General features: G+C 39.2%; 80 protein-coding genes, 2 rRNA genes and 1 riboswitch (2 of these 83 cut by a window edge). Of the genes, 56 read left to right on the top strand and 26 right to left on the bottom strand.

What is annotated here, in order from left to right:
* Together MHH44_RS19215 and rrf are read left to right on the top strand one after the other, a co-directional pair.
* Positions 1 to 2,710: ribosomal RNA gene (locus tag MHH44_RS19215) — 23S ribosomal RNA — on the top strand; it begins 219 nt to the left of the window's first position.
* 86 nt (positions 2,711 to 2,796) lie between these two features.
* A 5S ribosomal RNA gene (gene rrf / locus MHH44_RS19210) occupies positions 2,797 to 2,912 on the top strand.
* Between the two features lie 94 nt (positions 2,913 to 3,006).
* On the opposite strand, the gene MHH44_RS19205 is transcribed toward rrf, so the two are convergent.
* Positions 3,007 to 3,477, bottom strand: a complete 471-nt coding sequence (locus tag MHH44_RS19205) for a GNAT family N-acetyltransferase (RefSeq protein WP_340799371.1) — start codon at positions 3,475 to 3,477, stop codon at positions 3,007 to 3,009.
* Between the two features lie 199 nt (positions 3,478 to 3,676).
* Here MHH44_RS19205 and MHH44_RS19200 point away from each other — a divergent pair, with 199 nt between their 5' ends.
* The 16 genes from MHH44_RS19200 (at position 3,677) to purD (ending at position 20,768) form a co-directional block, all read left to right on the top strand.
* A complete protein-coding gene (locus MHH44_RS19200) occupies positions 3,677 to 4,375 on the top strand; it encodes a response regulator transcription factor (protein WP_340799370.1) in 699 nt (232 codons plus the stop codon).
* Positions 4,372 to 5,820, top strand: coding sequence for a HAMP domain-containing sensor histidine kinase (locus MHH44_RS19195; protein ID WP_340799369.1), 1,449 nt, complete (start codon positions 4,372 to 4,374; stop codon positions 5,818 to 5,820). Before MHH44_RS19200 ends, MHH44_RS19195 begins: the two co-directional genes overlap by 4 nt.
* A 1-nt stretch (position 5,821) precedes the next feature.
* On the top strand, positions 5,822 to 6,859 hold the full coding sequence (locus MHH44_RS19190) for a LolA family protein (protein WP_340799368.1): 1,038 nt from the start codon (positions 5,822 to 5,824) through the stop codon (positions 6,857 to 6,859).
* 152 nt (positions 6,860 to 7,011) lie between these two features.
* The gene (locus MHH44_RS19185; RefSeq protein WP_008408744.1) at positions 7,012 to 7,200 is read left to right on the top strand and encodes an NETI motif-containing protein; all 189 of its coding nucleotides are present in this window, start codon (positions 7,012 to 7,014) and stop codon (positions 7,198 to 7,200) included.
* 98 nt (positions 7,201 to 7,298) lie between these two features.
* A riboswitch (purine riboswitch) is annotated at positions 7,299 to 7,398 on the top strand.
* Between the two features lie 169 nt (positions 7,399 to 7,567).
* Positions 7,568 to 8,056: a 5-(carboxyamino)imidazole ribonucleotide mutase gene (gene purE / locus MHH44_RS19180; RefSeq protein ID WP_014822577.1), complete on the top strand. Its 489-nt coding sequence runs from the start codon at positions 7,568 to 7,570 to the stop codon at positions 8,054 to 8,056.
* A complete protein-coding gene (gene purK / locus MHH44_RS19175) occupies positions 8,053 to 9,177 on the top strand; it encodes a 5-(carboxyamino)imidazole ribonucleotide synthase (protein WP_340799367.1) in 1,125 nt (374 codons plus the stop codon). The genes purE and purK overlap by 4 nt, the downstream gene beginning before the upstream one ends.
* A 13-nt stretch (positions 9,178 to 9,190) precedes the next feature.
* The gene (purB, locus tag MHH44_RS19170; RefSeq protein WP_008408740.1) at positions 9,191 to 10,492 is read left to right on the top strand and encodes an adenylosuccinate lyase; all 1,302 of its coding nucleotides are present in this window, start codon (positions 9,191 to 9,193) and stop codon (positions 10,490 to 10,492) included.
* A 28-nt stretch (positions 10,493 to 10,520) separates the two neighbouring features.
* Positions 10,521 to 11,231, top strand: a complete 711-nt coding sequence (purC, locus tag MHH44_RS19165; RefSeq protein WP_340799366.1) for a phosphoribosylaminoimidazolesuccinocarboxamide synthase — start codon at positions 10,521 to 10,523, stop codon at positions 11,229 to 11,231.
* A gap of 3 nt (positions 11,232 to 11,234) precedes the next feature.
* Positions 11,235 to 11,480 carry a phosphoribosylformylglycinamidine synthase subunit PurS gene (purS, locus tag MHH44_RS19160; RefSeq protein ID WP_008408738.1) on the top strand — a complete coding sequence of 82 codons (246 nt, stop codon included), beginning with the start codon at positions 11,235 to 11,237 and terminating at the stop codon, positions 11,478 to 11,480.
* Positions 11,481 to 11,484: 4 nt separating this feature from the next.
* Complete coding sequence (gene purQ, locus MHH44_RS19155; RefSeq protein WP_008408737.1) at positions 11,485 to 12,168, top strand: phosphoribosylformylglycinamidine synthase subunit PurQ; 684 nt, start codon at positions 11,485 to 11,487, stop codon at positions 12,166 to 12,168.
* A complete protein-coding gene (gene purL / locus MHH44_RS19150) occupies positions 12,155 to 14,386 on the top strand; it encodes a phosphoribosylformylglycinamidine synthase subunit PurL (protein WP_340799365.1) in 2,232 nt (743 codons plus the stop codon). The genes purQ and purL overlap by 14 nt, the downstream gene beginning before the upstream one ends.
* The gene (purF, locus tag MHH44_RS19145; RefSeq protein WP_008408735.1) at positions 14,362 to 15,780 is read left to right on the top strand and encodes an amidophosphoribosyltransferase; all 1,419 of its coding nucleotides are present in this window, start codon (positions 14,362 to 14,364) and stop codon (positions 15,778 to 15,780) included. Before purL ends, purF begins: the two co-directional genes overlap by 25 nt.
* Before the next feature lie 24 nt (positions 15,781 to 15,804).
* Positions 15,805 to 16,860, top strand: coding sequence for a phosphoribosylformylglycinamidine cyclo-ligase (gene purM, locus MHH44_RS19140; protein ID WP_340799364.1), 1,056 nt, complete (start codon positions 15,805 to 15,807; stop codon positions 16,858 to 16,860).
* Complete coding sequence (purN, locus tag MHH44_RS19135; protein ID WP_340735796.1) at positions 16,860 to 17,432, top strand: phosphoribosylglycinamide formyltransferase; 573 nt, start codon at positions 16,860 to 16,862, stop codon at positions 17,430 to 17,432. Before purM ends, purN begins: the two co-directional genes overlap by 1 nt.
* A gap of 63 nt (positions 17,433 to 17,495) precedes the next feature.
* Positions 17,496 to 19,031: a bifunctional phosphoribosylaminoimidazolecarboxamide formyltransferase/IMP cyclohydrolase gene (purH, locus tag MHH44_RS19130; RefSeq protein ID WP_340799363.1), complete on the top strand. Its 1,536-nt coding sequence runs from the start codon at positions 17,496 to 17,498 to the stop codon at positions 19,029 to 19,031.
* A 486-nt stretch (positions 19,032 to 19,517) separates the two neighbouring features.
* Positions 19,518 to 20,768, top strand: a complete 1,251-nt coding sequence (gene purD / locus MHH44_RS19125; RefSeq protein WP_340799362.1) for a phosphoribosylamine--glycine ligase — start codon at positions 19,518 to 19,520, stop codon at positions 20,766 to 20,768.
* Between the two features lie 53 nt (positions 20,769 to 20,821).
* Here the strand turns inward: purD and MHH44_RS19120 are convergent, their stop codons facing one another.
* The 3 genes from MHH44_RS19120 to MHH44_RS19110 form a co-directional block, all read right to left on the bottom strand.
* The gene (locus MHH44_RS19120) at positions 20,822 to 21,598 is read right to left on the bottom strand and encodes a multidrug ABC transporter ATPase (protein WP_014822586.1); all 777 of its coding nucleotides are present in this window, start codon (positions 21,596 to 21,598) and stop codon (positions 20,822 to 20,824) included.
* 14 nt (positions 21,599 to 21,612) lie between these two features.
* Positions 21,613 to 21,855 carry a hypothetical protein gene (locus tag MHH44_RS19115; protein WP_340799361.1) on the bottom strand — a complete coding sequence of 81 codons (243 nt, stop codon included), beginning with the start codon at positions 21,853 to 21,855 and terminating at the stop codon, positions 21,613 to 21,615.
* Positions 21,856 to 22,370: 515 nt separating this feature from the next.
* The gene (locus MHH44_RS19110) at positions 22,371 to 22,601 is read right to left on the bottom strand and encodes a YgaP-like transmembrane domain (protein ID WP_014822588.1); all 231 of its coding nucleotides are present in this window, start codon (positions 22,599 to 22,601) and stop codon (positions 22,371 to 22,373) included.
* Positions 22,602 to 22,912: 311 nt separating this feature from the next.
* Between MHH44_RS19110 and MHH44_RS19105 the strand changes: the two genes are divergently transcribed.
* The 12 genes from MHH44_RS19105 (at position 22,913) to MHH44_RS19050 (ending at position 38,131) form a co-directional block, all read left to right on the top strand.
* Entirely contained in the window at positions 22,913 to 24,646 is a 1,734-nt protein-coding gene (locus MHH44_RS19105) for an adenine deaminase C-terminal domain-containing protein (protein WP_340799360.1), read from the top strand.
* A 27-nt stretch (positions 24,647 to 24,673) separates the two neighbouring features.
* A complete protein-coding gene (locus MHH44_RS19100) occupies positions 24,674 to 25,732 on the top strand; it encodes a DUF3048 domain-containing protein (protein ID WP_014822590.1) in 1,059 nt (352 codons plus the stop codon).
* A gap of 18 nt (positions 25,733 to 25,750) precedes the next feature.
* A complete protein-coding gene (locus tag MHH44_RS19095; protein WP_008408714.1) occupies positions 25,751 to 26,065 on the top strand; it encodes a YerC/YecD family TrpR-related protein in 315 nt (104 codons plus the stop codon).
* A 174-nt stretch (positions 26,066 to 26,239) separates the two neighbouring features.
* Positions 26,240 to 26,929 carry a heptaprenylglyceryl phosphate synthase gene (locus MHH44_RS19090; RefSeq protein WP_340799359.1) on the top strand — a complete coding sequence of 230 codons (690 nt, stop codon included), beginning with the start codon at positions 26,240 to 26,242 and terminating at the stop codon, positions 26,927 to 26,929.
* A gap of 35 nt (positions 26,930 to 26,964) precedes the next feature.
* Positions 26,965 to 29,223, top strand: coding sequence for a DNA helicase PcrA (pcrA, locus tag MHH44_RS19085; protein WP_008408710.1), 2,259 nt, complete (start codon positions 26,965 to 26,967; stop codon positions 29,221 to 29,223).
* A 12-nt stretch (positions 29,224 to 29,235) separates the two neighbouring features.
* The gene (gene ligA / locus MHH44_RS19080; protein ID WP_008408709.1) at positions 29,236 to 31,233 is read left to right on the top strand and encodes an NAD-dependent DNA ligase LigA; all 1,998 of its coding nucleotides are present in this window, start codon (positions 29,236 to 29,238) and stop codon (positions 31,231 to 31,233) included.
* An 18-nt stretch (positions 31,234 to 31,251) separates the two neighbouring features.
* Positions 31,252 to 32,427, top strand: coding sequence for a CamS family sex pheromone protein (locus tag MHH44_RS19075; RefSeq protein ID WP_008408707.1), 1,176 nt, complete (start codon positions 31,252 to 31,254; stop codon positions 32,425 to 32,427).
* A gap of 293 nt (positions 32,428 to 32,720) precedes the next feature.
* Positions 32,721 to 33,011, top strand: a complete 291-nt coding sequence (gene gatC, locus MHH44_RS19070) for an Asp-tRNA(Asn)/Glu-tRNA(Gln) amidotransferase subunit GatC (protein WP_008408705.1) — start codon at positions 32,721 to 32,723, stop codon at positions 33,009 to 33,011.
* 17 nt (positions 33,012 to 33,028) lie between these two features.
* On the top strand, positions 33,029 to 34,492 hold the full coding sequence (gene gatA, locus MHH44_RS19065; protein ID WP_340799358.1) for an Asp-tRNA(Asn)/Glu-tRNA(Gln) amidotransferase subunit GatA: 1,464 nt from the start codon (positions 33,029 to 33,031) through the stop codon (positions 34,490 to 34,492).
* A gap of 1 nt (position 34,493) precedes the next feature.
* Entirely contained in the window at positions 34,494 to 35,939 is a 1,446-nt protein-coding gene (gene gatB, locus MHH44_RS19060; protein ID WP_008409014.1) for an Asp-tRNA(Asn)/Glu-tRNA(Gln) amidotransferase subunit GatB, read from the top strand.
* Between the two features lie 138 nt (positions 35,940 to 36,077).
* Positions 36,078 to 37,262 (top strand): N-acetylglucosamine-6-phosphate deacetylase, encoded by a 1,185-nt coding sequence (gene nagA / locus MHH44_RS19055; RefSeq protein ID WP_340799357.1) that lies wholly within the window; start codon positions 36,078 to 36,080, stop codon positions 37,260 to 37,262.
* Positions 37,259 to 38,131, top strand: a complete 873-nt coding sequence (locus MHH44_RS19050; RefSeq protein WP_340799356.1) for a GNAT family N-acetyltransferase — start codon at positions 37,259 to 37,261, stop codon at positions 38,129 to 38,131. The genes nagA and MHH44_RS19050 overlap by 4 nt, the downstream gene beginning before the upstream one ends.
* Positions 38,132 to 38,175: 44 nt before the next feature.
* On the opposite strand, the gene MHH44_RS19045 is transcribed toward MHH44_RS19050, so the two are convergent.
* Positions 38,176 to 39,069 carry an alpha/beta hydrolase gene (locus tag MHH44_RS19045; RefSeq protein ID WP_340799355.1) on the bottom strand — a complete coding sequence of 298 codons (894 nt, stop codon included), beginning with the start codon at positions 39,067 to 39,069 and terminating at the stop codon, positions 38,176 to 38,178.
* Entirely contained in the window at positions 39,066 to 39,686 is a 621-nt protein-coding gene (locus MHH44_RS19040; protein WP_008409010.1) for a YesL family protein, read from the bottom strand. Before MHH44_RS19040 ends, MHH44_RS19045 begins: the two co-directional genes overlap by 4 nt.
* Positions 39,687 to 39,853: 167 nt before the next feature.
* On the opposite strand from MHH44_RS19040, the gene MHH44_RS19035 reads away from it, so the two are divergent.
* From MHH44_RS19035 to MHH44_RS19020, 4 genes are all read left to right on the top strand, one after another.
* Positions 39,854 to 41,161 (top strand): sugar ABC transporter substrate-binding protein, encoded by a 1,308-nt coding sequence (locus MHH44_RS19035; RefSeq protein ID WP_008409008.1) that lies wholly within the window; start codon positions 39,854 to 39,856, stop codon positions 41,159 to 41,161.
* A gap of 69 nt (positions 41,162 to 41,230) precedes the next feature.
* Positions 41,231 to 42,148: a carbohydrate ABC transporter permease gene (locus tag MHH44_RS19030; protein WP_340799354.1), complete on the top strand. Its 918-nt coding sequence runs from the start codon at positions 41,231 to 41,233 to the stop codon at positions 42,146 to 42,148.
* 24 nt (positions 42,149 to 42,172) lie between these two features.
* On the top strand, positions 42,173 to 42,976 hold the full coding sequence (locus tag MHH44_RS19025) for a carbohydrate ABC transporter permease (protein WP_014822600.1): 804 nt from the start codon (positions 42,173 to 42,175) through the stop codon (positions 42,974 to 42,976).
* Positions 42,977 to 42,985: 9 nt separating this feature from the next.
* Positions 42,986 to 43,825 carry a Gfo/Idh/MocA family protein gene (locus tag MHH44_RS19020; RefSeq protein WP_340799353.1) on the top strand — a complete coding sequence of 280 codons (840 nt, stop codon included), beginning with the start codon at positions 42,986 to 42,988 and terminating at the stop codon, positions 43,823 to 43,825.
* On the opposite strand, the gene MHH44_RS19015 is transcribed toward MHH44_RS19020, so the two are convergent.
* On the bottom strand, positions 43,819 to 45,111 hold the full coding sequence (locus tag MHH44_RS19015; RefSeq protein ID WP_340799352.1) for a transcriptional regulator: 1,293 nt from the start codon (positions 45,109 to 45,111) through the stop codon (positions 43,819 to 43,821). The genes MHH44_RS19020 and MHH44_RS19015 overlap by 7 nt on opposite strands.
* An 84-nt stretch (positions 45,112 to 45,195) precedes the next feature.
* On the opposite strand from MHH44_RS19015, the gene MHH44_RS19010 reads away from it, so the two are divergent.
* The 10 genes from MHH44_RS19010 (at position 45,196) to MHH44_RS18965 (ending at position 55,915) form a co-directional block, all read left to right on the top strand.
* Complete coding sequence (locus MHH44_RS19010; RefSeq protein WP_340799351.1) at positions 45,196 to 46,212, top strand: NAD-dependent epimerase/dehydratase family protein; 1,017 nt, start codon at positions 45,196 to 45,198, stop codon at positions 46,210 to 46,212.
* Positions 46,213 to 47,292 (top strand): dihydrodipicolinate synthase family protein, encoded by a 1,080-nt coding sequence (locus tag MHH44_RS19005; protein WP_340799350.1) that lies wholly within the window; start codon positions 46,213 to 46,215, stop codon positions 47,290 to 47,292.
* The gene (locus MHH44_RS19000; RefSeq protein ID WP_340799349.1) at positions 47,261 to 48,274 is read left to right on the top strand and encodes a zinc-dependent alcohol dehydrogenase; all 1,014 of its coding nucleotides are present in this window, start codon (positions 47,261 to 47,263) and stop codon (positions 48,272 to 48,274) included. Before MHH44_RS19005 ends, MHH44_RS19000 begins: the two co-directional genes overlap by 32 nt.
* Position 48,275: 1 nt before the next feature.
* Positions 48,276 to 49,328, top strand: a complete 1,053-nt coding sequence (locus tag MHH44_RS18995; RefSeq protein ID WP_008405497.1) for a Gfo/Idh/MocA family protein — start codon at positions 48,276 to 48,278, stop codon at positions 49,326 to 49,328.
* A gap of 10 nt (positions 49,329 to 49,338) precedes the next feature.
* A complete protein-coding gene (locus tag MHH44_RS18990; protein WP_008405498.1) occupies positions 49,339 to 49,968 on the top strand; it encodes a hypothetical protein in 630 nt (209 codons plus the stop codon).
* A complete protein-coding gene (locus MHH44_RS18985) occupies positions 49,965 to 50,939 on the top strand; it encodes a Gfo/Idh/MocA family protein (RefSeq protein WP_340799348.1) in 975 nt (324 codons plus the stop codon). Before MHH44_RS18990 ends, MHH44_RS18985 begins: the two co-directional genes overlap by 4 nt.
* Positions 50,940 to 51,015: 76 nt before the next feature.
* Positions 51,016 to 52,539, top strand: a complete 1,524-nt coding sequence (locus tag MHH44_RS18980) for a hypothetical protein (RefSeq protein ID WP_340799347.1) — start codon at positions 51,016 to 51,018, stop codon at positions 52,537 to 52,539.
* Positions 52,540 to 54,114 carry an FAD-dependent oxidoreductase gene (locus MHH44_RS18975; RefSeq protein WP_340799346.1) on the top strand — a complete coding sequence of 525 codons (1,575 nt, stop codon included), beginning with the start codon at positions 52,540 to 52,542 and terminating at the stop codon, positions 54,112 to 54,114.
* Between the two features lies 1 nt (position 54,115).
* Positions 54,116 to 55,054 carry a GNAT family N-acetyltransferase gene (locus tag MHH44_RS18970; RefSeq protein ID WP_340799345.1) on the top strand — a complete coding sequence of 313 codons (939 nt, stop codon included), beginning with the start codon at positions 54,116 to 54,118 and terminating at the stop codon, positions 55,052 to 55,054.
* Positions 55,055 to 55,915, top strand: a complete 861-nt coding sequence (locus tag MHH44_RS18965; protein WP_340799344.1) for an ROK family protein — start codon at positions 55,055 to 55,057, stop codon at positions 55,913 to 55,915.
* Positions 55,916 to 55,971: 56 nt separating this feature from the next.
* On the opposite strand, the gene MHH44_RS18960 is transcribed toward MHH44_RS18965, so the two are convergent.
* From MHH44_RS18960 to MHH44_RS18940, 5 genes are all read right to left on the bottom strand, one after another.
* Positions 55,972 to 57,054, bottom strand: coding sequence for an ABC transporter ATP-binding protein (locus MHH44_RS18960; protein WP_340799343.1), 1,083 nt, complete (start codon positions 57,052 to 57,054; stop codon positions 55,972 to 55,974).
* A 71-nt stretch (positions 57,055 to 57,125) separates the two neighbouring features.
* Positions 57,126 to 57,980 (bottom strand): helix-turn-helix domain-containing protein, encoded by an 855-nt coding sequence (locus MHH44_RS18955; protein WP_340799342.1) that lies wholly within the window; start codon positions 57,978 to 57,980, stop codon positions 57,126 to 57,128.
* Between the two features lie 81 nt (positions 57,981 to 58,061).
* On the bottom strand, positions 58,062 to 59,549 hold the full coding sequence (putP, locus tag MHH44_RS18950) for a sodium/proline symporter PutP (RefSeq protein WP_340799341.1): 1,488 nt from the start codon (positions 59,547 to 59,549) through the stop codon (positions 58,062 to 58,064).
* Positions 59,550 to 59,639: 90 nt separating this feature from the next.
* Positions 59,640 to 60,614, bottom strand: a complete 975-nt coding sequence (locus MHH44_RS18945; RefSeq protein WP_340799340.1) for a proline dehydrogenase family protein — start codon at positions 60,612 to 60,614, stop codon at positions 59,640 to 59,642.
* Positions 60,615 to 60,915: 301 nt separating this feature from the next.
* Complete coding sequence (locus MHH44_RS18940; RefSeq protein WP_008405508.1) at positions 60,916 to 62,211, bottom strand: sigma-54-dependent Fis family transcriptional regulator; 1,296 nt, start codon at positions 62,209 to 62,211, stop codon at positions 60,916 to 60,918.
* Between the two features lie 168 nt (positions 62,212 to 62,379).
* Here MHH44_RS18940 and pruA point away from each other — a divergent pair, with 168 nt between their 5' ends.
* On the top strand, positions 62,380 to 63,924 hold the full coding sequence (pruA, locus tag MHH44_RS18935) for an L-glutamate gamma-semialdehyde dehydrogenase (RefSeq protein WP_008405509.1): 1,545 nt from the start codon (positions 62,380 to 62,382) through the stop codon (positions 63,922 to 63,924).
* 88 nt (positions 63,925 to 64,012) lie between these two features.
* Here the strand turns inward: pruA and MHH44_RS18930 are convergent, their stop codons facing one another.
* The 5 genes from MHH44_RS18930 to MHH44_RS18910 form a co-directional block, all read right to left on the bottom strand.
* Positions 64,013 to 64,921 carry an ABC transporter ATP-binding protein gene (locus MHH44_RS18930; protein ID WP_008405511.1) on the bottom strand — a complete coding sequence of 303 codons (909 nt, stop codon included), beginning with the start codon at positions 64,919 to 64,921 and terminating at the stop codon, positions 64,013 to 64,015.
* A 2-nt stretch (positions 64,922 to 64,923) separates the two neighbouring features.
* Entirely contained in the window at positions 64,924 to 65,970 is a 1,047-nt protein-coding gene (locus tag MHH44_RS18925; protein WP_008405512.1) for an ABC transporter ATP-binding protein, read from the bottom strand.
* A gap of 14 nt (positions 65,971 to 65,984) precedes the next feature.
* Positions 65,985 to 66,917, bottom strand: coding sequence for an ABC transporter permease (locus MHH44_RS18920; protein ID WP_340799339.1), 933 nt, complete (start codon positions 66,915 to 66,917; stop codon positions 65,985 to 65,987).
* Complete coding sequence (locus MHH44_RS18915) at positions 66,917 to 67,846, bottom strand: ABC transporter permease (protein ID WP_008405519.1); 930 nt, start codon at positions 67,844 to 67,846, stop codon at positions 66,917 to 66,919. Before MHH44_RS18915 ends, MHH44_RS18920 begins: the two co-directional genes overlap by 1 nt.
* Positions 67,847 to 67,992: 146 nt before the next feature.
* A complete protein-coding gene (locus MHH44_RS18910) occupies positions 67,993 to 69,609 on the bottom strand; it encodes a peptide ABC transporter substrate-binding protein (RefSeq protein WP_008405521.1) in 1,617 nt (538 codons plus the stop codon).
* A gap of 354 nt (positions 69,610 to 69,963) precedes the next feature.
* Between MHH44_RS18910 and MHH44_RS18905 the strand changes: the two genes are divergently transcribed.
* Positions 69,964 to 70,521 carry a thioredoxin family protein gene (locus MHH44_RS18905; RefSeq protein WP_340799338.1) on the top strand — a complete coding sequence of 186 codons (558 nt, stop codon included), beginning with the start codon at positions 69,964 to 69,966 and terminating at the stop codon, positions 70,519 to 70,521.
* A 175-nt stretch (positions 70,522 to 70,696) separates the two neighbouring features.
* Positions 70,697 to 71,623 (top strand): diacylglycerol kinase, encoded by a 927-nt coding sequence (locus MHH44_RS18900; RefSeq protein WP_340799337.1) that lies wholly within the window; start codon positions 70,697 to 70,699, stop codon positions 71,621 to 71,623.
* Between the two features lie 407 nt (positions 71,624 to 72,030).
* Here the strand turns inward: MHH44_RS18900 and MHH44_RS18895 are convergent, their stop codons facing one another.
* Positions 72,031 to 73,716, bottom strand: a complete 1,686-nt coding sequence (locus MHH44_RS18895; protein ID WP_340799336.1) for a methyl-accepting chemotaxis protein — start codon at positions 73,714 to 73,716, stop codon at positions 72,031 to 72,033.
* A 187-nt stretch (positions 73,717 to 73,903) separates the two neighbouring features.
* Between MHH44_RS18895 and rlmD the strand changes: the two genes are divergently transcribed.
* Positions 73,904 to 75,268, top strand: a complete 1,365-nt coding sequence (gene rlmD / locus MHH44_RS18890; RefSeq protein WP_340799335.1) for a 23S rRNA (uracil(1939)-C(5))-methyltransferase RlmD — start codon at positions 73,904 to 73,906, stop codon at positions 75,266 to 75,268.
* Positions 75,269 to 75,364: 96 nt separating this feature from the next.
* Here the strand turns inward: rlmD and MHH44_RS18885 are convergent, their stop codons facing one another.
* Positions 75,365 to 76,051 (bottom strand): type 1 glutamine amidotransferase domain-containing protein, encoded by a 687-nt coding sequence (locus MHH44_RS18885; RefSeq protein WP_065217627.1) that lies wholly within the window; start codon positions 76,049 to 76,051, stop codon positions 75,365 to 75,367.
* 74 nt (positions 76,052 to 76,125) lie between these two features.
* On the opposite strand from MHH44_RS18885, the gene MHH44_RS18880 reads away from it, so the two are divergent.
* Together MHH44_RS18880 and MHH44_RS18875 are read left to right on the top strand one after the other, a co-directional pair.
* Positions 76,126 to 76,485: a MerR family transcriptional regulator gene (locus MHH44_RS18880; RefSeq protein WP_340799334.1), complete on the top strand. Its 360-nt coding sequence runs from the start codon at positions 76,126 to 76,128 to the stop codon at positions 76,483 to 76,485.
* A gap of 348 nt (positions 76,486 to 76,833) precedes the next feature.
* Positions 76,834 to 79,092 carry a S9 family peptidase gene (locus tag MHH44_RS18875; RefSeq protein ID WP_340799333.1) on the top strand — a complete coding sequence of 753 codons (2,259 nt, stop codon included), beginning with the start codon at positions 76,834 to 76,836 and terminating at the stop codon, positions 79,090 to 79,092.
* 135 nt (positions 79,093 to 79,227) lie between these two features.
* Here the strand turns inward: MHH44_RS18875 and MHH44_RS18870 are convergent, their stop codons facing one another.
* The 3 genes from MHH44_RS18870 to MHH44_RS18860 form a co-directional block, all read right to left on the bottom strand.
* Positions 79,228 to 79,944, bottom strand: coding sequence for a ferredoxin--NADP reductase (locus MHH44_RS18870; protein ID WP_340799332.1), 717 nt, complete (start codon positions 79,942 to 79,944; stop codon positions 79,228 to 79,230).
* 198 nt (positions 79,945 to 80,142) lie between these two features.
* Positions 80,143 to 80,571 carry a MarR family winged helix-turn-helix transcriptional regulator gene (locus MHH44_RS18865; protein ID WP_014822630.1) on the bottom strand — a complete coding sequence of 143 codons (429 nt, stop codon included), beginning with the start codon at positions 80,569 to 80,571 and terminating at the stop codon, positions 80,143 to 80,145.
* A gap of 125 nt (positions 80,572 to 80,696) precedes the next feature.
* A complete protein-coding gene (locus MHH44_RS18860) occupies positions 80,697 to 81,326 on the bottom strand; it encodes a nitroreductase family protein (protein ID WP_008405542.1) in 630 nt (209 codons plus the stop codon).
* Positions 81,327 to 81,523: 197 nt separating this feature from the next.
* On the opposite strand from MHH44_RS18860, the gene MHH44_RS18855 reads away from it, so the two are divergent.
* Positions 81,524 to 82,087 (top strand): CotY/CotZ family spore coat protein, encoded by a 564-nt coding sequence (locus tag MHH44_RS18855; RefSeq protein WP_008405543.1) that lies wholly within the window; start codon positions 81,524 to 81,526, stop codon positions 82,085 to 82,087.
* A 57-nt stretch (positions 82,088 to 82,144) separates the two neighbouring features.
* On the opposite strand, the gene MHH44_RS18850 is transcribed toward MHH44_RS18855, so the two are convergent.
* Together MHH44_RS18850 and MHH44_RS18845 are read right to left on the bottom strand one after the other, a co-directional pair.
* Positions 82,145 to 82,510, bottom strand: coding sequence for a dehydrogenase (locus MHH44_RS18850; protein WP_340799331.1), 366 nt, complete (start codon positions 82,508 to 82,510; stop codon positions 82,145 to 82,147).
* A gap of 11 nt (positions 82,511 to 82,521) precedes the next feature.
* The gene (locus tag MHH44_RS18845) at positions 82,522 to 83,709 is read right to left on the bottom strand and encodes a ParM/StbA family protein (protein WP_340799330.1); all 1,188 of its coding nucleotides are present in this window, start codon (positions 83,707 to 83,709) and stop codon (positions 82,522 to 82,524) included.
* A 156-nt stretch (positions 83,710 to 83,865) separates the two neighbouring features.
* Here MHH44_RS18845 and MHH44_RS18840 point away from each other — a divergent pair, with 156 nt between their 5' ends.
* The 3 genes from MHH44_RS18840 (at position 83,866) to MHH44_RS18830 (ending at position 87,829) form a co-directional block, all read left to right on the top strand.
* Positions 83,866 to 84,624, top strand: a complete 759-nt coding sequence (locus tag MHH44_RS18840) for a CsxC family protein (RefSeq protein ID WP_340799329.1) — start codon at positions 83,866 to 83,868, stop codon at positions 84,622 to 84,624.
* A 91-nt stretch (positions 84,625 to 84,715) separates the two neighbouring features.
* Entirely contained in the window at positions 84,716 to 86,749 is a 2,034-nt protein-coding gene (locus MHH44_RS18835) for a hypothetical protein (protein WP_340799328.1), read from the top strand.
* Between the two features lie 273 nt (positions 86,750 to 87,022).
* Positions 87,023 to 87,829 carry a CsxC family protein gene (locus MHH44_RS18830; RefSeq protein WP_051127955.1) on the top strand — a complete coding sequence of 269 codons (807 nt, stop codon included), beginning with the start codon at positions 87,023 to 87,025 and terminating at the stop codon, positions 87,827 to 87,829.
* A gap of 157 nt (positions 87,830 to 87,986) precedes the next feature.
* Here MHH44_RS18830 and MHH44_RS18825 read toward each other — a convergent pair whose 3' ends face one another.
* Positions 87,987 to 88,247, bottom strand: coding sequence for a hypothetical protein (locus tag MHH44_RS18825; protein WP_051127954.1), 261 nt, complete (start codon positions 88,245 to 88,247; stop codon positions 87,987 to 87,989).
* A 141-nt stretch (positions 88,248 to 88,388) separates the two neighbouring features.
* Positions 88,389 to 89,111: a hypothetical protein gene (locus tag MHH44_RS18820; RefSeq protein ID WP_340799530.1), complete on the bottom strand. Its 723-nt coding sequence runs from the start codon at positions 89,109 to 89,111 to the stop codon at positions 88,389 to 88,391.
* Between the two features lie 187 nt (positions 89,112 to 89,298).
* On the opposite strand from MHH44_RS18820, the gene MHH44_RS18815 reads away from it, so the two are divergent.
* Both MHH44_RS18815 and MHH44_RS18810 read left to right on the top strand, forming a co-directional pair.
* On the top strand, positions 89,299 to 89,460 hold the full coding sequence (locus MHH44_RS18815; protein ID WP_008405556.1) for a hypothetical protein: 162 nt from the start codon (positions 89,299 to 89,301) through the stop codon (positions 89,458 to 89,460).
* Positions 89,461 to 89,570: 110 nt separating this feature from the next.
* Positions 89,571 to 89,658, top strand: the beginning of a protein-coding gene (locus tag MHH44_RS18810) for a zinc-binding dehydrogenase (RefSeq protein ID WP_340799326.1). The gene runs 866 nt beyond the window's last position; 88 of the gene's 954 nt are visible here — the first part of the coding sequence; its start codon is at positions 89,571 to 89,573; its stop codon lies beyond the right edge, outside the window.

The following is an 89,658-nucleotide window of genomic DNA, read 5'->3' as shown; positions in this document are numbered from 1 at the left end:
CAGAAAGAAAATTCGATTCCCTGAGTAGCGGCGAGCGAAACGGGAAGAGCCCAAACCAAAGAGCTTGCTCTTTGGGGTTGTAGGACACTCTATACGGAGTTACAAAAGAATGAATTAGACGAAGCGACTTGGAAAGGTCCGCGAAACAAGGTAAAAGCCCTGTAGTCAAAAGTTCATTCCCTCCAGAGTGGATCCTGAGTACGGCGGAACACGTGAAATTCCGTCGGAATCCGGGAGGACCATCTCCCAAGGCTAAATACTACCTAGTGACCGATAGTGAACCAGTACCGTGAGGGAAAGGTGAAAAGCACCCCGGAAGGGGAGTGAAATAGACCCTGAAACCGTGTGCCTACAAGTAGTTAGAGCCCGTTAATGGGTGATAGCGTGCCTTTTGTAGAATGAACCGGCGAGTTACGATTACGTGCGAGGTTAAGTTGAGAAGACGGAGCCGCAGCGAAAGCGAGTCTGAATAGGGCGAATTAGTACGTGGTCGTAGACCCGAAACCAGGTGATCTACCCATGTCCAGGGTGAAGGTGAGGTAACACTCACTGGAGGCCCGAACCCACGCACGTTGAAAAGTGCGGGGATGAGGTGTGGGTAGCGGAGAAATTCCAATCGAACCTGGAGATAGCTGGTTCTCTCCGAAATAGCTTTAGGGCTAGCCTCGTGATTGAGAATACCGGAGGTAGAGCACTGTTTGGACTAGGGGGGCATCTCGCTTTACCGAATTCAGACAAACTCCGAATGCCGGATATTTATACACGGGAGTCAGACTGCGAGTGATAAGATCCGTAGTCAAGAGGGAAACAGCCCAGACCACCAGCTAAGGTCCCCAAGTAATCGTTAAGTGGAAAAGGATGTGGCGTTGCTTAGACAACCAGGATGTTGGCTTAGAAGCAGCCATCATTTAAAGAGTGCGTAATAGCTCACTGGTCGAGTGACGCTGCGCCGAAAATGTATCGGGGCTAAACGATTCACCGAAGCTGTGGATGCATACTTTGAGTATGCGTGGTAGGAGAGCGTTCTAACAGCGTTGAAGTCAGACCGGAAGGACTGGTGGAGCGGTTAGAAGTGAGAATGCCGGTATGAGTAGCGAAACATGGGTGAGAATCCCATGCACCGTATGACTAAGGTTTCCTGAGGAAGGCTCGTCCGCTCAGGGTTAGTCGGGACCTAAGCCGAGGCCGATAGGCGTAGGCGATGGACAACAGGTTGATATTCCTGTACCACCTCCTCACCGTTTGAGAAATGGGGGGACGCAGTAGGATAGGGTAAGCACGCCGTTGGTTGCGCGTGTTCAAGCAGTAAGGCGTGTATGTAGGCAAATCCGCATACTATAACGTTGAGCTGTGATGACGAGCTCGTATGAGCGAAGTTCCTGATTTCACACTGCCAAGAAAAGCCTCTATCGAGGTGAGAGGTGCCCGTACCGCAAACCGACACAGGTAGTCGAGGAGAGAATCCTAAGGTGTGCGAGAGAACTCTCGTTAAGGAACTCGGCAAAATGACCCCGTAACTTCGGGAGAAGGGGTGCTTCTTTGGGTGCATAGCCTAGAGAAGCCGCAGTGAATAGGCCCAGGCGACTGTTTAGCAAAAACACAGGTCTCTGCAAAACCGTAAGGTGACGTATAGGGGCTGACGCCTGCCCGGTGCTGGAAGGTTAAGAGGAGCGGTTAGCGCAAGCGAAGCTGTGAATTGAAGCCCCAGTAAACGGCGGCCGTAACTATAACGGTCCTAAGGTAGCGAAATTCCTTGTCGGGTAAGTTCCGACCCGCACGAAAGGCGTAACGATCTGGGCACTGTCTCAACGAGAGACTCGGTGAAATTATAGTACCTGTGAAGATGCAGGTTACCCGCGACAGGACGGAAAGACCCCGTGGAGCTTTACTGTAGCCTGATATTGAATTTTGGTACAACTTGTACAGGATAGGTAGGAGCCAGAGATCTCGGAGCGCCAGCTTCGAAGGAGGCGTCGGTGGGATACTACCCTGGTTGTATTGAACTTCTAACCCATGCCCCTTAGCGGGGTAGGAGACAGTGTCAGGCGGACAGTTTGACTGGGGCGGTCGCCTCCTAAAGAGTAACGGAGGCGCCCAAAGGTTCCCTCAGAATGGTTGGAAATCATTCGTAGAGTGTAAAGGCATAAGGGAGCTTGACTGCGAGACCTACAAGTCGAGCAGGGTCGAAAGACGGGCTTAGTGATCCGGTGGTTCCGCATGGAAGGGCCATCGCTCAACGGATAAAAGCTACCCCGGGGATAACAGGCTTATCTCCCCCAAGAGTCCACATCGACGGGGAGGTTTGGCACCTCGATGTCGGCTCATCGCATCCTGGGGCTGTAGTCGGTCCCAAGGGTTGGGCTGTTCGCCCATTAAAGCGGTACGCGAGCTGGGTTCAGAACGTCGTGAGACAGTTCGGTCCCTATCCGTCGTGGGCGTAGGAAATTTGAGAGGAGCTGTCCTTAGTACGAGAGGACCGGGATGGACATACCGCTGGTGTACCAGTTGTCTTGCCAAAGGCATCGCTGGGTAGCTATGTATGGACGGGATAAGTGCTGAAAGCATCTAAGCATGAAGCCCCCCTCAAGATGAGATTTCCCATTACGCAAGTAAGTAAGACCCCTGAAAGACGATCAGGTAGATAGGTTCGAGGTGGAAGTGCGGTGACGCATGCAGCTGACGAATACTAATCGGTCGAGGACTTAACCACATTTTATTGCTCAATTCAATGAAACGTTTATCCAGTTTTGAAAGAATGAAAATTCTTTTACATAGGCTTATTAAAAGCCATTATAGTGAAGTGATGATGGCAAAGAGGTCACACCCGTTCCCATACCGAACACGGAAGTTAAGCTCTTTAGCGCCGATGGTAGTTGGGGGCTTCCCCCTGTGAGAGTAGGACGTCGCTTCGCACACGCAAAACCACTGAGGAATCAGTGGTTTTTTTGTTGTTATAAATAGTTTCATTTTTTATATTCTCACCATTGTTATAAATAGTTTCATTTTTTATATTCTCACCATTGTCATAAATTCTGTAACGTCATTACTAAATTCATCTTCTTTGACAAAACCAAGCTTTTTATATAAATGAATGGCTCTCTGATTAAACATCGCTACGGTTAATCTTAGTGATTTACTTGGATACTTCTCCTCAATAAATTTCATAATGGCTGTACAAAACTCGAACCCATTGCCTTTTCCAACAAGATTTGGGTGCATTCCGACTCCCATATCTATTAAATCTGCTTTATAAACACCGAAATGGGTTCCTCTAGGTACTTGAGCACTCTCTCCGATACAGAAAAATCCAATTACCTCTTTATTTTTATCAGCAATGGCATAGTACAATCCATCCATTAATTCTTCCAAAGCCTCATCACTTTGTTCATTATTATAAAAATCGTAAGGCTGTTCATATTTCCATCCGAGAATGGTAGTGGCCATCTTACTGTTCATCTTTTCGATAAAGAATTCCATTATTGTGACACCTCTTTTATTTATTTACACAATTGATAGTAACATAAAATTTCCATTTTAAAACGACCATCTTTACTGTGAAAGGTAACTTTGGCTATCTTTAAACAGACATAACAAAGTAAGATAAAATATAAAGGATTTATAAAGTCACAATTATCGATAAAATTACTTGTTATAGTGATGGTAGGAGGCGTACATGATGGAACAACAAATTCTTTTAGTGGAAGATGACCGTGAAATTGCGCGCATTATTAAAGACACCTTAATAAAGGAAGGCTATGCAGTGACATGGGCAACGACTGGGATTGAAGGATTAGAAGATTTTTCTGCCGGTAGCTATGATTTAATACTTGTTGATTGGATGATGCCTGAAATGGATGGGCTATCAATGATTGAACATATTCGACTGCAAAGTGATGTTCCAATTATTATGATCAGTGCAAAAAGTAATGAATCGGATAAAGTCACAGGGTTACAAGATGCCGATGATTATTTGGCAAAGCCGTTTTCTTTAGAAGAGTTAAAAGCGCGTGTTCGTTCTCAAATACGACGATGGCAGAGATATAATAGAGTTTTCACAGCAGAAGATATGGTTTCATATGTACATGGATTAAAAATTGATTGGGTAAAAGAATGTGTTTATATCGAAGAGGTTGAAGTTAGCTTGACGCAAAAAGAGTTTGCGTTACTGAAAGTATTGGCACAAAATCCTTTCGAGCTATTTACAAAGGAAGCGTTGTATACACATGTTTGGCACCTAGTTGAGCTGGATCAAACACATACGGTAACGGTGCATATTAAAGCATTGCGTGAGAAGCTGCAGGATCCTGTAAAATCACCTAACTATATACAAACTGTATGGGGAAAGGGCTACCGCTTTATAGGTGAACAAGTATGAAAATTAAATCATGGCTTCTCCTTACGTATTTGCTTGTCATGATATTACCGTTACTTGCACTGTATGGGCTATATGTATCCATTAACGATTACTACCAGGATAAAAGTCTTGATGAGTATTTTGAGAAGTGGACAGTTGTATCAGATATAAAAGATTATTTGGATAATCCGTCGCTTTACACGATTAATGCTAATTATAAGGAAATCGAGAAACTGACATCCGATCAGTTGATGATTACGCTGTACAGTCCGAATGGCAAGATTTATTATTCCTCGAATTTAATCAACTCTTTAAACGGTTTTGAATCAAAAAGTGCTGTTTATAAAAGTCTGTTTGAATTTAAACAAAACTATGAAACATTCGTTTATAAAGAACCTGTTTATGAAGATGGGAAAATTAAGGGTATATACAAGATTACGCTCGTTCGTTCAGAATGGCTGGAACAAGTAAACACAAAATCACTTATTGTCGTAACGAGTTTAATTGTAGTAATGCTGTTGTTATATGGGGCGGTTGTCTATATGCTGAATAGGCGCCTCAATAAGCCGGTAAAAAGACTAATGAAACAAATGCGCGCTTTCGCCAAGGATGAAGCAACTAGTCCGCTACCGGTAAAAAAGGATGAAATCGGAGATCTAACCGAGAGCTTTCAATTAATGCAGCAGGAAATTACAGCAACTCGAAAAAAGCTTGCATTAGAGCAGCAGCAAAAGGAATTTATGATTGCCAGTCTGTCACATGACTTGAAAACGCCTCTAACATCAATTCAAGCATATGCAGAAAGTTTACGGCATGGGAACCATACTGAAAAAGATCATCAGGAGTATTTGCAAATCATTCAGTCCAAATCAGATTATATGAAGCAGTTGCTTGATGATTTAATGATGTTAACATTATTGCAGTCACCGACATATGAACTGGAACTTGTAAAAGTTGAAGGCGAAGAGTTTTTCGATATGCTTTTGGGCGACTATGAACAAATCAGCAAAGAAAAGGGGTTTGAAGCAAAGACGACAGCCAATGTGGAAGGGAGTTATCTTGTAAATCCGAAGCAATTGATGCGCGTTGTCGATAATGTTGTCGCGAATGCCTGGACGTACACAAATCCGGGAGGAGCGATTTATATATCCGCATTTGAAACGATGAATATTCCTGCATGGAGTACAAAAAGGGTTGCAGATAACTTTACGGAAAAGGGCGTATATATCGTCGTCCAAAATAGCGGGGTGACCATATCGGAACAGCAGTGTGAGCAAATGTTTGAGCCGCTGTATCAGTTTGATGTTTCTCGAAGCCATATAGGTGAGCGAGGGGCTGGTCTCGGTTTGAGTATTGCAAAGCAAATTATCGCTAAGCATAATGGGACAATTAAAGCTGAAACACAGCAAGAACAATTAGCAATTGTCATCTGGCTACCACCAATTGAAGAAGAGGGGAATGGATAAAATGAAAAAAATGATATATTCAGCAACATTAATTTTAACGCTGTCTTTAGCGGCATGCAGCAATGAGGAAAATTACTCACCCCAAGAAATATTGAATCAGGCGATGCAAGAAACATCTGAACTTGATTCTTATTATGGAGAATATAAGACAACAATGGACGACGGGACCGAGATTCTTTCGAAGCAATGGGAGAAAAAAGGAAAGACACGTGTAGAAATGGTTGATTCCACAGGAGAAGAATCGATTGCGGTTAATGATGGCAAAACATTAACTTCCTATTCGAAAACAACGAATGAAGCAATGATTTTTGAGCTAGGGCCAGAAGTAGAAAGTTTAGTTCGTCCAACGCTAAAAGAGCAGGCATTGAATACGTTGGAACAAATAAAAAATTCCCACGATATTACAATTGGTGAAGAAGAAAAGATTGCTGGGCATGAAACGTACCATTTAATTGCAAAGGCCAAAAAGCAAAATACGCTTATTGGGGATATGGAAATTTGGGTAGATAAAAAAACATGGATGACATTAAAAACGATTTCGGCAAGTGGCGATATGAAAATAACTTCTGAATTTACTAAATTTGAGCCAAACAGTAAAATTGACGATGCTAAATTTAGTGTAGACATACCCGAAGATGCCGTTGTTAAGGTCGAATCTTTCAAGCCATTGGAACAATTGACAGTAGAGCAGGCTGTCGAGAAGATTGGACCATTTTTTATATTCCCTGAATCCCTTGGTTACACATTGGAAGGAATTGAAGACATGGGGGTTACTGATACGGGAGAGATTGCCTTAACATATTCCAAAAACGGTGATAAGCAATTCTCGCTTTCAATCTTTAAGCCAATGCAGTCAATTGGAGAGGAAGAAGAACTGATTGAAGTGCGCGGACAAAAGGGTTCTAAAATCGAGTTGGGTACTTTCAAAACAATCCAATGGGATGAAGAAGGTTTACGATATAATGTGATTTTAGAAAATCCGGACTTAACATTCGAGGAAATACTGCAGTTAACAGAGAAAATGGAGATTATAAAATAAACAATTCGGAGCAATTACAGGAAATTTGTGATTGCTCCTTTTTAATTTTACTTGTGACAAATCGTTCACAAAATAAAACCATTCTATTAGAAAGTACTAAAAGTATCGTGGTATAGTTAGAGCGATATTTTACATGTGGAAGGATGACCTTTTTGGCTAAAAAGCAAGTATGGTATGAAGTAGAAGAAAATGAAACAATCGAGCAATGCCTTGAAAGAATGAAGAAAGATGGCTATATGCCGTTTGGGCGTAGAGAAGAGCCGGTGTTCGAAGAAGTAAATGGCGAGCCTATCTATTTGCGACAAAAAATACAATTTAAAGGTGTATTAATAGAAGAATAACGTACTACTCGATTAAAAACCGAACAATATCTTTTGCTTTAAAAATATTGTTCGCATTTTTGCATTGATTTTATGCGTAACCCTTGTTAAAATGTGTACAGGAAAAACATTTAATCCCTCATATATGCTAGAGAATATGGCTCTAGTGTCTCTACCCGGCACCGTAAATACCGGACTATGTGGGAAAGCAACTTCAGGTATGATGAAATAAAGGATGTGGATCTCAATGCAATTATCTACATATACTTTTAATGCTCAGTCCTCAAGTAGATTGCTTTCTCATGCGTAGAGCGTAGAGAGCAATTTATTTGAGGATTTTTTTACATTTATTACACAAATGGCGAAGATGTTTAAAGGAGCGAAACTCATGAATCCGAAAATTGGCGTTATTATGGGAAGTTCAAGTGATTGGGAAACGATGAAGCATGCTTGTGACATTTTGGACGAGCTGCAAGTGCCTTATGAAAAGCAAGTCGTTTCAGCACATCGCACACCAGATTTAATGTTTGAATATGCGGAAGCTGCACGTGGACGCGGTATTCAAGTAATTATTGCAGGGGCTGGTGGAGCAGCTCATTTACCAGGTATGGTAGCAGCAAAAACGACGTTACCTGTAATTGGGGTACCTGTACAGTCACGTGCGCTAAACGGACTCGATTCACTATTATCGATTGTCCAAATGCCAGGTGGTGTACCTGTCGCAACTGTAGCAATTGGCAAGGCAGGAGCAACAAATGCAGGCCTGCTTGCAGCGCAAATTTTAGGAGCGTTTGATCAGGAACTTGCTGCAAAGCTTGAGGCACGACGTGAAGCGACAAAAGCGCAAGTTTTGGAAAGCACAGGTGACTTAACGTGACGAAAATGATTTACCCTGGACAAACAATCGGCATCATCGGCGGTGGTCAGCTTGGTCGTATGATGGCAGTTGCCGCAAAAGAAGCTGGCTATAAAATCGCAGTACTGGAGCCAACAATGGATTCGCCTTGTGGACAAGTGGCAGACATACGAATTGTCGCAGCTTACGATGATGAAGCAGCATTGGAAGAGCTGGCGGAAGTTAGTGATGTCATAACATATGAGTTTGAGAATATCGATTACGATGGTTTGAAACGTTTAACACAAATGGCCTATGTTCCTCAAGGCGCAGAGCTTGTGCGCATTACACAAAATCGTGTCACAGAAAAGCAAATGATTGTTGAGGCAGGCTGTCCGGTTGCACCGTATATTGTCGCATCTACATATGAAGAGCTGCTAGAAAACATTGGAGAAATCGGCTTCCCATGTATCGTTAAAACAGCACGGGGCGGTTATGACGGGAAAGGCCAGCAGTTATTGAAATCAGTTGAGGACTTACCACTGGCAAAAGATTTATTTACACATTTACAATGTATTGCAGAGGGTTTTGTTCCATTTACGAAAGAGATTTCTGTCATCGTTCAGCGCAATGGTGATGGTGAAACATACTGCTTACCTGTCGGAGAAAACATTCATATAAACCACATTTTACATGAAACGATTGTCCCGGCCCGTATCGAACAGTCGACAGCACAATTAGCTGAAGAAGCTGCACTTAAAATTGCCGATTCACTTAAACTGATCGGAACATTGGCAGTGGAAATGTTCGTCCTTGAAGATGGCAGCATCGTAATAAATGAATGTGCGCCACGTCCGCATAACTCAGGCCATTATTCGATTGAGGCATGCAATATTTCCCAGTTTACACAGCATATTCGTGCAGTATGCGGATGGCCGCTACGTAAACCAAAACTGTGGGCACCATCAATTATGGTGAATGTACTTGGTCAGCATGTCGTTCCACTAACAAATTCAATTTCAAAATTTCCTGACTGGTCAGTACATTTGTACGGGAAATCAGAAGCAAAGGTAAACCGGAAAATGGGTCATGTTACAATCATGACAGATGATATAAATACAGCATTACAACAAATAACAGACTCTGGTATTTGGCCGGAGTAAAAGGAGAAGATTTATGATAGAACGCTATACACGTCCAGAAATGGGTGCTATTTGGACTGAAGAGAACAAATTTAAAGCATGGCTTGAAGTAGAGATTTTAGCTTGTGAAGCATGGGCTGAAATCGGTGAAATTCCTAAAGAAGATGTAGCAAAATTACGTGCTAACGCATCATTTGATATCGATCGCATCTATGAAATTGAACAGGAAACACGTCATGATGTAGTAGCATTTACACGAGCTGTTTCGGAAACACCAGCACTTGGCGAAGAAAAAAAATGGGTGCACTACGGTTTAACTTCAACGGACGTTGTAGATACAGCACTATCATACTTAATCAAACAGGCGAATGAAATTTTACGCAAAGATTTACACCAATTCATCGCCATTCTGACAGAAAAAGCAAAAGAGCATAAATTTACAGTAATGATGGGGCGTACACACGGTGTGCATGCAGAACCGACAACATTTGGTTTAAAGCTGGCATTATGGCTTGAAGAAATGCGCCGTAACTTAGTACGTTTTGAAGAAGCCGCAAAAGTAATTGAAACAGGTAAAATGAGCGGTGCTGTAGGAACATATGCCAATATTAATCCACGTGTGGAAAGCTATGTATGTGAACATCTTGGATTAGCAGCTGCACCAATTTCTACACAAACATTACAGCGTGACCGTCATGCACAATACTTTTCTACATTGGCATTAATCGCTACATCAATTGAAAAATTTGCGACAGAAATCCGCGGACTGCAAAAATCTGAAACACGTGAAGTGGAAGAAGGGTTTGCGAAAGGGCAAAAAGGTTCTTCTGCTATGCCGCATAAGCGAAACCCAATCGGCTCTGAAAATATGACAGGTATGGCACGATTGATGCGCGGTTACATGCTGACAGCTTATGAGAATGTAGCTTTATGGCATGAACGTGATATTTCACATTCTTCAGCTGAACGTGTCATTATTCCGGATGCCACAATTACATTAAATTATATGTTAAATCGTTTCGGTAATATTTTGAAAAACTTAACTGTATTCCCTGACAATATGAAACGCAATATGGAGCGTACATTTGGTCTGATCTACTCTCAGCGTATTTTACTTGCGTTAATCGACAAAGGATTATCACGTGAGGAAGCGTACGATACGGTTCAGCCATTAACAGCGCGAGCTTGGGATGAGCAAACACAATTCCGTCCGCTTGTAGAAGCGAGTGAAGAAATCACAACGCATCTATCACCGGAAGAAATTGCAGACTGCTTTGACTATAACTACCATATTCAGAATGTTGATTTGATTTTCGAACGTTTAGGTCTTAACTAACTAATCAATTAATCAGGAGGAATACGTCATGAATAAAGGCCAGCTTTTATATGAAGGGAAAGCAAAACGATTATATACAACAGAAGATACTGAAATACTTTTTGTTGAATACAAAGATAGTGCGACAGCATTTAATGGTGAGAAAAAAGCCGAGATTGCTGGAAAGGGAAATTTAAACAACCAAATTACGACGTTACTTTTCGAAAAGTTACAAGCAAACGGAATTGAGTCACATTTCGTAAAAAGGCTTTCAGCGAACGAACAGCTTGTACGTAAAGTCGAAATTATTCCAATCGAAGTTGTTACACGCAATATTGCTGCAGGCAGCCTGGCAAAACGTCTAGGCTTGGATGAGGGCACACCGCTTAAGCGTCCAATCGTCGAATTTTACTATAAAGATGATGCATTAGGTGATCCAATCATTACAACGGAGCATATTGACGTGCTGAATATCGCAACACCGATCGAAGTAGAACAGCTGTATAATGCGGCACTGCATGTGAATAAAGTGCTGCGTCCGATTTTTACTGCGGTTGGTGTAACATTAGTCGACTTCAAACTGGAATTTGGTCGTGATAAAGACGGCAATATTTTACTTGCCGATGAAATTTCTCCTGATACTTGTCGTTTGTGGGACTCTAATACAAAACAAAAGCTTGATAAAGACGTATTCCGCCGTGATTTAGGCAATCTAACGGAAGTATATGAAATTATATTACAAAAACTTGGAGGCAACTAACTCATGAAGAAAGTTAAAATATATGTAACATTAAAAGAAAGCATCCTGGATCCACAAGGTTCTGCAGTTCAAGGCTCATTGCAAAAAATCGGTTATGGCGAAGTATCTGACGTACGTATCGGTAAATATTTAGAAGTTACAATTCAAGACACTGACCGCGATATAGATACAATCGTAAAAGAAATGTGCGAAAAAGTATTAACAAATACGGTAATCGAAAAGTACCGTTATGAAGTTGAGGAGGCATAATACGATGAAATTTGCAGTACTCGTTTTCCCGGGGTCTAACTGTGATATCGACATGTTTCATGCGATTAAGGACGAGCTAGGTGAAAAAGTAGAATATGTTTGGCATACAGCTACAAGTCTAGACGGATTTGACGGGGCATTAGTGCCTGGCGGTTTCTCATATGGAGATTATTTACGTTGTGGCGCAATGGCAAACCAATCAAACATTATGTCGGCTCTAAAAGAATTTGCTGCACAAGGCAAACCAGTGCTAGGTGTTTGTAACGGATTCCAGATTTTAACGGAAGCAGGGCTGTTACCTGGTGCTCTAATCCGCAATAAAAATCTTAAATTCATGTGTCGTACAGTACAGCTAAAAGTTGAGAACAACAACACTTTATTTACAAACGGATATGAAGAGGGAGAAGTAATCAATATTCCGATCGCGCACGGTGAAGGAAACTACTACTGTGATGACGAAACATTAGCCTCTTTACAAGCCAATAACCAGATTGTCTTTACATATGAGGGTGAAAATCCGAACGGTTCTTTAGCGGATATCGCAGGAATTATCAATAAAGAAGGCAATGTACTCGGCATGATGCCACATCCAGAGCGTGCTGCAAATGAAATCGTTGGTGGCGCAGATGGTCTTAAACTATTTAAATCAATTGTGAAGCAGTGGAGGGAACAGCATGTTAACAACTAATTTCGAACCAACACCAGAGCAAATTAAGGAAAAACGTCTCTATGCAGACATGGGGATGTCAGATGCGGAATTTGACTTAGCAATTGAAAAATTAGGTCGTATTCCAAACTGGACAGAAACAGGTCTTTTCTCGGTAATGTGGTCTGAGCACTGCTCTTATAAAAAATCGAAGCCGGTACTTCGTAAATTCCCGACAAAAGGTCCTCAAGTACTGCAAGGTCCTGGTGAAGGTGCCGGTATTGTTGACATCGGTGATGAGCAAGCGGTCGTTTTCAAAATGGAATCACATAACCATCCATCTGCGATTGAACCATACCAAGGTGCTGCAACAGGTGTAGGCGGAATTATCCGTGACGTTTTCTCAATGGGTGCACGTCCAATTGCGATGCTGAATTCCTTACGTTTTGGTGAGTTGAAATCAGCACGCGGTAAATATTTATTTGAAGAAGTTGTTGCTGGTATTGCAGGTTACGGAAACTGTATCGGTATTCCGACAGTAGGCGGTGAAATTGGTTTTGATCCGTGCTACGAAGGAAATCCGCTTGTAAATGCAATGTGTGTCGGATTAATCGATCATAAGGATATCCAAAAAGGTATTGCTGCAGGAGTAGGAAATACTGTAATGTACGTTGGTGCGAAAACAGGTCGTGACGGTATTCACGGTGCAACATTCTCTTCTGAAGAATTGACAGAAGATACTGAAGAAAGTCGTTCGGCAGTACAAGTTGGGGATCCGTTCATGGAAAAATTACTTCTTGAAGCTTGTCTGGAAGTTGTAAAATCAGATGCATTAGTTGGTATTCAAGATATGGGTGCAGCAGGTCTTACTTCGTCTTCAGCAGAAATGGCCTCTAAAGCCGGTACTGGTGTAGAAATGAACTTGGACTTAGTTCCTCAACGTGAAACAAATATGTCAGCGTATGAAATGATGTTATCAGAGTCTCAAGAGCGCATGCTGATCGTTGTAAAAGCAGGTCGTGAAGATGAAATTAAAGCGATTTTCGATAAATATGATCTTGATGCGGTAGCAGTAGGAAGAGTTACAGAAGACAAAATGCTTCGTTTACTGCACAAAGGTGAAGTGGTAGCAGAAGTGCCTGCAGACGCGCTTGCTGAAGACGCACCGGTTTACAATATGCCGGATGCTGAACCAGCTTACTTCGCAGAATATCAGGCAATGGAAAATACAGAACCAAACGTAACAGATTATAAAGAAACGTTAACAGCACTTTTAAAAGCGCCGACAATCGCTTCAAAAGAGTGGGTTTACGATCAATATGACTATCAAGTACGTACAAATACGGTTGTAGCACCAGGTTCGGATGCTGCAGTATTACGTGTACGCGGTACAAATAAAGGGTTGGCGATGACGACAGACTGTAATGCTCGCTATATCTACCTAGACCCTACAACGGGCGGGAAAATTGCTGTTGCTGAAGCAGCGCGTAACATCGTATGTTCAGGCGGACAACCACTTGCGATTACAGACTGCCTAAACTTCGGTAATCCGGAAAAACCTGAAATCTTCTGGCAAATTCAAAAATCGGCTGCCGGTATTGCGGAAGCTTGTTTAGCATTAGATGCACCGGTAATTGGCGGTAACGTGTCAATGTACAATGAGCGTTCAGGTGAAGCAGTTTATCCAACACCAACAATCGGTATGGTTGGATTAGTAAAAGATTTAGCACATGTTACAACTCAGGAAGTAAAAGCTGCCGGAGACGTTGTATATATAGTCGGCGACACGAAAACAGAATTCGGTGGATCTGAATTACAAAAGTTAGTGGAAGGCGGCATTTCTGGCAAAGCACCTTCAATCGACTTGACAGTAGAAGCGGCACGTCAACAATCTATTTTAGAAGCGATTCAAGCAGGACTTGTTCAATCAGCGCATGATGTTTCTGAAGGTGGGGTTGCGGTTGCATTAGCAGAGAAAACTTTCGCAGCAAAAGGTTTAGGCTTAGACGTAGCATTAACTGGTTCTGCAATAACGGCTTTATTCGCTGAATCACAATCACGCTTTGTATTAACTGTGAAAGCTGAACATGCAGAAGGCTTTGAAACAATCGTAAAAGATGCACAAAAAATTGGTACAGTAACAGACGACGCGAACATAAAAATTAGCGGTGAAGCTGGTGTACTTGTTGAAGGTACTGTGGAGGAATTCCGTTCTGCCTGGAAAGGAGCAATTCCATGCTTGCTGAAATCAGAGGCTTAAATGAGGAATGTGGTGTATTTGGCATTTGGGGTAACCAGGATGCGGCGCACTTAAGTTATTACGGTTTACACGCATTACAGCATCGTGGACAGGAAGGAGCTGGTATCGTCACAACTGACGGTAATCAGCTTCAGGCTGTACGTGGTGAAGGTCTTGTAAATGACGTGTTCAATGAAAATAAATTACGTAAAGTAGTAGGACACGCGGCAATTGCGCATGTACGATACGCAACAGCAGGCGGCAAAGGACTGGAAAATGTCCAGCCATTGTTATTCCGTTCTTCAACTGGCTCACTGGCAATTGCCCATAATGGAAACTTAGTGAATGCCACACATTTAAAACAGTTTTTAGAGCGCTCTGGCAGCATTTTCAACTCGACTTCCGATACAGAGGTTGTTGTACATTTAATTAAAAAATCAAAACACTCTCCATTTCGTTCAAAAGTGAAAGAAGCATTGTCGCTATTAAAAGGCGCATTCTCTATTATTCTATTGACGAATGATCAAATGATTGTAGCGCGCGACCGAAACGGCTTACGTCCCCTTTCACTTGGAAAATTGGGTGATTCTTATGTTGTTGCTTCTGAAACTTGTGCATTTGATTTAATCGGGGCGGAATACGTACGTGAAGTGGAACCGGGCGAGTTATTGATTATTTCAAATAATGGTCTTGAAGTCGACAGCTATGTTGAAAAGGACAAGCGAACAATGTGTGCGATGGAATATGTGTATCTTGCACGTCCTGATTCAAATATTGATGAAGTAAATATCCATATGGCACGTAAACGCATGGGGAAAGAACTCGCAAAAGAATGTGCCCATATTGAAGCGGATGTCGTTACAGGAGTTCCAGATTCGTCCATTTCTGCAGCAATAGGATTTTCTGAAGCGAGCGGAATTCCATACGAGCTTGGCTTAATTAAAAACCGCTATGTTGGTCGTACTTTTATCCAGCCGACACAGGAACTTCGCGAACGTGGTGTTAAAATGAAACTATCACCGGTAGTTCAAGTTGTTAAAGGAAAACGTGTCGTAATGGTAGATGATTCAATTGTACGCGGTACAACATCGAGACGCATTGTACGCATGCTGAAAGAAGCAGGGGCGGCAGAAGTACATGTTGTGATTTCTTCCCCTCCAATGACGGATCCTTGTTATTACGGAATCGATACATCGACACATGAAGAGCTGATAGCATCAAGCCACAGTGTGGAAGATATACGAGTTGCAATTGAAGCGGACACATTAACATTTTTATCTTTGGAAGGTATGGTCCGTGCAACGAACCGCCCGTTTGAAGATGAAAATGGCGGACTTTGCGTCGCATGCTTTACAGGAAAATACCCGACAGAAATATTCCCGGACACAGTTTTACCACATGAAAAAGACTGTTAGAAATTAAGGAGGAGCAAGTACATTATGTCAAAAGCATATGAACAGGCAGGCGTAAATATTGAGGCAGGTTATGAAGCAGTAAAACGGATGAAATCACATGTCGAGCGTACGAACCGTTTAGGTGTGATGGGAACGTTTGGCGGCTTTGGAGGCATGTTTGATTTGTCTGCACTGAACTTAAAGGAACCAGTTCTTATTTCAGGTACGGACGGTGTTGGGACGAAACTAAAGCTTGCATTTATGGTTGATAAACACGATACAATCGGCGTGGACTGTGTTGCGATGTGTGTAAATGATATCGTAGCACAAGGTGCTGAACCGCTTTACTTCCTTGACTATGTAGCAGTAGGAAAGGCTGAGCCGGCAAAAATAGAACAAATCGTTAAAGGTGTTGCAGACGGCTGTGTGCAGTCAGGAGCAGCATTAATCGGTGGAGAAACAGCAGAAATGCCGGGTCTTTACGAAGAAGACGAGTACGACTTAGCTGGCTTTGCTGTAGGTGCTTGTGAAAAAGCGGATATTATTACAGGCGAGAAAATAGTGGAAGGCGATGTTCTAATCGGCCTTGCTTCAAGCGGAGTCCATTCAAATGGCTATTCATTAGTTCGAAAAATTGTATTCGCAGACAATGAAATTGCAGTTAATGCAGTAGTAGAAGGCTATGAAGACCTTGGTTCAATCGGAGAAGCGCTTCTAGTTCCTACAAAACTTTATGCAAAGCCTGTTTTAGCAGCCCTTAAAGCAGCAGACGTACATGGTTGTGCACACGTAACAGGTGGCGGCTTCTATGAAAACTTGCCACGTATGATGCCACAAGGTTTGGCAACTGAAATTGATTTAGGATCTTGGCCAGTGCTGCGCATCTTTGAGTTTTTAAAAGAAAAAGGTGCATTAGCGGACAAGGATTTATATAACGTATTCAACATGGGAATCGGTTTTGTTATTGCGATACCTGCGAGTGAAGCGGAAAAAGTGGTCGCTGCAGTAGAAGCGGAAGGTGAAAAAGCTTATACAATTGGTCGCGTTGTCAACGGTGAAGGTGTCATCTTTAATGGCGAACATGACGGGAGCTTAGTGTAATGAGTACGAAAATTGCCGTATTCGCTTCCGGAAGCGGTAGTAACTTTCAGGCAATTCAAGAAGCGATTAGCCGCGGTGAGCTTAACGCAACAATTGAGCTTGTAATTACGGATAAGCCGGGTGCCTATGTTGTGACACGTGCACAAAATTATGGTATTCCTGTTGTGGAGCTTGCACCGAAAACTTTTGCCGATAAGGCCGCCTACGAAGCGAAACTAGTTAAACTGTTAAAAGAACGAGAGATTGAATGGATCATATTGGCAGGTTATATGCGCCTTGTTGGGGAAACGCTTTTATCGGCTTATGAGCATCGGATTATCAATATTCATCCGTCGTTGCTGCCGTCATTTCCCGGAAAAGATGCTATTGGTCAGGCAATGGCTCATGGCGTAAAAGTTACCGGTGTGACAGTGCATTATGTAGATGCGGGAATGGATACGGGAAAGATTATCTCGCAAGGGGCAGTTGACGTTATCGATGGAGACCGTGAAGCGACAGAAGAGCGTATACATAAATTAGAACATGCGCTATACACGAGAACATTACAGCAATTATTTAACGTAAAAAAGTAAATTCGCATGAGCCGCTCCAGTGAGGGCATTGCTCACCGAAAAAATGAATTGGAGGACCTAATCGTGACGAAACGTGCACTTATTAGTGTTTCAGATAAAAATGGTATTTTAGAATTTGCAAAAGAATTAGTAGCTCTTGGCTATGAAGTACTTTCTACTGGGGGAACAAAAAGTTTACTACAACAAAACAATGTTCCGGTAACAGCAGTGGATGAAGTAACAAACTTCCCGGAAATTTTGGATGGCCGTGTAAAAACATTAAATCCAATGATTCATGGCGGTCTATTAGGTAAGTTTGATGAGCCAAGCCATGTTGCACAGATGAATGAACATGGCATCCGCCCAATCGAAATTGTATGTGTCAACTTATATCCGTTCGTCGAAACGATTTCCAAGCCGGATGTATCTTGGGATGATGCAATTGAAAACATCGATATTGGTGGTCCCACAATGTTACGTTCGGCTGCAAAAAACCATGATTATGTAACGGTAATTGTTGATGCAAATGACTATTCTGCCGTATTGGAAGAGTTGAAGGCAGATGGAAAAACAACATTAGCAACACGTCGTCGTTTAGCAGCAAAAGTATTCCGTCATACGGCTGCTTATGATTCGTATATTTCCAATCATTTATCAAATGCAATTGGCGAAGAGTACCCTGAAAACATGACGCTAACATATGAGTTGAAGCAAACATTACGCTATGGTGAAAACCCTCATCAAAAAGCGGCTTTCTATGCAAAACGTTTAGGTTCGGATTTCTCGATTGCCTACGCAACACAATTACACGGTAAAGAGTTATCGTACAACAATATTCAGGATGCAAATGCAGCATTGCAAATCGTAAAAGAATTTGAAATGCCTGCAGCGGTTGCCGTAAAGCACATGAACCCATGTGGTGTCGGTACTGGCGAAACAATTGAAGAAGCATTCAATAAAGCATATGAAGCAGATTCAACATCTATCTTTGGCGGTATCATCGCATTAAACAAAGAAGTGGACAAGGCAACTGCCGAAAAGTTATCGGGTATTTTCCTGGAAATCATCATTGCGCCAAGCTTTACTTCAGAAGCATTAGAGATTTTAACGCAGAAGAAAAACATTCGTCTGTTAACAATCGATTTCACACAGGAAAAGCAGGATCAGTTCAATGTTGTAGCAGTTGAAGGTGGTTTACTTGTACAAGAGCCGGACCGTTTCGGCTTTAAAGATGCAACTATTCAAGTTGTGACAGACCGTGAACCGACTGAAGAAGAGTGGGAAGCATTAAAACTAGGCTGGGCAGTTGTGAAGCATGTAAAATCGAATGCCATCGTTGTAACAGATAAGCAAATGACATTAGGTGTAGGTGCGGGTCAAATGAACCGTGTAGGTGCTGCGAAAATTGCCTTTGAACAAGCGGGAGAAAAAGCACAGGGCGCGGCATTAGCTTCTGATGCATTCTTCCCAATGGGCGACACAGTAGAAGCAGCGGCAAAAGCCGGTATTAAAGCAATCATTCAACCAGGTGGCTCGATTAAAGACCAGGAATCAATAGATGCAGCAAACAAATATGGTATTGCCATGGTGTTTACAGGGGTTCGTCACTTTAAACACTAATTAAAAGTTAGCAGTAGAGAAATTATTAAATTTACGTTATAATAGAATAAAGTTTCGCTAATGTTCTGGCCGGACGTTAGCAGAAGCGTTTGCAAATGCTTTATTTATTCTTCTTTCTGGCCGGGAGAGGGGTAAATAAGACGATTGGGCGATTCTTGGCCGGGTCCCCGTCGTAACCAAATTTTATTAACAACTGCATCGACTTTGGCCGGGAGATGCCCTGTTAATAATAAAATAATCATTGATTGTAAGATACACAGCACTACTTTTGGTCGGGTAGCGCAGTGTAAACGACCATTAATGAAAAGCGCTCGCCTAAAATTTGGCGGGCGTTTTTTTTATTAGAAAAATAAAATTAATAGAGAATTATAAGGTTAAATCATGTGTAGGGAATGACTTTAGTTTTTTGTAGTGAAGGGCGAGGACTCCCCCAGCGGAAGGCATTCGCCCGCAACGGAAATTAACGATAAAAAAGGAGAGCTCATAATGAATATTCTTGTAATCGGTAGTGGTGGTCGTGAACATGCGATCGCAAAGCAATTCAACAATGCACCATCTGTACAAAACGTTTTCGTAGCACCAGGAAATGATGGGATGAAGCAGGATGCACAAGTAGTGGCAATCGATGCACTGGATTTCGCATCACTTGCACAATTTGCAAAAGAAAATGATGTGGCTTTAACATTTGTAGGTCCGGAGCAGCCATTAGCAGAAGGAATCGTTGACTACTTCAACGAGCAAGGCTTGGTTATTTTCGGCCCAACAAAAGCGGCGGCAAAAATTGAAGGTTCGAAGTCTTATGCAAAAGAGATTATGAACAAATATAATATTCCGACGGCAGCGCATGAAACATTTACAGAAGCGGATAAAGCGGTTGCTTATATTAAAGAGCAAGGTGCTCCAATTGTAATTAAAGCGGACGGATTAGCTGCCGGAAAAGGTGTCATTGTAGCGATGACAGAACAGGAAGCGATCGAAGCAGTGGAAGATATGATCGGTAACCAACGTTTCGGTGATTCGTCTTCCCGTGTTGTTGTGGAAGAGTTCCTGGATGGCGAAGAATTCAGCTTTATGAGTTTTGTACATAAAGGACAAATTTATCCAATGGTCATAGCACAAGATCATAAACGTGCTTATGACGGCGATAAAGGACCAAATACAGGGGGAATGGGTGCTTATTCACCAGTACCGCAAATTTCTGAAGACATTGTAAAAGTTGCATATGACACAATCGTAGAGCCGACTGTAAATGCAATGGAAGCAGAAGGTGTATCATTCACCGGTATCCTGTATGCAGGCTTAATTTTAACGGCAAAAGGCCCGAAAGTAATTGAGTTCAATGCACGATTTGGTGACCCGGAAACACAAGTCGTATTACCACGTATGGCTTCAGACTTCGGTGAATTTATGATGAGCGTAATGAACGAGCAGCCATTCGATTTACAGTGGAAAGAAGCAGCTATGCTAGGTGTTGTTGTTGCGGCGGAAGGCTACCCAGGCGATGTGGAAAAAGGAAATGCTCTGCCGGAGCTTTCGGATGTTGAACTGCCGGTATTCCATGCGGGGACAAAGCTTGCGGGTGATCGGTTCGTAGGTAAAGGTGGCCGTGTATTATTAGTAGCGGCAGAAGCAACTACATTAAAAGAAGCGCAGGAAAAAGTATATGCTGAACTTGCAAAAAAAGAATGGACGAATTTCTTTTTCCGTAAAGATATTGGCTGGAGAACATTTAAATAAAGGAAAGGCGATACGTACAGACGTGTCGCCTTTTTACTCAATATAGCTGTCTATCATATATCGCTCTTTTTATGTTTCTCAATTTCAATGGCAAGTAAAAGTAACTTGTCATCAAACTCATCGAGAATACGTAATTTTTCTTCAAGCTCCGTCTCGAAACTGGTTGCTTGGATAAAAAGATTTTTGAGCTGGTTTTCCAGGTTAATCCGGGTAATGGATTGTACATCTGTCGTTGGGGAATATTTATGTTCAGGCTCTTTTACTTGGACCATTTCTTCTAAGGTAGAATGAATTTCATCGTTTTTATCTTTAATTTCCTTTAACAGATTGTGCTGTTGATTGATCGTTTCGTGCAGAGAAATTAATTGTTCATTGTTACTGCTCAGGAACGAACGAAGCAAATGATCCAGCTCTTCGACGGCCTGTATATAATTTTCTGAACGGGCAGCAGGAGATTCAATTTTAGCTGTTTTCTCGATTGTTTCTTTTAACTGTTTGTTTTCTTTCTGTAAGTTTTCTTTTTTTTCCACTAGTGATTCTATGGAAGAAATGAGTTTTATTCTTTGCTCTTCACGTAACTGAATATTTTCGTGCAGTTCACTCAGCTCTTTTTCAAAGCTTTTCCTTAGCATCATTAATTCCACAGAAAGTTCTTTTTTCTCATTAATTAACTGATTCAGTTCCTGCTCAAGACTATTTACCATTGAATAATGGTCCACGCTTTGTAGGGTGGATATTTCGTTTTGATATTTGGCGATTTCAGATTTCAAAAAGTTGATGGTTTGCTGTAATTGAAGTGGGTCTTTACTTTTCACGCTATCAATCTCCAAATGGATCCCTCCTATCAAGTCATATTTTTCAGTAAGCATATAATCTCTTGGAAATCTTTTTCCTTTTCATGTACGAGCTGATTTATTTTTTCTGCAGCTTTTCTCTCTTCTTCTTCATTGGCAGGATATGATGTTTCATATTTATTGTTTGATAATAAGTAAGCCATTAATAAATTGAGTGAACTTTTTTCCGGAAATTTAAAGCTGTTAGTATTTTCCTGTACTTCATCTTTTACCGGTGAAAAATTCTCTTTCATAAAATGCTTTAGGATTTTATCAAATGTTAGTACTTCCGATTCTTCTCGTTTATCTTCAAATTCGTTTATAATGTTTCCTCCTGTTCCAAATAACTAACATTTAAAGCTGTACATTTACATACATCCGCTAAATAACAACATTCAGGTAACTGATCTTGGAAATATGGTAAGAGCCTAGACATAAACTCTCTTGATCTAATTGATGGAATATATTAAAAGTGGAAGTTATTCGTTGAATTCTTTTATTCGTGGATATAATTTTGGGTTTGATTTTCCAGCGCAATTAATTGTATTTCAAAAGGATTGGAGCTTTTAGGCACTGGAAATGCTGCCGTCTTACAAATGATTTTTATTTGCTTATGTAAGCAAAATAAAGAAAGGGCATTTTACCCTTTCTTCACTGTATGATGATTAAGTTATTGGTAACACTGCGATATGTAAAAACGCTATATTTAAATTTAAAATATAGCGCTTTGTAATGTGAGCATTATAGAACAAGCCCCTAGATCCACCTCTTAATCATTGACGGGCATCATTTCGGTCATCTGCTCTGATTTGGCCATTGCGACTACTGGACAATATTGATAATACCCTTCCGCCACTTTCATTGAACCGGCAAGAATCATCATACGACCAACTGTACATTGAGGTTTATGAGCAATTCTCCCGACACCGAATGCGGTCATAGCAACACCGCACATCATACGGATAAAAGCGTTTGTTTCAGAAATATTTGGGGTCAGCAATTATGTTTCCTCCTTTTTTTAGAAAATTTAAAAATTATTTTGGAAACACTTTGCTTTATGAAAGTGCTATGTTACGATTAATTCACCAAAAGGAATATTGTAGCAATTGCCTACATAAAGCAAAATATATTGAACTAAGTATGTGTTTTTCTTTTAAATCGATACGCATTTAATCTAGCTTCAGCAGCTGTTAAAGACAATTGCTGAAGCTACTTGAATCGCAGCAGGATATTTTTTAGAGCTGGTTTAGCATCTTGGAAAAGTTATAAGCGTCTTTATATTAGGTGTAAAAATTGAAAGGAGTGCAGAAAATGCCGAAAATTAGTTGGAAGTTAAGTAATATAAGAGAGCAAGTTAGTATCATTGACGGGCATGCTGCTCCGAATATAGTTTTAAAAAATGCTAAATACTTACATAGTATGATGAAAAGTTGGGCAACAGGTAACATCTGGATATCCAATGATCGCATCGTATATGTTGGTAAGGAAATGCCTGCAAATATAGAAGGGACAGAGGTTGTTGATTTGGCAGGGAAAGTAGTAGTACCAGGTTATATTGAGCCGCACGTACATCCTTTCCAATTGTACAATCCCCACAGTTTCGCAGAGTTTAGTGCACAGACCGGCACGACTACATTTATTTCAGACAATATGACACTTGTTTCATTGATGAAAAATAAGAAAGCGTTTTCTTTTATGGATGAGCTTGCTAAATTGCCATTTTCATTTTACTGGTGGAGTCGTTTCGATTCCCAAACTGAACTTGAAAATGAGAGGGAACTTTACTCAAATGCCTCAGTCTTGGAATGGCTTGACCGTCATGACGTATTGCTTGGCGGAGAACTGACAGGATGGCCTCGTCTGATACGCGGGGATGATCAGATGCTTTACTGGATTCAGGCAGCTAAGCATAAGGGGAAAAAAATCGAAGGACATTTACCGGGAGCATCCGAAAAAACGTTGGCTAAAATGCGTTTACTAGGAGTCGATGGTGACCATGAATCTATGACAATTGAAGATATTGAAGCGCGTATACTGCATGGATATGCTGTTACACTTCGCTATTCATCGATTCGCCCGGATTTGCCTCATTTATTAAAAGCGGTTGTCGATAAAGGCTATGAAATATTCGATCATTTAATGATGACAACAGATGGCTCCACACCGAGTTTCCATGAAGATGGTGTGATGGATAAATGTATTCGGGCAGCCCTTGAAGCAGGTGTGCGCCCAGTTGATGCTTATAATATGGCAAGCTATAATGTTGCGAGATATTATAATATGACCAATTTGCATGGGTTACTTGCTACAGGTCGTTATGCAAATATTAATATTTTGGCGGACGAACATTCGCCGACACCTGAAGCAGTAATTTCAAAAGGCGTATGGCTAAAACGCGACAATACAGATTTGAAAGCATTTCCGGCAGTTGACTTATCCCTATTCGGTGATCTGAAAATCGATTTTGATTTGCACGAAGAAGATTTTCAATTTTCGATGCCGATTGGCGTTGAAATGGTGAATGATGTTATTACGAAGCCGTATAGTATAAAAAATTTCGGTCATTATCAACATACATTATCTACAGACCATGATGAAAGCTATTTAATGCTTGTCGACCGCAATGGAAAATGGCGTATTAATACGATGATTAAAGGATTTGCGACACATGTAAAAGGCTTTGCCTCATCGTATTCCAATACTGGAGATATTATTTTAATAGGAAAATCGGTGCAGGATATGCAGCACGCTTTTCAAGAATTGAAGAAAATGAATGGCGGGATTGTACTTGTAGAGGATGATCAAATTGTGACAAGTATTCCTTTAACTTTGGCCGGCTCTATTTATGATGGAACCGTTGATGAAGTAATTCCGCTTGAGCTAGCATTGAAGAGTGCTTTGAAAAAACGTGGATATCACCATACAGATGCAATTTACACATTGCTGTTTTTACAATCGACACATTTACCGTATATTCGAATTACGACACGTGGGATTTTTGATGTCATGAAAAATAAGGTTATGCTACCTGCTGTAATGCGATAAACCTGAAAAAACGAGAGGAGTAGCACGATGAAACGCAGTATATTCATGTTAACACTATTAGGCATAACCTTAGCGACAGGTTGTTCAGATAAAGAACAAACAGAGGAGCCTGCTGTAGAGATAGAAGAAAACGAAGTAGAGAAAGATATTATTGTAGCGGAGGCTGAAGAAGTACTGCCCTTTGTAACGCCGTTTACAGGGGAACGAGTGGCAGAGGAAGTGACGATGCGCCCAATACTGGCCACAATCAATAACCATCCGCAAGCACGCCCGCAATCCGGACTTGCACAGGCGGATGTCGTGTATGAAATGCTGGCGGAAGGTGATGTAACACGCTTTTTAGCTCTTTATCAGTCAGAACTTCCTGAATCTATCGGACCGATCCGCAGTGCACGTTCATACTTTATTGATATTGCAAAAGGGCTGGACGCATTTTATATTGCGCATGGCTATAGTCCAGAAGCAAAATCGATGCTTTCACAAAGAGTAGTCGATAATATTAATGGAATGCACTATGATGGTACTTTCTTTAAACGTTCATCGACACGGGTTGCTCCTCACAATTCTTATATTTCGGGCGAAAATGTAAAGGCTGGTGCTGAAAAAGTAGGGACTTCACTACTTTATCAGAAAAAAGTGTCCTACCCATTTTATGAAGCCGAAGATAATGTTAAAATAGGAACAACAGCTAATGAAATATCGATGAAATACAATAATAGCGGTTCATTTAATAGTCAGTATGTATACAATGCCGAAACGAATCAGTACAAGCGTTATTCTGCAAATGTAGAAACAGTCGATTACGAGACAAATGAATCCATCGAATTAGCTAATATTTTATTTTTTGAAATGCCTCATCAAATTGTAGATAATGCCGGTCGACGCGAGATTACAATTACTGGTGGCGGCAATGCGTATGTAGCTCAAGCAGGGACGATACGTGAAGTGAAATGGAAAAATGCAGATGGCCTGCTGGTGGCAGTCGAAGAAGATGGAACGGAAGTAAAATTAGTTCAAGGAAAGACATGGATACATTTCGTACCAACATCTCCAGGTCTAGCGGCTTCTGTTATATATTCAGAGTAGAGAGGAAATGGTGGGCACATGCAAATTGAAAAAATTCGCGGTCATCAAACAGATCAGTTGTTTAAAGCAGTCCTAGAGTTAAAGGATATTGAGGAATGCTATAAATTTTTCGATGATTTGTGCACAATTAGTGAAATTCAATCATTGGCACAGCGATTTGAAGTTGCACATTTATTACGTTTGAAAAAAACGTATGAAACAATTAAAAAAGAAACGGGTGCTTCAACAGCAACAATTTCCCGTGTACGCCGTTGCTTTGATTACGGGAATGACACTTATGATGAAATGCTGGGCCGTCTTTATCCAGACGAAAAGCCATTTACGTCAAAGTAATGAAGTGCCAATGCGCCCAATCATAAATACATGAGCAAGCTTAAAAGACTGAGCAGATTTATCCGCTCAGTCTTTTAATATTTCAACGAATTTCGTTATACTAAGAGATGGTCAATAAAAACAAAGATAATGGAAAGTTCAATATAAAAATTTTGAGAATAGGTGGATATATTCATGGAATATTTAAACTGGAGACATGTATTTAAACTGGACCCTGCTAAGGAAATTACGGATGAGGCATTAGAGCAGATTTGTGAATCGGGAACGGATGTTATTTTAGTAGGTGGGACAGATGATGTGACGTTAGATGGCGTTCTGGATCTGCTCGTCCGTGTACGTCGTTTTTCAGTACCGATTGCGCTGGAAATTTCAAACGTTGATAGCATTACACCAGGATATGATTATTACTTCATTCCGTCGGTGTTGAATAGCCATGATACAAAATGGGTGAAAGATTTGCATCATGAAGCGATTAAAGAATATGGCGATGTACTAATTTGGGAAGAGCTCGTAGCGGAGGGCTATTGTGTACTGAATCCGGATTGTAAAGTAGCGCAAGTAACAAATGCGAAAACGGATTTGACGGTGGAAGATGTAGTGGCCTATGCACGAATGGCGGAAAACTATTTTAAATTGCCGATTTTTTATTTAGAGTACAGCGGTGCATATGGTGATATCGAAATGGTCAAAGCAACAGCCGAAGTTTTAAATGAAACAAAGCTTTTTTATGGAGGCGGCATTACGTCCGTAGAACAGGCGAAAGAAATGGCTGCATATGCCAATACCGTAGTTGTCGGAAATATTATTTATGATGATTTAAAAGCGGCATTAAAAACCGTACAAGCAGTGAAAAGTGTTATATAATAGGAACAAATGTTCTTTAGATAGGAAGGTGCAATATGGAGCATATAGCAAAAAATTTAGTAGCGGGAATGAATCCACAGCAAGCTGAAGCGGTGAAAACAACAGAAGGCCCGCTCCTAATTATGGCAGGGGCCGGCTCTGGGAAAACAAGGGTACTGACTCACCGTATCGCCTATTTAGTCGTTGAGCGTGAAGTATACCCTTCAAAAATTTTGGCCATTACATTTACAAATAAAGCTGCCCGTGAAATGCGTGAGAGAATTGACGGGATATTAGGGAACGGGACAACGGAAAGCATGTGGGTATCCACATTCCACTCAATGTGTGTACGCATTTTGCGACGCAATATTGACCGGATAGGCTATTCGAAAAGCTTCTCAATTTTAGATAGTTCAGATCAGCTGACGGTTATAAAAAATATATTGAAGCAGGATAATATAGATCCTAAAAAATATGACCCGCGTGCAATCTTAAACACGATCAGTTCTGCAAAAAACGAGTGCATTACTGTGGATGGGTTTGAAGAGAATATGAATCCGCATAATCCTTTTGAAAAGATTGTCGCACAGGTATATAAAGGCTATCAGAAACGATTAAGACAAAATCAAAGTCTCGATTTTGACGATTTAATTATGCTGACAATCCGTCTATTTAAAGAAGCGCCGGATGTGCTTGAGTTTTATCAAAACAAATTCCAGTACATTCATGTTGATGAGTATCAAGATACGAACAAATCTCAATATTTGCTCGTGCAATTATTGGCGAAGAAATTCCGTAATATTTGTGTTGTCGGGGATTCGGACCAATCGATCTATCGTTGGCGAGGTGCTGATATTTCGAATATATTATCATTCGAAAAAGATTACAAAGAAGCAAAGGTGATTATGCTTGAGCAAAACTACCGTTCCACAAAACGTATTTTACAAGCGGCAAACAGCGTAATTGAAAAGAATAAAGACCGCTATAAAAAAGTACTGAGAACAGAAAATCCGGAAGGCGAAATGATCCAGCTCTACAAAGCGGGAAATGAGCAGGATGAAGCACAATATGTTGTACGTACGATTCAAAAACTCATGAAGGATGAAGATTACAAGCTGGATGATTTTGCGATTTTATACCGTACAAACGCACAGTCACGTGTGATGGAGGATGTGCTCGTAAAATCGAATATGAACTACCAGATTGTTGGCGGTACAAAGTTCTATGATCGAAAAGAAATTAAAGATTTACTCGCTTACTTACGTTTAATTGCAAACAATGATGATGACCTGTCATTGGCGAGAATTATCAATGAACCAAAACGTGCGATTGGTGCGACTTCATTTGATAAAATGCTTGTCTATGCAATGGAGCGCGACCGATCAATCTTTGATGCGATGGGTGAGCTTGTATTTATGGGGCTTTCAGGCAAAGCAGCCACTTCAGCTGAAAATTTCTACAATATGATTCGTTCATTGAGTGATCGACAGCAGGAATTATCGGTTACAGAGATTGTGGAAGAAGTGCTTGAAAAATCAGGATACCGCCAAATGCTGAAAGCGGAAAAGTCGATTGAAGCAGAAAGCCGCTTGGAAAATATCGAAGAATTTTTAACAGTAACCCAGGCTTTTGAAGCGCGCAGTGAAGACCAGTCATTAGTAGCGTTTTTAACGGACCTGGCACTTATTGCAGATATTGATTCTTTAGATGAAGAAGAAAAAGCGAAAGGTACGATTATTTTAATGACGATGCATGCCGCAAAAGGGCTGGAGTTCCCTGTTGTGTTCATTATCGGGATGGAGGAAAATATATTCCCGCATTCACGTTCCTTGGAAAGTGAAGATGAAATGGCCGAAGAACGGCGCTTGATGTATGTCGGCGCAACTCGGGCAGAGCAGCGTCTATACTTGTCTTGTGCGGGTTCTCGTACAATTTTTGGTCGTACAGGATACAATGCCCCATCACGTTTTTTACGCGAAATTGATGAAAATGTGTTAGAGCAAGTTTCAAAAGCAAATACTACATCATATCGTGATGATTCACTGCCATTTAAATCGAACCGTTATGACCGTATGCCGAAGCGTTCATTAGGAAGCGTGCAGGCACCTGCTTCCCAAACATCACGACTTAATTCTACAGGCGGGGATAAGTTTGACTGGAAAGTAGGCGACAAAGCAGCCCATGGTAAATGGGGCGTCGGTATGGTCGTAAGTGTAAAAGGTGAAGGGGACGGCATGGAACTGGATATCGCTTTCCCATCACCGACTGGAATAAAACGTCTGCTAGCGAAATTTGCACCGATTACGAAAGCTTAGGAGGAACATTTGATGAATGAAATAGAACAAAGAATTGCGGAATTAAACAAGCTTCTTCATGAGTATGGCTATGCGTATTATGTACTGGATAAACCGGTAGTAGAAGATAGTGTATATGATCAGCTTTTACATGAACTTATCGCATTAGAAGAAGCAAATCCGGAATTTATTTATCCTGATTCTCCTACTCAGCGTGTCGGTGGCATGGTATTGGAAGGCTTTAAAAAGGTAACGCATGAAACAGCAATGCTTAGTTTATCGAATGCCTTCAATGAAGAAGATTTGCGTGATTTTGACCGGAAAATCGAGCAGGCAATCGGTAAAAATTACTCCTATGTATGTGAACTGAAAATTGATGGTTTGGCCATATCTTTACGCTATGAAAACGGGGTTTTTGTACAAGGTGCTACGCGAGGTGACGGAACGGTTGGTGAAGATATTACAGCCAACCTGAAGACAATCCGTGCCATTCCTTTACGTTTAAATGAACCAGTAACATTAGAAGTGCGCGGCGAAGCCTATATGCCGAAAAAATCTTTCGAGAAACTGAACGAACGTCGAGCTGAAAATGGCGAAGAGCTATTTGCAAACCCTCGAAATGCGGCAGCAGGATCGTTGCGTCAATTAGACCCAAAAATTGCGGCAAGCCGAAATTTATCGACTTTTATATATGCAGTTGGCGGGGATGGAGAAAGCTATGGAATCGACGGCCATTGGGAAATGCTCAAGTATTTGGAGGAGCTAGGTTTTCCATCAAATAAAGAGCGTGAGTATTGCGAAACTATTGAGGACGTTTTGGCGTTTATAGAAAAGTGGACAGAAGCGCGCCCAAATTTATCGTATGAAATTGATGGTATCGTCATTAAAGTGAATCGCTATGCCCACCAAGATGAGCTTGGCTTTACGGCAAAATCGCCGCGCTGGGCAATTGCCTACAAATTCCCGGCTGAAGAAGTTATAACAAAATTACTGGATATCGAACTGACGGTAGGTCGTACGGGCGTTATTACTCCGACAGCGATTTTAACACCGGTACTTGTAGCCGGAACTACTGTGAGCCGTGCATCATTGCACAATGAAGACCTGATTCGTGAAAAGGACATTCGAATCGATGATACGGTCATTGTGCGGAAAGCGGGGGATATTATTCCGCAAATTGTGGGGGTTGTTCTGGAACAGCGCCCGGATGACGCCGTACCATATAAAATGCCGACACATTGTCCCGCATGTGATGAAGAAGTTGTACGCATTGATACTGATGTAGCATTGCGCTGCGTGAATCCACAATGTCCTGCACAAATCGCGGAAGGTGTGAAGCATTTCGTTTCCCGCAATGCGATGAATATCGACGGTCTTGGCGAGAAGGTAGTAGAACAGCTGCTGAGAGAAGGCTATATTCAAGATGTAGCAGGACTATATGAACTGACAGTAGAACAACTGATCAACCTGGAGCGAATGGGGCAAAAATCGGCGACAAATTTAGTTGAAGCACTTATTCAGTCAAAGGACAATTCGCTGGAACGACTATTATTCGGTCTTGGCATTCGCCATGTTGGTGAAAAAGCAGCTAAGATTTTGGCAGCACATTTTGAAACAATCGATGCATTAATGGTTGCCACTGAAGAAGATTTGAAAGATATTCATGAAATTGGCGATAAAATGGCCGAATCGATTGTCGCGTATTTTGCAAACGAGCAAGTACAACAATTAATCGAACGCCTAAAAGGATTTGGCTTAAATATGAGCTATAAAGGCAAGAAAATTGTCGTGGAAGCAGGGGCAAATCCTTTTGCTGGTAAAACAATTGTACTGACAGGCAAATTACAGCAATTGACACGTAACGAAGCAAAGGCGAAAATAGAACAGTTAGGTGGTACGGTTGCAGGGAGTGTCAGTAAAAAAACAGACCTTGTAATTGTCGGAGAAGATGCAGGCTCGAAGCTAGAAAAGGCACAAAGCTTAGGCATTGAAATTTGGGATGAAGTGCGCCTAATCGAACAATTAATATAGTAAAGGGGACTTGCTCTCATGAAACGTTATCGCTGGATACCTGCGATAATTGTAGCGGCGATGTTGTCAGCGTGTGCGCCAAACCTCACACCTGATACAGAACTGACGCAAGAATCAGATACAGAACAAGCTGTGGAAACAACAATTATCCCGAATATGCAAATAAACGATAAATTTTATCGTACATTGATTCCATATAAGGAAAGTGCAAGCCGTGGTTTAGTTGTTTCCAATATTTATACGAAGTACGATATGAAGGAAGTCGAAACAGGCTTAATGCGTATTTCGCAAAATCATTTTGATACGGAAAACTATTACTTCCAGGAAGGGCAGTATTTAGATGAAGAAACATTGAAATACTGGCTGGCCCGTCCAAATCAAACTGAAGATAAAGGACCGGAGTACCAAGGTCTAAACCCATCAAGTGTGGATGAGGCGACAGGCAAGGAAATGGATCCGACTGTAAAAGCGACAGAAGCGCCAGTTTATTTGGCACATATTGTGGAACAAAATTATTTAACAAAAACCGATGAGAACAAAGTAAAGCTGGCTGGTGTTTCAATCGGTTTAGCATTAAATTCAGTTTACTATTATCAAAAAGAGCAGTATGGAGAATTTTTTGAAGAGAAAATTCCGGATGCAAAAATAGATGCAGAAGGTAAAAAAATAGCGCAGGAAGTGATCAATCGATTGCGTGCCCGTCCGGAACTGGCAGATGTTCCAATCGTCATTGCTCTATTTAAACAAGCTGAAAGAAATGCAATTGTGCCGGGAACGTACACCGACTATAATTTTGCGGATAAAGGAAAGACAGAATTGGGTGAATGGAAGGTAATCGATGAAAAATACGTTACTTTCCCGATGAGTTCACCGGATGATGTATATCGTGACCTGAATACGAATTTCCAAAACTTCAAACAAGATGTCGACAAGTATTTCTCAAACTTCACGAGCGTGTTTGCGACTGGCTTTTACCAGAACAAAAAGGTCCAGAAGCTTGATATCGAAATTCCGATCCAGTTTTACGGAACAGCTGAAATTACAGGATTTACCCAGTATTTGACCGGTTTAATGCTTAATCATTTACCACTTGACCTGTATATTTCGGTGAGCATTACCTCTGTTAACGGACCCGAAGTACTGATTATTAAAGAACCAAATGAAGATGAACCTTTTATTCATATTTATGAGTAAAATCTTTCGAAAAATACCATACTTTTACGAGTGTGGTATTTTCTTTTTGTAAAAGAAATCTACTTCATTACGTTAATGCGTTAATTTGGCGAAAAAACGTCATAAGTGGGGGATTGTTTGCTGGATTTTTTCCTAAAGCGGAGATTTTTACATGGAAAAATGTTATCATTATGGGCATGGTTTATGTAGAATCAGCGGGTATCCAAAACAATCACTGACTCCACATATAGACCCGGCGGATGATCCGGATTTTGCCGAGGTATATTTGATTCGATAACTTGGAGGTGTAACAAATGGCAAAAATTTCGAAAGAAGAAGTAAAACACGTAGCACACTTAGCTCGCCTTGCTATTACAGAAGAGGAAGCAGAGAAATTTGCTGAACAACTAGGGAAAATTACTGATTTCGCAGAGCAGTTAAATGAATTAGATACAACAAATGTAGAACCGACTTCACATGTTTTACCTTTAGTGAACGTACTTCGTGAGGACGTAGCAAAAGAAGGCTTACCTCTTGAAAAAGTAATGCTGAACGTAAAAGAACAAGAAGCAGGTCAAATTAAAGTACCATCAATTATGGAGTAATAGGAGGAACCACTCGCATGACAGTATTTGAGCGCACATCAGCACAATTGCAAGAGAGCTTAAAGTCGGGTGAACTAACAATTGCGGATTTAACAAAAGAAGCGTTTGACCGCATTGAAAAGTTGGACGGCGATGTACAAGCTTTCTTAGCATTAAATAAAGAACAAGCAACTGCAAAAGCAGCTGAATTAGATCAAGTTCCTTTTGAGGAGCGCGGTCCATTATTCGGTATGCCGATTGGCGTAAAGGATAATATCGTAACAGAAGGATTGGAAACAACTTGTGCTTCTAAAATTCTGGAAGGTTTTATGCCAATTTACGATGCAACAATCGTAAAAAAATTACGTGATGCAGGCATGATCACAGTCGGTAAATTAAATATGGATGAATTCGCAATGGGTTCTTCAAATGAAAACTCGGCTTATAAAACAACTAAAAACCCATGGAATCTTTCGCATGTGCCAGGTGGTTCTTCAGGTGCATCTGCAGCTGCAGTTGCAGCGGGTGAAGTACCATTTTCACTAGGTTCTGATACGGGTGGATCAATCCGTCAACCAGCAGCCTACTGTGGTGTTGTAGGAATGAAACCTACATATGGTCGTGTATCACGTTTTGGTTTAGTTGCATTCGCATCTTCTTTAGACCAAATCGGACCAATTACACGCAATGTAAAAGACAATGCATTATTACTTGAAGCAATCTCAGGTGTAGACGAAATGGATTCTACTTCTGCGGATGTGCCTGTACCAAACTATGCAGCCGCTTTAGACGGTAATATTAAAGGCTTAAAAATTGCTGTACCAAAAGAATTCCTAGGTGAAGGCGTTGGCGAAGTAGCAAAACAGTCGGTTCTTGATGCATTGGAAGTATTAAAAGGGTTAGGTGCTACAGTAGAAGAGGTATCATTACCACACTCTAAATACGCGTTAGCAGCTTATTACATCCTTTCTTCATCAGAAGCATCTTCAAACCTTTCACGTTTCGATGGTATTCGTTACGGCTACCGTTCAGAAAACGCGAAAAACTTATTAGAGCTGTACAAACAATCTCGTGCTGAAGGTTTCGGCGATGAGGTAAAACGTCGTATTATGCTTGGAACATATTCATTATCAGCTGGTACGTATGATGCTTACTACAAAAAAGCACAACAAGCACGTACTTTAATCAAAGCTGATTATGACAAAGTGTTCGAAAACTATGATGTAATCATCGGGCCAACTGCACCAACACCAGCATTCGCTATTGGTGCAAACATTGACGACCCAATGACAATGTACGCAAACGATATTTTAACAATTCCAATCAACTTAGCAGGTGTACCGGCAATTTCAGTTCCATGCGGTTTTGAAAACGGATTACCATTAGGTTTACAAATTATCGGTAAGCATTTCGATGAAGAAACACTTTACCGTGTGGCATATGCTTATGAGCAACAAACAGATTTCGCTAAACAAACTCCAGCATTATGGGAGGTAAAATAAAATGAACTTTGAAACAGTCATTGGCTTAGAGATTCACGTTGAGTTAAAAACAAACTCAAAAATCTTCTCTAGCAGTCCAAACCACTTTGGTGCGGAACCAAACACAAATACAACAGTAATCGACCTTGGTTATCCAGGTGTTTTACCAGTATTAAATAAACAAGTAGTAGATTACGCTATGCGTGCTTCTTTAGCATTAAACATGGAAATCGAACAGGAAACTAAGTTCGACCGTAAAAACTACTTCTATCCGGACAATCCGAAAGCTTACCAAATTTCACAATTTGATAAGCCAATCGGTAAAAACGGTTGGGTAGAAATCGAAATTCCAGCTAAAGGTGATACTCCAGGCTATAAAAAGAAAATCGGTATTACACGTCTTCACATGGAAGAAGATGCTGGTAAATTAACGCATGCTGATGGCTATTCTTTAGTGGACTTAAACCGTCAAGGTACGCCATTAGTAGAAATCGTTTCTGAGCCGGATATCCGCACGCCAGACGAAGCGTATGCTTATCTTGAAAAAGTAAAATCAATCATCCAATATACAGGCGTTTCTGACGTACGTATGGAGGAAGGTTCTCTTCGTTGTGATGCGAACATTTCAATCCGTCCATACGGTCAAGAAGAGTTCGGTACGAAAACGGAGCTTAAAAACTTAAACTCATTCAACTTTGTCCGTCGTGGTTTAGAGCACGAAGAAATCCGCCAAGCAGAAGTATTAATGGCTGGTGGCGTTATTGAGCAGGAAACACGCCGTTTTGATGAGAAAACAGGTAAAACAATTCTTATGCGTGTTAAAGAAGGTACAGATGATTACCGTTACTTCCCAGAGCCGGACTTAGTGCGTCTTTCAATTTCTGATGAATGGGTAGAGCGCGTACGTAACGAGATTCCAGAATTACCGGATGCTCGTAAAGCACGTTATGTTTCTGAATTAGGCTTAAATGATTATGATGCAAACGTACTTGTAGTAAACAAAGAGATTTCAGATTTCTTTGATGCAACTGTAAACGCAGGTGCTGATGCGAAATTATCAGCTAACTGGTTAATGGGTGATATTTCTGCATACTTAAATGCAGAACAAAAAGAGCTGAAAAATACAGCTCTAACACCGGAAAACTTGGCTGGTATGGTGAAATTAATTTCGGACGGTACAATTTCTTCTAAAATCGCGAAAAAAGTATTCACTGAGTTAGTAACGAATGGTGGAGACGCTGCGAAAATTGTGAAGGAAAAAGGCTTAGTTCAAATTTCTGATCCGGAAGTAATCCGTGGTTTCGTAACAACTGTTCTTGATAATGATGCAAAATCAGTAGAAGACTTCAAAGCTGGTAAGGACCGTGCGATTAAAGCACTTCTTGGACAAATTATGAAAGCTTCTAAAGGTCAAGCAAACCCACAATTAACAAACCAAATCTTAATGGAAGAAATTAATAAACGTTAATTTCTTCTTAGAAACGGCAGTCCATTTTTAAATTGGACTGCCGTTTTATTTTGGCTAAAAAAGGAATTTTCTTGAAAAATGACAAGTATAGGCTAATAATGGGGAATATATAAGGCGAGGTAGAGGGGGGAAATGTTCATGGAAAAAACATGGTGTATTGGACCACTCCAAATTATCCGGGAACAGCGGATAGAGGATGATTGTTACGCTGTAATTGAAGGTGGAAAAATAGTTCAGTTTTGCAAAAGGGATGAATTACCTGAAAAGGTCGATCTGGTAGAAACAAAGACAGCTTATAAAATGATGCCGGGGATGATTGATCAGCATATTCACGGAATATCAGGTGCTGATGTAATGGACGGAACGGAAAGCAGTCTAAATACGATAAGTACGGCACTTGCAAAACACGGGGTGACAACCTTTTTAGCGACAACGATGACTGCGGAAGAAAATCAAATCGAGCGTGTTGTACAAGCGATTGCGAATATGAAAAACAATGTAAAAGGTGCAAAAATTGCAGGCATACATTTAGAAGGTCCTTTCATTAGCCCGATTCAAAAAGGGGCACAGTCCGATCAGTTTATTATAAAACCTTCTGTAGAAATATTTGACCATCTAAACAGGTCTGCCCAATACGAAATTAAGCTTGTTACACTAGCGGCAGAGCTAGATAAAGGCCATAAGCTTGCAACGTACTTAAAACATAACGGCATTGTAGCATCCATTGGTCACTCAGATGCCACCTATGATGAGACAAAGGCATTATTGAGACAACAGCTTATTCAGAATGCCACTCATTTTTGTAATGGGATGAGGCCGATCCATCATAGGGAGCCCGGCTTGCAGGTCGCATTACTGCAAAGTGAGTGTATGCTGGAAATTATTGCTGACGGATTTCATATTCATCCGGACATGATTCGCTTTATTTACGACACGATTGGTGAAGACCGAATGATATTAATATCAGACAGTATGCGCGCAACTGGATTAACAGACGGTATTTATGATTTAGGTGGACAACAAGTCCGGGTAGAAGATGGCTTATGTAAATTAGTCGGGAGTGACGCGCTTGCTGGAAGTACGCTGAATTTAAACAAGGCCCGAAAAAATATGAAAGACTGGCTCGGATTATCAGATGTGACACTAGCTAAGCTGACTGCAACTAACAGTGCAAAGCTGTTAGGGTTGTTTGAAAATAAAGGGTCAATTGAAATTGGTAAAGATGCTGACTTTTATATAGTTAACGAAAACGAAGAAGTTGTATTAACTGTTTCAGAAGGAAAAATAATTTACGAAAATTTTAAAAAGGAGGGATTGCAGTGAATCTCATAAAAGGGGAAGCTGTGCGCCTTAATCCGCAGTTGAAAGGGAGTTTCTTTAAACTGGCAAATGATACTTTTGGTTTGAATTTTAGACAATGGGATGAGCTAGGGTATTGGAACGATACATATTGTCCTTATGTATTTGAAGTGGATGGTGAAATAGTAGCCAATGTTTCTACCAGTCATGGAACGATGATTTTGGATGGCAGGCAGTATAAAGCAGTTCAAATCGGAACTGTTATGACAAATCCAACATTCCAAGGAAAAGGATTATCGCGTCAGCTTATGGAAAAAGTTATGGAAGATCATGTGGATGCAAATATCATATACTTGTTTGCAAACAAAACAGTATTGGACTTTTATCCGAAGTTTGGTTTTGAAACTCGGACGCAATCTATATTTACTGTGAATAAAAAAGACATTGAACCGGTTTATACAGAAGTAAAGAAAGTTAACTTGGAAGATAAACCGACAAGAAACATATTTTATGAAACAACTGTGTTTAGAAAACCTGTTAGTCAGAAAATGAGTATGGTTCAAAATGAAAATATTGTGATGTTCCATGCATTGACCCAATACCAAGATTGTATTTACTATGTGCCAAACTTTCAGGCATTTGTCATTTTAAATGAAACAGCCCAACATGCGGAGTTAATTGATGTGATTTCTAAAGAGCCGGTTAATATACAGGAAATACTCGGTTGTTTACCAATTCAATCTGAACAGATCAGGCTGTGGTTTACACCGGATGATATAAAGCTTCCTGTCACGCAAGGTGTGTTCATAGATGATGGGGCTATGTTTGTAAAAAACCAAAAAGAAATTGTGTATCCTAATAATTTGCTTTATCCATATAGTGGATTGGCATAAAAAGTGGAGGTCCGTGAAAAATACAACGGGCCTCCATATTGCGGTTACTTTAATAATTTCGAAGTAATATTTAAAAGCCGTTTTTTCGCTTCACGGGCAATAGGTATTTCTTCTAAATCAAATCCGTGTGTACATCCTTGATAAATATCAAATTGGACTTGTACACGGGCTTGCTGTAGCTTATCCACAAACTCACATACTTCCTCGTAAAATAAATCGTGAGTTCCGATAAATGTATAAACAGGCGGAAGTCCTTCAACATTCGCATAAAAAGGCGATGCGTATGGAGAAATATTGTCGGTACCAGGTAAATAAGCACGCCAACTTTTTTTATTTTTTTCTGCATTCCATATAGCAGGTGAAGTAAACTTTTTATGAAATGGCCTTTCTTTTGCATCCAGCATCGGATACAACGGTAAAACCGCTGCTATTTTTGGCCCTATTTCATCTCGTGATTTTAAAGCAATGGCCAATGCCAAATTTCCCCCGGCACTGCCACCACTTACAATTATTTTCATTGGATCTATATTCAGACTACTTGCATGTTCACTAATCCACTTTAACAGCTCATACCCGTCTTCTAAAGCAGCAGGATAAGGATTTTCCGGAGCAAGACGATATTGCGGAATGAACACCACCGCCTGGAAATGTTGGACCAAATCTATTACATAAGGAACGCTGTCATCCGGATTGCCGAACACCATCCCTCCACCATGAAGCCAAATAAAGCACGGCATATTTTGTACTGCTTTCTTCGGCTGTATACGTATGACTCGTATACTTCCTATCAACATTTCTTCGATTGAGCAATTTTCAAGTTGGTAGTTTTGCTCTGAAAAATGGACAAATGTTCTGTTCATGATCAGTTGCTCGAATGTACGAGAATTTTTTAATTTACGATTAATACTTTCAAATAGTTCAGGGTGCAGTCCGTTCATAATGTTACAGCCTCCGATACTTTCCCTTGTTCAATTTTCTTAAAGGAACGAAGCGAGAATTTCATCACGAACAAACTAACCACACTTCCGGCAAATAAAGGGATTGCACCTGGCATAATGTTGAAAATGCCATAGATCAATACGATACTTAACGCATTTAAAATGACTGTGAAAGGCGAAGTAATCGTAAATAAAAATGCTTGTTTTATCATTGGCAAAAATGCTAGATCAAAATGGACGTATACAGGAAAGAAGAAAAACAACGTACCAAAAATGATAAAGGCAATGATGAAAGTTGGAATAAGAAGAATTGATAAAGAGTCAAACATATAAATAGCATAAAAGTCGATTGCTAAAATGAGCACGATAATATAGCTAATCACCGCATACCCATTTCCTCTAACCCACTCATTTTTATACACTTCCCAAAATGTTCGAGTAATCGGCTTATCAATATCGAGCAGAAATTGTCTTGTAATCGTAAATAATGCAATCGTCGCTGGAAACAGACCGAAAGCGAAAAGTCCGATCGCAGAAAAAAACAGCCATAGAAAGTTCAAGTAAATTATTTTTAATAGCTTAACACCAAAACTGTAAAAGCCGTCCCAAAATGTCATAATGATCCCCCCTTGCTATTATTATAAATTAAATAAGTCTGAAAAATTGTACAATTTAAATTAAGGACTTTTAATGGACTTGAGTTCCTCCTCGTTTTTTTGTAGTCTGGAAAAAATAGCTATTTTGCTATTTTTATACAGAGGGAAAATGAAAAGGGGGATGGGTTATGAGTAATACAATTTTTAAAAAGTTGGGACTGCTATTTTTAGTATTAGTGCTTTCTGTTGTTATGGCTGCATGTAGCGAAGATGAAACGACAACGACAGATGCGAATACCAATTCGGATAATGGAAGCGCTAACACAGATACAGAAGAGTCTTCAGGATTATCAGGTGAAATCACAGTTTGGGCACACCCTTATACAGACGGCTCAACAGGTGAAGGGGATATGTGGAAAACATTTGCATCGGACTTTGAAGCAGAAACAGGGGTTAAAGTAAACTTCGAACAAATTCCTTGGGCAAATCGTGACCAAAAAATCTTAACAGCTTTAGCGGCTGGTCAAGGTCCGGACGTATTCTATGTAATTCCCGACCAGATGCCACAATATGCAGAGCAACAATTAATTTTAGATATATCGCAATATGTTACAGATGAAGAGTTAAGCGGCTTCGTACCGACTGCCATCGAAGCAACAAGCTGGAAAGGCAAACAGTATGGGATGCCAATTTTACAAACGGCAGAGTCTTTAATTTATAACAAAAATATTTTGACGGAATTAGGCGTAGATGAAAACAGCCTTCCGACAACATGGGATGAATTTAAAGCTTTAGCTGAAAAGGCAAAAGCAGCAGGTTATTATGCTTTCTCATATGCAGGTGGAGGTTCTTTAAATAACACGCTTTATCCATTTTTATGGCAAGCTGGCGGTAACGTAATTGATGAAGATAATAACATCTTAATTAACAAGCCTGAAGCAGTTAAGTCATTTGAATTAATTAACGAAATGTATACAAAGGGATGGATTCCTCAAGATTCAATTACGGCGCTTGATCATGACTCACTGTACTTCGGCGGAAAATTATTAGCTGTAAATGGTTCTGGGATTTCGGTAAACCGTTTATTAGCTGAGAAGCCATTTGACTTTGTTATTGCTCCTCCATTAAAAGATGCAGAGCAGTTAACTTACGGTACTGTTGGGATGTTTGTAGGTTCGGCGATTTCTAAAAATCCGGAAGCTGCGGCAGAGTTCATGAAGTATGTTACAAACACAGATAACCAACGTACATTCAATAATATTACACAATATATCCCGACACGTGATGAAGCGAAGGATATTTTCGATTCACAACAATACATGGCTCAGTTAGCGGAGTACACACAATATGCGAAGCCAGGTATTATTCATCCAGAAGGCCGTAATATTATGCCTTTAGTTCAAGCGGAAATTCAAGCAATGTTAGAAGGAAAACAATCTCCTCAGGAAGCTGCGGATAAATCGGCAGACGCAATTGATAAGTTAATTAACAAATAATTTAAAAGGAGAGTTTGGTCTAGAAGATCAAACTCTCTCATTACTTCAAGTACAGAAAGGGTGAGGCATGTGACCTCTACAACTTCTAAACAATCACTTAGTGCACGGATAAAAAGAGAGCTAAATAAAAATTTGTTAGTCTATGTCGTGCTCATTCCAGTAATTATTCATTTTATCATTTTTCAAGTATACCCATTTGTTTTAAGTTTTTATTTAACATTTCATGACTGGAAAATTATCGGGGACCCAGAGTTCGTTGGGTTAAAACATTGGAAAAGTCTATTTGATGATGAAATCGCTTGGAAAGCAATATGGAATACTGTTAAGTTTTCCATCTATTATATAGTTCCGACAATGGCACTTGGCCTAATTTTGGCAGTAATCATTAATTCAGGGGTTAAATTTTCAGGGTTTTTCAAAGGGTTGTTTTTCTTGCCTGTTGTTACATCATTCGTAATTATCGCAGGAATTTGGGGATGGCTGTTCCGTGGGACAGAAGATGGCTTTATCAACTATTTAATCGGTTTTGTCGGTATTAACCCGCAGCTGTTTTTATCTAGTTCATCACAGGCACTTCTAGTCTTGGCAGGACTAAGTATTTTTAAAGTAGCGGGTACAACAATGATTTACTATTATGCGGGTTTACAATCCATCGACCGTCAATTGTATGAAGCAGCACGTATCGATGGTGCTAGTCCATGGAAAATCTTCTGGAAAGTTACATTCCCGATGTTAAAGCCTATCCACTTTTACGTGGCGATTACAACAACGATTGGTTCATTCCAAATTTTCGACTCGGCGTTCTTGTTAACGAATGGGGGACCGAACTACTCAACAACAACAATCGTGTATTACTTGTACCATCAAGGATTTACAAGCTTGAATTTAAGCTATGCAGCAGTTTTATCATATGTGTTGTTCTTTATCATTCTAATTATCTCGTTAATACAACGTAAATATATTGGGAAAGATCCAAATTATTATTAAGCTGGTGCGGGAAGGAGCAGATAAATGAAAAAAGTAATCTCTTATACAGCATTAGCAATATTAGCGGTCATTTTTATAATGCCATTCATCATTATGGTGTTCGGGTCATTAAAAGAAGTGAAACAGGCACAGATTGATCCGCTGTTTTGGCTGCCGACCAATCCATCAATCCAAAACTATATAACAATTTTTACAAATGGGATTTTTATACGGTGGATTTGGAACTCTATCGTTATTACTGTCATTCCTGTTATAACACAAATGCTGTTTGCGGCACTACTCGGTTATATATTTGCGAAAAAGCAATTTTGGGGTAAAGAAGCAATTTTTTGGATTTTCATGGCAGTCATCATGATTCCACAACAGTTATTTATTATTCCCAAATATATTATGTTCGCCGATTTTGGATGGATTAATACATATTGGGCATTGATTGTACCGGAATTATGGGCAATTATGGGGGTATTTTTAGTACGACAATTTTTACAGGGGATACCGAAAGATTTGGAAGAGGCCGCTTATATTGACGGTGCAAATGACTGGCAAATCTTCTTCAAGATTATCTTGCCGCTGTCATTTCCGGTAATTGCGACAGTAGGAACTTTTGCTTTTATTTCAAATTGGAATGACTTATTCCAGCCATTAATTTATTTAACAAATGAAAAGATGTTCCCTGTTACAGTTGGTCTTGCCTCGATGCTTGGAAAAGAAGGGAACTTCGGTGTCGAAATGGCAGGAGCAACAATTTCATTTATACCGACATTTTTAATATTTATTTTCTTCCAACGTTATTTTACAGAAGGGATTACAATGTCAGGTATTAAATAGGGGGATTCTATGAAAATAGGTATGATCGGAACAGATTCAACTCATGCATTAGCGTTTAGTGAAAGGCTGAAGAAAAAAGGTCATGAGCTATTCGCTTATCGCGGAGGATCTTTAATTGAATTAAGCAGAAACCGAATTGACCGAGTTTCAGGGGAGTTACGTAAAAATGGAATTCCTTTTATTACTACACTACAGGAACTAGCAAACATTTGTGATGCGTTTATCATTACATCGGTTGATGCCTCACAGCATTTCGAGCAATTTGCAGATTTGTCTGCATCTGATAAACCTATATTTATCGATAAACCACTGGCACAAAATTATGAGCAGGCGAGTTCTATTATAGAGCTTGCCAATGAAAAGGGAATACCTTTGATGAGCTGCTCAGCATTACGCTTTGCTGAAGAAATTCAACTGGCAAAATCTCATAAAAGCATCGAGGCAGTGGACATTATAACTCCTCTGCCGATGCTGCAGGAATTCGACTATTCCTACTATGGAATACATGCAATGGAAATGATCAGTGCGTTAAAAGGAACTTCTGTCAAAGACATAGCTGTCAACTTTAATAATCAGCAACACTTTATCACGTTAACATTTCAAGACGGGACAGTATCTACAATTCGCGGTTACTTACAGCATCATCAAAGTTTTCAGTTTGTAGCACATACACAGCAGCAAAGTGAATGGTTTGAAATTGCTGAAGGAGATATCCGATTTTATGATTACCTGATTGATGCGATAGTGCAATTTTTTATAGAGAGAAAAAGTGCCATTGATCAAACAGACACATTGCAAACAATTAAACTATTAGAACAAATAAAGTATGTTGCAAGCAAAAGTCACTGATTTTTTATATTTTCTAAAAACTGGATATAGTAGATGCGTTTAGGACGACCGCGGTGGGCTACCTTTTCCTCGCCGATAATATCAACAAGTCCTGCATCTAGCCATTTTAGTAGGATCCGATTTGCACTACGTAACGTAATGTTCAGTGTTTGAGCAAGTTCTTCGGCCGTATAAATAAATTTTTGGTGCTTCATAATTCTACCCATTAATTTGGATATATAGGAAGCAGACATACCGGCTTTTTCGGCCCGCTCCAATAATCTTAAATCCGTTATGACCAGCGGGTACTGTTCATAGTTAATAAAAACGGTCGTATCGATCGGACCGATTACACTATTGTCTTCACGTACGATATAACAAAGGTTTGGTCCGTTTTCATTTGCCTGGTAGAGAGCTTGTTTTGCATGACGTCCGGAATCATTTGCATTGATCCCAAAACCGACACCGATTGTGCAATTGATATGCAGCTCTTCCTTAAAGCGGGAAAGCAGCGGCAAATGTTTGTATCCTAAAGTTTCACGCTCAAATTGTCCACGTGTCGTAATAAAACTATATTGTAATGGATTCAACATGATTAAATGACCATCCATTTGCTGTGTGAACTGCTGCAGTATTTGCTCCACTTTAGACTGTTCTTGTTTAACGATTGATTCAAATTGAATTAAACCATATACAATCTGGCTTTCTTTGTTTTGTCGCCCTTTAGAAGCCAATAGGACCCTTTCGAAAGCAACAATCAATTCTTGCTTTGTCGGAATTAAATAGCGACATTCGATATTGTGCTCACATAATAATTCATAGACAGATGCAATCGTAGTTACAGGGTAGTAGCCAAGTTTAGCATGTCTCATATGATTATCTAATATGGCTTCAACTGTTTCGCCAACAGAAAACACAAAATCAATTTTATGTTGTAATTGATGTGTAATCGACAAAATGGTACTTTGTTGCAGCAAGTCAAAACAGTAATCTTTCTGTTCATTTTGTAATTTATGGGTTAACAGTAATTCGTAAAGCTGAAGCGCTCTACTATTAATTTGATAAAGTTGCAAAGAAGAATCATATAACTTTAATTGCTGAAAAATATAAGGATCTGCAGCGACAAGCATTTCATATTCGTATATAAATCGCTGTAACTCATCCGTCATTATAAAGTCTTGTGTTAAAAAATAGTGTGGCTGGATATTAGGGAATCCACGTAATGCTTCTTTAATTGTATCCTGCAAAATACCAGGAACAATAATCCCTATCATACTTTGTGAGGTATACGGAATTGCTTGATTCATAATGACTGTGCCTCCCAAAAATCCATATTAATATAATTTTACAGGAAAATTTTAGAATATTCAAATTACAAAGGGGTGACCGCTATGGAAACGGTATTACAATTAGAAGAATTTATGACAAAACCGTCCGTCGCATTAGTAGAGGATATAAAGAAAATAGATGGTGATATTTTAATTTTAGGGATTGCAGGTAAAATGGGTCCTACTTTAGCAAAAATGGCGAAGCGCGCTGCTGAAGAAGCAGGGATTGAGAAACGAATCATCGGTGTCGCCAGATTTTCAAATAAAGACATGAAAGAACAACTAGAGTCGGCTGGAATTGAAACAATTACTTGTGACTTACTGGATGAAGAGCAACTTGCTCAGTTGCCGGATATTCCGAATATCATTTTTATGGCTGGCAATAAATTCGGTACAGTTAATAACGAACATTTCACATGGGCGATGAATACATACGTACCTGGCCGTGTGGCGGATAAATTTAAAAACTCAAATATTGTTGTATTTTCTTCTGGTAACATTTATCCATTTACTCCTGTAACGGCAGGAAATTGCGGAGAAGATGTGACTCCTATTCCGGTTGGAGAATATGCAATGTCCACATTAGGAAGAGAACGTATTTTCACCAATTTCTCCAATCGTTTTCAAACAAAAATGCTCATGTTCCGTTTGAATTATGCAATTGATTTACGATATGGTGTGTTATTGGAAATTGCAAAATCTGTCTACAATAATGAGGCGGTTGATGTCACGATGGGCAGTGTCAATGTAATCTGGCAAGGGGATGCAAACGAATACGCGATTCGCTCGCTATTACATTGTGACTCGCCCGTAAAAATACTGAATGTAACGGGACCGGAAACCTTATCTGTTCGCTGGCTGGCGAAGGAGTTTGCAAAACGCTTTAATAAGGAAGCAATTATTATAGGGGTCGAACAGGAAACAGCATTATTAAATACAGCGGCTCATGCCCATAAATTATTCGGCTATCCCCGTGTATCCGTTGAGCAAATGCTTGATATGGTTGCAAATTGGGTGGAATTAGATGGTGCAACATTAAATAAACCAACGCATTTCCAAGAGAGAAAAGGGGCGTTTTAAATGAATGAAGCGGTAAAAAAGGCATTGTTTGAAGGTGCATTTATTCCGGCACATCCATTGGCGTTAAACGAAGACAAAACATTGGATGAGATAAGTCAGCGTGCCTTGACGAAATATTATATTGATGCGGGTGTCGGGGGCTTAGCTGTTGGTGTTCATACGACACAATTTGAAATCCGCGATCCGCAATACAACTTGTATGAGCGTGTTCTATCAATTGCCATAGATGAGATGAAAAAAGCAAATGTACCTGAATCCTTCATAAAAATAGGAGGTGTTTGTGGTCCGTTAGAACAGGCAAAAAATGAAGCGACAGTTTTAAAAACGCTTGGCTATGATTTAGCATTACTAAGTATGGGAGGACTGCAGCATTTATCAGAAGCGCAGTTATTAGAACGTACGAGAGAAGTTGCCAAAATCATTCCTGTAGTTGGTTTCTATTTACAGCCATCAGTTGGCGGGCGTGTATTCACCTATCAGTTTTGGTATGAACTTGCCAATATAGAAAATGTATTAGCGATCAAAATGGCGCCTTTTAATCGGTATCAAACATTAGATGTTGTTCGGGCTGTATGCAATAGCGAACGCCGGGATGAAATCGCTCTTTATACAGGAAATGACGATAATATCATTATTGATTTATTAACTGAATATGCATTTACTATCAATGGCAAAACCGTTAAAAAGAAAATAGTTGGCGGCCTGTTAGGGCATTGGTCAGTATGGGCAAAAACAGCAGTTCAATATTTTGATGAGATCAAGGCAATTCGGGATAAAGCACAAATTGGTGCAAGCTGGTTAACAAAAGCTATCGAAGTGACGGATGCGAATGCGGCTTTCTTTGACCCGGCACATGCCTTTAAAGGAAGTATTGCAGGTATCAATGAAGTATTGACGAGACAAGGGTTGTTAAAAGGAAACTGGTGTCTGGCAGACCATGAAGTATTAAGTGAAGGCCAAGCGGAAGAAATAACGCGTGTTTACAAAATGTATCCGCATTTACATGATGATGCATTTGTTAAACAAAATTTAGCAAAGTGGAAATCAGGTGAGAAAAGTGAAAGCTTTACAAGCACATGATGGTGTCGTGAAAATAGCTGAAATTGAACAACCTGAGCTTTTTCCAACAGGAGTATTAGTAGAAACCCATTATACTGCTGTTTCACCAGGAACTGAACGGTTATTAATTGAAGGAAGCAAACAAGGTGTACGTCAGCTTGGCTATAGCGCCGTTGGTAAAGTAAAGAAAGTTGGTCAAAGTGTTAAATCCGTTCAAGTAGGTGATATGGTTGCTTGCTATGGTGCACCTTATGTTGGGCATATGGAGCAGCTTGTTGTACCTGAACTATTAGTAGCTAAATGTTCTGCAGAAGTTTTGCCAAAGCACGCGGCATTTGCAGCACACGGTACGATTGCCATTCATGCTATACGCCAAGGACAGTTGCAGTTTGGTGAGTCGGTAGTAGTTATCGGGTTAGGTGTACTTGGACAAATGATTGCAAAGATTTGTACTGCTGCAAGCTATGATGTCATTTGCTATGAGCCCGATGAAAAAAGAGCTGTAATGCTGAAAGATACACCGGGCATTGAGGTTTTTTCGGATTTAACAAAAATGGAACAGCATATTATGAATTTTACAAACGGGCATGGTGTAGATGCTGTTCTCTTATGTGCTGGTGGCAAACATTCTGAAACAACTTCCCGTAGCCTTGAATGGGTTCGTAAGCAAGGGAGAATTGTTATTGTCGGTGATGTAGAACCGCAATTTAATCGAGAGCAATTGTTCATAAAAGAAGCGGTCATTACGATTTCAAGAGCTGGGGGACCAGGTCGTTATGATGTTCGCTATGAAAAAGAGGCAATTGATTACCCGTATCATTATGTTCGCTGGACGGAAGGACGCAATCTGGCAGCCTATATACGTTTATTGGAACGAAAGGCGATCGATGTTTCTGACTTTGTCCAACTGGAAATTCCTTTTGAAGATTCAGCCGGTGTGTATGACATATTAGAGAGCAGTGAGGCATTGACCGCCATCATTGAATATTCGGGAGGGAATTAACATGTTAAAGGTTGGTGTAATTGGAGGAGGATCTATTTCCGAGTACCATTTGAAACCTTATTTCGATAATCCCAATGTAGAGATTGTTGCAATTTGTGATAGTAATGAACGAAGACTACATGCGTTAGGAAAAAAATACTTTGTAAACAATTTATATTTAAAAGTGAGTGAGTTCCTTGCGAACGAGGAAATTGATGCAATCAGTATTTGCACATGGAATAATTCGCATGCGGAAATTGCAATACAGGCACTCCAACAAAACAAGCATGTTCTACTTGAAAAACCATTAAGTTTAACACTTGATGAAGCCTATGCAGTTGAAGCAGCGGTAAAAGAATCGAAAAAGATTTTACAAGTTGGCTACGTACGTCGATTTGCGACAAATGTAGGCGTTCTTAAAAAGTTTATTGATGCAGGGGACCTGGGGGAAATTTATTATGCGAAGGCTTCATGCATCCGCAGATTGGGGAACCCGGGCGGCTGGTTCAGTGATATCAAAAAATCCGGCGGCGGGCCATTGATTGATTTAGGAACGCATATGATCGACCTTTGCTGGTATTTAATGGGGAAACCAAAACCGGTTTCAGTTTCGGGGAATACGTATAAAAAATTGGGAAATCGCTCACATATAGAAAACTTATCTTTCTATAAAGCGGCTGATTATAACGCCGAGCACAATGATGTGGAAGATCTTGCGAATGCGCTCATTCGCTTTGAAAATGGTGCTTCCCTATTTGTGGATGTAAGTTTTACATTACATGCAAAACAAGATGAAGTATCAGTAAAACTTTATGGTGAAAATGGCGGAGCCGAAGTAGAACCGGAGTTGGCCATTATAAAAGAGCAGCATGAAACAATTATAAATATTACCCCGCAAATCGATATGTTGAGCTTTGATTTTGCTGGTTCATTCATTAATGAGATTAACCACTTTGTTGAGTGTTGCCTGAATAATGTGCAGCCCATTTCTACGGTGGAAGACGGGGTTGAAGTGACGAAAATGTTGGCGGCGATTTATGAATCAGCTGCAACAAAACAAGAAATAAAATTGTAGGTGATTACTAATGAAAATCGTATTGGAAAAAGACCGGCAGCTGCTCATGCATTCTCCGCTGTACCGCTTTACAAACGAAAACAGTGAAGAGCCTGATACCGTAACAATATTGCACCAGCCTGAAGTAGACGCATATAAGCCATTTTCAACTTCAGAAAAACAAGGTTTCGTTTATTTTGATTTATGGTCCTATTCATTTGCCATTCAATTACATCAAGTGTTGAAAGCACATGATATGGTAAAAGGCGTTCTCCGTCTGCGCAGAACAACGAATAACTTCTCGTATATTGAGGAGGATATCCTTGCCGTATCGGAATGGTTTGGAAATGTTCGAAATGTATCGGTGCGTTCGAATGAGATCGGTGAAAATCATTATACAATCGTTCTTTGTGAGTTTGGTGAATCGATCATGGCCCATTTAGAATATCGGACGGGTCAGGAACGTATTGAATTTGAATGGAGCAGTCATCTGCATATTGCAGAGTTTGATAGTTTACAAATGACGAGTGACAGTGACAACAATCGAAACCTATTCAAAAATATTGATGCAGTTCTTCAGTATGCGATTCAATGGAATGATGCCTATGATGAAAAACTTGCTGCTGTACGGCTGCTCCTGCAACGAGGTGAACTGCATTGAACATTGGGATTATGAGCTTTGCGCACATTCATGCAACGAGCTATGCAACGGCAATCGAGCGGATACCGGGCACGAAATTAACCGCTATTTATGATACCGATACGACTCGGGGCAAACAGGCGAGTAAGCAGTATGATGTACCGTTTTTTGCACATATGAATGAATTTTTGGCAGAGGATATTGATGTTGTGCTGATCTGTAGTGAAAATGTGTTTCATAAAGAAATGGTGAATGCTGCAGCAAAGGCAAAAAAACATATTTTGTGTGAGAAACCGATTGCTACGAATATTAACGATGCAAACGAGATGATAGAAGTTTGTAAAGAAAACGGTGTGCATCTGTCCATTGCTTATCCTGTCCGCTACAGCGCACCGATCCGAGATTTGAAAGCAGCCATTGATGCTGGTGAACTTGGTGAGATCGTTGCAATACGCTCTACCAATCGCGGGCAAAATCCGGGCGGCTGGTTTGTCGATGAGGAGTTGGCAGGTGGGGGTGCGGTATTGGATCATACCGTCCATATGGTAGATATTATGCGCTGGTATATGAACAGTGAAGCAATAGAAATTACTGCATTTGCGAATAACTATTTTACCGAACTTGATACGGATGACGCAGGAATTATGACAATTGTATTTGATAATGGAGTGATTGCTTCACATGATGCAAGCTGGTCACGGTTCCCGGAATTTCCGACATGGGGTGACGTGATGATTGAAGTAATCGGAACGAAAGCAACACGAAAAGTAGATGTGTTTAACGAGAAGCTCCAATTATATGGGAAGGGTAATAAATCGCTCACACATTTATATAGCGGAAATGATACCGACTTTGATTTAATTGTCGACTTTCTTAATTCTATTCAACAACAAAAACAACCGCTTATTTCGGGTCATGATGGTTTGAAATCTTTAGAAATTGCACTGGCAGCATATGAATCGAATAGCAGAAAGCAAGCAGTAAAACTATAAGACAATTCAAAGGATACTCATAACGGGTATCCTTTTCGTTCAATCAGAGAGCAATTAATGAAAGGGATCGATGCAGATGAATATACAACCGGATTATAAAAATGAAATTGAACAATTTGCATTTGAGGAACTAGAACGCTTTTATACGGGAGATAAACGAGTCATGTTGGAACGATTCAATCCATCACGGAATGGGGATGAATTTGAAATTGTTCAAACAGAAAATCATTATGTGATTCGAGGGAATACAAGCCGCGCCTTGTTGTACGGGGTATATAAATTGATTGAAAAAGTAGAAGGGCTTATATTTCTGGAATTAGAGAAAGAAAGAAAAATCGCAATCCAGGGGCTAACAAGTACCTATGAAGGAAAACCGAAGTTCAGTCGTCGAGGCAATGTATTTGAAACAATCGATGACATTCCTTTTTTAAAGAGCATGCTCGATGTTGGTACAAAAAACGGACTAAATGAAGTGTTCTTTACATTTTTCCTCTGGGATGAAGTAAAGGATGCACTTTTACCGGAAATTAAAAAGCGTGGAATTGATGTTACGTTAGGCGGGCATAGTTTACGTTATTTATTGGCAAAGGCAAAAGGAGTTACCGTTTCACGAAAAGCTGCTGCTGATGGGGCGGTAAATGATTTAGTAGGTGAGGAAACAGAATTTACGTCGGCCAATGCGCTAAAAAATCAGGACTTTTTACAGGATGAAAAAGCGCAACAATATGTCATTGACGTAATCGTATCTTATTGTGAAGCAGAACCTGTTATTCGCCGGATCTCCCTATGGCCGGAAGATGTAGGAGCAAAAGGTGAAGAAGCAAAGCTCTTTTTAACTCAATATATGACCTTCACTGAAAAACTCCAGCAAGCATTAGCCGGAGCTGGGCTACAGGTTGAAGTAGAGCATATTGTCTATAATGCTGGCCTAAGCTGGGAAATGCTTGAACGCAAAGAGCAGCAGGTGAGTTCTTCAAATGTTTTATATGCATATTGGGGACGTAATTATTCACAGAGTTATGCCTCACAGCGAGATCAGCGTGCATGGGAAAGCCTGATGGACTGGCGCAGTTCGACAGACAAACAATTTACGGTATTTGAATATTACAGTGACCACTTTATGCTAAGTGAACTTTTCCCGCTTTTATTTAAAAGGATAGCGACAGACATAGAGAATTATAAAGAGGCCGGCTGTGACGGTATGGTCAATTTAGTCGTTCCACTGCATAAAGTCGCAAAGGCACAGCCACATATGGATCAATATGATTATCAGCAGTACCAGCAATTTAACAATATCGTATTTGCGCGGTCGCTTTGGGAAGACGTTGAAACCGTTCCTCATTTACTGTCACCGGCAATGCAGCAGCTAGCTGAGAAAATTGAACAAGTTTTTGCACGAAATAGTCAGTATAACGCCATATTTTTCCCTGGCCGTGTTGTAGAAGCAAAAAACCCGGAAGCGAAACCTGAGGTACTGGAGTTATTGAAGAAGATGGAACATTTACTGGAACAGGCGCAATTGGAAGAGCCGCTTCAATATTATGTTGAGTCATTACAGCGAGTTGTTCAGGTTACGAAGTTACGTTGGGAGGCTTTATAAATGTGGGAATCGGTTTATTATTACCGTAAAAAAGAAAAGAGACAACAGCATTACAAGCAGGAAGTATTAATATATGGGGCGACACCGGCAGGCATTACAGCAGCCATTACATTAAAAAAGAAGGGACATGATGTTCGTATTGCTGAATGCAGCCGCTTTGTCGGCGGGATGACGACAAGTGGATTAGGGGCGACCGATTTAGGTGCTGAACAGGCGATTGGTGGTTTAGCAATGCAATTTTATGAAGAAATCGCACAACACTATGGAATTGAAAAATGTGTACGGTTCGAACCACATGTAGCAGAACATATTTTTAAAACTTGGTTACAAGAACATGAGATTGATGTTCAAACAGAGCAATTTATTGAAACTGTTCTTTGTGAAGACCAGCAAATTCAGCAAATCGTTATGACAGACGGCACAACCTATGAAGCGAAGCAATTTATTGATGCAAGCTACGAAGGTGATCTGCTGGGGCATGCAGGGGTCGAATACATTGTAGGAAGAGAAGCGAGCACTGTTTATAAGGAAATTTATAATGGTGTTCAATTTGGTACACAGCATCATAAATTTGAAAGTTTTATAGATCCGTATATTGAAGAAGTCAATCCGGCAAGCGGGCTATTATATGGTATTTCAGATGAGGTTGTGACAGAGCAAAATGGTGCGGGTGATCATCGTATTCAAGCATATAATTTCCGGATGTGTTTAACGAAGGAGCTAAAAGTGTCGTTCCCAAAACCGAACGGGTATGAGCGCAATCACTATGCACTGCTCCTACGTTATATTAAGGCAGGGCATTGGGATGCGATGAAGTTACATACACCTTTGATGAATGGAAAGACCGATTTAAATAATCATGGGGCATTTTCTACGGATTTCATCGGGATGAATTATACATTCCCTGATGCGAATTATGAAGTAAGAGAAAAAATGTATCAGCAGCACGTAACATATGTTGCAGGGTTACTGTACTTTTTAGCCAATGATGAAGAAGTACCGCTTGTTATTCGGGAAGAAGTGAGACAGTGGGGATTGGCTTCAGATGAGTTTATCGAAACAGGCAATTGGCCGCGCCAGCTGTATATAAGGGAAGCAAGGCGAATGAGAGGCGAGTATATCATGACAGAACACAATGCCTTGCAACGTATAATTTGCGAACAGCCTATTGCAATCGCATCTTTTCATATGGATTCACATCATTGCCGTCGTGTCGTCATCAATGGGCGAGTTATGAATGAAGGGGATATCCAAGTACCGGTAAAACCATTTATGATTGATTTGCGCTCGCTTTTACCGAAAAAAGAGCATTGTACGAACTTAATTGTTCCTGTATGCCTAAGTGCGTCTCACATTGCATATGGTTCAATTCGTATGGAACCGGTATTTATGATGCTTGGGCAAGGGGCAGGTACTGTAGCGGCAATTGCGCTACAGGAAGGGAAGGCCGTTCAGGATATTTTATATGAGCAAATAAGACCGCAGTTAATAGAGCAAGGGCTGGTTGTTGAATGGGATGAAGCCTTTATTGACGATCCGTTACGTCGAATGGAAGAAACATTTGGGGGGAAATAAGATGCTAAAGCCAGTAACAAAAGAATCTCACAAGGACATAGTAGACTTATGGAATATTTGTTTACCTGACTTTAAGTTGTCGGATCGCTTGCTTGAGCAAAATAGTTGGCAATCACCTTATGTTTTATATGAAGGAAGTGCGATAAAGGAAATAGACGGGGAAATTGCCGGTGTCGTCATTGCAAAAGTATGGCATGAAACACATGGCGTTTCTTTAAATAAGGAGCATGGCTGGATTCAAATGCTGCTTGTGCACCCGGATTACCGTCAGCAAAAAATTGGAACCGAATTATACCGTTATGCAGAACGGGCCCTTCTCAATAACGGCATAAAGAAAATTCAGCTTGGCGGGGATTTAGGGCACTTATTATGCGGAGTCCCGCTTGAACAGCGGGAGGGTGTTACGTTTGCAGAGAAGTTTGGCTTTAAACGAGTTGTTGAAAGTGTAGACTTCACAAAAACCGTAACGGTACCATTATTACTGCCTGAAAAAAAGAATGTTCAATTTGGTTTACTAGAAAAAGAAGAACAACAGCAACTCATTGATTTTATGGCTCAGTCATTCCCTGGGCGGTGGACTTTTGAAGCGCATGATTATTTCGCTCATGGAGGTACAGGGAGAGATTATGTCGTTGTGAAATGGGAAGGCAAGATAGTGGGCTTCTGTCGTATAAATGATGAACATAGTGCTGTGAAGGGGCCAAACTATAATTGGGCAGAGCAGTTTGAGCGATTAGGTGGCATTGGTCCACTTGGGGTAAATGAAGATTATAGAAAGTATGGCTTAGGGCGAGCTGTTATCGAAGCTGCAGAATATTATTTGCAGCAACGTGGTAAAGAGACGTTCTTTATTGATTGGACGGATTTAATCGCCTTTTATGAGAAGCTAGGCTATACAATTTGGAAAGACTACGGAATTTTTGTAAAGCAGGTGGAGTAAATGTGGATTTTAAGTGCTGATATCGGTGGGACAAAATTAGCACTTGCTTTATCGAAGCAAGAACAGCCGGAAATATTAATAAAGCAAATGGAAGTTAACAGTCCCCAGCAGTCTGAATCATTATTTGAGGCGATTATTTCAGGTTTTCATAAGCTTCTGGAAGGTGAAGAAGGGGATGTTATAAAAGTAGCGGTTGGTTTACCGGGAATTTTAGATTTAAAGCAGGGGCTTGTAGTTTTTCAGCAAAACTTGCCGTGGCGTAATTTTCCGCTCGTCCAAAGACTTCAAACGACATTTCCAAAAGCTGAGGTTTTTATGGAAACGGATATGATGACTGCAGCAAATGGAGAATACAAAGTACGTCACTTTGAGAAAGAAACATTCATATATGTCACGATTAGCACAGGAATTGCCTGCTGTATCATACATGAGGGGAAATTTTTAAGAGGGGCCGGAATTCCCGGAGAAATCGGTTTTTCAATAACAGGCTCCGGTGCCTATTTTGAAGAAGTATGTGCTGGACCCGGTTTATTAAACACATTACAGCAGCAAACAAATGAAGAAGGCAAATTACAGCAATTTTTTGAACGCTACTATGAAAAGGATGAACGCATCGTGCCGCTCATACATGAATGGCAGCAAGAAATCGCACAGAAGATTCACAGCTTCATTTTATTAGCAGATCCGCATGTTGTCGTACTAGGCGGAGGAGTTATGAATCATCATCCGCAAATTGTGGATGAAATTTCAGGTTTAGTTGACCAGTATTTTAGTTTACCATTTTTTGAACATAAAAAAGGTAGAGTACAAGCAAGCTTAAATAAAGGAAATGCAGGACTGATCGGTGCTGCGCTGCTATAAAATTATGAAAGAAGCAGTCAGAAAAAATCCTGACTGCTTCTTCTAATTATTTACTATCAGCGAATCCGCATTTCTGTTGCCGGATCAAAGAAGTGAGCTTTTGCCAGATTGAAGTTAAGTGAAAGCTCCTGCCCCATAGCTACATCTGCATCTGCATGTATTTTACCTACAAATTGCTGGTCATCAATTGACGCATAAACAATCATTTCTGCACCGGTTAATTCACTTACTTGGACTTTCGTTTTAACGAGACTGCTTGAATCTTGTTTATGGCCATCATGAATATCTTCCGGACGGATACCTAAAATAATTTCACGGTTAATATAGTTTTGTTCTTTTAATATTTTTAATTTTTCTTCCGGAATGCGGACTTTTTCATTGGCGATTTCAAAATATTCGCCTACAACATTCCCGCGAAGGAAGTTCATAGCTGGAGAACCGATAAACCCGCCAACAAATACATTTTCAGGTGTATCGTATACTTCACGCGGCGTTCCGATTTGCTGAATGACACCATCCTTCATTACAACAATTCGTGTAGCCATCGTCATCGCTTCCGTTTGATCGTGCGTAACATATATAGTCGTTGTATTTAAACGATAATGGAGCTTTGTAATTTCAGAGCGCATTTGTACCCGAAGTTTTGCATCCAAGTTCGATAACGGTTCATCCATTAAAAACAGCTTCGCATCACGAACAATGGCACGGCCAAGTGCAACACGCTGACGTTGGCCACCGGAAAGTGATTTTGGCTTCTTGTCCAATAAATCCGATAACCCTAAAATTGCTGCAGCCTCACGTACTTTTTTATCAATTTGATCTTTCGAGAATTTCCGCAGCTTCAAGCCAAAAGCCATATTATCGTACACATTCATATGCGGGTATAGAGCATAGTTTTGGAAAACCATTGCAATATCGCGGTCTTTTGGTTCAACTTCATTCACTCGTTTACCCTCGATGCGCAATTCGCCTTCAGAAATCGTTTCAAGTCCTGCGACCATACGCAATGTCGTAGATTTTCCGCAGCCTGACGGACCAACAAGTACAAGAAATTCACCAGGTTCAACCTTTAAATGAAAATTTTCAACAGCTATATAGCCATCGGGATAACGTTTTACAAGATGATCAAAATCTAACATAAAAAACCAGTCCCCCTTTTTTATAGTATAAAAGATTAAAAGAGAGCTGCCTTTGTGCAATGTGCTTAAAATTATAAGGGATATTTTGTTAGTTTATACAACAAGGCTGCTAAATTGGCTAATAGCAGGTCATCACTGCGCTTTAAATCCAACGTAGTATCTTCAAAATAACGTTGTGTACGGTATAACAAGGTATTGCGGTGGATATGTAATTCTTTCGCAGCAGAGGACATATTTCCATTATGGGAAAATAGCGCTGTAATGGTAGTAATCATTTCATCATTTAAACTATTAAACAATGTATGCTGCAAATATTGTTGCAACGGCATAGTCAAGTGTAATGGCAATAAAGTTAAGAAGCTTTCAGAAAATGTATAAATCGTTTGGTGCTGCCGTTCAAAAATGGACTGAAATATTTTTTGCTCCGTTAAGAAAGAATGATGCAGCATTTCAGAAACCGGAAGCAATTGACCTATGAAAAGCTGTCCATGCAAATAAAAGTCATTTTCCAATATTGCCATAAAGCCTTCAAGCTCTTCTCGAGTATAATCTTTAAACAAAATAATCCAGAAAGTATGAGGAGCAGCTTCCAGTAGATAAGCATCATTCATAAAGAAAAGCTCAATAGCGTACTTTAATTGCCCGGCACCATTGGTAATATAATATTGTAAAATGCGAATAGGAGAATAATTTGTAGGCTTCGGGACTACACCTTGTGTTAACAATAGTAACCACGGATCCATTTGCTCACTACATTCTTGATAAAAATGCTTTAACATTAAAGCATCTCGTTCGGTTACTTCGCTTTTCGCGATCTCATACCAGCATGCACCAGCTGAATCAAAAAAGATCGTTGTTGCTGAATTATGAGTTGTCGGGTATGTGCTATGTCTTTTAAGGGAAGGGAATAGTTGTGCAAGTTGCATAAAATAACCTCCATCACATTATCTACTTTTTGGTATTGAAAAAACGGTATGTCTTTATTAAAGATCATACCGTTTTTATTATTACTTTTGCTCTTCTTTTAAAATACGTTGTGTTTCATTGAACTCTTCTTCGATTTCCGCATTTGGTTTATATGTCAACATACTCACTACGACTGCAACGACTAAACATGCAATAAAGCCTGGTACAATCTCATAAAGCATGCTCGTTAAACTTTCCGTACGTCCCCAAACGAATGCAACTGCGGCACCGGCAACCATTCCGGCAAGTGCTCCGTAGTTTGTAAGCTTACGCCAGAACAGAGAAAGTAAAATGATTGGACCAAATGCTGCACCAAAACCGGCCCATGCGAATGCGACCAATCCTAAAATTGTGCTTTCCGGATTCCATGCAACAATTGCCGCAAAAATAGATACGAAAAGTACAGCGACACGACCTAAAAATACGTAATGTTTATCTGTCGCAGTTTTGTTGAATAAAGCTTTATAAATGTCTTCAATCAGTGCTGAAGAAGTTACGATTAATTGTGATGAAATGGTACTCATAACTGCTGCTAAAATTGCTGCAAGTACGATTCCTGCAATGAACGGGTGGAATAAAATCTGCCCTAATACGATAAATACCGTTTCTGCATCTTTTAATTCCGTACCTTGCTGCTGGAAGTATGCAACACCAACCAACGCTGTTGCAAGTGCACCTAGTAAACTGAAAATCATCCAGCCAATACCGATACGGCGCGCACTTTTTGTTTCTTTTACAGATGAAATCGCCATAAAACGCACGATTATATGTGGCTGGCCAAAATAGCCAAGCCCCCATGCAAGAGAAGAAATAATAGCTGTTGCTGTTACAGTAGAAGGAAGAAGGCTGAACATTTCCGGATCGACTGCTTTAATAGAATCAATCGTTTCTCCAATACCGCCAGTTAAGAAGATTCCGAAAACAGGAACTGCAATTAATGTAACAAGCATTATAAGACCTTGAATTACATCCGTATAACTAACAGCTAAAAACCCGCCGAATAATGTGTAGGCAACAACTACTGCCGATACGAATAAAAGACCTGTATGGTAATCCATTCCGAATGAGCTCTCAAAAAACTTACCGCCTGATACCATTCCGGAAGATACATAGAATGTAAAGAATACTAAAATGATAATCCCCGATGCGATACGTAATAGTTTCGTGTTGTCACGCAAACGGTTATCCAAATAACTTGGAATCGTGATAGAATCCTTTGTTACTTGTGTATAAACACGTAAACGAGGTGCTACAAGTAACCAGTTTAAATATGCACCGACTGTTAAACCGATTGCAATCCAAGCTTCCACGAGACCCGATAAATAGATTGCACCTGGAAGCCCCATTAATAGCCAGCCCGACATATCCGCTGCACCGGCACTTAATGCTGTTACTGCAGCACCGAGACCACGTCCGCCTAACATATAGTCTGTCAGGTTGCTAGTTTTCCGGAAAGCATACCAGCCAATGCCGAGCATCACAATCATATAAATAATAATGGCCAACAACTGATAACTGTAATCTGACATAAATACAACTCCCTTAATAATAAATTTTTGACTAGTTTACCATGTTGCAATAGATGGTCGTCAACGCAATAAAATATGGCGCTTCTGTACTTATCTATACTTTTTAGACATACGTCCGGCTAAAAATGCACCTGCTGCAACAGCTAAAATTGTATTTGTCTTTTTCGTAAATACTTGTTTTGTAACTAGTGTCAGGTTTTGCGGGCGTTCTGCTAAACGACGCATAAAATAGCCGTACCAATCATTACCAAATGGTACATACGTACAGAAGTTATATCCTTCCTTTGCAAGGCCCAACTGCATTTCTTTGCGGAAGCCATAAAGCATTTGGAACTCAAATTTATCATTAGGAATATTATGCTTATCGACAAAATGTTTTACATGATTAATTACATTGTGATCATGTGTCGCAATCGAAGTGAATTTGCCATGTAGTAAATGATATTCAATCTGCTCGATAAACTTGCGGTCGATATCGGCTTTATTTTGGTAAGCGACAGACTCATCTTCTTTGTAAGCGCCTTTTACAATACGTAAACGGTAATCTTTAAAACGTTCTACATTTTCATCTGACTCGAAAAAGTATGCTTGAATAACTGTACCTACATTATCGTATTCAGCATGGATCTTTTCCAATAGCTCAAATGAAGGGTGTAGACGAGCATAGTTTTCCATATCAAAATTAACAAAAATCTGATATTCATTTGCCAATGCAACGATCTCTTTCAAATTTTCATAGCTAAATTCAAAATCAATATCCAACCCTAACTGAGAAGGTTTTAAAGAAATATGTGCATCCAGGTTTTCACTGTGAATGCGTTCGATTACTGCCAAAATTTGTTCTTTTGCAGCAAGCGCAGCAGACTTCTCAAACACAAATTCCCCTAGATTATCGACAGTGCAAGAAATACCCTGTGCATTTAAATGCTTGATGCTTTCTATAACTTCATCGATATTTGTACCTGCAACGACACTTTGCGCCCCCAGCTTAAATCCGTATTTTTGGGCTGCAGAATTTAATGTTTGATTCTCTGAAAGTGCGATAAAAAAATCTTTTAATGACATTTTAAATAGTCCCCCTGCGAATAAAAAAGTTTTTTAATGTTATTGAGCAGAGTATAAAACAAAAAATTCAAAAAAGGAAATAGAATTTGAGAGGATTAATGTTTGCTAGATGAAAAAGTGAGAAATATCAACGGTTTTTAAAGCAAAAAAATTTTGCTGAAATACTTTCTTAAAACGTTTACATGCTCTAAAAAACATCATTTATAAAACACGCAATAAAATATTGCACTAAGGAAAATGGAAAAGAGACCCACAAGTAGCGGGTCTCTTAAATGGTAATTAATACAAAATATTACCAATTTTATTTGCGTTTTAGACGATATTGCAAACCTTGACGATGAATGCCCAGTGCTTTAGCTGTCTGCGAAATATTTCCGTCATTCAGCTGTAAGGCGTGTGAAATATAATAGTCCTCAACTTTACGCATATATTCATCAAGAGGCTGCAATGTCTGTTCGGAGAAATCGAATAATTTTTGCTGTTCAGAGGCAGTTGGCTCTGCTTGCTGGAGCTTCCACTTGAAGTATGCAGGGATATGTATAAGTTCCACATATTCTTCTGTTGTTAGTAAGGCACTAATATCATCCAGTAAAACTTCAAGTTCTTTTAAATTTCCAGGCCAGTCGTAGTTCTGGAAAATTTCCTCGATTTCAGGTGCTAATCCTTTAACTGAGCTGCCATAAGCAATGCGTCGGCGAGCAAAATAATCGTCCACGAAGGGCTTAATATCTTCACGGCGCTCCCGGAGTGCGGGTACTTGTATTGTTAAGTTCGAAAATAAGTAATACAGGTTTTTGGACAGATGACCTTTCTGGATTAAGTCAATCGGATCTTCACCAATACTTGCAATGAAGACATGGTTACGTTCGGTATGTTTTTCCAGAAGCTCCACGATGCGGTTCTGTGCTTCATCTGATAAAAATTCAATCCGCTCGGCAAAAAACGTATAGTTTTTTTCCTCGGCAATATATTTTTCTATTTGATTGAGCAATGTTTTTTCATTGCGTCGGCAAATAAGTGTGATGAAGCGTTCGTTTTTTTCAGCAAGCTCATGATGAATACCTTCTGCAATCATATCTTTCCCTGTTCCGGATTCACCGACAAGCATAACCGGAATTCGACCGAGTGCGGCAATTTTAGCTTGCTGAATTACTTGCTTCATTGATTTTGAAACAGCAGTAATAATATCAAAAGTTAATGGAGCACCGTAACGACTTAGAGGACGGTCCATCAAAAATTCCTGCTGAGTAATATCGCGGGAAAATTGAATGGCGATTTTCGTACCGTCATTTAGGGTATATGGATAATAGTCATTCATCATTGTCACTTCTTCATCACGGGCATTCCAGAACGTTTGCTTAATATGTTTGAAGCTTTGACCTGAAGCTAAAACTTTTTGCAGCATATTTTGCTCCAAGTTAAAGTCGAGTGACTGTGATAAAAAGCGTTGTGTAATTTGTTCAAGTGATTCACCGGTAAGCTCGCGCATTTTTTTGTTGTATACGATGACTCGTCCATTTTCGTCAATAGCGCAAAGACCGGTTTCTATTTTTTCAATCATAAATTCAAAAACACTAGAGCGATCTAGTTGATTCATGCGGTGTAACCTCCTCCATTTTATTTTAGCATGGGAATGTCAAAATGAGATAATTTGCGTAATTTAGAAAAAATAATTGATTTAAGCATTATTATATTGCATAATTCAAATTAAGAAACATAATATGATGCAAAATAATATTGCACTTAATATCGGAGGTAATGATAAATGATTAACTATAAACATGAACCATTTACAGATTTCTCGGTAGAAGAAAACAAGCAAGCTTATTTGGAAGCGCTTAAAAAAGTAGAATCACAGCTTGGTGCCGATTATCCTCTAATTATCGGTGGCGAACGTATTACGACAGAAGAAAAAATTGTATCATATAACCCGGCTAAGAAAACAGAAGTGATTGGCTCTGTTTCAAAAGCTTCAAAAGACTTGGCTGAAAAAGCGATGCAAGAAGCAGATAAAGCATTCAAGTCATGGAAAAAAGTTAAACCTGAAATTCGTGCAGACGTATTATTCAAAGCAGCGACAATTATCCGCCGCCGCAAGCATGAGTTTTCTGCATGGTTGACGAAAGAAGCAGGTAAGCCTTGGAATGAAGCGGATGCAGATACTGCAGAAGCAATCGACTTTTTAGAATACTATGGCCGTCAAATGCTGGAAATGAAAGATGGTCGTAAAGTAGAAAGCCGTCCGAATGAATACAACCGATATGACTATATTCCACTAGGGATTGGGATTGTTATTTCTCCTTGGAACTTCCCGTTCGCTATTATGGCAGGTACAACTGTTGCAGCTGTTGTTACTGGTAACACAGTATTATTAAAACCAGCATCAACTACACCGGTTGTCGCTTATAAATTTATTGAAGTGCTTGAAGAAGCAGGTTTACCAAAAGGCGTAGTAAACTTCGTACCTGGTAGTGGAGCAGAAGTAGGGGACTACTTAGTAGACCATCCGAAAACACGCTTCATCAGTTTTACAGGTTCTCGTGATGTCGGCTTACGTATTAACGAACGTGCATCAAAATTAAGTCCAGGTCAAATTTGGATTAAACGTGTCATTGCTGAAATGGGCGGTAAAGATACAATCGTTGTTGATAAGGATGCAGATTTAGAGTTAGCTGCACAGTCCATTGTAAAATCAGCTTTCGGTTTCTCAGGACAAAAGTGTTCAGCATGTTCACGTGTAGTAATCGTAAAAGATGTATATGATCAAGTTGTAAACCGTGTGGAAGAGTTAACAAAATCATTAACAATTGGTGACCCTTCAGACAATAACAACTTTATGGCAACAGTAATCGATTCGGCAGCATTCAAAAAAATCAGTGAGTATATTGAAATCGGTAAAACAGAAGGCCGTCTAGTTGCTGGCGGTACTGCAGATGATTCTGTTGGTTACTTCGTACACCCGACAGTATTTGCCGATGTAGATCCGGAAGCGCGTATTATGAAAGAAGAAATCTTCGGTCCAGTTGTAGCGATTACAAAAGCAGATTCATTTGAAGAAGCGATTGATATCGCAAACAATACTGAATACGGATTAACAGGTGCTGTTATTACAAACGACCGTATGAACTTAGAGTATGCTCGCGAAGAGTTCCATGTTGGAAACCTTTATTTCAACCGCGGCTGTACAGGTGCAATCGTTGGTTACCAACCATTTGGCGGCTTCAACATGTCAGGTACTGACTCTAAAGCAGGCGGACCAGATTATTTAACATTGCACATGCAAGCGAAAACAACATCAGAAGCATTTTAATTATTAAGTAATAGTCATTGGAAATTTCCTTGTATAATAGAAAGAACTCCTTCACATTGCCTCGTGAAGGAGTTTTTATTTTGTTCTTCTATTTAGCCCAATCTTTTACTTGTGCATCTGTGCCAAAGACGAAATGGCCAGGGCGGGCTTCGATTACTTTAGCTGCCGGATCATGTTCAACATGTTTGTAGGGGATACGTGTACGGTTACGTTCATAAGCCGGATCTGGCTGAGGAACAGCAGATAATAGAGACTTCGTATACGGGTGGATTGGGTTGTTGTAAATCTCATCCGCACTTCCAAGTTCTAATATTTTCCCGCGATACATAACCGCGATTCGGTCTGATATATATTTTACCATCGATAAATCATGGGCAATGAATAAATAAGTTAACCCACGTTCTTTTTGAAGTTGCTTCAGTAAGTTTACTACCTGTGCTTGAATTGATACATCAAGTGCAGAGATCGGCTCATCGGCAATGATGAAGCTTGGATCTAAACTAAGTGCACGGGCAATACCGATACGTTGACGCTGCCCACCAGAAAACTCATGGGCATAACGGTTAGCATGCTCGCGTGTCAGTCCGACCGCTTCCAGCAATTCACCAATACGAGCTTGGCGTTCTTTTTTGTTTTTATACAGACCATGAATATCAAAGCCTTCTGCAATTAATTCACCAGCTGTCATACGAGGATTTAAACTCGCATACGGGTCCTGGAAGATCATTTGCATTTCACGATTGAATTGCATTAATTCTTTTCGTGACTTCATCTCTGATATATTTTTGCCTTTAAAGGTAATTTGACCTTCTGTAATATCGTAAAGGCGGATAATTGAACGGCCCGTCGTTGATTTACCACAGCCGGATTCTCCGACTAAACCTAATGTTTCGCCTTCATACACATCAAAGGAGATACCATCGATCGCTTTAATCGGTTGTTTGGCAGTGCCAAAATACTGTTTTAAGCCTTTTACTTCTAATATTTTATTTGCCATAATTACATGCCCTCCTGTTGATAGCCTTTAATACGGCGTGCTACCGCCTCAGGAACAGGCATTTTTGGTGCATCAGGATGCAGTAGCCAAGTTTTAGCGTAGTGTGTATCCGATACTTTAAACATTGGCGGTTCCATCTCGAAATCGATTTTCATTGCAAATTCATTACGAGGGGCAAATGCATCGCCTTTAGGTGGATCGATCAAGTTTGGCGGTGAACCCGGAATCGCCATTAACAGCTCATCTGTAGAGTTGTTTAAGTCCGGCATAGAGCCAAGTAGACCCCAAGTATATGGGTGCTGTGGATTGTAGAAAATATCTTCTACTGTACCGTACTCAACGATTTGACCTGCATACATGACCGCAACTCGGTCTGCTACATTTGCTACAACACCCAGATCATGGGTTATGAAAATAATCGATGTATTCGATTTCTTTTGAAGCTCTTTCATCAACTCTAAAATTTGTGCTTGTATCGTTACGTCTAATGCTGTTGTCGGCTCATCGGCAATTAATAGTTTTGGATCTGCTGCAAGAGCGATCGCAATAACAACACGCTGGCGCATCCCGCCCGACAGTTCGTGAGGGTAAGCTTTATAACGTTTTTCGGGGAAAGGGATCCCTACTTGGTCAAGTAACTCAACCGCACGTTTTTTTGCTTCATCCTTATTTGTAACTTTTTTATGCTTTAGAAGTACTTCAGTAATCTGTGCACCGATACGCATTGTTGGATTTAATGCAGTCATTGGATCTTGGAAAATCATTGAAATATCATTTCCGCGAACTTTCATCATTTCTTTCTCAGATAAAGGAATAATATTGCGACCGTTGAAGTTAATCTCACCACCGGCATAAATACCTGGTGGCTGAGGAATTAACTTCATCAGTGCGTTACTCGTTACGGATTTTCCGGAACCGGATTCCCCAACGATTGCTAATGTTTCGCCCTCGTATAATTCAAAGCTTACTCCGCGTACGGCTTGTACGACACCAGCGTACGTTTTGAAATTAATACGTAAGTCGTTTACTTCTAATACTTTTTTCTTCATTGCGTACACTCTCCTTATTTACGTAATTTCGGATCAAGTGCGTCACGTAAGCCGTCCCCAACTGCGTTAAATGCGAATATTGTAATTGAGATTAAAGCTGCAGGGAACAATAATCGCCATGGTGCAGATTGAAGTGCTTTGAAACCTTCAGAGGCCATCGTACCCCAGCTGGCTAAAGGAGCCTGAACCCCTAAACCTAAGTAGCTTAAGAAACTCTCTGTGAAAATTGCACTTGGAATAGTCATTGTCATTGTTACTAAAATAGCACCCATTGCATTTGGGATTAAGTGACGTTTAATGATGTGCCATTGATTTGCGCCTAATGTACGAGCAGCAAGTACGTATTCCTGATTTTTAATTTTCAGTACTTCACTTCGTACAATACGCGCCATGTTTACCCAACCTGTAATGGAAAGGGCGATAATCATAGGAATTAAACCAGGTTCCATAATTACCAATAAAATAATTACTACTAATAGATAAGGAATTGCCGTCAACACGTCTGCGATACGCATCATAATATTATCGACACGACCACCTGCCAAACCTGCGATACTTCCCCATAAAACACCGATAATCAAATCAATTACAGCGGCAGTAATACCGATGAATAATGAAATTCGAGCGCCTTCCCATGCACGGACAAAAATATCACGCGCAAGGTCATCCGTACCGAACCAATGTGTTGCAGAAGGAGAGGTATTATATAAACCTACATTCTGTTCATATGTATAAGAAGAGAACACCGGCGCAAAAATTGCAAATCCTGCAATTATAATAAGAAGGATTAACCCGAGTACAGCTAACTTGTTATGAGAGAAGCGATAAAATACTTCTTTCCAATAAGATACTTGCTTTTTAGAAAGGGCATCTGTATTTTCTGAACGACCGACAACATCGAACATGTCAGCTGATACTTTTGGTATTTGCTGTTCGTTTTGAGCCATTATTTTTTCGCTCCTTTCAATTTAATACGTGGATCGATGACACTGTATAAAATGTCTACGATTAATACAGCCAGTAATAAAATTAATGAATAGAACACAGTCGTACCCATAATTACCGTATAGTCACGGTTTGTAATACTTGTTACGAAATGGCGGCCAAGTCCTGGCACCGCAAAAATCTGTTCAATAACGAACGAACCTGTAATAACACCGGCAAAAAGTGGACCTAAATACGTCACAACCGGCAATAATGCATTACGTAAAGAGTGCTTGAACACGATTGTCCATTTTCCAAGACCTTTTGCACGAGCAAGCTTTACATACTCACTATTGTTTTGCTCCAACATACTTGAACGAGTAAGTTTAGCAATAAATCCGGCATGGGTAACAGCGATTGCTAATGAAGGTAATATTGTATAGGCAAATCCTTTCCAGCCACTTACCGGGAACCAGCCTGCTTCAAATGCCAAGTAATACTGCAAGAGTCCGGCTAATATGAAGGAAGGAACTGAAATCCCTAAAATTGCAAAAATTGTCGCGGCATAATCTCCAAAGCGGTTATGATACAGTGCTGAAACAACGCCGAGTAATACACCAAGACCAATTGCTAAAACCATCGCCTGAAGACCTAAAGCAAGGGATACAGGGAAGCTTTCTGCGATAATGTCATTTGTGGAACGGCCTTTGTATTTCATCGACTCCCCAAAATCAAATGTCATTGTGTCTACTAAATAGTCTTTATATTGGATATACCAAGGATTATCCAACCCATATTTCGCGTTTAACTGTTCTTCGATGGCAGGCGGCAATTCACGTTCGCTCGTGAAAGGGCTACCGGGAGCAAGCTGCATTAGGAAGAACGTCGCTGTAATAATTAAGTACATTGCAAGTACGATATAGAGTAATCGTTTAATGATAAAGTTAAGCAATGTCCGTACCTCCTTTTTATACTATTTTGAAAATTCGATAAAACTATGAAAGGGAGTGCCCGAAATTTTATTTCCAGGCACTCCCTGTTTACGATGACTTTGCAATTAATTTGACCATCGCAGGAGTAAATAATAAATAGTTAAAATTACTTCATTTTAACGTATTTAAGATTAATGTTACCTAAAGCATCTGGAACCATATTTTCTACTTCGTCAGATACAACATTTAAGTTTGTATTGTAGTAAATAGGTGCTACAGGCATTTCTTCCATAATTACTGCTTCAGCTTCCAATAATTTTTCCGTACGCTTGTCCGGATCAGTTTCAGTGATCGACTCATTTAATAATGCAGTGTATTCATCGTTTGACCAGCCAGTTTGGTTATTGCCGTTCTCTGCAGAGTTATACATTTCTAGGAATGTATATGCATCATTGTAGTCAGCACCCCAACCAAGACGACCGATTTGGTAATCGCCATTTCCAATTTTATCCAAGTACACTTGCCATTCTGAGTTATCAAGTTTAACAGTAATACCTAAATTAGATGACCATCCTTGTTGGATGAATTGTGCGATTGCAGAGTGTGCTTCAGAAGTATTGTATGAAACTTTTACTTCTAAATCAGCAGGATTTGCTAATCCTAATTCTTTCAGACCAGCTTCTAAATATTTCTTCGCTTCTTCGAAATCAGCATCTTTGAAGTAACCTTCATCATCGCCGAAGCCTTCTACAGAGTTTGGCACGATACCTAATGCAGGTTCTTGTTCGCCTTTTACAACATTACTGATTAAGCCTTCACGGTCGATTGCCAATGCTAATGCTTTACGAATGTTTTCGTTTTGCATTACTGGATCTTCTGTATTGAACTTGTACCAGTAAATAGAAGACATATCAGAAACGTTTAATTTGTCTTCAGATTTTAAGCGATCGATTGCATCAAGAGAAATTGTCCCGTAAGGAGCACCTAAGAAATCAATTTCTCCAGCGTCAAACATTGTCATTTGAGTTGTTTCAGACTCAACCATTGCAATGTTTACCGTATCGATATCTACATTTTCTGTATCCCAGTAAGTATCGCTTTTCTCTAAAACGATATCGCCTGAATGGTTCCAAGTAGATAAGTTGTATGCACCGTTCGATACATATGTATCTGCTTCTGTGTACCATTTTGGATCCGCTTCAGCTGTTGCTTTATGGATTGGGTAGAACGTTTTAAATGCTGTTAATTCCAAGAAATATGGAGTCGGAGCATTTAACGTTACTTCCAATGTTTTTTCATCGATAGCTTTAATCGCTACATCTTCGGCAGTACCTTTACCGTTGTTGTATTCTTCTGCTCCTTTAATAGGGTAAAGGATAGTAGAATATTCAGACGCATTTTCCGGGTTTAATGCCCATTTCCATGCGTATTCAAAATCTTCAGCTGTAACTTTTTCTCCATTTGACCATTGTGCGTCACGTAAAGTGAATGTATAAGTTAAAAGATCATCCGATACTTTATAATCTTCAGCGGCAGCTAAAACAGGCTCGCCTTCAACCAATGTTGTTAAACCTTCAAAAGTATTTTCTAAAATTGCGCCAGAAGTTGTATCTGAAGCTAATTGTGGATGTAATGAAGGTGGCTCAGAAGTGATTAGTAAATCTAATTCTTTTTCCCCATCTCCAGATGATGTTGATTTAGTTTCATCTCCTCCACATGCTGCAAGTAATGCAGATAATGAAAGTGCTGTAGCAGTCAATGCGACCTTTTTGTTGCGTTTCATAAATACCCCTCCTAGAAAATCATGTAAATTAAATTTTCTGATAATTTTTTGATGCGTTATTTTAATATATCAGAATATTTGTATGAAATATATACTACATTTGAAATTTTTTATAGATACTAATAAGTAAAACAATTACGAAAATTTTTAATTATTTTACTATAAGGTAATATTATTTGGATAAAATAATAGATAGTTATAAAATTCTCGAAAGTATTAATAATCTGCTGTTTTATGTAACTTGTTTTGAAAATTTAGAATTGTATTATTGTGTAACAATTTTGACACATAAAACTTTCTTTTTTTCTTGAAAACATGCAAAATAGAAGAGAGCATTTGAAAGGTGGTATATATATGAAAACAGAACAACAATATTTTGAAGAGAGCAAGTCCATGAAAGAATATATGGATGCAATGTCTCAATTAAAAGAACAAAGCTTTGCTATTTATGAGAGCTTTGAGCTTCCGGAAGATACAGCTTTTATTGAAAAGCTGAAAAATGCCAATGTCCATATTTTAGCTATTACTGAAGACTGGTGCGGGGATGCAATGATTAACAATCCAATCATTCGCAAAGTTGCAGAAGCAGCAGATGTAGAAATTCGTACAGCATTACGCGACGCGGATACAGATTTGATTGATCGTTATTTAACGAATGGTGGACGTGCTATTCCAATGTACTTGATTTTAAATGAAGCAGGAGAAGTAATTACAACATGGGGCCCACGTGCACCGCAATTACAGCAGCTAGTAACCGATTTACGTGCAACATTACCGGATAAAGAAGATCCAACATTTGAAGACGCACAAAAAGCGGTATACGAAAATATGCGCGGACAATATGTAAACGATTCAAAGCTGTGGAGCTATGTATATGAAGATTTTAAAAATAAGGTAACAGCAGCAATATAATTTAACTTAACCTGTTACTTTTACGAGTTCTTACTATATAATATAGTAGGAACTTTTTTCTATTTTAAGCGTATTATTGAAGAGAATATCCTGGGTACTATTGTTGCTTTTCTAAAACAGACAGCAGTATACTTTGGACAGAATGAAAAATATAATTAATCAGGATGAGATCAATATGAAAAGAGCGAGAATTATATATAACCCAACTTCGGGTCGTGAAGTATTTAAGAGACATCTTCCGGAAGTATTGGAGAAACTCGAAATAGCAGGATATGAAACTTCATGTCATGCAACGACTGGTGAAGGTGATGCAACAAAAGCTGCAATCGAAGCTGTAAGACGCGAATTTGATGTTGTAATTGCGGTAGGTGGAGACGGGACGTTAAATGAAGTAGTGGCAGGTGTTAGTCAATGCGAAAAACGGCCAAAGCTTGGTTTAATTCCAATGGGGACGACAAATGACTTTGCACGGGCTGTTCGTATTCCCCGAAATGTTGAAGAAGCACTAAACATCATTCTTGCAGGGGATACAATACCTGTCGATGTCGGTATATTGAATGAAGACCGCTACTTCATTAACATTGCTGCAGGCGGGCGTATCACCGAGCTGACATACGAAGTACCGAGCAGAATGAAAACGGTACTTGGACAAATGGCGTATTATTTGAAGGCAATTGAAATGATTCCTTCTATTAAAGCAACTCATATGAAAATCCAAATGGATGAAGAAGAGTTTGATGGTAAAGCGATGATGTTTTTATGTGGCTTAACAAATTCAGTAGGCGGTTTCGAAAAAATCGCACCCGATGCATCAATCAACGACGGACTGTTCACTGTTATGATTTTAAAGGAATGCAATATTGCGGAATTCATACGTATTGCTTCATTGGCATTGCGTGGCGAGCATTTATCCGACGAACGTCTCATTTACAGAAAAGCTAGTCGTGTTGTCGTATCATCTGATCAAGAAGTGCATTTAAATCTGGACGGTGAATATGGCGGCGATGCACCAGCTGTTTTCCAAAATTTAAAAAGGCATATTGAAGTATTCGTGCCGAAAGATAAAATTCGTGAAATTGAAACGGATGAAGAAGTAATTTAACTATAGCTTGCAAGGGTAGTGGAATGCCCTTGTGAGTTTTTTGTTTTTATCGGGAAGAGTCGGGGGACGGGGAGTGAGCGGTTTTCTAATATAAGTGCTTAAATGTTCTAATAAAATAAATTAAGTTCTAATAAAAGCGGGAAGTTCTAATATATCGCTTTGAACTTCTAATACCGGGTCGAGATGTTCAAATAAACTCACCAAATGTACTAATATCCTCTCAACATTTTCTAATAAAGCCTCTCAATATTCTAATATCCGCTAGCTTCATTTGAAAGAACACCCAGAACAGCGTATACAATACCAATTTTCTAATATATATGGTCAAAATACTCGATGAAAATCTAAAAACCTCCACTTCAACAATTATAAACCGTTAAAGTGAAGGCGTTTTAAGTCAATTCCTTTTACAATGTAAATTTATCCATACTTTGTTGCAACTGTTTTGCCTGATTCGCTAAACGTTTAGAAAGCTCTTCCATTTCATCGACAATTTCAGTTTGAAGTTGTGTCGCATTTGCTACTTGCGCTACATCCGCCATCGTTTTTTCTGTACCTTGCGAAATTTCGATGACTGAAGCCGCAACTTCTTCTGAGCTTGCTGAAATTTGCTGTGATGTAGCAGAAATATGTTCTACACGCTCCGTTATATTGTAAATATTTTCGGTAATCGTGTGAAATGACTGACCGGCACGATCGATGACAACAACACCATCATTTGCACACTTGAGACTGCTTTCCACCGCTTCGCCAACATTTTGGGAATTGTACTGAATTGTTTCAGTTAAATGGACAATTTCATTTGCGGACTTTTTGGATTGCTCTGCGAGTTTGCGAACTTCATCTGCGACTACAGCAAAGCCTTTCCCATGTTCACCAGCTCTAGCCGCTTCAATGGCAGCATTCAAGGCAAGCAGATTCGTCTGATCCGCTATATCAGTAATGGCTTTCGTAATTGTACTAATTTGTCCTGACTGTTCAATTAATACGTTTGAAAGGCTGGAAATCGATTGAGTCGCTGCATATACTGTTTCCATTTGCTGCATCGCTTCGTCAATAATTTTTACCCCGTCATTAGCAAACTGGGTTAATGTAACAGCACCACTATGCAATTCTTGTGTTGAGCGGGCAATCGAATTAATTCCCTGTGCCGTCTCATCTACAGCAAGGGCACTTTCGTTTGCCCCAATTGTCATCGTTGCGGCGGTCTGTGCAGTATGCTCAATCAGTTCATTAATATGAGCTGTTTCCGATGAAATCGTCTCACTGTTTTTCATAAGTGCATCCGCTGAATTGCTAAGCTGATTTGCGTTTTGCTGAATGCTTACTAACAATTCCTCGAAATTACGCTGCAATGAAATAAAAGCATTCGACAGCATACCAAATTCATCTTTTGTGCGAACTGGTTTGTGTGAAACTTTAATATCCCCGCCAGCCATATGTTCCAGATCTTTTGTAATTGACTGGAGGCGCAGAGTAATGCCGTATTTCGTGTAAATCATATAGGAAGCTATAACAAGGAGCGCAATAATAATGAATATAACGGATAAAATCATCGATAGTGAAATCATGTTTTTCGTATTATTCACAACTTTATCAAGTTCGGTATTTTCAATTTGTTCCACTTTCCCGGCAAGCTCGCTTGTGAAATTGCTCGTATATGTATAGTCACCATTCACCACTGATAGCGCGGCTGCAATATCACGTGTCTGTACAGATGAAATCACTCTATCCATTTGTTCGGCAATGATTTCTGATTGGTCTTTTAAGTTATTAATAATCGGTGCAGCATCCGATGATATATTTTTGCCCTGCACTTCCTCGATAAGTTGGACGAGGCTAGTTGTATGGCTGTTTAGTGAATCCAAGTTATTTTGAGAAGGGTCTACTGCATAGGCACGAGCATAGATGCCTTGCGATAGTATATGTTGCTGGATAGCGTTAATCCGCTGAACCTGTGCCATTTGTACATCGACAGCTTTGGAAACTTCATCACCAATCCGGGAAAACTGAACGGTTGCAAATCCGATTGAAAATAAAAGCACCATCCCGATTAAAATAAAGCCGATATTAAGTTTTTTTCGAACTGACATATGCCTCAATCTCCTTGAAATTAATAGAATTATTAGAGTTATAAGGTAAATTATATAGGCAATACTTACTGAATACTAGAACAAAAGTAATAATTGGATAGTCAGAACATTAGTAGAAAGTATAATAAGTGCAAATTATATGGAGCATGGTACAATAAAGTGATTGAAATGAGAGGAAGAAATGAACATGTCTGCACCTATTAAAAAAAATGATCGTCAAACAGTTTATATAGAAGATTTAACACATGATGGCAATGGCGTCGCGAAAATCGATGGCTATCCATTATTCATACAAGGGGCACTTCCTGGAGAAACTGCCGAGATTCATGTAATGAAAACATTAAAGAATTATGGGTTTGCAAAAGTAGTGAATATACTGGAAAAGTCGCCTGATCGTGTAGAAGCGCCATGTGTCTATTTTTCGCAATGTGGGGGATGTCAATTACAGCATCTTTCGTATGAGGGACAATTAAAATGGAAACAAAATATGGTCGCAAATGTGATGAAGCGTCTTGGTAAAATCGACGCACCTGTCCATCCGGTAAAAGGGATGGAAGAGCCTTGGCATTACCGCAACAAATCACAAATACCTTTTGCGCAAAACGAATCAGGTCAGATGGTGGCAGGCTTCTATAAAACGAAGTCACACTCAATTGTTGATATGGAACGTTGTTTAATTCAAACAGGAGAAGCCGATGTTGTCATGGCAGACTTGAAACGTGAGTTGGAAATTTTAGGTTTGCGTCCGTATGATGAAAAATCCCATCAAGGCATGCTGCGTCATGTTGTCGTTCGTAAAGGTCGCGCAACAGGCGAAGTAATGGTCGTACTCGTTACAAAATCTAAGAAATTCCCGCAGGCGAGCGCGGTAATCGAAAAAATCCGAGCGCTTATCCCGAATGTCACGTCCATTGTCCAAAATGTAAACGGCGAGAAAACAAACGTTATATTCGGCAATGACACATTCACACTTTGGGGCAAGGATACAATTGAAGATACAATCGGCAATGTCCGTTTTGAAATTTCGGCACGCTCGTTTTATCAAGTCAACCCGGTTCAAACAGAAGTGCTTTATAAACAGGCCCTCGATTATGCACAACTGACAGGCAATGAACGCGTAATCGATGCCTACTGCGGTATCGGATCCATTTCACTGTTTTTAGCCCAAAAAGCGGGTCATGTAATGGGTGTTGAAATAGTCGAGCAGGCAATCGAAGACGCAAAACGCAATGCCGCATTAAACGGTTTTACAAACACATATTTCGAAGCTGGCCCGGCAGAGGAAGTCATTCCCCGCTGGTACAAAGAAGGTAAGGAAGCAGATGTATTAGTAGTCGATCCGCCGCGTAAAGGCTGTGATGAAGTGTTACTGAGTACAATCATCGAGCAAAAACCGAAGCGTGTAGTTTACGTATCGTGCAATCCCGCAACCCTTGCGCGCGACCTCCGTATTTTAGAAGACGGCGGATATAAAACGCAGGAAGTACAGCCGGTCGATATGTTCCCGCACACGACACACTGTGAAGCGGTTGCTTGGTTGGAGTTAGTATAGAAGTACAATAAAAAAGCTGTGTCAAAAATCCACATTGTATGGGAATTTTAGCACAGCTTTTTGAGGTTAAAAACAATTTTTTGAGTTAATTTTGTATTAAAGTGATTTTAATAATTTAATTACATCTTTGGCAACTGCGCCACCTGATGCAGGATTTTGTCCTGTAACAATACGATTATCAGTTACAGTGAATACTGACCAATCAGCATCTTTTACGTAATTGGCACCTTTACGAACAAGTTCATCTTCAGTTAAAAATGGAACGACTTTATCAAGTCCAACAGCAATTTCTTCTGTGTTAGTAAAACCGGTCACTTTAGTATTTTTAATTAAATATTCACCATCACCATTTTTAATATTTAATAATCCTACAACTCCATGACAAACAGCAGAAACAACGCCACCGTTAGCGTGAATAGTACTTGCAATGTTTTGCAACTTTTCATCTTCTGCGAAATCCCACATAACTCCATGGCCACCTGCATAATAGATAGCAGCATAATCATTTGGGTTAATAGAGTCAGCGGGCAAAGTAGTGCTTAGTTTATTTAAGAAATCAGTATTTGTGTAATACTTCCAATCTAATTCGGTCATTTGATCCGGTTGCAAACTATGCGGGTCGAGTGGCGTATAACCACCTTTAGGGCTCACATAATCAATTTCATATCCTGCTTTTTCTATTTCAGCTGCAAAGTGAACAGCTTCTCCTAACCATAATCCTGTTGCACGATCTAAATTGGGATACTTAGAGGTATTCGTTACTACTAATAATATCTTTTTCATTATACAATCTCCTTTAAGTTTGATACTATCAAGCTTATAGGTTAAACCATACTTTAAGTCAAGGAGGACACCTCGTGTATACAATTCAACAAGCGAGCCTCTTAATTGAAATACCTGCAAGTTCAATTCGATACTATGAAAAAATAGATTTAATTCCACCAATAAAAAGAAATGAACAAAAGCATCGAATATTTGATGAACAAGACATTGAACTTTTAAAATTAATTAAATGTTTTAGAAGTCTAGGCATGTCAATTGAGGATATAAGAGAAAATATATCAACGCTGAATTTAGAGCAGGAAGAGATTAATACACAAGCTATATTAATTCAGCACAAGAAAAAACTAGAAGAGCAAATTGGCATTTTAAATTCTTTTATTAGTGAAATTGATAAGAAAATAATTCCTGTATTATCAGATACAGATTTAAAATAACGTTAAAATATTAAGCTGAGTGATTCTACTACATCATTCGGTTTTTTTGTTGTTTTAAAATGAAAATATAACTTGTCATTAATTTACAGGAAGCATAATAACAAATGGGGATGAAAAGAAGCTGCCTTAAGCGTGACCTTCTTGAAAATATTTGAATGCTCCTGTTATTTCACTTAACTTGAGTAAATTAATATATACGTTTGTTCTATAAATGAGTTTCATAAATATGCATATTAATGGAATTTAATTTTATATATATGTAAAAATAATGAATAATTTGGAATATATGTTATTAATTTAACTTTTGTGCGCTATTATTAAATTTGTAATTATAAAGGAGGGAATATTGTGAAAAAAAGCTTTTTATCAGTTTTGTTAACGATATCATTATTAGTCTCGTTACCGTTTTCTACTTTTGCAAACGATTCAACAACTGGGTTAGCTGCCAGTCAAGAATCAAATGTAACTATTGAAGATTTTCTTGAAGAAGCTGTCACAGCTTTAACTTTTCAGCATGCTTCGGACTATATGAGAACAGAAGTCATTGAAAATTGGCTTGGTGATTATGAGTTCGAAAATATAAGCAACTATATTACTGAAAAACAGGCTGCACTTATTTTAGTAAAAGCCCTTGGTGCAGAAACAAATGAGGAAACGCTGGATGATTATAGAAAAACAGCAGATAAGCTAGGCTTTTTTAAAGGTGTTTCCGATTTACAGCCGATTACAAAAGCAAAGGTTTACAAAATGTTTAGTAATGTAAAAGACTATCAAAACAAAGATATTGATAACACAGGGGTACAGGAAATATCTGTCGAAGATTTTATGCGAAATCCTGGTAGTTTAGGTTATCAATTATCTCCAGACGGCGAATACATCGCTTACGCTGCAGAATGGCAAAGCAGGCTAAATGTTTTTATAAAGAATATGGATGATGAGAGCGAGCCTGTGCGAGTAACAAGTACAACTGATCGAGATATCGCGGGGCTTTTCTGGAAAGATAATAATATGTATTATTTGAAGGATAATGGGGGAGATGAAAATTATCATATTTACTCGTCTTCATTTAACGGTGCAAAAGAAAAAGATTTAACGCCGTACCCGAATGTTGTTGTACTTCCTATCGATTATTTGAAAGATGTTGAAGATGAAATTTTAATCATGATGAATAAAGAAGATGCAACGGTATTTGATGTTTATAAATTAAACGTAAAGACGGGTGCAACGAAGTTAGTAGCAAAAAATCCTGGGAATATTTTAAGCTGGATTCCCGATAGCAATGGACAAATTCGAATGGCTGTAGCATCTGACGGTGTAGTAGGTGCTGTTTTATATCGTGAAACAGAAGAAGATGAGTTCCAGCCATTTATCTCAATTGATGCTGGTGAAACAGTTTCACCGCTAGGATTTTCTCGAGACAATCAATCTATTTATGCCGTATCTGATAAGGGTCGAGATAAAGCGGCACTAGTAAAATATGATTTAGAGGGCAAAGAGGAAGTAGTTTTCTCAAATCCACTCGTAGATATTTCAGGTGCTCTTTACAGCTCAACAAAAGATCAACTTCTTTACGCTGCGTATATCACAGATAAAGTTCACTATAATTTCTTTGATAGCGAGTTTGAAAATCTTTTCAATAAAATGAAAGACCAACTTGGTGTAAGTGCAAGTGAATTTGGGATTAACGATTACAATAAGGAAATGACGAAATTTATCGTAAGTGTTTCAAGCGATACTGTTTATGGAAAGTATTATTATTATGATGCTGAAACAGAAACAATGACATTATTAGCAGAGTTAGGCTCATGGTTGGATGCCGGTAATTTGGCGGAGATGCATTCTATTTCTTATGAAGCGAGAGACGGTCTAATAATTCATGGTTATTTAACATTACCAAAAAATAAAATAGCTGAAAATTTACCGTTAGTTGTCATTCCGCATGGTGGTCCATGGGCTCGTGATATGTGGGGCTTTAATAATGAAGTACAGTTATTAGCTAATCAAGGATATGCAGTTCTTCAAGCGAACTTTAGATCATCCACAGGTTATGGTAAAGAGTTCCTTGAAGCGGGCAACAAGCAATGGGGATTAAAAATCCAGGATGATATTACAGATGGAGTACAATGGGCAATTGATTTGGGCATTGCTGATGCAGAAAAGATCGGTATTTACGGTGCTTCCTTTGGGGGATATGCAACATTGGCCGGTATAACATTCACACCAGACTTATATGCTGCAGCAGTTGATTATGTAGGGGTTTCGAACATCTTTACATTATTGGAAACAATCCCTCCATATTGGGAAACACAACGAAATATGTTCTATGAGCGTGTAGGCCACCCTGAAAAGGATAAGGAACTGTTAAAAGCTGCTTCACCGGTATTCCATGTCGATAAAATTAAAACACCTTTATTTGTAGCACAAGGGGCGAATGATCCGCGTGTGAATAAACAAGAATCAGACCAAATCGTACAGGCACTTAAAAATAGAGGTGTGGAAGTTGAGTATATGGTAAAAGACAATGAAGGACACGGCTTTGCAAATGAAGAAAACCGAATTGAATTTTATAATGCATTGGTAGACTTCTTTGCGGAATATTTAAAGTAAACTATTGCTCACTTCACACCCGCCACATGTTGTAGCGGTCGCTTGGTTGGAGTTAGTTTAATATAAAGATAAAAAAGCGGGGCTATCCTAAGAGTAGAACAACTCTTTTCGGATAGCCCCGTTTCATATAATCATTTAAATTGTAGTTTCCACCGGGAAAAAGTTAGGTAATTGTCGTTCACGTTTATCGAGGACAATTTGTTCTGGTTTGATACCTTGTTCACGTAACACGTCAATGTTTTGCATAATAAACTCGTCGCTGCCGACAACATAAAACAGACCGTCTCGATCAGCGGCAAGTTTTTTCACTTCTTCATAGTAATCTTTACGATTATCAACGTACTGTGATGTGAAGTTTTTAACAGGTGCAGATTCGAAAATATCGGTAAATAAGTAGTCTTTTGTTGAATCAATATTTAGAGAATGAATGCGACTGATGTTGTCAGGACGTTCCCAATAAGAAAGTACAAGCGGTCTAAACGTTGCAAGACCTACACCGGAAGACAATAAGTAAATATTTCTATTTTGTCTTTTCAGCGGTACATTGGAATGGATTTTAAAGAGTGCAACTTTATCGCCGACTTCGAGATTTCTTAAAATCGATTTAAATTCAGAGCACAGTTCTCTAATGCGAGTTGTAATTCCAACAGTCTGCTCATTTGGTAACGTGGAGATTGACATATGACGAACTAAGCTTTTATTTGGCTGATCACCAGCATTGAATCCTTCTAATGCAAGGTGTGTGTGGGCACCTTCTTCCCATGTAAAGCCTTCGGGAAGGTCGAGCAAAAACGTTTTAACTTCAGGTGTTTCATCAATAATTTTGTTTATTTTCGTCCAATATATTTGCATAAAACATACTCCTTAAGTAATGCTTATTTTCTTTATAGTTATAGTATATCATAGATGATAAACATTCTCATTTAAAACTATCCGTAATTACATTAATTTATTGGAAATGCCAGTAGTAAAAAGGGTTATGAGAGCAAAAAAGAAGAACGATTTACTGATATAGAAAATCGTTCTTCTTACTTTATTATTATGCAACGATTAAAGCTTCTCTACATTATGATTTAAGCGCGTAAGAAACTGTTTAAGCTGCTGTAATTCGCTATCTGAAAAATCTTCATAAAGGTCATTCAGAAATTGATCTTTAAACATTGTGCAACCTTCAAGTAATGCTCGTCCTTTATCGGTAATCGTTACAAGAACTTCTCGGTTGTTCTTTGCATTGCGTTGACGTTCCACATATTGCTGTTCTTCAAGCAGCTTTAAATGGCGCGTAATTGCAGATTGATCAATAGCTAAAGATTGTTGCAGAACCTTTTGAGAAACGCTTCCTTTTTTTATTAAAGAAACTAATATTTCATATCTCGTTAAACTGACTTCTGTTCTTTTTTCAAATATTTGTGTTACATGACGGTCTAATCTTTTTAACATCATGATCATCTGTTTTTTATCATCCAAACAAACTTCCATACTATACCTCCTTACATTGATTGCTTTTCGTTCCAAGTATCCCTATATGGTAGCATTTCCGTTCATTCGGATAAAGTCTAAAAAATTTTAATTGAACATGTCAGGCAAAGGCTCCTATAAGTCCATTAGCTAGAAAAACGAATAATTTGGTCGAATGGTAAACGAGATGAATTACGTGCTGGCATAGCAGCTTTTCCGATAGCGATTAATATCATCGGAACCTCATTTGCAGGCAACTCATATCTTTTAGCGAATGCTGCTTTATCAAAGCCGCCCATTATTACTGTGTCATAGCCCATGTCCTTCGCTAAAAGTACGATTTGCATAGAAATTAAACCTGAATCTAAATGTGCAATATTACTGCGTTCAGCATCCGAAAAATTGCTGTACGATGCTTCAGAATTTGAAATCATCATATCTGCAATTTCACGTGGCATATAGCCTAACTCAACATTTAAATCATTAATTTGCTTAGCATTTTTATACATTTCGATATCGCCAATGACTGCAATTATTGCAGATGATGTTTCGATTTGTTCCTGATTAAATCCAGCGATGCGCAACTCTTTCTTTTGCTCCTGATCGTCAATAACAAGGAAGCGCCAAGGCTGTAAGTTACTTGATGAAGGAGCTGATGTTGCTTGCTGTAAAATATGTTGAATTGTCTCACGGGGAATCGTAACACCAGGTTCATATTTACGAACTGATTTACGTTCATCCATTAATTTTTCTAAAGCTGATTTTTGTTGTGACATTTTTTTCACCCTTCTTTATCGAAATTGGAATAGGATTTCATTTTAGTTGATGAGTCAACAATTGACAAGTCATATGTCTTGGAGAGAGTCTCTGAGGAATACTCAATTTTCCTCTGTCGATAGGCGATGTATTCAAGCAAAACACTAAATCTACCCATATGATAAAAAGAAAATATTATTTTTTGGGAGTGAAAGACGTGTATAACCATGAAAAAGAAAGTAGTTATAATCAGGAATATTTTCCAAGTTACAAAGAAGAAGGGCATTGCAAGGGGAATTGCAATAAGGATAAACATAAAGGCGCATGCGTAGAAGAAATTCTTGAGGCAATTTTAAAAGCACAAAGGAAAGCCGAGAATGATCATGACAAGAAATGTTCTTCATGCGATGAATCGTTTGAAGAACGATTAGAAGAAAAAGAACACAAAAAATTTAGTAAAAACACTATTCCGGTTATTCTGTATTGTGGATGTGAACCATTTAAAGGTGAAGGCGTAACGGCTTGTCCGGCAGGAATGAAGGATAAAAAATTCATCTGCATTACTAGTTTTATTTTCAAGGTCAGAGAAATAAAAGGCAATTGTGCTGAATTGGAACTTTTAACGTTTAAACCAAAAAGAGATCGGTGCAATAAGTTCATGAGCCCTTGTGAACAAATTAACCATCAATATGTTAGCGACTTAATGAAAACAGGAATCTGCATTACTGTAGACTTATCCTGTTTCTGTGCAGTTACTACTTTACCAGCTGTACGACTATAGAAACGTGGTAGTGTTTTAATAATAGGTGAACTCTCCCCTAAAGTTCACCTATACAATTTACCCTCCAAAAACATCCAGAATATCATCGACTTCCTGTATATCTAAATGAGTTGAGTTTGTTTTGACCTTTCTCGTTGGAATGCTTGCATATACATTATTTACTTGATGTCCCTGCAGCAATTGCTTGATTTCGACCAAAGCCACTAAAATATCTTCATTTGGCTGGATTTTTTTAGCTGGATGAAAATATTCATTAAGTGCTGATAATAATAAATGATTAAGTGTCTGATTTTCGGCATGGTATTCGATTTGTTTTAAGATTTCTTTTGAAACCCCCACTGTTTCTCCGCTTTTAACATCGATAAAATGTGATGGAACTGTTAGTGCAGTCTTATTGAAATAGTCTGTATATAATTTAGACATATCCATCATCCTTAATTTCTCACAGAGATGAGGTTTTCAGTTTCTGTTTGAGCCTTAATTTGCTTCATTTTTGCAAGAATCATCAAGCCATGAACATTCAATTTTTCCATATTTTCGGGGAATGTCAATTGAATTGGCCGTCCTCTATCTGCCCAACGAACAGCTACTTCCTGTATTTGCTTCTGTGCTAGTTTGGCAGCGCCTCCGACAGCGATATATCGCGTAGCTCCTTTAATTTCGCTAGAACTGCTTCTAACCCGATCAAAATGTTCCAAATACTTGATGGCCAGTGATTTTAATTGTGGAACAATATATTTACTTATATCTTTTCTGACACCTGCAAAAGGCTCCACATACCATTCAGATTGTCCGGCAGCCAGTTTTTCTTCTAATTCCGCCCGAGAATCAAATTTATAAAATTCATTTTTACTCACCTTTTGAATAATATTATCGAGGAATTGATTGATGCCAAATGTTTCGCCTTCTACAGAAGCAACTGGTTTATTATTCTTGATTCCGACAAAATCAACAGAATCTCCACCTAGATCCCCAATAATTATCCCTTTCTGTGAATCCTTGACAAGCTCATCATCTTTGATTCCCAGTGTCTCTTGATCTCGTGTTAATCCGAGGTAAGCACAAGCACCTTCCGCTCCAATAATGACATCTTCTACATATAATTTTACAGTTATTTCTTTTGGATCTGAGACACCTGGTACCTTATGAAAAATAACTGTATGTGTCCCTACTAACTGTTGTCTAAATTTTTCCTTCATTTGCTTATATTGAGTAGTTGGCAAAGATACCGCTAATTGATCAATGTGATAGTGGATTTCGGTTTCCTTAGGGTTTATGCATATCGCATGGAAAGCAGCTAAACCAAATAACAGAATATAAGTGCGATCTTCGGTAACCTTTTGATTATTGAATCCGGTTAAACTTACATCACGTTGTTTAGTGGCTGCCTTTCCTATATAGAATATTTCCCTTTTGTCGATAATGGCATGACTTTTGAGTTCAATGATCAGATTTTCTTCAAATTTAATATCTTCCTCATCATAAGGTTTTTCATGAAATTCCTCATCGTACAAAGAGATTGCGTTTGGTATCTGATAATCCCCATAATATCCGTCATCAGATGACAAAGCTTTATACCAGCTATTCCCGCAATCTACCGCAAGAAGGTTTTTCCCTTCCATATTTCACTCACCTCTCATTTTTAATTGTATGCAGAACAATGGCCCACACGTGCCTGTACTTATTAATTTCCTGCTAAATACGATTTTAGGTATTCGCCCAGAGGGTGGGCATTTAGCCCGCATATGATGCACTAATTGATATTTAGGAGGGGCAAGATGTTCGAAGATAAAAAAAGTGATGTATGTAAAATCTCGTCAAATTTAAATGAGTGTGATAATAAACCTCATAACCCCCATGTAAGTATTGGGAAAATATATACAAGAGTTCCGGTAGTATTGGCTGAACTTACAGTACAAGTAAACTTAGATGCCTGTATTAAATTCCCCAAGCCTGTCTTGGAAATAAAAGATGTTAAAAAACAGATTAAACTAGTACAATGCAGATTGCTTCTGCCGACAAATAAATTATTTATTAAAGGGTTTGTGCGAAAAAATATTCAATATGCGACTCCGATGACAGAGCCGGAATGTACATTAAAAACCATTTCATCCAGCATAAATTCCTTAACGGTTGATGTTCCTTTTAGTTGTGTAACGGAAATCAAACACTATTTGAGAAAACCTGTTCAGCCTGCACTCAACACTCGGAGTGAGTTCGATTTTTTAATTGCAGATACATTGCCAAGCGGCTTTCCGGAAAAAGATGAATTTTTATCAAGCGATCTTTCTCAGTTTCATCAAAACTCCACTCAATATTATAATGAATTACCATTCTGCGAGTTAGTATCCAGTAATATTATTGAATGGGATGAAGCGATTGATCGAAAACATTTATCAAAGGATGCTCCTATAGGTGAAGGGGTTTTTACTCAAGTTGAAGAAAAAATGGTTGTTGATATAACGGTAAAAGTACTTCAAAACCAACAAATACGTGTATCTTCAACAACAAATGATGATTGTGATGACTATTGTTAAAGATTTTAGATTTAATTGACTGAAAAGAATCTTTAACTTTTCGTAAGGAGGGGAAGGGAGGGGGTGCGTAGGAGCATTCCTTCCAAAAGCCATGAATAATTTCCGGAATCCATATGTAGACCCCGACACATATCAAGGTAAGATTCATGATTATTATAAAAATCCAACAACCTCGAATAGTATCCAATTTTCTTTAAACAATCATCAAGGATTTGAACAGAATGAAACTCGACATAGTCAAAAAAACAATCAGTATGAAAAAACAAAAAAACATCCCATCTATTTAAATGATCGGTTAGGAAAAAGAACTGATTCAAAACCAGTTCTTTTTTCACCACCTAAAGTTGACTCGGTGCAAAAGCCTTTGAATGAAAATTCAAAAGAAAGGTTACCATTCGTTATTTCTGAAAGCAAAAACAGAGAAAAGGACAAGGAAGAAGTAGTTTCCACTTTAGCGAAGGAATTCTCTCTCATGCTTGATGATACGTCTTCAAAAAATGAAGGATTTGCAACTCTTCCAGAAAGTGAATTTGAGAACGATTCCTTTTTTAATTCGAGTGAAAGTCTACCCATATCTGAAAATAAATACGGTGATGAATATTCCAATGACGAGGATAATAAAAATGTTACTGAACATAAAGTTCTTACAAAAGGCGACCATTATTCTAACATGCTATTTGACGAGTTTGAGTCTGGGCGTCATTCATTAAATGAAAATACGAGCATTTTGGAAGATTTTTTCTCCGAAATACTTTCAGAAAGTGATGAACTGCAGGAAGAAAAGGAAATAGATGAATCCCATGAAGAAATGCGAGGCATGAATGAAGAATACGTTGAAACGTATAATGACACGACAGAAGATAATTTCTTCACCTTGTTTTCAAAAATCGATGAGCCGCAGGAAGAAGAACAAGACAGTACCAAGATTGAAGCAGATACTGAAAAGTTGGATGGAAATACCGAAACGCCTGCAGATAAATTCTATATAATGCTTTTAGAAAACGACGATGAACTGCAGGAAGAACAAGATGCCAATATAATTGCAGAAGAGATTGATGGGTCGAATGAAAATACCGATACGCTTGCAGATGAATTCTATACCATGCTTTTAGAAAACGACGATGAACTGCAGGAAGAAAGCGATGGCAATATGATCGCAGAAGAGATCGATGGGTCGAATGAAAATACCGATACGCTTGCAGATAAATTCTATACCATGCTTTTAGAAAACGACGATGAACTGCAGGAAGAAAGCGATGACAATATGATCGCAGAAGAGATTGATGCGCCGAATGAAAATACTGAAAAGCTTGCAGATAAATTCATTACAATTCTTTCAGAAAGCGATGAATTGCAGAAAGAAAAACAAAACAGTTCATTTACAAACTTTAGGGAGACAAAGTCTGTTGAAAGAGAAGATTTTTCAAAGCATGAACTTCAACTATGTCAAAAAAAACCTTCTATCGAAAAGAAGAGAAGAAATTATTATATTAACAAAAATAACCCTTATCAAATAGCGGGTTTTAACGAAGTTGACGGTGATCAGCTTCTTCAAAAAAATACTTATTTTAACGATTCTGTCGAAAACAAAAAAAAAATAACTGTCAAAATGCCCGTATTGCTGACTGAATTGGAAACAGATATTGATATTATTGAAACAATTGATTTGTTATTGTCGCTTGATAATATATTAAAAGTAGAATGGTCCGTCCAATCGCTTGATTGTAATGTTGTATTACCTTCAAAGACAGTGTTTTTAAAAGGTGAATTCATTGCAGAAATTGCATTTAGTAACAAAGAATTAGAAAATAATATCCAAACGTTAAAAGTCACTATTCCATGGAAAAAAGCTGAAAATATTCACTGGTTAACCTTACCTGATACACCTTTTCGCAAACAAGAAGAATTTATGTTCCAAGCCCATCATGAACATGATCCCAATTACCACTATGAAGCTAAACAAAAATTTGCAGAATCTATTCAAAGTCAATTAAAGCAAGTCCATTTTGTTTGGCACCAAGAACTAAATTCAACGGAAAAACAACTTCAAGTTAACGGGTTCGCTCAATTATCTATTCATTTTTTGCAAGAACAATTTGTTGACCTGGATTGCTACTCGAAATAATCATTGAGTAGCATTTTTTATGGAAATAAGGAGGACACGCTTTTTTATTAGCAAGTAGTTATGCTTAAAAGGCTGAAAATTGAAATTATATAGAAAAAATGTTTTGAAATTGAATCATATGACTATTTTACTAGCCTATAACATAAATACATCATTACATATGTTAGGAATGTAGAGTGAAACTTTGGCTCTAACAAAAAATGAAAGAGGGTTTAGATAATGGATCAAAATTATTCAAAGAATGATGGCTATTCAATGAATGATGGCTATTCAATGAACGATAACTGCAAGCCAGCCAAAAATCATAAGCAGGCGGAGGATCATGGGGTCAAATCTCAGCAACAAATTCCTGTAACTGATTCAGGCCTTGACTTTACTTTAACACCTCAAGCTGCTAGATTTAAAATTCCAGTAATCCTTGCAGAAAGAACGCTTCAAATTGTCGTAGAGTCAGATATTTCCCTTTATCCGCCGGCAACTGAAATTAAACGAGTTAAAAAACATGTATTCTTAGATCAAGTAAAACTAGTACCGGTAAGATTCACACGAATTGGGACTACTGACTATTTCAGAGTAACAACCGCTAAATTATTTGTAGCAGGGCATATTCGTAAAAATATTGAATATGCTTCAGCAGATTACAATGCACCACTTCAGGATCGAATTGCAAATGTTCGGTTTTCAGGTTTTGCAGAATTATCAGGAACTGATTTCGTAAGTGCTCCAATTATTGGTATTTCAGAAAATGCAGAAGCTAATTTCCTTAACGAAAAAACTCAAATGGACGCTCGTTTGGATAAATATTTCTTCCAAAATCTTGTGAAATACAATGAGCAGCCATATGGTGAGTTAGTTGCTGCCAATTTCTATGAACTTGATTTTTCACCACATTCCACATATCATGATGGTTCATTCCACACTTTACGTGAAAAAATTGTGCTAGACCTTACTTTAAAAGTATTACAAGTACAGCAAATCAGATTAGGTACAACAGCACAAGCACAAGTTCCTAACCTGTTTGCTTTAACTCCTCCTCCTACTGTAGCTGCTGCAGAAGATACTACAACAACAGAAGAGTAAAAGTAAGTTAGTTTGTTCAGTAACTATTAAGAGGCATCCAAAATCGTTTACTCGATTTTGGATGCTTTTTTGGTCGGAAACCTTATTCAAAATTGGCTTTTCCAAAGAAGACTACAATGAAAAGCAGGGGATGTGATTACCTCGTCCTAAAATTATATTAAACATTATTTTCGCTATAAAAATCGGTTAATTGACTGTCCAGGCGTTCTAATTGAATGCTTTGAGAATGTGGAAATCCATCCAATTTCGTCTTTTGAGAACACATCCGGCATGAACAATGGATTTTTCCCTTTGCAAAATACCCTGTAAAACGAGCATGCCATCCAATTTGTTCTGCAATTTTAGTTTTACGTTGAATGACTCTTTTTCGATGATGTCGATAATAGGTTCGACTTCGGTTTTTATTGTGTTGCTTCATTACCATCAACTCCTTGGGCTAAGGCTCAGCCTGTAAAAGTCCCCCAAAGAATAAATTGGACCGTTACAGGCTGAGTATGAAGGCAATAAATATGTTGGAAAGATCCAAGTCAGTCACCTCGTGTAAAAGTAATTCCTCTTATTATAAGGGAAAAGTGTTGCCAAAGTGATTTTGAATGAGTATTGTTGGGCATCTAAATCGATAATAAAATTGCATGACTATTGCTGATGCAATCATATCAGACATAGCCAATGCCTCTGTCTCAATTTGATCAAACGCCTCAATATCGGCCTGGTAATTTTTTTGAATCATTGTCACGGCTTCGTTTTCAGTTAACTCTAAATGCTTATAGAACATTTCCTGCAGATCGTCTTTCCTTAAATATGGATTAATATTGCTTAAAAATAAGACAATGTCATCCGCATTTTTATACCATTCTTTCTCTTTAGCGTTCACTGTGTTTGTATCACCTTTCACAGCCGCTGTTACAAGTTCGGCAGCAATGACTAGGTGATCTTGAATGAGTTTGGCATAATGATCTGCAATTTGGTCACCATAAAAAGGCCTTAGATAATTGCCTAAATCGGTCGCATTTTGCAGTAGACGCTTCTGTACAAATGGTAAGTCAGGCAATTGGAACACAATGCTTGTAATTGTCATCCTCGTCCAGTTGACATGCTCCATCCAAAGCAATCGATTCATCGCCATATAATCGGACTCGGTTTTACTTATACAACGTTGATCCAAATAGCTTTGCTTTTGAGTTAAAAAATGCCGAAGCGGTGCAGTGTATTGTGAAAAAGGTTGGGGATATGAAGCACTGAGTGGATAGGTGAAAATACCATTTGTATAATAAGGATACATTTGTTTGTCATTCCTCTCTATTTTCATTCGAAATTAGACTCTTTTACTAGCATACTCAGGTACATTACGGTTGGTGAAAATTTGGTCGGAAATAAAGAGAATTTACATGATTTCACAATGAAGCTTAATTAGACAATGCGGATAGAAAAATTATTTCAACACACACTGTTAGTGGAGGTGAGTTGGAATGGGGAACAATAAACACAAAAACAATAAAACTCAGGATAACAAAAAGCAGCAGAATCAAAATCAAAATGCTAACAGACCACGTGAAAACAGAGAAGAATTTGCTGAGGAAGTAAACTTCAACCAAAATCAAAACCAAAAACAGAATAAAAAAGACTGTTAAGATTTTTATAACCCAGCCCCGATATTCATTAATAATGTTTATTGGGGTTTGGTTTTTTTTTATTTACTGGCATCGGTTAATTTATCGGCATATAAAGAGGAGGGCATTGTGTGAAAGGTTGGTTATTCTCAGGTACAAACAAACCGTTAGAATTGATTGAGAAAGAGGATCCAAAAGCAATTCCGGGTCAGGTTGTGA

Origin of the sequence: Solibacillus sp. FSL K6-1126, assembly GCF_038003445.1 — a bacterium.
In the GTDB taxonomy this organism is placed as follows: Bacteria; Bacillota; Bacilli; order Bacillales_A; family Planococcaceae; genus Solibacillus; species Solibacillus silvestris.
The sequence above is the reverse complement of the archived record's forward strand: the minus strand, read 5'-3'. Positions and strand labels throughout refer to the sequence as shown.

Bases quoted from the DNA above. Each gene is read 5' to 3' on its own strand.
- MHH44_RS19010 (WP_340799351.1), top strand. From the start codon at position 45,196: ATGGAAACGGTATTACAATTAGAAGAATTTATGACAAAACCGTCCGTC.
- MHH44_RS19190 (WP_340799368.1), top strand. From the start codon at position 5,822: ATGAAAAAAATGATATATTCAGCAACATTAATTTTAACGCTGTCTTTA.
- MHH44_RS18870 (WP_340799332.1), bottom strand. From the start codon at position 79,944: ATGCAAATATATTGGACGAAAATAAACAAAATTATTGATGAAACACCT.
- MHH44_RS18835 (WP_340799328.1), top strand. From the start codon at position 84,716: ATGAATAATTTCCGGAATCCATATGTAGACCCCGACACATATCAAGGT.
- MHH44_RS18865 (WP_014822630.1), bottom strand. From the start codon at position 80,571: ATGGAAGTTTGTTTGGATGATAAAAAACAGATGATCATGATGTTAAAA.
- purS (WP_008408738.1), top strand. From the start codon at position 11,235: ATGAAGAAAGTTAAAATATATGTAACATTAAAAGAAAGCATCCTGGAT.
- MHH44_RS18980 (WP_340799347.1), top strand. From the start codon at position 51,016: ATGAATATACAACCGGATTATAAAAATGAAATTGAACAATTTGCATTT.
- MHH44_RS18925 (WP_008405512.1), bottom strand. From the start codon at position 65,970: ATGAAGAAAAAAGTATTAGAAGTAAACGACTTACGTATTAATTTCAAA.
- purF (WP_008408735.1), top strand. From the start codon at position 14,362: ATGCTTGCTGAAATCAGAGGCTTAAATGAGGAATGTGGTGTATTTGGC.
- MHH44_RS18945 (WP_340799340.1), bottom strand. From the start codon at position 60,614: ATGTCATTAAAAGATTTTTTTATCGCACTTTCAGAGAATCAAACATTA.
- gatA (WP_340799358.1), top strand. From the start codon at position 33,029: ATGACAGTATTTGAGCGCACATCAGCACAATTGCAAGAGAGCTTAAAG.
- purL (WP_340799365.1), top strand. From the start codon at position 12,155: ATGTTAACAACTAATTTCGAACCAACACCAGAGCAAATTAAGGAAAAA.
- MHH44_RS19045 (WP_340799355.1), bottom strand. From the start codon at position 39,069: ATGAACGGACTGCACCCTGAACTATTTGAAAGTATTAATCGTAAATTA.
- ligA (WP_008408709.1), top strand. From the start codon at position 29,236: ATGAATGAAATAGAACAAAGAATTGCGGAATTAAACAAGCTTCTTCAT.
- MHH44_RS19035 (WP_008409008.1), top strand. From the start codon at position 39,854: ATGAGTAATACAATTTTTAAAAAGTTGGGACTGCTATTTTTAGTATTA.
- MHH44_RS19095 (WP_008408714.1), top strand. From the start codon at position 25,751: ATGCAAATTGAAAAAATTCGCGGTCATCAAACAGATCAGTTGTTTAAA.
- MHH44_RS18905 (WP_340799338.1), top strand. From the start codon at position 69,964: ATGAAAACAGAACAACAATATTTTGAAGAGAGCAAGTCCATGAAAGAA.
- MHH44_RS18940 (WP_008405508.1), bottom strand. From the start codon at position 62,211: ATGAATCAACTAGATCGCTCTAGTGTTTTTGAATTTATGATTGAAAAA.
- MHH44_RS18850 (WP_340799331.1), bottom strand. From the start codon at position 82,510: ATGTCTAAATTATATACAGACTATTTCAATAAGACTGCACTAACAGTT.
- MHH44_RS18970 (WP_340799345.1), top strand. From the start codon at position 54,116: ATGCTAAAGCCAGTAACAAAAGAATCTCACAAGGACATAGTAGACTTA.
- MHH44_RS19090 (WP_340799359.1), top strand. From the start codon at position 26,240: ATGGAATATTTAAACTGGAGACATGTATTTAAACTGGACCCTGCTAAG.
- MHH44_RS19005 (WP_340799350.1), top strand. From the start codon at position 46,213: ATGAATGAAGCGGTAAAAAAGGCATTGTTTGAAGGTGCATTTATTCCG.
- purQ (WP_008408737.1), top strand. From the start codon at position 11,485: ATGAAATTTGCAGTACTCGTTTTCCCGGGGTCTAACTGTGATATCGAC.
- nagA (WP_340799357.1), top strand. From the start codon at position 36,078: ATGGAAAAAACATGGTGTATTGGACCACTCCAAATTATCCGGGAACAG.
- MHH44_RS19105 (WP_340799360.1), top strand. From the start codon at position 22,913: ATGCCGAAAATTAGTTGGAAGTTAAGTAATATAAGAGAGCAAGTTAGT.
- putP (WP_340799341.1), bottom strand. From the start codon at position 59,549: ATGTCAGATTACAGTTATCAGTTGTTGGCCATTATTATTTATATGATT.
- MHH44_RS18885 (WP_065217627.1), bottom strand. From the start codon at position 76,051: ATGAAAAAGATATTATTAGTAGTAACGAATACCTCTAAGTATCCCAAT.
- MHH44_RS18900 (WP_340799337.1), top strand. From the start codon at position 70,697: ATGAAAAGAGCGAGAATTATATATAACCCAACTTCGGGTCGTGAAGTA.
- MHH44_RS19020 (WP_340799353.1), top strand. From the start codon at position 42,986: ATGAAAATAGGTATGATCGGAACAGATTCAACTCATGCATTAGCGTTT.
- MHH44_RS18845 (WP_340799330.1), bottom strand. From the start codon at position 83,709: ATGGAAGGGAAAAACCTTCTTGCGGTAGATTGCGGGAATAGCTGGTAT.
- MHH44_RS18975 (WP_340799346.1), top strand. From the start codon at position 52,540: ATGTGGGAATCGGTTTATTATTACCGTAAAAAAGAAAAGAGACAACAG.
- MHH44_RS18820 (WP_340799530.1), bottom strand. From the start codon at position 89,111: ATGTATCCTTATTATACAAATGGTATTTTCACCTATCCACTCAGTGCT.
- MHH44_RS19025 (WP_014822600.1), top strand. From the start codon at position 42,173: ATGAAAAAAGTAATCTCTTATACAGCATTAGCAATATTAGCGGTCATT.
- purE (WP_014822577.1), top strand. From the start codon at position 7,568: ATGAATCCGAAAATTGGCGTTATTATGGGAAGTTCAAGTGATTGGGAA.
- MHH44_RS18920 (WP_340799339.1), bottom strand. From the start codon at position 66,917: ATGGCTCAAAACGAACAGCAAATACCAAAAGTATCAGCTGACATGTTC.
- MHH44_RS18990 (WP_008405498.1), top strand. From the start codon at position 49,339: ATGAAAATCGTATTGGAAAAAGACCGGCAGCTGCTCATGCATTCTCCG.
- MHH44_RS18995 (WP_008405497.1), top strand. From the start codon at position 48,276: ATGTTAAAGGTTGGTGTAATTGGAGGAGGATCTATTTCCGAGTACCAT.
- MHH44_RS19195 (WP_340799369.1), top strand. From the start codon at position 4,372: ATGAAAATTAAATCATGGCTTCTCCTTACGTATTTGCTTGTCATGATA.
- MHH44_RS18895 (WP_340799336.1), bottom strand. From the start codon at position 73,716: ATGTCAGTTCGAAAAAAACTTAATATCGGCTTTATTTTAATCGGGATG.
- MHH44_RS19100 (WP_014822590.1), top strand. From the start codon at position 24,674: ATGAAACGCAGTATATTCATGTTAACACTATTAGGCATAACCTTAGCG.
- MHH44_RS18960 (WP_340799343.1), bottom strand. From the start codon at position 57,054: ATGTTAGATTTTGATCATCTTGTAAAACGTTATCCCGATGGCTATATA.
- MHH44_RS19040 (WP_008409010.1), bottom strand. From the start codon at position 39,686: ATGACATTTTGGGACGGCTTTTACAGTTTTGGTGTTAAGCTATTAAAA.
- purB (WP_008408740.1), top strand. From the start codon at position 9,191: ATGATAGAACGCTATACACGTCCAGAAATGGGTGCTATTTGGACTGAA.
- MHH44_RS18930 (WP_008405511.1), bottom strand. From the start codon at position 64,921: ATGGCAAATAAAATATTAGAAGTAAAAGGCTTAAAACAGTATTTTGGC.
- MHH44_RS19115 (WP_340799361.1), bottom strand. From the start codon at position 21,855: ATGAAAGAGAATTTTTCACCGGTAAAAGATGAAGTACAGGAAAATACT.
- MHH44_RS18910 (WP_008405521.1), bottom strand. From the start codon at position 69,609: ATGAAACGCAACAAAAAGGTCGCATTGACTGCTACAGCACTTTCATTA.
- MHH44_RS18825 (WP_051127954.1), bottom strand. From the start codon at position 88,247: ATGAAGCAACACAATAAAAACCGAAGTCGAACCTATTATCGACATCAT.
- MHH44_RS18830 (WP_051127955.1), top strand. From the start codon at position 87,023: ATGAACGATAACTGCAAGCCAGCCAAAAATCATAAGCAGGCGGAGGAT.
- purD (WP_340799362.1), top strand. From the start codon at position 19,518: ATGAATATTCTTGTAATCGGTAGTGGTGGTCGTGAACATGCGATCGCA.
- MHH44_RS18815 (WP_008405556.1), top strand. From the start codon at position 89,299: ATGGGGAACAATAAACACAAAAACAATAAAACTCAGGATAACAAAAAG.
- pruA (WP_008405509.1), top strand. From the start codon at position 62,380: ATGATTAACTATAAACATGAACCATTTACAGATTTCTCGGTAGAAGAA.
- MHH44_RS19075 (WP_008408707.1), top strand. From the start codon at position 31,252: ATGAAACGTTATCGCTGGATACCTGCGATAATTGTAGCGGCGATGTTG.
- MHH44_RS19015 (WP_340799352.1), bottom strand. From the start codon at position 45,111: ATGAATCAAGCAATTCCGTATACCTCACAAAGTATGATAGGGATTATT.
- purC (WP_340799366.1), top strand. From the start codon at position 10,521: ATGAATAAAGGCCAGCTTTTATATGAAGGGAAAGCAAAACGATTATAT.
- MHH44_RS19205 (WP_340799371.1), bottom strand. From the start codon at position 3,477: ATGGAATTCTTTATCGAAAAGATGAACAGTAAGATGGCCACTACCATT.
- pcrA (WP_008408710.1), top strand. From the start codon at position 26,965: ATGGAGCATATAGCAAAAAATTTAGTAGCGGGAATGAATCCACAGCAA.
- purM (WP_340799364.1), top strand. From the start codon at position 15,805: ATGTCAAAAGCATATGAACAGGCAGGCGTAAATATTGAGGCAGGTTAT.
- rlmD (WP_340799335.1), top strand. From the start codon at position 73,904: ATGTCTGCACCTATTAAAAAAAATGATCGTCAAACAGTTTATATAGAA.
- gatB (WP_008409014.1), top strand. From the start codon at position 34,494: ATGAACTTTGAAACAGTCATTGGCTTAGAGATTCACGTTGAGTTAAAA.
- MHH44_RS18955 (WP_340799342.1), bottom strand. From the start codon at position 57,980: ATGCAACTTGCACAACTATTCCCTTCCCTTAAAAGACATAGCACATAC.
- purN (WP_340735796.1), top strand. From the start codon at position 16,860: ATGAGTACGAAAATTGCCGTATTCGCTTCCGGAAGCGGTAGTAACTTT.
- MHH44_RS18840 (WP_340799329.1), top strand. From the start codon at position 83,866: ATGTTCGAAGATAAAAAAAGTGATGTATGTAAAATCTCGTCAAATTTA.
- gatC (WP_008408705.1), top strand. From the start codon at position 32,721: ATGGCAAAAATTTCGAAAGAAGAAGTAAAACACGTAGCACACTTAGCT.
- MHH44_RS19200 (WP_340799370.1), top strand. From the start codon at position 3,677: ATGGAACAACAAATTCTTTTAGTGGAAGATGACCGTGAAATTGCGCGC.
- MHH44_RS18860 (WP_008405542.1), bottom strand. From the start codon at position 81,326: ATGTCACAACAAAAATCAGCTTTAGAAAAATTAATGGATGAACGTAAA.
- MHH44_RS18965 (WP_340799344.1), top strand. From the start codon at position 55,055: ATGTGGATTTTAAGTGCTGATATCGGTGGGACAAAATTAGCACTTGCT.